Below are 97,313 nucleotides of genomic sequence, written 5' to 3' on the forward strand. Positions count from 1 at the left end.
GAACGCCCTGAGCGTTGGTCAAAAGCAGAAAGAAACTGGCAGCCAATAGGTGATGTGGAATTAAATCCAGAGCAACACAAAGACGCTGCCTAATTATTTTAGGCGACAACTACCTTGAAAAACGCCGTTTTTGGGAAGATAAATATCTTATTTTGTAAATCGCCTTATTAATAGAACTATTAATACAATAACAGTGGATGTCAACAAAGCCAAAACTCCCGCTTCTACGAAGTCATATATGGAGTAGCCATGTTTAGGAGCACCTAGTGATCTGGATAAATATTCAATAAATAGCATGTAGAAAAAAAATGTTATAGCAAGGCAATACAAAAAAAACTTCTTGAGCATTTACTTGACCCCGGCTTTTGTGGCGTGAGTTCGCATTGTTTGATAGGCAATCTGAGCTTTATTAGTGGAAGCAATTCCACCTATGTCTGCATGATTTGAGTTCGGGAAACGAATGATATGTGACTCATGTGCTGTAACATTGGGATTGCGAGGAACAAAATTTATTCCTAGCGCAGGCCCTGCTCGATCACCTGCAACCAAGTGCACGAAATAGTCAACTTGTTGAGGGACTGACTCCCCCCACGCTCCATCTGCAGGGTTAAATAAAGGTAAAACCATTGCAACTGAGTCAAATAATCCAAGAAATTTAATGTTATTCGGTATAGGAGACTCTCCCGCCACGACTGATCGATAGCGTATGACGCGTCGAGTCAAGTAGGCTTCACGTCTTATGATTCGAGCGAACTCTTTCTTCATTAATGCTTGAGCTACCTCAGTTGCAACAGCAGCCCCTCTGGACCATCCTACTATAGATATTTCACTACATTCACGATACCAGAGTTCTTTCAATATCTGCTAGTACAGCAGAGTATAATTGCTGCATATCGGCACCTGTCACACCGAATCGAACTCCTCCATAGTAAAATTTTTTATTTTTAGGGTAATTGCTCTCTTCGTAAAATTTACGGGCATTTGAACGGACTGGAGGGATCTGACTAAATGTAGGTTTTCCTATCTTTTCTTCTATAAAACTTGGATTAACACGAATAATAGGGACATTTCCAACTGGTTTCTTTAACGCATCATTCCCCTTATTAACACTATTGAAATCTCTCGACCATGTCCCATCGATAACAAATAAACACATCCATTCCACTCCTTGGATTGTTCTGAATTATTTTAATTAGTCTAACTATTTTGTCTTTTATTGTACTACAAATTCTACGATACCAGCTACTGCGTATTTATAAGTTGAAATGAAGGGATAAAAGTTGTTAGTTAATCACTATTGGCTATGGTAACAGTTAGCTGATTGTTTTGTCTGCTATGTGGTAGTTGTAAAATGTCTGATGAAAGGCTTGCGTCTGGTTGTTTCTTCACTCAGGCTTTTAGCAGATGACTGTGTGCTGGAGCGAGTTGTGGAGGGCGTTGTGAATTTCGATGCTATAAAAGAGTATTTGTTGTCCAAACCAGAGGCACAAGAGACGTATCCTTTTGATGAGAAAACAGCGGTTTTTAAAGTGCAGAATAAAATGTTTGCTTTGTTGATCTCAAGGCAGGGGCAACCTTTACTGAACCTCAAATGCGATCCGCTTGATGCGAGGGAGTTACGGGATATTTTTGAGGAAGTCATCCCAGCGTATCATATGAACAAACGGCATTGGAATTCTATTGTTTTGGGTGGCAATCTACCAATCGGTGAAGTTAAACGACAGATTGATCACTCCTATGCTTTGGTGGTGAAAGGCATGAAAAAATCGGTGCGTGAGGGCTTAGAGGTTCGTTATGGATCTGATGTGATTTATCAGGCATGATGTCAGATGTAATTCGATCTGAGAGAAACCGCGTCACTAAAGAGGAGCAGTCGTTATGTTGAAAGGAAGTTGTCTTTGTAATGGAATTCAATATGAAATTCAGGGAGATTTGGGTGAAATTGTCCAATGTCATTGCCAAAAATGCCGTAAGGCTAATGGATCGGCATTTGCCACCAATACGCCCATCGCCAGCGAGAGCTTTCGTTTCCTTAAGGGTGAAGAGTTAACCGCTGAGTTTGAATCCACTCCCGGTGTCTTTCGTGTATTCTGTAAGCAGTGTGCGTCACCACTTTATAGCCGCCGCCCTAGTCAACCAGAAGTATTGCGTTTACGTATTGGCACACTTGATACGCCAATCAACACCAAACCGTTTATGCATATCTTTGTGGATTCCAAAGCCGAATGGGATGAGATCAACGACGACAAGCCCCAATATGCTGAGAGACCTGTGAACTGATAATGCTGGTATTTTTGTCTGGAAAATCATGGGCTAGCATCTATACTGTAAAAGCTCCCTCCACGATATATAGGTAGTATTTTAGGCAGTTGTTGGCGTGTCCCCTTCGTTGGTACGCCAGCCTGTTTTCTCTTTAGGCTCACTAACCTTCTCTTAATATTTCCCTATTTCAAGGTTATCCAGAGCGCTATTCTGTTTCATTTTATTACCTAGATGGCGTTATGATAGTTATTTATCCATATCACACTGCGAGGTTGTTATGCCCGTTAGTCTTCCTCACCAGTTGGATCAATTTGGTGGTGTCATCGTAGAGAGTTCTGCCTTATCCAATTCGGCTTTGGATTTTGAGAAAGGTCTACAAGATCTATTGATGGTTGCCCGCGACGCTGAGAAAAATTTAATCTGGCTAACCTTGTCCAGTGAACAGGGGGAATGGGTTCCTGTTGCGCTGAAACTTGGCTTTGAGTTCCACAATTGTCATGCTCAAGAGGTCACTTTAATCTGTCGTTTGTCAGATCAGAGCTTCGCTCCTTTTGCTCCCACACATACCATTGGAACGGGGGCGATTGTGATCAATAAGAAAAACGAATTGTTGGTAATGCGTGATACTTGGTCGAACTATCGAGGGTTTAAATTGCCTGGTGGTTATCTTGAGCAGGGGGAAAGAATTGAGACGGCTGTGACCCGTGAGGTGCTTGAAGAAACGGGTATTGAGACACAATTTGAAGGCGTGTTGGGTATTCGCACTCGTCATCCTGTGCAGTTTGGCAAATCCAATATGTATATTGTTTGCCGCTTAACGCCCTTGAGTGAGCAGATTGTCATTACGGATACTGACGAAGTGGCTGAAGCGCGTTGGATGCCAATGGATGAGTACTTGCATGATGCCAATGTTCATCCATTCAATCGGCAGATGGTGACTGAGTTAAAAGACTGTGCCGGGCTACAACCTTATGAGGCAAAAAATGTTTTTGCCCCTCATACCATGCAAGAAGTGTTTTTCGCTAAAGGCTAAAGCGTTATCTAATATTTGCGTAAGCTATTTTCCAGTCTACAGTTTAAGAATGACATGCTATTTGTTTGAGCTGGTTTAGCTCTTACTAAATGCGGCTAAATTTGTTTCCTTGTAAAAAAGGGAGTTACCAATGGCGGGCTTGTTTAGTCATTTCTTTACTCGAGGCTTTCCTAGGATTGCTCGCCGATCTGTGCAACAGGTCTCACAACCTGTTATGTATTCAGATCGATTAGTGTTACGCCCTTTTTTATTAAGTGATGCGGATGTGGTGGCCTATTTGCTTAATACTTCTTTGGTAGCGGATATGACGGCCACTATTCCTCATCCATATCCTGAAGATTTATCGGCGCGTTGGATAGAAAGTCATTTAGAGGGGTGGCAAGCACGACGTTTTATTTGTTTTGCCGTTGAATTAAAACAAACCAAGCAATTGATTGGTTCGATCTCATTAATGAATATTCATGACGATCAGGCTGAGTTGGGGTACTGGTATGGTGTGGATTTTTGGCGACAGGGTTATGCAACGGAAGCGGCTAAACGTTTGCTTTGCTGCGCTTGTAGTGATTTTGGCCTAAAACGCTTAATGGCCCGCCATCTTGATCGAAATCCTGCCTCGGGTAATGTCTTGAAGAAGGTGGGCTTTGTCCATCAAAGCAGTGAAATGCAGCAGCTTGGCTTAATGACATGTGAAGAACTGATGCATTTATACGTTTATCAGCCGCCATTTTTAGTAACATAAAAATGACCCATAGGTAAAACCCTAACTTTCATCTCCATTATCCTTTACCTAGTTGCTGCATGTGAAGATGAATATTTCCCCCTAAGAAGCGCTTGTCCGTTGATTATTACGCCAGTATAGTCCCACCCTCAGACATTCTCTGTTCGCAGTTTAAAGCAAGGGTTTTATTGTTAAATAATACCTTACAGATGATTTTTTGTTATATCATAACATTTTATTGAGTGGCGAATTAAAAGGTATGTGAGGATGATTGAAAGCGGTCTGTCTGGTTCAAAGGCGATAGCTTCTCGTGTATGTGGTAGGCAACCAGCTTGTTTAGAGTTGAGGGCAGTTTCATGGTCTCCTTCCGCTCATAATAAGGTACTGGAGCCAATTTCAGTGATGATTAATGCTGGTGAATTTGTCGCGATTGTTGGTCCCAATGGCTCAGGTAAAACCAGTTTGTTGCGATGCTTGTACCGAGTGAATAAGCCAACGAGTGGCGAGGTTTTTCTGGACGGAGAAAATCTTTGGCAGCTGAATCCATTACAGTGTGCCAAGCGTATAGCAACTGTTCTACAAGATTCTCCCGCAAATTTTGGCTTAACTGTGTTTGAAATGGTTGAAGTGGGTCTCACCCCCAATGCCAACAAATGGGGACGGTCAGATGAGGATGCCGATCTTATTGAGTGGGCATTATCTATGTTGGATGTGGGGTATCTAGCGGAACGTGATTTTCGCTCTTTATCTGGTGGTGAACGCCAACGTGTAATGATTGCAAGGGCGCTAGTCCAACAGCCTGATATTTTGATTCTGGATGAACCGACCAATCATTTAGATATTCGCCATCAATTAGATGTGTTGGCTTTGTTGTCAACACTGCCTTGTACGGTGATTGTGTCTTTACACGATCTCGCGTTGGCCTCTGCCTATGCGGATAAGGTGATGGTAATGCACTCTGGCAAATTGGTGGCTTATGCATCACCGAGTGAAGTGTTTACCCCCGCTCGTATCAAACAAGTTTTTGATGTGGATACCGTCATCGATACGCATCCTATTACTCAAAAGCCACGTTTTTCTTTTTACATCAACGATTGAGTTTAGGGGTAGAAAAATGACCTTTTCAACAAAAAGTGTTCGGACTGCAGTATTCATTTCAGGAACTGTGTTAATTACATTGCTAGCAACCTGCGCTCAAGCTTCGGGCTATCCAGTAACGGTACAAAGTTGTAATCGTCAGGTGACGTTTGATCATGCCCCCAAAGCGGCTGTTTCGAATGATGTGAATTTGACGGAGATGATGCTTGCCCTTGGGCTGCAAGATCATATGGTTGGCTTTACTGGTGTATCAGGGTGGAAAACTTTGGATCCAAGTTTGCGTAATGGTATTCGGCAGTTACCCGAGCTATCCCCTAAATACCCCACGAAAGAAGTGCTATTAGGAGCGAATGCGGACTTTTATTTTGCCGGGTGGAACTATGGTATGCGTGTGGGTGGCGGTGTGACGCCAGAGACGTTAGCGCCGTTGGGTATTAAGGTTTATGAGCTAACGGAAAGCTGTATTCATATCATGCACAAGCCTAAGGTATCGATGAATGATATGTATGTGGACCTTCTTAATCTTGGGCGTATTTTTAATGTCGAAGCTCGGGCTCAAAAATTAGTGAATGGTTATAAGAAAGAATTGGCGACGTTTCAGGCGACACTAACGCCCTTGAAAAAAACGCCGAAAGTGTTTGTCTATGACTCTGGTGAGGAGCAACCCTTTACCGCAGGGCGTTATGCCATGCCAACAGCCTTAATCGAGGCAGCTGGCGGTAAAAACATTGTTGATGATGTGCAAAAAAGCTGGACTCAGATTGGCTGGGAGCCTGTGATTGCCAGAAATCCCGATGTGATTGTTATTGTGAATTATGGGGACGTTACCGCTCAGCAGAAAATCCAATTTTTAAAGAGTAATCCGGCTTTTAGCGATATCACAGCGGTGAAAAAAAATCATTTCGTGGTGCTGCAATATGTGGAAGCCACCCCAGGGCCTCGTAATATCGAAGCGATTAAAAAACTGGCAAAAGCCTTTAGAAACGACGCGTCTTAAGCTGGATTCTCTGCTTACCTTAGACATAGTAAATGCTTGAATATTGGGCACTAAGCAGCGCTGTACGACAATAAAGTACGTACTTTTTTGTCGATCATTTTAGTCGAATAGTTTATAAGCGAGAACGACACTTGAGTTCCAGTTGTATGAAAACGAGAAAAAGACAAATGGATAAGGCGGCGTTAGTTGCCACGCCTTTACCCGTTTTATTACTCCTATTATGCCTGCTGCTTTTACTTATGATGGGGGTGGCCGTTGGTGTGGGGTCTGTGCCTATTAGTCAAACGACCGTATGGGGCATTATCATCCATAAAATCTCATTAGCAGTGGGAGAGGTTTCTTGGTTGACACCGCATTGGTCTATGGGACGAGAGAATATTGTTTGGGCGGTACGTTTACCCAGAACCATTTTGGCTGCTATTGTGGGGGCGTCGTTGGCGATGGTGGGGGCCTCATTGCAATCGGTAACACGCAATCCCTTAGCGGATCCTCATCTCCTTGGCGTGTCATCGGGGGCGGCGTTAGGCGCCATCATTGCCTTATTGCATACGGGGATGATTCTCGGATCTGTGACGGTACCAGTGTTTGCTTTTTTGGGCGCTTTATTGGCAATGGGGCTCGTTTTATTAGTGGCGAATTTTTCGGCAGCCGATAGTGCAGGGCGTTTGATACTTGCAGGGGTTGCTGTTGCGTTTGTCTTGACGGCGTTTGGGAATTTGTTCATTTTTATGGGAGACCACCGAGCTTCCCATACGGTGATTTTCTGGATGTTAGGTGGCTTGGGCTTAGCTCAATGGGGGCAACTGTGGTTTCCTTTTTTGACCCTGATCTTTTGTTCGGCTTATTTAATTTACAAAGCACGCTTTTTAAACGCCATGATGCTAGGTGATGAAACCGCCAGTACTTTGGGGGTACCCGTGCAGCGTTTTCGTTTGTTGGTCATTGTAGTGTGCGCCTTATTGACTGGTGCTGCGGTGGCTTTCTCAGGAGTCATTGGCTTTGTTGGCTTGATGGTTCCACACATTGTGCGCTTACTGGTTGGCGGAGATTATCGAAAAGTGCTGCCTTTGTCAGCGTTACTGGGGGCGGTATTTTTGGTGAGCGCTGACATTGTTGCCCGGGTTATCATGCCGCCTGAAGATATGCCTATTGGTATTTTAACGGGGTTAGTGGGCGGTCTCGGTTTTATTTTTTTGATGAGGCATCGCAGAGGCGTGGTGCTGTAATGTCACTGAATAAGAGCACGAGAAAGGAATATTAATGGGTGAGTGACATAAAAAAACGGATCATATGGATCCGTTTTTTTGAGCTTTTCTATTGGGGAAGTGACGTTTATAGATCGGCTTCGATAGCTTTCACAAGGGCTTCGTTGTCTGGTGTGACATCTGGAGAGAAGCGTATCACCTTGCCTTCTTTAGTGATGAGGAATTTTTCAAAGTTCCAGACCACTTCAGGTGCTTTGGTCGCCTCAATGTTATGGCCTGCTAGCATAGTCACCATCGCGTCACGATTCGGTGTTTCAGGGGCCGCCTCGATTAAGCCTTTGTATAGTGGATGCTTATTTTCGCCCGTGACGACAACTTTGCTAAACATTGGGAAAGACACATCGTAATTGAGGCTGCAAAACTGCTGAATTTCTTCGTCTGTACCGGGTTCTTGTCCTGCGAAATCGTTTGCAGGAAAGCCAAGTATTTCAAAGCCTTGGTCTTGGTATTTTTTATAGAGGGCTTCTAGACCTTCGTATTGTGGTGTTAAGCCGCATTTCGATGCAGTGTTAACAATTAATAGTGTTTTTCCACGGTAAGCTGATAAGTCCGTATCTTCACCTTGGATGTTCTTAACCGTTAAATCTAATATGTGACTCATGTTATTCCTCTCGAATCATTGACATTTTTATAAGATGAAAGTCTTCATCACGTTTATCCTATACCAAGCCTACCTGTATTCATGACAAAAGAATGCGTAAATAAAGGCTATTTTATGATTTAGGTCGGATTAATTACGAAAAATGAGCGCGAAACCAAAGAGGAGTAGGCTGATACCGCAGACTTGATTAAGGCGTTTTTTCATTGATTCAAGGCGGTTTTGCAGACGGGTTGAGGTGATAATACAAGCGATTAAGATAAACCAAAGAGCGTGTAATAGAATCATATAAGCACCATAAAGATAAGCCGCTAGATTGGAGCCACCTTCTGGGACCACGACTTGGCTAAAAATGCTCAGGAAAAATAGCATGGTTTTTGGGTTGAGGGCATTACAAAGAAAGCCTTGAAGAAAGTAGTGAGAGGTGATGGACGGTGGTTTAATATCGCCTTGTACTATAGAGGGCTTTGTCTTGGAGAAGAGCACCCCTTTTACGCCAAGATAGATTAAGTAGGTGGCACCAGCGTATTGGATAATGGAATATAGCCATGCATTATGTGAGATTAAGTAATGTATCCCCATCAGTGAATAGGCAATATGAATACTGATGGCGAGGCCGATGCCAATGGCAGTCCAAACACCGGCACGCCGCCCATGAGATAGGCTATTTTTAAAAACTAATACAAAGTCTGCTCCAGGACTAATGACAATGGCTACACCTAACATTCCTAAACTCAACCAAGTGATGTTTTCCTCAAACACGATTTTCTCCCAATGAATTGCTGTGATGCTTGATATGGTATGTCATGCTGTCACTCTTTATAATCGATATTTCCTCCTTCAATCTGTGAGAAAAAGTCACTAATGCGACACTTAAAAGCGTTCCATATTTTTCATGTTGCTGCCTCCTCGTCGAGTTACACTGAGGCGGCCAACAAGCTTTGTATCACGCATGGGGCGGTGAGCAAACAGATTAAGGTGTTAGAAGCCTATTTAGGTCAGGCTTTGTTTTATAAACAGGGGCGTCATGTTTGTTTGACCGAGCAAGGGCGGGTGTTAAAAGGCTTTACCCAGCAAGCGTTTCAAGCGTTGGAACAGGGAGCGGCAACCTTAATGCCCAAAATAGACAATGTGCTGACGGTATCGTGTGAGCCAACTTTGACCATGCGTTGGTTGATGCCTCGTCTTGCTCAGTTTCACGAATTGCATCCAGATATTGAGGTGCGTTTATCCACGGCAGGTGGGCCTGTTGATTTTGTCGCCCAGGGCATTGATCTGGCAATTCGCCGAGAAGATTTTGTGATGTCAGCACCCAATCTCAAGTTGCCTTTACTTGAGGAATGTGTCGGCCCCGTTTTTTCTCCTGCCTATTGGTTGAGTGTACAAGAGACGATGAGTCAAGTTGTTTACTTACACAGTAAAACCCGCCCTGATGCTTGGCAGGATTGGTTGGCCTTCAATGGATCAGACAAGGCGATGTTTGCGAATTTTTCAAGCAGTCCTCATCACACTTATGAGCATTTTTATTTTTGTTTGCAGGCAGCGGCAGATGGGTTGGGGGCGGCGATTGGTTCTTACCCATTGGTTATGGATGATTTAAGAAGAGGCCACCTGGTTGCGCCATTTGGCTTTGTCCCATCAGGGCATTGCTATCTTGCCTTAGCCCCACAACAGCTAACGCAACAAGCGCAGGCTTTCTATGATTGGCTAAAGACTTTAATAGAGGGCGCTAATGAACATTGAATATCGTTTTATCGATGTGGAAACAGACTATGAGACGTGTTACGAGTTTCGTAAAGATGCTTATTTCTGTAGTTTTGCCACTTATCAAGGCTTCGAGACGTTTATAGAAGGCTATAAAGAGCGCTTGCTAGAACGAATCCATCACCCTGACTGGTTTTATTTTCATCTTTGGTATGGCGGTAGAATCATTGGTCAGCTTGAGTTTCGTTGTTTTTCAACCCTTAAAAAAACGGGCTATCTTCACCTGATCTATTTAGCTGCTGAATACCGTGGAATGGGCTTGGCTGGCGAATTAGAGCGTTTTATTGCTGGTCGCTTGATGGAGAAAGGGTGCCAATATTGTTTGTTGTCTGTTAGTCGCTCCAATCAACGGACGTTGATTCATTATGCAAAGTTTGGCTGGCACTACGACTCTCCCAACCCAAAACATGATACGACAGATTTTTATCTCAGAGTCCTATCAGAGTGACGATGACAAAATAAGGACTTTATATGTACAGTAATTGTCAATATTTTGTTTGAAAAAAGCTAATACTCCCTTTGTCTGAAGATAATTTGAGAACGGCCATTGAATGAGAATGTTTTTTGTTTATATTGCTTTCCACTAAATAATACGATGTAAGCTTATTTACTTGTGTTTCGTTCAATATGTTTGTTAACAGGGGTTGTTCATGCGTTATTTGGCATCACGCTTTGCTTTTATTTTAGTAGGCTTTTTTTCGTTGGCTGCTTATGCGGTGACGTATCCGATGACTGTCACCGATATGGCGGGGCGCCATGTGACGATTAAATCAGAACCCAAACGTATTGTGTTACAAGACGGTAGAGATGTGTTGATGCTAGCGGTATTGGATAAAAAAAATCCATTTAAGCTGGTGGTTGCTTGGAACAATATACTAAAGAAAGATGATTCTGGCTTTTGGACTCGCCTTACAACGCAGTGGCCAAGCGCTAACAAAATCTTGGATATGAACTTTGGCGATGGTGGGCAGCTTAATTTAGAGGAAGTTCTAACTCATCGGCCTGATTTGTTAGTCGCAGAACTTCGTTCTAAACCGACTTTAGAACAAGGTGGAGTAATTAAAACTCTGGCTAAGTTAAATATCCCTGTTTTGTTCGTTGATACTGCAGAGAACCCGATCAAGGATGCCCCAGCAAGTGTCAAACTATTGGGTAAAGTGTTGAATAAAGAAAAAAATGGCGACGCATATTTCAACTTTTACCAGAAGCAACTTAAAATCGTAGACGACGGAGTAAAAGCCGCTGTTGCCAAGCAAGGAGGCAAACGCCCTAATGTCTTTATAGAAGCTCATGCAGGTGTTAAAGGGCCAGACGATTGCTGCTTTACACATAATAATTTTGGCTGGGCAGATTTAGTGGAAGCTGCCGGCGGTAACAACTTGGGATCTGATGTATTGACCGCGCCATCCGGTGTGGTAGCCATGGAAAAAGTGCTAGAAATGAAGCCTGATGTGTATGTTATGACAGGTTCCCAATGGAAGGGACGTAGCAAATCTATCGCGCTTCCTTTGGGTTATGATGTTACTCAAAAAGAAGTTCAAAACTCTTTCAAACACCTGCTGGCTCGCCCTGGTTTTAAACAAATGAAAGCCTATCATGATCATCGTATTTATGGTGCCTATCACCAATTTTACAATCATCCCTACAATATTGTCGGGGTTGAAGGGTTAGCGAAAGATTTTTATCCAAAAGAATTTAAAAATCTCCATCCGACGCAGACCTACCAGACGATTTTGGCGCGTTTTACTGATATTAAGAGTGATAAAAACTTAACATTATTTGCTCATGCCAAGGAATGATGCTTCCTTATGAATAGTGTTTCACAAACGCTAGGCCAAGCGCCTAGCGCACACGTTTACAAAAATGATGTGCGTCGTAAACTACTGCTGATTGTTGTTTTCCTTATCTTAACCGTCCTTGCCGTTATAACAGACTTATTATGCGGCTCGGGGACATTGCCGTGGCATGTGGCCCTTGACGGTGTGTTTCATCCCGATCAAGTCTCTCCCATGGTACATGTGGTGATGTGGGATTTACGTATGCCTGTAACCATCACGGCAGTATTATCCGGTATTGGTTTAGCTATTGCGGGTTCGTTAATGCAAACAGTGCTGGATAACCCATTGGCAGAGCCCTTTACTTTAGGCATTTCTTCTGCGGCGGGTTTTGGCGCTGCATTGGTTATTGTCTTCCAGACCTCCTTAGTGAGCTTTCTTCCTGTTGATTATTTATTGACAGCGAATGCTTTTATTTTTTCTCTAGTGACCGTGTTGTTTATTGGAATGTTTGCCGCTCGCAAGGGGCTATCAGTGGAAATGATCGTGATGCTCGGGATTGCTGTGCATTTCATCTTTTCCGCGCTACTGGGGTTGGCACAATACGTCGCGAATGTAGATCAACTTCAGTCCCTAGTCTTTTGGATGATGGGATCATTGCAGAAAAGTACTTGGACACAAGTGGGCATCAATACGGTAATTATTGTGCTGATTGTTCCTATCTTGCTTTTATTATCTTGGCAAATTTCGGCGTTACGTGGTTTTGGCGAACAAGCTCAAGTGTTAGGGATTTCAGTAGCGCGCCTTCGTATGCTGTTATTGACTTTTTCCGCGTTGTTGGCAAGTGCCATTACGGCGACGATTGGTGTTGTTGGCTTTATCGGTCTGGTGGCACCTCATGTGGCTCGTATGCTGGTAGGGGAAGATCAGCGTTTTACGCAATTGATGACAATGATTGTCGGTGCTTTGATTATGACCTTATCTTCCATCGTCAGTAAAATGTTGATACCTGGTGTTATTTTACCAATTGGCATGGTGACCTCATTGCTGGGAGTACCGTTTTTTGTTTGGTTGGTATTCGGTCGGAGTATGGGGAGACGATAATGCTTAATGTTAATGAATTGTCTGTACGGATTGGTCGAGTTGATATTTTAAAGCCGGTGAGCTTTGAATTAGCTGCAGGACAATCCTTAGCCTTATTAGGGCGTAATGGAGCCGGAAAATCGACGTTGGTAAAAGGTCTGGCGGGATTAGTAAAAGCCAAAGGAGACATTCAGTTAGGAGGAGTGGGCCTCAATAGCATGACGCAAAAGGAGCGCAGCCAGGTTATTGGTTACGTGGCTCAGGACTTTTCTAGTAGCAATGTGCGTTTGAGTGTATTTGAGCTGCTGCTATTGGCCCAGAACAGTCAAAATATGCAGTTACGTGCCTCACCTGAAAGTCTTGTTTTAGCGCAAGACATGCTCAACATGCTTGGGCTGGCACATTTAAGCGAGCGTATGCTGAATGAAATGTCTGGCGGCCAAAGACAAATGGTTGCTTTAGCTTTAGCGCTGATTCGTAAACCAAAATTGCTGTTGCTGGATGAGCCTACATCGGCGTTGGACTTAGCTAACCAGTTGCAGCTGTTGCAAACGGTTCGTGATTATACACAAGAGCAGAATATTACGACCTTGATGGTGTTGCATGATTTGAACTTAGCCCATCGTTTTGCCGATCAAACAATGATTCTTGAATCCGGTAATGTTTCAGCATTTGGTGATACTCATGAAGTACTAACGGCTGAGCAAATTGCTAACAGCTACGGCGTACATTGTGAGGTTTTTGTTGGTTCTGATGGGTCAAGGAGCATCCATCCTTTATCTGCCATTTGATGTTTGTTTTATCAATAGGTCAATCTCATAAAAAAGGGTGATTATCTATATATTAGATGTCACCCTTTTTTGTGCTCTGATTATTTCGTTAAGATAAATCAGAAATCGTAAGTGGCGCTTAGATAAACGCGACGGCGTTCACCAACGAATGAACCGATAGTTTTGGTAAAGCCACTGACTGCGTATTTTTTATCAAACAGGTTTTTGATATTTAGCTGGAACTTCCATTTTTCCCAATGGGTCTGCCATGAAGCATCATATACAGTGTAGGGTTTGACTTTTTGTCCCTGGCGATTGATTTGTTGACTGACGTAATCGGCCCCCAATCCAATGGAGGATCGAATATGTGGAAAGTCGTAGCGAGTCCAAACGCCTAACTGGTTGTGTGGCGTGTTGGCAAAGCGCTTTCCATTCGCATATTTGATCCCATTAAACGCTTTTTCGACAATGGTGTCGTTATAGGCGTAGTTGATATTTGCGACCCAGCGAGAGGTGATATCCGCCATAATGTCTAGTTCCACCCCTTGGCTTCTCACTTGGCCAAAAGCAACTTTTTTATCGGTGTCGTTTGGGTCTTCCTGGAGAATGTTCCTACGGATAATATGGTAAGTCGCCAGATTCACATTCAGGCGATTATTCAACCAATAGCTGCGCATTCCCACTTCTATTTGTCGACTTTCTTCTGGATCGAAAGGTCCACCTACACTGGTTTGTTGGTTCTCTGCATCCTGTGGAACAAAGCCTGTTGAAAACGCAGTATAGGGCTTGAGATGATCATTAATTTCGTAGGTGGCGCCAATGCGTGTGGAGTAGCCAGTGTCGTAATAGCCGACCGAAGAATCTTTTAAATGGTTGTGATAATCCTGTTTGATCCGGTCAACACGCACACCCGATGTGAGCTCCAGCTTGTTGGTGATTGCCCATTGATCTTGTACATAGAGACCAAGCTGGTCGGATGTGGTGTCTTCGTTGGTATGCTTGTGCATGATGTAATTGTTGGTATTGTCTTTCCCATAAACGGGGTGGATTAGACTTAAATTAGACACTCCATCGGCAGTACCTGTTGCCCTTGAATAGGTAAAACGGTTTTTTTCGTGGTAAAACTCACTCCCCACTAGCAGGGTATGTTTGCCAAGCTCCGCGATTAAATTACCCGCTAACGTGATGCCTTTGCGTTTACGGACTTGGTCGCGGTATTGGCGTTTGCTGGTGTCGGCAATACCATCACCATTTGTATCAAGTAGTTTGTTTATTTCGTGATATTTTTGAGTCTCAGTGTTTTCAAAGTAGCGAACAGCTACATTACTATCCAGCCATGAATTAATAGTGTGGTCTAACTTAGTTTGAAAGACTTGTGCATTGAGCTCTTGATAGTCGGTTTTCTCATTGTTATTCCAAGAAAGTGGCGCTAGAAAGTTGCCGTCATTATCTGTTGGAATCCCGCGCAAGCGAGCACCGTTTATGTTCTGGTGGATATTGGTATATTGAGTGGTTAGTGTGTCGTTATCGTTAATATCCCATGCATAACCAAGATCGATAATGCGGTTTTGTTCTTTCACATTATTGCGGTATGAGTGTTGTCCATCCGAATAAATTCCCACCCGGTAGCGTTTTGAAGCCTCTTTGTTAAGTGGGCCAGAGGATTCTACACTGCCGCTTAGAAAGTGTTTGTTACCCACGCTAGCTTGGACTGTGTTATGTGGATCATAGGTTGGTTTTTTGGTGACATAATTAATCACACCGCCAGGCTCTCCTGCGCCATACAGGGCGCCAGATGGCCCTTTTAAGACTTGAACCTGATCAATTGTGAATAGCTGAGGGATTGAAAAATCCCCATAGGGATCGCCTTTCAAGCCGTCGTAAAGAATCTCGTCTTGGCTGAAGCCGCGTAGGGTAACAGTGGATACATTGTTTTGTGATAACCCTGATATTGAGCGATATAAATCGGTAATTTGCCGTGCCGCTTGATCTTCTATCATGGTGTGAGTTACCACTTGTACGGACTGTGGCGTTTTATCTATAGGAGTTTGAGTGCGTGTAGCGAAGCTTGTTTCATCGTCTTTATAGTAGGACAAGGCGCGTCCTTTCACATCCATTGTATTTAATTTTATGTTTGTCGTTGTATCGGCAAGGGTATTGGTAGAAATGGCAAGTACACTACAGGCTTGCATTGCGATCACAAAGGGGTTGAGCTTCATAACAAAACCAAGGGTCAAAAAAAGGAAGAAGTATAATAGTGATTATGATAATCGTTTTCAATAATGTGTTGTTTAATATAGCAAAAGTCTTTGTTGACTGATTGCTATCGAATGAAATGGATTGAAGTAAAGAGACAAATCCCGTAGTACATTGCTAGTAGATAATATTTCCGGAGCGATGAGAAAGGATCAAATTAGAATGGTAAAGGCGCAACAATTAGCTTCGAACGAGGGTCGAGCTGTTCGACCCTCTGTTACACCTTTGTTGATAAAGAAGATAACTTAGTCGTTCTTTCCTTAAGCTTGTGCTTGGTTTATCTGGTTAGTAGTTTGAGACTGTTTTAAATAATCAACCAGTGTGTCTTTAAGCTGCAGGCGGCGTTTTTTAAAGGTCTCTTCTTCTTCCGTTGAAACGAGTAGGATTTCCTGCTCCATTTTTTTGATTTCGTTCGTCAGGAAGTGGTATTCATCTGATAGTTTTTTAAAGTGGTCATCCGTCATTTTAAGAGTATGAATGTCGTCTTTAAATTCTGGTAACTCAAGGGCTAAATTATGATTTTCAATCGGCATATTATTTTCCTTTTTCACTATCTCTAATCATTAGACTAGGTTATCTATGAATTTGATGTTTTGATGCTGGTCACGTTTCTTAAATAACGCATTGATAAAGTTATGGCGTATTGGATGCCGCATCACAAGGCAGTGCGCATTTATTACATAGCTTTTAGGTATTTTGGATAGCCTTTTACTTATCGCTGACAGCGAATATGTGGCTAGGTGTTGGCTGAGCGTAGATAAAATATATTCGCCAGCTGTGTTGTAAAAGAGCTTCCCTAAGCATTCGTAATGACTAAATTGGGGGAGGAAATGAACAAGCTAAGCGGCTTGTGACCGCTTAGCTTCCAGCTCACAATGAGCGGACAAACAAAATGGATTAGAAGTTTAAATCGATGCGTGGTGTGCTGCCACGGCTAAGATCGACTTCTGGCGCGCAGATAAAAATACGAGAAGAGCTAATTTTTTGGCTTACTAGGTAATCTTTTAGACTGTTAGCTCTTTTTGTCGCTATCGCATTGGCTGCTTGGCGTGCCGCATTACTAATAGTGACAGGTGGCTTCTCTAAACCTAAATCCTGATAGCTTGCTACACCACATGCCCTTAGTTCACTGTCTTTTTTGTCTTTCATAAGGTCTGTTAATTGTTTTAGAAAGGTATCCTGATCTGCCGAAAGGTCGGTTTGTTTTGCCTTGAATTTTAACGGCTCCACGCGAATTTTTAGTAATTGTTCACCCGCAAATTGTGCTATCGAAATGACATTCGCGTAAGGTACAAAGGTTTGCAGTAAATAATTACTAGAGGCTTTAAATAGAGCTTTCTTGATCGGTAAAACGAGGAAGTCTCCCCATCCGAATTGAGGGTTATCAATGTTACCAGAGAGGGGAATATTGAGATCAATATTACCATCTCCGTTCTTTAATACACCGACTGCAATATTGAGAGGAATAACCCCAGTTTTGATCACTGAACTGCTTTGGTACGCTCCTCCAAGGTCGAATTGCTTTAACACAATATGGCTTGTGCCATTGATAACGCCTTCTTTCGAGGTGAGTTTCAGATCTAGATTCAATTGACCGGAATCAATTTGGTATCCCAAAACATTCGCAATATAGGGGGAGTAAGGTGGTAATTCGGCTTGGCTTACAACCAAGTGAGACGACATGGTGAGTTTGTTGGCGAGAGGGAAAATTGCTACATCGCCAGAAATAGTTGAGTATTTGTCGTTTCTGGCTTTGAAATCTAAGGTTGCTTTTTGTTTTTTATCTTTTGTGTTGAGGTTACGAATAGCAAATTTTTCAATGGTTAGAGTGCGATTTAGAGCGGGATCAATGCTTTTGTCCTGAATGTATAAGCTAGACTTACCTGTCATATTGTAGGCATCTAAGATTACGTAATAAGGCGCTTTAAATGTACTGTCAGTAGAAGCTTTGTTTGAGTCCTGCTTTTTTGTGACGATGTCTTGCTGTTTAGGAGCATTGATTGGCTTAGCTTTCTCTGAGGGGACTTTTTGGTCGTTTGTGTCAACAAACACTAGGTTTTCGATACGCTTTTTGCTGTCCAGTAGTAAGTTACCTTTCACTCCTTTGGTATCGATCTGTTTGATGCGAACACCGTCTTGGTTGGCATGAATTTGATCAATAGCCACATCATCAATGGTGGCAAGGGCTGGAGAGGCAGGCTGACTTGTTTTAGACGTAAGAGGTTCGGAAACGATGAGTTTTTGAATGTTCAACTTATTAAGAGAGACATCAAAATCATTAGCATGTTGATTAAGGTTAACGTGAGAAAGCGAGGTGCGATACCACGATGCAGCCCGTTTTGTGTCCGACAACTTCGCATCAAAGGCTTGGGTGATCAAGTTAATGTCTGTGCCTATTAGATGAGGCTTTTGGTGATTTGCAAGGTCTACGTTCAGGGTGTTAGCTGCAATATGCATTTGTCCTAGTGAGACATCTGCCTTGTTTTTTTGTTGAGCTGTGAGGCCTGATAATGTCAGGTTAATGTCGTTATTATTGACTTTTATATCGCTATTCTGTGTTTGTGAGAACGAACTGGTATTCGTCAGGCTGAGTGTATCGTAGTGGGTTTTGATATCAGCTTGTTCTGCGCTTAGATTGTGACTGTCTAGCTGGCTTTTGACTGAAAGCTGAAGCGAATCTGTGGGGGATTTGCTCAACTGCAACTGACTAAGTGCCAAGGTGCTTTGCTCATTGGTCAAGGCAAGAGAAGAAAGCGACAATGTTAATTTCTGAAGATCGATGTTGGCCTTTGGTGTATTGGCGGTGAGTGCTTGGTCGTGCTGTGCTACGTTGAAAGGCGTGTTAACGGATAGTTTGGCAACAGTGGCGCTTTGCTTATCTTTTAGTTTGGTGGTTAATCCACTTAATTGAATGTTTAGATTGCCTTTTGTACTGATATTGTTTTGTGAATCATAAGAGGCGGATAGGTTTGATAGCGCTAAAGTACTGGCAGCCAGAGAAGCATGACTTTGTTCTGGTAGGGGTAAGTCCAATGCTTTTAGGCTGGCGGTGAGCGAAGAGTCATTAAGTTGGTACGATGTTGTGCCATTATTTTTTTTCAGGCTAGCAGTCAGTGTACCTTGCAGAGATAAATCCCCTTTACCCGTTTGATAAGGGGCCGGAATAAAGTGGGTGAAGGCTTGAAGGGGTAGTAGGGTGTCTTGAATCGTCAGGCTTGCTTGGCCTTTTGTTGGTGTGTAATGAAACTGACTAGCAAGATCGATTTTTGCGGTATTAATGTTTGTGTTTAATTGGACGGAGCCTTGCCAGTCCATGCCTTTTCCAACTAAATCGTTAATTGATAGCTTATTGATTAATACAGTGTCTTGCTGTATTGGGGCACTGGCATCTGTTTGTCGGCTTAAGGTGATATGGCTATTAACGAAAGAGAATTGTGGAACCTCGATGGTCCAAGGTGTGCTGTTTTTTTCTGTTTTGGGTGCATTGCTCGTTTGCTCTTTTGCTGCCTTTGATTGGTATTGATCAAGGTTGATACCAGCAATGATCCAGTCGTTCTTTTGTTGTTTAACCGACAGTGTCAGTCCATCAATTTTGGCATGAGAAACCCGGATAGTGCCAGAAAGTAATGGAGAAAGATTGATTCCCAAATCGAGCTCTTTAAGGGTTAAGGTATCCTGCTTTTCTTTGGTGACAGTTAAGTTTTTTATGGTCACTCTCGGTGGAAAAAAGTGGACGCGAAGGTGTTGTAACGAAGCGCTTTCGCCTTGAGACTGGAAGTATTCTTGTAAATAATGTCTTGCCACAAACGGTGTCATTAACCAAGCAATGAAAATTATCCCAATAACAATCAGGCTGGGAATAATGAATAGATTGCGTAATGGTTTTCTTGTAATGTTGCGGAATGCCATATTCTCTACCTTGAGGAGTTAAATCGATGTGTCATCTGGTTTTTCTGGTCTTACTGGCAGTCGTAATAGATAAGTGCATACCGCAAGTCCAATACAAATAAGAGAAATGGCCGCCCAAAGTCGACCAATAAGAATCATAGAAATCCCCATCCCTATCCACATAAGAATAATGGCTCGGTTACGTGCTTTTCTTGGGATGCCTTTACCGGATTGCCAATCATGAATCATCGGGCCGAAGTGTTTATGGTTCATCAGCCAATGATGGAAGCGCTCGGATGATTTAGAAAAACACCATGCCGCGAGGAGGACTAAAGGGGTCGTGGGGAGCAAAGGTAAAAATATACCAATAATGCCTGTAATCAATGACAGCCAACCCAAAATAAGTAAACCAATTCGTTTCCCCTGCATAGACTGATCCGTGACATTGAGTGGTAATGAATATGTTATTTTAACCTTGCTGGTGAAGATAGCCAGCCCAAAAAGTCCTGCGAAATAAAGAGATGAACGGATAACCTTGCCTAATAACCGCTGACCACTCTCGTTAAGCCGACTTTTTGGGTGATATTACTCTCTGCATGACTATTTTTTGGTATTGCTATTTTCCTGTATTAAAAATGTCTTCCATTGAACTGTTATCTTCTGATGCTTTCAGTGGCCACCCCCCTAAACGCTTTAACCGATTGACCATTTCACAAAATAGCTCAGCGGTTTTTTCTGTGTCGTATTTTGCAGAGTGCGCTTCAGCATTGCTAAAGGGGATAGAGGCGACTTCACAGGCCTTGGCTAGTACTGTCTGCCCTAACATTAAGCCTGCTAAGCTGGCAGTATCAAAGCTGGAAAAAGGATGGAATGGATTACGTTTAATTTGTGCCCGTTCAATGGCTGCATTTAGAAAACCATGGTCGAAGGCGGCGTTGTGGCCAACAAGAATGGCACGTTTACAGCCTGCTGATTTTAATTCCTTACGTACTTTGGAGAAAATTTGCGTTAGCGCATCACTTTCTTCAATATGCGCTCTGTTAGGATCATATGGGTCAATGCCGGTGAAATCCAGCGCTGCTTTTTCTAGATTCGCCCCTTCGAAAGGTTTGACTAAGAATGACAAAGTTTCATGAGTATATAGCTCACCATTTTCATCCATACGAAGGATGCAGGCAGCAATTTCTAATAATGCATCGGTTTTTTGATTAAAGCCTGCGGTTTCAACGTCGATAACAATCGGTAGGAAGCCACGGAATCGATCTTTAATTTCATGGTTTGACAAAAGAAGTTCCTTAATTCTGCCACTTTCTTAATAATGATGGGGTGGATAGATCGGATCATAACACAATTGATAATGCTTGAACGAGATCTCTAAATGGGAATTACCCAACGATTTATAACACGCACTTGTTTTCTGTTCGCAAGCAGTATGTTTGTGGCCTGTTCACAGGCGTCCATACTATATCAGTCTGGCATCACGGATTCGAAATGGCTGTTATCGGGTGATATTTTTTCATGTAGCTTGAGTCATCCCGTGCCACATTATGGCGTTGGACATTTTATAAAAGAAGCGGGCGAGCCTATGAAGTTTGTGCTTAAGCCCAATAATGAAAAATTAGGACCTGGACAAGTTTATATCATTTCTCAGGCACCGGAATGGTCACCTGGCATCAAACCCGAAACGCTCGATATTTTACCTTACCCCGGTTATGGGTTGACCGTTGAAGTCGGGGGCAAAGTGGCAGAACGAATGTTAACCAGCCTGGATCGAGGTCGACAGCCTATGGTCGCTGGTACGGCATGGGAAGATCGTCGTGAGGTGGTGGAAGTGAGTTTGTCTAATATTAATTTTGAACCTGCTTATAATCAGTTTCGTCAATGTTTGTCGTCTCTATTACCGGTTAATTACGATCAAATCGCTCGTACGGCGGCCTTGTTTCCATCTGGAAAAGTACAGTTAACAGATAGTATTAAGCAGCGTTTGAAGTTGGTGGCTTTATATGTGAAGCACGATCCGACAGTTGAATATATTTACATTGATGGCCACTCAGATAATGTTGGTTCACGACGAGATAACCGAGAGTTATCTAAAGAGCGCGCCGAAAAAGTGACTGCGTATTTGTTAAAGCAAGGTGTGCCAGTAGATAAAATCATTTCTCGTTATCACGGTGACCGCTATCCAGCGGTCAGTAATCGTACGGCCGCTGGCCGTGAACGTAACCGTCGTGTGACTATTCGTTTAGAAAAAATTGGCAAGTAATAATTCGTTAAACTGTCTAGTCTTGATAAGAGTCCAACGATTCCATTAATTTCAATGGCGTGTTGGGCTTTTTACTTGCTAAGGAAGTAGCGAAATCTTACACTAGATGACCCCTTTTTTTAATTTTTGCACCGCTATTTGACTGTGGTTGCGTGACATCGTTGAGGAGAACAGAAAGAATGTCTGACGTGAAGAAGGTAGTGCTGGCCTATTCGGGCGGCCTGGACACTTCGGTAATTGTGAAGTGGCTTCAAGAAGAGTATCAGTGTGAAGTAGTGACCTTTACCGCTGACTTAGGTCAAGGTGAGGAGGTAGAGCCTGCTCGCGCGAAAGCTCAAGCGTTGGGTGTTAAGGAAATCTTCATTGAAGATTTGCGTGAGGAATTCGTTCGAGACTTTGTTTTCCCTATGTTCCGTGCGAACACGATTTATGAAGGTGAGTATCTCTTAGGTACCTCTATTGCTCGTCCTCTGATTGCTAAGCGTTTGATTGAGATTGCTAATGAAACCGGAGCCGATGCCATTGCTCACGGTGCGACGGGTAAAGGTAATGACCAAGTGCGTTTCGAACTTGGTGCTTACGCTCTTAAGCCTGGTGTAAAAGTGATTGCACCTTGGCGTGAGTGGAACCTAACGTCTCGCGAAACCTTAATGAACTACTGTGAAGAGCACCAGATCCCAGTCGATTTTTCAACCAAGAAGAAAAAATCGCCTTACTCTATGGATGCTAACTTGTTGCATATCTCTTACGAAGGCGATCAGTTAGAAGATCCGTGGCTAGAGTCGGAAGAAGATATGTGGCGTTGGTCGGTGTCTCCTGAGCAAGCACCGGAAACGCCAACTTATATTGAAATTGAATACGAACATGGTGATCCCGTTGCTATCAATGGTGAAAAAATGTCGCCAGCCACTATTTTGGAAACTTTGAACAAAATCGGTGGTGAAAACGGTATTGGCCGTATCGATATCGTAGAAAACCGTTTTGTTGGTATGAAAGCGCGTGGTTGTTATGAAACCCCGGGAGGCACCATTATGTTGCGTGCCCACCGTGCGATGGAGTCTATCACACTGGATCGTGAAGCCATGCATCTTAAAGACGAGCTAATGCCGCGATACGCAAAAGTGATCTACAATGGTTTCTGGTGGTCTGAAGAGCGCCGCATGCTGCAAGCAATGATCGACACATCTCAGAAATACGTTTCTGGTACCGTGCGTTTGAAATTGTATAAAGGAAATGTGAGTGTTGTTGGTCGTCAATCGCCCAACAGTTTGTTTGATAGTTCCATTGCGACTTTTGAAGACGATGCCGGTGCTTACGACCAAAAAGATGCGGCTGGTTTTATTAAACTTAATGCATTGCGCATGCGAATCGCAGCTCAAAAAGGACGTGGCTTTTTAGACTCTGATAAGTAATCCGCAGTAACGTCTGGATTTTACTCGTCGGCTATGTCCATAAACGCTCTATTCAGGTTGAATAGGGCGTTTTTTATTTTTGTACAGATGGTCAAATATTTTTCAAGCTTGCGTATAATGATTGAACGGTCACTCCTAGACCATTGAACGCTATTCATCCAGAAGGAAAGATTACATGGCAATTTATAATTTTGGTTCGATTAACCTCGACCACCTTTATCAACTTGATCACTTTGTACGACCGGGTGAAACCATGGCATCGGACAGTTATCAATGTTTGCTTGGTGGTAAAGGGGCGAACCAGTCTGTTGCCTTGGCGAAAGCGGGTGCAGACGTCAAACACGTTGGTGCGGTACATAAAAATGATGCGCAAATTTTGGCGCAATTGTCTGACCTTGGTGTGAATACGGACTTGATTGCTAAGTTGGATGTGCCAACAGGGCACGCGATTATTCAACTGAATAAAGAGGCGGAAAATGCCATTATTCTATTTCAAGGCGCGAACCATGCATTGACGGAAGAACAGGTTGATCAAGTCTTAGCTCAGGCTTCATCTGAGGATTGGGTGTTGCTACAAAATGAGACAAACCTAATCCAATATATTATGCGTCAAGCACGAGCAAAAGGGCTGAAAGTTGCCTTTAACCCTGCGCCAATGGACGCTCAATTGGCGAAGGAAGTGTTGCCTTTTGTTGACCTTCTGATTGTTAATGAAGTAGAAGCAATGGACTTAATTGGCGTTAACGATGTGGATGCCGCGATTGATGGTTTGCCGAAAGCTTACCCCGAACTGGCTGTGCTGATGACACTAGGAAAAGCTGGAGTACGCTATTTTAATCAAGATCAAAATCTATTTGTTGAAGCGTTTTCTGTGAAAGCAGTGGATACCACCGCTGCGGGAGATACCTTTATTGGTTTTTGTCTATCAGCGCTAATGGATCAGTTGGATATGAAAGAAGTGCTGACGCGAGCTTGTGCGGCGTCTGCTATCTGTGTCACTAGAATGGGGGCTTCAAGTGCCATTCCAAGCATTTCAGAAGTTAATGAGTTTTTAGCCGAACAAGCTTAATTTGTCATGTCGATGTATTGACTGACTAAATGTATATAAAAAGAGGAAGTCGAATATGGCTCGTAAAATTATTATTGATACAGATCCTGGCATTGATGATGCTATGGCGATCTTTTTTGCATTCCAAGCGAAAGAGTTGGACGTGTTGGGGCTTACCACTACATTCGGTAATGTGCCTGTTGAGCTAGCAACGCAAAATGCCATTACCCTAACGGAAATTGCGAAAGTGGAGGTTCCTGTTGCTCAAGGTGTTGCGCTGCCATCCGTGATTGAACCGCGCCCGCACCCAGATTTTGTCCATGGTAAAGATGGTTTTGGTAACATCAATTGGCCAGCTCCTAAGGGGAAAGCGGTTAAAGAAAGTGCCGCTCAGTTTATTATCGATACGGTTCGTCAGTACCCAGGTGAGGTAACCATTATTGCACTGGGACCATTGGGTAATTTGGCCGCCGCTCTTAAGTTAGACCCAGAGGTTGCGGAGTTGGTGGACGAAGTTATTTTGATGGGGGGAACTGCCATTGAATATGGTAACGTTTCGCCTGTTGCAGAAGCCAATATTATGAATGACCCCCATGCGGCAGATGTTGTGTTTACTGCGCCTTGGCAAGTGACCATGATAGGGTTGGATGTGACTCATCAAGTGTTGCTAGACAATAATGTTCTTGGACGTATAAAGGCCGCCAATCCTGAAGAGGGTGGTTTCTTGTACGACTGCGCGCAACATTATATCAATTTCTATAGTAGCCGTTTTGGAGTGCATGGTTGTTATTTCCACGATGCCTCTACAATCGCTTATGCCATGGATCCAAGTATCTTCGGTGTGGAACTGGGAGCGGTGCGTGTTGCTTGTGAAGGAATTGGCATTGGTCAGACGATTTTTGCTCCACAAGGCATGGATTTTCCTGAACCCCATTGGAATGATGTGCCAATGACGCAAGTTTGTATGGAAGTAGACAGTGAGAAGTTGTTGAAACTGTTTGAAACAACCTTGTCCTAAGTCGTCAAGTCGCGTTATCTGAAAGTTCTAGGCATGATGTTGGTTCTCCATGCCTAGTCCGTCTAGTCTATGGTTGTTTTTATAATCGTCGTAGCAAAGAAGCACTAAAAGAAAAAGTATTAGGGTAAGATGCGAACGCTTCACGTCGCATTGGTATTGTGGTTTAGATGCTGTGCAGATAGTGATTAGACTATGAGTTGTCTTCGATAAAGGTTTTTATATACGTTAGGTCTTTGGACGATATTTTGTGAAAACTCAGCCGTATATAGTGTTTATTGTGCTCATTTAGCACATCGACTAAAGGCTTGCAGAGCGCTTTTATGAGAGCGGTTTTGCCCTCATGTATGGCGTTCAGTTCCAGCTTAACCAGTTTTGAACCTTGTGAACCATAGGGAGCTTCCACCTCTATTTGCTGAGAAGAGATGTGAGTGCAGTGAACAGACATCACCATGCCATTGGTTAAATAGAGTCTTCCAGACCAAAAACATCTTATGTATGGTGCTTTCATCTTATTTCTCTTGTACTTTTACGAAAGTTTACGCTGACAAGTATTATAGGGAAAACGCTTGATACAACCAGTATTCAATTTAGGCATTTTTATGAAATAAAAAAATCCGAATGGTCGTCCCACTCGGATTGTTTGATTTCGTTTTATTATTCAGAGTAAATTGGTTAGTGTTGTTCCTTTAGGGTGTCACCTAACGCATTGATCAAACTGTCCATTTCTGACTTTTCTGTAGTAAATGGTGGTGCTAGCTGGATCGTATCGGCCCCGTAGCGCACATAATAGCCTTTCTCCCACATACGCATAGCAATTTGAAAAGGTCGCTTAGCGGGTTCACCGTCAATATGGGCAATGCTCATACCAGAGGCAAAGCCATAGTTTCGAATATCTGTAACGAGTGGGCTAGCGGCTTTTAATTGATGGACACAGGCCTCCCAAATAGGGCTCATTTCCTTTACCCGATCAATCAAGTTCTGCTGTGTGATTGCTTCGAGAGAAGCCAGGCCAGCAGCACAGGCAATGGGGTGGGCTGAGTAAGTATAGCCATGGGGGACTTCCAACATATAATCAGCGCCACCAGTTTCCATAAAGGTGTCATAAATTTCCTGTTTGAACGCCACGGCCCCCATCGGAATGGCTCCGTTAGTGACTTGCTTGGCTAGAGTAATGATATCGGGTGTTACCCCAAAAGCTTCTGCCCCTGTTTTTGCGCCCATACGGCCAAAACCAGTAATCACTTCGTCAAAAATCAATAGAATATCGTGTTCATCACAAATTTGACGGAGACGTTGGAGATAACCAACAGGGGGGACAATCACACCACCTGAGCCCGACATAGGCTCAACAATCACAGCAGCAATATTGGAGGCATCGTGCATATTAATCAAGTTAAGCAACTCTTCGGCGCGCTCTTTGCCTTTTTCAGGCATGCCTTTTGAGAATTCCGTACCAGGTACTTGCGTATGGGGTAAATGATAAGACTCAAGACCTTGCCCATATAGAGTACGATTGGCAGGAATACCACCCACACTAAAGCCTGAAACCCCTGCGCCATGATAGCCCTTGGCACGACCAATAAATTTGGTTTTTGTGCCTTTGCCTTTTTTACGCCAATAAGCTCGAGCAATTTTTAATGCCGTATCTACAGACTCAGAACCAGAGCCAGTAAAAAAGATACGATTGAGTGGTGCGGGCATAAACTCCGTTATTTTCTCAGCCAATAAGAAGGACTTTTCATGGCCAAATTGAAAGGCAGGGGAGTAATCCAGTGTTTTTATCTGTTTCGCGACGGCTTCGTTAATAGAAGGGACGCTGTGCCCTAGACCACATGTCCATAAACCAGAGAGCCCATCAAAAATTCTTCGGCCATCTATATCTGTGTAGTAATGACCTTCTGCGGATGCAATGAGACGAGGATCTTGTTTGAATTGTCTGTTGCCCGTGTAGGCCATCCAGTGGGCATCTAATTGAGTTTGGGTAAGTTTGGTCTTTGCGATCTGGCTCATAAAGGTGAGTCTCTCTCATCATGGGGATATGTATAAGAGAAGCATGGGCCGTGAATAATGTTTAATAAATTCAATCTTAATTAATTATAGATTAGTAATTATTAAACAAAGGATTGGTCTTCTCGTGCTGCTTTTTTCAGGCTTATCTGTCTTTGTCAGATTTCATTACTTTTTGTTACTACATAACGGATTACAATGAATTGCTGTCTCTATTGTATGGGGATGGCAATGGCTCTCAAAAAATTGAAAAGCTGCATGCGAGGAGCATTGGTCAGTTTTAACAAATTTTTATTGTGGCCTGTTACCAATAAGGAGCAAGAGGGAGGGGGAAACTTATGTTCTATTTGTATATGGTGATAACGCTTTTTCTTTATCCTACTAAGACACGCTGACAAAGGTTTGGTGGCCAGTCTTCTTGCTCGTTGGCTCTTTTCTCTTTTTTGAGTTTTTCAAGTATGCCGCTTTTGGCATAAGGAGAAGAGAAATGACAAACAATATCAATAAATACCCTAACTATTTGGCTGAAAAAGTAAATAAACATGTACAACGTTATGCTCAAGAATGGCGTGGTCAGCATATTATGCATGGCCTTAATCCAACAGCAACATCGCTTAAGTTGATTAGTAATGATTACCTTGCCTTGGCTAGTCATCCTGAGATTATCGCAGCGCAAAGAAGTGTATTGGAGGGAATGGAAAATAATGTTGTTCTAATGTCTTCTGTTTTTATGCATGGTGATAATCCACAGCTGCATTTTGAGCATCGTATGGCGGATTTTATGGATTCCGAAGAAACGGTGCTTTGTCAATCTGGATATAATGCTAATATTGGATTAGTGCAATCTATTGTTGAGGGGGCACATGTGCCTATCTATATTGATATGATGGCACATATGTCTCTGTGGGATGGTACACATTTTAGTAAGGCGTCAGTTTATCCATTTCGTCATAATAGTATTGATCATTTAATATCGCTAATTGATCGCTATGGCTCTGGTTTGGTAATGGTGGATTCCGTCTACAGTACCAATGGTAGTGTCTGCCCCTTAACAGCATTAGTGGAAGCAGCGTATGCCAAAGGCTGTATATTATTAGTCGATGAGTCTCATTCTTTAGGAACTCACGGGCCTCAGGGGCGAGGTATGGTGGTAGAGTATGGCTTGCAGGATAAGGTGATGTTCCGTACTGCCAGTTTGGCGAAAGCCTTTGCAGGTCGTGCTGGTATTATTACTTGTCCAAAAGGCTTTGCTGATTACTTCAAATGCACGGCTAACCCCTCTATTTTTAGTTCTGCTTTATTGCCTTATGAAATTGCTGGTTTGGATAAAACATTAGAGCTAATTATCGCGGCAGATGATCGACGTAAGAGACTTCATAGTAATGCCGCCTATCTGAGGCAGGCCTTGAGCTATTTGGGTTACAACACAAGTGAGTCGCAATCACAAATTATTGCTCTTGAAGCAGGGAGTGAGTGGCAAACAATGATCTTAAAAAATGCGTTAGAGATCAGAGATGTTTTTGGTTCAGTGTTTTGCGCACCAGCCACGGCGAAGAAGCGTTCTTTGGTGCGGTTATCCGTTAACTCAGACTTAACGGATAGTCAGCTGGCAAATATTATTCATGTATGCAAAGAGATTAGAAAGGAGATAGATCTACACAAATGGCGTTCTACCAAAACAAAATCTCTGTCTTTTTCCTGAGTATCAATAGCTTGATATTTTCTCTTATTTTAACGTTCTACAAAGGATTTAACCTATAGGTGAAGCCTTTTCTTCGAGGTTTTTATAAAACCTCGAAGAATATATTAATTGACGATATTAGGTTGTCTTATTTTGTTGTGAAGAAACAGACGGCGCCTTTTGTATTTGAGGTATATCTATTGTTTGGATAAAAGCAGCTAAGTAGGACTCCTCTCCATACCCATAAATCTTGGTGATAGGGTAGATATACTGCTGCCAATTTTCTTCTAGATCAGGATGATAAAAACCATCTAAACTTGGAAATAAGGGGAGGCTAGATGGATTTTCTAGTGCTGTGAGTAAGGCCGCTGGCGCACCTGCATCCGCAGCCACATCCCTATGCGTTTTTATGTCATCTTGGGTGAATAGCAATAATTTATGTCTTTTTCCCATTGCATTTATCATTAAAAAATCTAATGATGCTGGACTGAATTCTGTACATAAGTAGTATTCCACGATATTTTCTTGCTCAATAAGAGCAAAAAAATACTCCTCTATGGCGGGGTCATCAATTAAGGGACTGGTAACTTTTAAGCCTTCTCTGATTACCCGTGTCATATCGCCGAAATAGTCTTGTTGATAACGCTGAATCAGTTCATTAATTTGAGGGAGAATGTCTTGAGCACTTTTTTTAAGATAGTAGTCAATAAGCTTATTATTTAACGCTTCAATAGCTACCTGCTCATCCGCTACGCCAGTAAGGAGGATTTTTTTAACATAGGGATTATCAATGGATTGGCAGACATCCAAGCCATTGTAATCATTGCCAGGCATAGCATAATCGGTGATTAGTACCGAAGGCTCATACAAACGTTTATCTTCATGCGTTTGATGGAAAATGGATGTGACATCTAGCTTATAATGATAACAGGAGTGATCATCTGCCCAAGAGACATCTTTTTCCATTAAGGGATGGTATTGAGTATGGCTGTTAATGTAATTAACTGCATCTTGAGGGTTTGAAAAGGCTTGGTAGACAACATTCGCTTCCAGTGCTAATGGAATACTGTCTAAAAATGCCTGATGATCATCCAAGAACACCACAGTAGTAGGGTAATAATAGGCATTAATCTTTTTTTTGTTATGTTTAAGCATCATCAAAATTCCATTTTTCAGTTACTTGATGGTTTTAATTGGGGGAAGGTTAGTATGAACTTGGTGAACTTCTCAAGCTCAGATTCACACTTAATGGAGGCATTAAAAGTTGCTAATATTTTTTTGCAAAATGATAAGCCTATACCAGTTCCCGTTCCTATAACTTGGTTACCAGAAGAATAAAAATTCTCAAAAATTGAGTTTTTATCCTTTGGGGCCACCCCTCTACCATTGTCTCGAAAATAGATACGGTTTGTATCGTCTGCATTATCTAGGGTTATTTCAATATTGGCCTCTGGATTGCTGTTTGTAAATACCAGAGCATTTTTAATAAGATTAAAAATAACATGCATCATAAGTATATCCGAGCCTAGAAAGCAAAAATCCTTGTTTAGGTCTACTCGTATTATGCTACGTTCCCTGCTGGAATCAAAGGGGTAACGATCGATTGCTTGCCTAATGATGTCTGACATAGAAAAATAGCCGAACTCTTCTGTGTTTATTTTCGGCTTTCTCACGTTCATCAATAGCATATCGATCACGGTATTGGAATGCCTAACTTCGTTGTCTATCTGCTGTATTGAGCGCTCCAGTGCCATAAAAACATCTGGTCTTAGGGGAGGGGTGGTTAGGTTGTTAGCCTGCGCTAATTTATAGACGCGTAATAATTCTGGTAAGTTTTTGCTGAGGCCATAGGTGTGGTTGCGAATGGTCATCAGTGGGGTTCTCAACTCATGGGAAATCTCTGCACCTACGGAGGCCAATACCTTGAGCTTTTCTTGCTTAACTCTATAAGGGAAATAAAAAGCACTTCCAGCAACTATTAAGAAAAGATAGACTGGTAACTGGCTTAGGTAATTACTAAATATAATTTTATCTGTTGTTAGTATGTAGGCTGTCAGTGCCAGCACTGACCCGCTAGAAAGCATTGTGACGAATGACACCCAATTATAAGCAACTAGTATTAATATACTTAGTGCTGCCGTCATTGACATGCCCCATGTAATGTTTCCCTCATTCATTAATAACATGTACATGAAGAAGAAAGGTAGGCTATAAATCATTGTTAATAGCCAATAAAGGGTAGTATATGGACGCAGCCAATCTGGCCAAAATTTAAGTAATGCTAACCCTAAAAATAAAAGACTACCAACCAAGCGTAGTGTTAAGCTCTCATAAGGCTGTGGAAATGCATAAGACCATACCCAGTAATATAGAGGAAAGCCAATTGTACCAATTAGACCTATATAAAAAGAATGTGGCAGGGAGTATTCAACGCTTTCTAAAATTGATTGCCTCAGCCGGCTATAGACAGTAAAGAACCACATCTTCATTGTTTGCACTTGTCGACTCCTCCTTGGAAATAATTAGCCGTGCAGAGCGTATACTACGCTTTTTATTAGCCGACGTCTCACATTCCTGTGCTTTTTGCATAATGAGTGTTTTATGCTGATGTTTTCTCTTTAAACTCACATAAGTCTTCGATGATGCAGGCGCTGCATTTGGGTTTGCGTGCCACGCAGATGTAGCGTCCGTGAAGGATCATCCAGTGGTGGGCATCCAATAAAAATTCTTTTGGGACAAACTTCAGGAGTTTTTGCTCTACTTCAAGCACGTTTTTCCCGGGGGCGACCTTGGTGCGGTTGGCAAAACGGAAGATATGAGTATCCACTGCCATGGCAATTTGTCGGAAGGCGGTATTAAGAACCACATTCGCGGTCTTGCGCCCGACGCCAGGCAAGGCTTCTAGTTCTTCGCGTGTGTCTGGAACTTCGCTATTGTGCTTTTCGACAAGCATTTGGCAGGTTTTGATGGCATTTTCTGCTTTTGCGTTAAATAAACCAATGGTTTTAATATAGCTTTTTAAACCATCCACTCCCAGTGCAAGCATGCTTTCAGGTGTATTAGCGACGGGAAATAGTTTTCTAGTGGCTTTGTTAACGCTTACGTCGGTGGCCTGCGCGGAAAACAATACCGCAATCAGTAACTCGAACGGTGAATTGTATTCTAGTTCTGTCACTGGGTTTGGGTTCTCCGCACGAAGGCGAGCGAAAATCTCGTAACGTTTTTCTTTATTCACAGTCTGTCTCTTAAATTGGCATCAAAGCTGTTTTTTTTATGACTACTGATCTTATCATTAACACTGTTTTTGCCAACGATATTGTCATTGATTTCCTTACTATTTATATAAGGTTAAGACGCTGCTTGACCAGTCACCCGAACGCGCTTAGAGGTAGCAGAACCTTGTGTTGGCTTTTGTTCGGCAAGGCGTTTTTTCTGGCTCTCATCCAGATAGTTTTTCATGGCAATTAAAATGCCTAGACCAATAAAGGCGCCAGGAGGTAACAAGGCAAAGAGCACATTGGGGTAGTCATGAAAGACAACGATTTTCCAGTGAGCGGCGCTGCTACCGAAGAGCAGTTGCATATCGGAGAATAGGGTGCCTTGACCTATTAACTCACGCATCCCGCCAAGGACGATGAGGATTGAGGTAAAGCCGAGACCCATCATCATGCCATCTAGAATGGAGGGGAGCACAGGATTTCGGCTAGCAAATGAGTCGGCACGGCCAAGGATAACGCAGTTGGTTACAATCAAAGGGATAAAGATACCGAGAATCTGATAAAGCTCGTAGGTATAAGCTTGCATGATCATCTGAATACAGGTAGTGAAAGAGGCGATGATCATCACGAAGGCAGGGAGTCGAACTGCATCAGCGACATAGTTACGAATCAATGACACGGCCATATTTGAGCCCATTAATACAGCAGTCGTCGCAAGGCCAAGGCCAAGGGCATTCACCACGGTACTGGTGACCGCCAGCATTGGACACAATCCTAGAAGCTGGACTAAAGCAGGGTTATTTTTCCACAGGCCGTTGTAGATGATCTCAGTGTAATTCGCACTAGCCTTATTGTTTGGTGTGGCGTCACTGGTTAAGATTTGCTCGTCTGCACTCATGCCTTTTCCTAACGCGCTAATAGCGAGTCTTTGTGTTGTTTAAAATAGATCAAGGTGTTTTTAATACCGCGAACCACTGCTCGTGGTGTGATAGTAGCACCAGTAAACTGATCAAAATCACCGCCGTCTTTCTTGACTTTCCAGCCAGCTAACCCTGGATTACCCAAAGAGTGGCCATTAAAGCTCAAGATCCAGTTAGATTTTTTAATATCCACTTTGTCGCCAAGTCCAGGGGTTTCGTTTTGACTAATGACTCGAGCGCCGGTCACTATACCGTTTCTGTCTACTGATACTAATAATCCAAGTGAACCATTATAGCCACCAGGGGCGACGGTTTCGAATATAATGGCGCTGACTTGGCCATTTTTTCGAGCAATATGAATTTTGACTGGGGCCCCACCTAATAGCTTGTCCGCTGGCAGTATAGCTGTGTCCTTGGTGAGATCGTTGTCATAGCGGCTAGCGGGTAAAATGTCATTAAATGCGGCGATCTGCGCTTTTAACATATTATTGGCGATGGTGTCTTTGGTCACCAAGTGAATGGTGGCGATCAATCCAGCGGTGAGAATGGCAAAAATGCCCAAACCAATACTGTTACGACGTATAGAGGCAATTAAGTCCACTTAGTTATCCTCTTTAATGGTTAGGCCCTTTTTGGCTTTCTTATGGCCATAGGTGCGAGGCTGCGTGTAATAGTCGATCAAAGGGGCAGCAAAGTTCATCAGCAATACACCAAAGGCTATGCCATCTGGATAACCACCCCATGTCCGGATCACATAGATTAAAATACCGATTCCAGTCCCATATACCAACTTTCCTCGGTTACTGGTGCAAGACGTCACTGGATCGGTGGCGATGAAGAAGGCACCGAACATGGCGGCACCCGTGGTTAGGTGAAACCAAGGTGTCGCCGCATGATTGGGGTCAATCAAGTAAAAAACACCAGAGATGACGGACAAAGAAGAGAGTACAGCCACTGGTGTATGCCAAGTAATGATACGCAATGCTAATAGTATTAAGCCGCCTAGTAGATAGGCTCCGTTTATGAAGAGCCAGCTATTCAGATTGGCGCCTTTTAAAGAAGCGATACTGTTAAACGCAGCGGTGCTGGAGAGGCTATCTTTGTGTTTGAAGCCATCCAATGGTGTTGCCATAGTGTAAGAATCAATGCTAGGTAAATGGTGGAAGATGGCTTGTAGACTTTGAGAGAGGGACAGCATAGAACCAGATGATACCATATCGGAAGCGCCTACCCATTGAGTCATAGGAACAGGAAACGATACCAGGACAATGGCATAACCTACCATCGCAGGATTAAATGGGTTATTCCCTAAACCGCCATAGAGCTGTTTTGCAAAAATCACCGCAAAGGCCACGGCTGTCACCGTCACCCACCAAGGCACACTAGGGGGTAAGGCAATGCCAAGCAGGACAGCAGTCAGTAGGGCACTATAGTCTTTTAAATAGAATGCAACAGAGCGACGACGCATCGTTAAAACCGCCGCCTCAGAAAGCAGTGCGGTGATGGCGGCGATAGCAAGGTTGATTAGGGTGCCCCAGCCAAACAGCCAAGATTGCACCGCAATACCAGGTATCGTTGCCAAAATAACCATGAGCATCACCCAAGAAGTGCGACGCCCAGCCCGTTGTGTGTGTGGAGAGGTAATCCTCAATAGTGCCATTTAACCATTCTCTTACATAGTATCTTGCGATTGTGTGAGTTGTGCCAACAGTGCATCGGCTTCTTGCTGTCTTTTTTCCGCTGCGGCAATCTCTTGTTGGATGCTCTCCGCTTGATCTGGCTCGGCGGCGAGGCGTTTTTTCAGTTTGTTAATGGCGGCTTTGGCCATAGCAGAGGCAATTTTTTGCTTTTTAATTTGCTCTTTTTGGGCGGCACTCTCATCCGTTGATGCGTTTGATTTTGTCGCCTCTGTTGCCGGGGACTGAGTCTGTGGATTTGATAAAGCCTTTTCTAAACTGTCCGCTCGTTGCTGTGCTTCTTGTAATTGTTGGCGCAGGGTGCCCGACTCTGGGGCTTTTAGTTCTTCGGCTTTTTTGAGAGCTTTTTCGACTTTTTTTACAGCCGCCTTGGCAATAGCTAAGTCGATTTTTGCTTTTTTGAGGTCATCATTGACTGTGGGTTTAGATGACGCTTTTTGTGGTGTGTCTGCCTTCTGGGCAGCTGTTGACGAAGTCAGTCTATCAAGCAGTGATTGTGCTTGCGCGAGGCCTTTTTCGAGTTCTCTAACGTTTGCTTTTAGTTCGTTATCGTCGGGAGATTCCGCTAGCTGCTTTTGCGCCTTTTTCAGTTTTGCACCGATCAACGCGACATCGATCTTCGCTTTTTTCAGCTCCTCATTAACAGGAGCTGGTGCGGCCTTAGTAGACTTTTCCGCAGGTGTCGTTGCCATTTTCTCAAGCTGTTGTTCAAGCAAGCTAAGGGTCTTTTCTTGTTCAGTGACTTGTAACTGTAAATGATTAATTTCTTCTACATGTTCATTTTCTTGAGCTTCAACTAATTGTTTCTGAAGCTTTTTCAGTTTGTTCTTAGCAAGCGCGATATCCACCTTAAGTTTCTTGCTTTCATCTGGGATGGCCGTTTTTGTCTCTGCTGCTGGCGTGGCTTTCTTGGTTTCTGTCGCCTTACCTTCTGTCTTCTGGGTGGAGGTTTTTTGGCGTGCTAGACGTTTCGCTTCTTTTTCTGCCGCTTCGGCTTCTTGACGTGCTTTTCTTGCTTCAAAACGTTGTTTAGCGAGATCCGATTTCACGGCGGCTTCCCGTGCTTCGCGAATGCTGCTTTTGGTATGTCGGTAATACTGTACAAGTGGAATACTACTTGGGCAGACGTAAGAACAAGCACCACATTCGATGCAATCAAACAAATTATAATGTTCGGCCTTTTCAAACTCCTGGCTCTTGCTGAACCATAAAAGCTGCTGAGGTAACAGACTGGCCGGACAGGCTTGTTCACACATGCCGCAGCGAATACAGGCTTGCTCTGGTGCGGGGGCGGGCAGCTCTTTTTTGCTCGCTGCTAAAATACAGTTGCTGGTTTTGACGATGGGGGCATCGATAGAGTTCAGTGTGAAGCCCATCATCGGGCCGCCCATGACTAAGCGACTGATTTTTTTGTGAGTTGCCTGAGCATAATCTAGTAGATGCTTAACTGGTGTGCCAAGCAATACTTCGACATTTTGTGGAGCTTTGAGTGCATCCCCGGTCAAGGTGGTAAAGCGAGTGATTAAGGGTTGACCGAGATAAATAGAGTCATGTACCGCTACACAGGTACCGACGTTTTGGCATAAAATACCAATATCAGCTGGGTGTTGGCCACTGGGGACTTCCTTACCTGTGAGCAGCTGGATCAATTGCTTTTCGCCACCGGATGGGTATTTGGTCGGCACAACGGCAACCTGAATAGTATTATTGTGTTGCGCTAGAGCATTGTTAAGTGCGGCAATCGCTTGTGGTTTATTGTCTTCGATGCCGATGATGACTTGGTCTGCTTCAACGAGATGTTGTAGTACTTCGATACCAAGCACTAACTGTTCGGCTTTTTCACGAATTAGCATGTCGTCAGCGGTGATGTAGGGCTCACACTCTGCTGCATTGATAATAAAGTGGGTTAGCGGGTGCTTGTGTGCCCCCTGTAGTTTCACTTGTGTTGGAAACCCCGCGCCTCCCATACCAACAATGCCCATTTCAGCAAGGTAGGACAAGACATCTGTCTTGCTTATCCTGCGCCAGTCGTCAAGAGGTTTGCGTTCCGTCCAGCAATCGTTCCCATCAGGCTCAATAACAATACAAAGGTCGCTTAATCCCGAAGGGTGAGCGATGACGCGCTCTTCAATGGCGGTAATGGTACCTGAGGTGGGAGCATGTAAAAAGCTGCTCAAAAAACCGTTGTTAATGGCAACAGCTTGGCCTTTTAGTACCTGCTCACCTTGGTTGACTAACGGACGAGAGCTTTGGCCAATGTGCTGACTCAGGGGGAGTATCAACTCCTTCGGCAAGCTTGGGTGGCCAAGAGGTAATGTCAGTGATTGAGCTTTGTTTTCTGGCGGATGAATACCACCATGAAAAGAGAAAATATTGGTCGTTTGCATTAGTGTGCCACCTCCGCTTTGCGATCCGTGGCAATGATGTTCATTGAGGTTGCTGCGACACCTTGGGGTTTGTCCCAAGACCAGGTTTTTGAGGTCACGCCGACTTCTACCATATCAATACAATCTACTGGGCAAGGATCAACACATAAGTCGCACCCTGTACATTCGTCAGAAATGACGGTGTGCATTTGTTTTGCAGCGCCAAGAATGGCATCCACTGGACAGGCTTGAATACACTTAGTGCAGCCAATACATTCGTCTTCACGAATAACCGCCACGCGCTTGGCGGTTTCTGTGCCGTGGTCGCCATCGAGGGGAATCGCTTCTACGTCGAGTAAATCGGCGAGGGCTTGAATCGTCGCCTGTCCACCGGGCGGGCAGTGGTTTATTGCTTCTCCGTTGGCGATGGCTTCCGCGTAGGGGCGGCAACCAGGATGGCCGCATTGACCACATTGTGTTTGTGGTAAGATGGCATCAATTTGATCGACAATAGGGTCGCCTTCTACATGAAAGCGAACACTGGCATAGCCAAGAATAGCGCCGAATATTAAGGAAAGGGCTAATAGAATTCCCACAGCGAGCAAAACAGTCAACATAATGGCTCCTATATTTGCACCAGACCAGTGAAGCCCATAAAGGCTAGGGCCATCAGTCCTGCTGTGATCATACCGATGGCTGAGCCTTTAAAGACGCTGGGGACATCGGCGACATTAATCCGCTCACGCATGGCTGAAAACAGAATAAGGACGAAAGAAAAGCCAACCGCTGCCCCAAAACCATATAAGATGGATTCGACAAAGTTGTTTTGCTTGCTGGTGTTTTGTAGAGCGACACCTAATACCGCGCAGTTTGTTGTAATCAGCGGTAAGAAGATCCCTAATACGCGATACAGTAGCGGACTGGTTTTATGTACGACCATTTCGGTAAACTGCACAACAACAGCAATCACTAAAATAAAGGCAATGGTTTTAAGGTACTCTAGCCCAAACGGCTGAAGTATGTATTCGAACGTGAGATAGCTGCAAAGACTGGAAAGAGTCAAGACAAACGTAGTGGCCATCGCCATACCAATGGATGTTTCCAGTTTGCCAGAAACCCCCATAAATGGGCAAAGTCCCAAAAATTGAACCAATACAAAGTTGTTAACTAGTATGGTACTGACCAGTATCAACAGATAATCAGTCATCTCATGTCCAAATAAATATGCTGTGAGTATGTTAAATATCGAGGAGTACGCATACGCTGCGTAAGAGCGTAACTATACCAAGCTGCTTATAACTAACAAGTTAAAATTCACCGAAAAATAGATTAATTTAGAATATATTTAATAAGTAAAGCTTATATAATGTTATTTTATTGTTAATCTTTTTTATGTTTTCAATGTCACAAAATACGCCGATTAAATGAGGTATTTAATCGGCGTAGTTTTGTCTCTACTATTTATACTAAAGAGAGGGTTACATCACTCGTTGGCCGGGTTTTGCGCCAGCATGTGGCTCCAGTAGATAAATTTCATCTTTACCTGGCCCAGCCGCAAGTACCATTCCTTCTGATAGGCCAAACTTCATTTGACGTGGTGCAAGGTTGGCTACCATGACGGTTAATTTGCCTTCTAGGTCTTCTGGCTTATATGCAGACTTAATTCCAGAGAAGACAGTGCGTGTTTCACCGCCGAGGTCGAGTGTCAGCTTTAGCAATTTGTTGGCTTTTTCCACATGTTCTGCTTTGGCAATCAGAGCGATACGCAGATCGACTTTTGCAAAATCATCAAAAGAAATTTCTGCTGCAATCGGGTCTTTGCTGAGTTCCGTTTCTGTCGTCGCTTGTGACGTTTCGACCGCTTCTGCAGCAGCGACGGCGGCTTCTTTTCCTTCCTCTATCATGGCATCGATTTGCTTTTGATCAATGCGAGCCATTAGTGGTTTAAAGGCGTTCACGGTTTTGCCAAACAATAATTCACTGCGATTGTCCCAAGTGAGTACTTTGCCAAGAAAGGCCTCTGCATCGGCAACCATTTGCGGCATCACTGGTTTCAAATAGGTAGCTAAAATACTAAAGAGATTCAGGGCTACGGTACAAACTTCTTGTACTTTAGGGAGGGTTGTTTCATCTTTTGCCAAAACCCACGGTGCTTGATCTGCAATGTATTCATTGGCCTGATCGGCTAGATGCATAATCTCACGAATCGCTTTGCCATATTCGCGGTTTTCGAAATGTTGTGCGATGACATCGCCTGCGTCAATGAAGGATTGAATCATAGCGTTTTCGCTAACATCGCTTGCTAGCTGACCATCAAACTTTTTATTAATGAAGCTGGCGGTACGGCTGGCGATATTAACCACTTTACCCACTACGTCGGAATTCACTCGCTGTACAAAGTCTGACAAGCTTAAATCAATGTCATCGACACTGGCATTTAACTTGGCAGCAAAGTAGTAGCGTAAGTATTGCGGGTCCAAGTGGTTCAAATAGGTGCGCGCCATAATAAAGGTGCCACGCGATTTTGACATTTTTGTACCATCTACAGTGACGTAGCCATGTGCGTTAACCCCTGTTGGTGTGCGATAGCCTGCACAGTCCAGCATGGCGGGCCAAAACAATGCATGGAAGTTGATGATGTCTTTACCTATAAAATGGTAAAGCTCCGCATCGGAATCTTTAGCCCAGTAATCGTCAAAGGTTAACCCTTCAGTGCGATCACACAAGTTTTTGAAACTGGCCATATAGCCGATAGGGGCATCTAGCCAGACGTAAAAGTACTTGCCTGGAGCGTCGGGGATTTCAAAACCAAAATAAGGTGCGTCACGGCTGATGTCCCATTCTTTTAGACCCGCGTCTAGCCATTCAGAGAGCTTGTTTGCTACTTGGTCTTGTAAGGTGCCACTGCGTGTCCATTTTGCTAAAAAGTCTTGAAATTCTGGTAGCTTAAAGAAGTAATGTTCCGATTCTTTTTCTACAGGCGTGGCGCCTGAGTAGACCGAGCGAGGGTTAATCATCTCCATCGGTGTATAAGTGGCAGAACAGACTTCACAGTTATCGCCATATTGGTCCTCAGCCTTACATTTGGGGCAGGTGCCTTTAATGAATCGATCCGCTAAGAACATCTCTTTTTCTGGATCATAGGCTTGTGTGATTGAACGGACTGCTATTTTATTGTTATCGCGCAAGCGCTTATAAATATGATTAGAGAAGTCGCGGTTTTCGTCTGAGTGCGTTGAATAATAGTTATCGTAACCGATTAAAAAGTCTTTAAAGTCAGCCATGTGTTCCTGACGAACTCGATCGATCAGTTGCTCTGAGGTGATGCCTTGTTGATCGGCTTTTATCATAATGGCTGTGCCATGTGCATCGTCAGCGCACACAGCGGTACAAAGGTGGCCGCGAAGTTTCTGAAAACGCACCCAAATATCGGTTTGGATGTGTTCCAGCATATGCCCTAAATGGATGGGGCCATTTGCATAAGGGAGGGCGCTGGTAACTAAAATTTTGCGTTGCGTTTGTGCCATTATTGATCAGCCTGCTGGATTAAAAAGGGTCGAGTATTTTATCAATAGTAGAGGGCGCTGAATAGGAAGTGAGGTGCCTTTCCAGATAGACAAGCTGCATCGGTTTTTCTGAAAAAGCGAGCGTCGTACTATTGGTAATCATAAGTCGGCTAATTATAAGTGCCCATCCTTCGTGTGCAAGGGGTAGGCTTGCTTTTCTGCAAATTGCCCCCAAATTGGCTTCTATTCTGGTTATTAATTCACATGACAAGGGCCATTTCGCACAAATGTGTTGAAAAATGGTCTATTGGAGATCCCCTTTGACAACTCAAACACATACTGATGATCATCAACCTAAGCAGCGACTGTTAGACAGCCAAATACAGTCTCATTTAGAAAGCCTGATTGATGAAAATAATGGTCATGCTTATGGCGGCGTTTGGACAATCAAAACGGACGCAGAGCGTATCATGCTAACCTTGCATCTAGGGTATCCTGCTGAGCAAGAGAAAGCCTCACTTGAAGCTCGTATCAAGCGTGAATTAAATGATAGCCGTGATGTGCTGTTAGAAATTGATTGCCAAGTAGAGCGCCATGCAACCCAAGGTAATATCACAGGGCTGCAGGGTGTGAAGAACATTATTGCGGTTGCCTCAGGCAAAGGTGGGGTTGGTAAATCCACAACCACGGTGAATTTGGCACTGGCGATGGCTCGAGAGGGGGCTCGCGTTGGGATTCTTGATGCCGATATCTATGGGCCCAGCCAAGGAATGATGATGGGTTTTGCAGATGGTACTCGTCCTCAGGTGCGAGATGAAAAGATGTTCGTTCCGCCTGTTGCCTATGGGGTTCAAGTGATGTCTATGGCATTTTTGACGACCAAGGATACGCCTGTTGCCTGGCGCGGACCAATGGTGACAGGGGCACTGATGCAAATACTGACACAAACGGATTGGAGTGATCTTGATTACTTGTTTGTGGATATGCCCCCAGGTACTGGTGATATCCAGTTAACCTTGTCACAAAAAATTCCGGTGGCAGGTTCTGTTATTGTGACAACTCCACAAGACATCGCTTTATTAGATGCACGTCGCGGTATTGAGATGTTTAATAAAGTGAATATTCCTGTATTGGGGCTAGTAGAAAATATGTCAGTGCATATTTGCTCGAATTGTGGTCATCATGAAGCCATCTTTGGTGAGGAAGGTGGTGTCTCCTTGGCGAAAGAATATAATGTGGGCGTTTTGGGTAAATTACCCTTGAGTCTTGCCATTCGAGAACAGAGTGATGCTGGTTCCCCCGTAGTGGTTAGTGCGCCTGAGGGTGATATTGCTGCTATTTATCAGTCGATTGCTCGCAAACTTGGTGCTACTCTAGCGTCCCCACAGAATGAACAGTTTGCCATGCCAACCATTGGCATGAGCGATGATTGAGGAAAAGTAATGCGTTTGTGTGATCGAGATATAATTACCGCTCTAGACGAAGGTTCTATAGTGATTGATCCGCGCCCTGATAATAGTGTGATCAGTGGTGTGTCTGTTGACTTACGATTAGGTAACTCGTTTCGAGTATTTCAAGGTCACCCTGCGCCATATCTGGATTTGAGTAGCTCAAAGGCAGATCTTAACAAAGTGATTGAGTCTGTGATGAGTGATGAAATTCTCGTTGACGATGGTCGCCCGTTTTTTATTCACCCTGGGGAATTAGTCTTGGGGGTGACGAAAGAATCGGTCACCTTGCCTGACAATTTAGTTGGTTGGCTGGATGGTCGTTCTTCTTTGGCTCGTCTTGGTTTAATGGTGCATGTGACCGCGCATCGTATTGATCCGGGTTGGAGCGGCGGCATTGTCTTGGAATTTCTTAATGGCGGTAAGTTGCCGATTGCTTTGAGCCCAGGTATGACCATTGGTGCTATTAATTTTGAAACCATGTCGGGGGCGGCAGATCGACCCTATAACAAACGAGATAATGCAAAATATAAAGACCAAAACTCTGCCATTGGCAGTCGAATTTCAGGCGATAAAAACTGATTATTAGTTGACTCGTTTTTGTCACTTTTCCACTAAGAGGCTCCGGCCTCTTTTTTCTTTTGTCTAGACAGCGATCCTTGTTTAAGCAATGTTGTCTATATTGTCGGTAATTAGCGCTTTTCAGAAGGGGGGGGGCTGAAAAGGCTATATAAACACGTAATACTTACTAGTTTGGCTTAACTATATCCTTTTAGTTAAGCGAATAGCCTAAATTAAAACGTGTAGTTTAATCCGCCTAAATACGTGTTCGAGCCGCTTGTGTTGTGTGTGATTTGAGCAATAGTCTTAACATTGCTGAATACATGGTAAGTCACGCCTAACTTAAAGGCTTTAGCATAGGCAATGTCATCATTTTGAGTTGGTTTTCCACCATTAGGATTTGGTGTTGTTGCTACATCACTATCTTGTGTTCCGTATGCATAACCTGTAGTGAAGGTGTATTTATCCATATTATAAGATGCTGCCACTTCATAACCATTACGAGAAGCTTTGTTCTGACCATCATCTTCTTTGTTATGTGTATAAACACCAGCAAAGTATAGATTGCCAACCGTATAGTCTGCCGCTAAACCATAATTTGATTTAGTTGCTTTATTGGTAAAGGTTTGGAACGCGTAACCAGCACGTAGATTCAGTGCATCCGTTAGAGCGTAAGAGGCTGCGGCACTATAAGCGTTGTTTTGTGTTTTGAAGTTCGCTGACGTTAAGCCTGCACTAAAAACATCCAAAATATCGCCATTTTTTGAGTCACCACCTTCCGTTGTTTTAAACTGGTAAGAAGCTTGAACAGTTAAGCGGCCGAAAGTGTTGGAGTATAGAGCTTGGTTAGGGGCAAAGTTGTAGCCATAAGTGCCCGCTGAAGCCTCAAGGCCGCCATATTGAAAAATATCAGTCGCGCTGGTGACTAAGGTGTAGAACGGTGTATCGTTTTGACCAAAAGTGAATTTACCAATGCCCTCAAACCCAAGTCCTACAAATTGATAGCGAGCTGAAATGTTATTGCCACCAGATGATGTAAGAACGTTGTTTCGTTTGTTCTTGTCTGTTGGTTTATCAGGATCCGCTACTGACGTTGTTTTTGTATTATTTGATGCTGAGCTATCAGTTGATGATGCCATGTTCCAGCCAGTGCGAAAGAATGCGCTATTGCCATTTTCGTCTTTAATCTCACCCTTAACGCCAAATCGTGAGCTTAGTCCTGCGGAGCTACCTTTTACAGAATCATTTTTGGCTGTAAACTTTGCACGACCAAAAATATCCAAGCTGGAATTATCCGTTTTTATGATACTAGCTGCGTTTGCTGCTGTTGCTGCTAGCAGTAAGGGAGTAGCTAGGGTGAATATCGCTTTTTTCATGAAATGCATTCCTTCATTGTTTATTGTATCAAGTGTGCTTTCTATTGAGTTGATAAGTGCACATACTAGGTAAAGTTAAACTTATTTTTAGTGTTGCTATTTTTCTAGTGTCTCTTCTCCTGTTTTTTGCCTGCACTCTTGTTTCTTTGCTTTAGTTGAGTAGGGTTTTTCGACTGCTTTGTGTCCTTAGGTATTTTTATATGTTGCTTGCATATAAAGTGGACCAATATTCACCCTGATAAAGACCAATCTCGTCCTAAAACCGGACAAAACCCTTCTTTTTTTGTGTCATATTGGTGCAAAAAATACCTTCATGACGTCGAAAAGTGATCAAAAAAACAGATAGAACAATCGCTAGGCTGATTTTATATCCTGTATTGATGGTTACTTTTTCGCTCTCTAACAAAGCACAAAAGTACTCAATACATTAAATTACATAACATCATCATTGTTTACCCTACGTGAATTTTTATAGCACAATATGTGCCAAAATGTAAAAAAAGGATATATATAATAATTCAATGTCTCAAATAAGAATTTTTTTGATTATTATTTGCTCGATTTTGTGTTTTTCTATTTCAGGTAAATTTTTTACAAATCCACCATGATCGTCATATGAGCACCAAGTTGAGGCATGGGTGTTACTTTCTGTTACATGATAGGGCGTGCTAATGGTGAAGATCTGGACGATTTTTGAACGTTTGGTTATGTTTTTTTCTTCATGGTGGAGTTGGTTAGGATCCAGAACGGTTTGAAAAAAGAGTGAGGGCCAGAAAAGCTTTTCCATATACCGTTATGGGCTTAACATGATCATTCTGTCTTAGGTTTGATTTATTCTGTTGTTCGCATGTTAGGTAAGTAGAAAATGTATATTTTGATAGAGGCGATTTGATTAAATGAAAGCGAGTGAGTTGATTGGTCTTTCTGACGTTTTGGAGTTGATGCTCGATGCGGTATGTGTTGTTGACCGTTTTGGGCACTTTGTTTTTGTCAGCGCAGCGTTTGAAAATATGTTTGGCTACTCGCCTAGTGAAGTAATTGGCCAGTCAATGGAGCGTATGGTGTTTCCTGAAGATAAGCTAAAAACTGCGAAGGTGGTGGAAACGCTGTTAAATGGAGAGGTACAACCTCGTTTTGAAAATCGCTGGTTACATAAAGATGGGCGTATTGTTCATGTTTTATGGTCGGCTCGTTGGTCTGAAGAGCACCAAGTGCGAATTGCGGTGGCTCATGATATTACTGAGCGTAAGATAATAGAGTCTCGTTTGGTCTATATGGCGGCACATGATCAATTAACAGGGTTGCCTAATCGCTCTTTTTTTCTTGAACGCTTAGAAGGGGGGCTTTTGCGAGTCAATCAAAATGAGAGTGATCCTTCTCCCGTGGTGTTGTTTGTAGACATTGATGGTTTTAAACAGGTTAATGATAATTATGGTCATGGCGTAGGAGATAAGTTATTACAACTAATTGCCCAAAGGCTGCAGCATTGAGTTGGTGAATCAGTGTGTGTGGCGCGACAGGGAGGAGACGAGTTCCTTGTCTTATTAGGTGATGATGCAAAAGGTGCTGAGCAGGCTAAGGCTATTGCGCAAAATGCCGTGTTAGAGATTGGTAAACCTTTTAACATTGAGGGGGCATCACTTCATGTTTCTGCTAGCATTGGTCTATCTAATAGTAAAAATCATGCAACGACCGTATTGGAGCTTATTCGACAGGCTGATCTTGCCATGTACCAAGCGAAAAGATTAGGGGGAAATCAAGTGGCGGTTTTCGAAACTGTGCATTAGAAAGGCTGTCGATTTATCAGTGTAGTCCATTTTGTTTTTTAGCAATTACGCAAAAATACGATAAATAGTCGTTTGCTTTATTGGTAGATACGAAACAGTCTTTCTTGCTAGTGCTTTCTGCTTTAATATCGTGAAAAGAATCGGTCAAGGCTGGTCGAAGAGGCTTTTTGATGGATTTAGTGGCGGTTGATGATCGCAATCATTTATTTGTATAGGAAATAGTAATGGCGGCTTTTGGTAGCATTTTTATGCCTCGTATGGCATTAGCGACATTTGATAATAACCAATGGGGGGAATCTAAGATTGTCCCATCAGATAGTATCCCAATGCACCCAGGTGCGCATGTATTGCACTACTCTAGTACTTGCTTTGAAGGCTTAAAAGCATTTCGTCACGCTGATGGTAGTGTTCACGTGTTCCGTATGGATCAAAATATCAAACGTTTTTCACAAAGTAGCCGTTTATTAGCCTTGCCAGATGTAAATGAAGAGCAAGTTGCTCAAATGATCAAAGATATTGTGGCTGAATTTGCCAGTGATGTGCCTGCGCCACCGGGTTCTATGTATATTCGTCCAACACATATAGGGACAGAAGCTATTATAGGCAAGGCTGCAGCGCCTAGTTTGACCTCTATGATGTATGTTTTGTTGTCTCCAGTTGGGGATTATTTTTCAGGTGGTGCGCACGCCTTACGCATTCTTCTAGATGAAAATGGACAGCGTTGCGCCCCTCATATGGGAATGATTAAAAGTGGTGGTAACTATGCCAGTGCGCTTGGGCCGATTATGAAGGCCAAAGAAGATGTTCAGGCAGATCAAATATTGTTCTGTCCTAATGGGGATGTGCAAGAAACGGGAGCGGCGAACTTCTTATTGATTGATGGTGATGAAATTATTACCAAAGCATTGGATTCGAGCTTTTTACATGGCGTGACACGCTCTTCCATTTTGACGATTGCAAAAGATCTTGGTATGACTGTTAGTGAGCGTGACTTAACTGTTAGCGAATTGCTAGAGCGTGCTGCCAAGCCTGGTGTTGAGGCGGTTCTGTCGGGAACAGCAGCAGTACTGACCTCTGTGGGGACTTTTATCCATAATGATAAAGAGTTCAAGGTAGGATCCGGTGAGCCTGGGCCAATCGCAGAAAAATTGCGCAAAACGCTAAATGATATACAGTGGGGAAATGCGCAAGATACGCACAATTGGCTAACCAAGATTGTTTAAAATGTCTTTCTTAATGAGCTAGGGCTTTCCCTAATCTATTGAAAAGCCAGAGTTTATACTCTGGCTTTTTACTTTCTGGAGAGAGGGAAGTTTTGCTAAAGTGACGTACTATTAAGGTGTATTTGATTATTGCTTAAGCTTATTTTGCTATAACTTTGACTGGTTGAACTGAAGGCTTGAAAGTCACCATTAAAACCATTCTCTATGGCTTTTTCGAAGGCTAAATTCAGTGTTTTTTTATAGGTGATAAGCTCAATGACTTTATTTTTAAACTGTGTGTTTTGAAAACCAAGTCCATCCAGATGAAGACGCTGTAAGGTTTCCTGATAAGCTTGATCAAAGATATTTCCAACATTAGGGGAATGACACATGGATTGTTTGTATACTCGGTATTCGTGTAGGGCTTCTTGATGACAGGTGGCATAACCGGCTGTTTCTAATGCTCTTAGATTAAATAGAGTGTCACCTCCTCTGGCAATGGGCTCCCAGCTGTGTTGTGCCAAACTATGATGAAATAAAAACAGCAAAGGGGTGTTTGTAGTAAAAAAGTCGTTAATCGAAAGTTGGGTGGTGGGTTGCTTGAGACCCATGGTAATGGTTTTTTGAGAGTCATCATTAACAACACAGACATTATCAAGGGCGAGACCAGATGCCTGAGCAAGAGGGATAAGTTGTGCCAAGCGAGTAGGGTAGTAGAGGTCATCCACATCCAGTGGGGCAATCCATTCGCCTCTAGCGAGTTTCTTGCCAACATTGCGGGCAATATTAGGGCCACTTCGAGCTTGTTCTGTTTGGGTAAAGCGCAGTCTTATATCTTGTATACCTTGCTGCTTCAACCACCATTTATAATCGAAGCCATCATCTGCGATGAGGATGCATTCCCAGTTTGGGTAGGTTTGTTTAAAGAGAGAGTCGAGTGCTCTTATAAGAGTCATCTGTCCTTGATGAACGGGCATAATGATAGAAACCAAATTAGCAATTGCCATACTATAACTTCCTTAACATCCTGTTAATGCTATGCTGCCTCTTATGGGCTTGAGACCAATGGTTCTTTTTATAACATGGCCGATGCTGGTATGGTATTGTTTTAACGTTCTCTCGTAAGGCTTTTGTTATTTTCAAAGAGGATCTTTGAAATGGTTGGGATGTTGCTCATTGGTGACTGATGACGGGAAAATATTGGTCTATTGATGAGATAAAGGGGGTAAACTGGTTGGTTTCTTTTTCGTTGATGTTTTCTAAAAAAACATTATCTAATTATGGCATTTCAGAGTAGAGTAGAAGAAGGTTATATTTTCTACTCCCTCTAAGGCGCTCATATCGCATCCTCTCTTGTCATTTTCTTTGGTAGATACTGATCAAGTTGTGCTTTCGTACGTCTATTTTCGATACAACACAAAGGTATATTATGGTTACTAGTAACAAAGATTTTTTCTTAAAACGAATCTGTATTTTTGCGGGGCAAATTATTGATCCTAACTCCGATACTCAAGTGATTGCGATACTGAAAAGTAAGTTCAATATCCGCCTTCCTCAGAGGCGCTCTGTGACGGAATCTTTATCCTCCACTGTAAGTGATCATGAGATTATCAGCTTGATTTTAAAATATCGCGCGATGGCATGAGTCGCAGATCTGTTTATCGTTTCGTTGTTTATACTCGCTAAACCTTTACGCAAACAAAGATCGCATTTCCTGATTGCTTCTGCCACGGTATGATTTTTCCATAATCGTGCTCAAAGATATGCACTTCAAAATATGGTGATAGCATGTCTTGTAGTTCATCAAAGTCTAACGCCACCATTGGGTGCTTGTCCTCCCAGGTCTGTTGAGAGTCGTTTGAGACTTTGTTAATGCTTAAGTTTAATGTTTGCTTTTCACCGTTGCCAACATAGTGCCAAGCTGACCGGAAGGTGAAGCAACTGTCTTCATGGTTGATACTGTGTTGAATAAATAAGTCATTATTGATCTGACGCCTATCCACCACATTAAAAAAGAATACACCGCCTTTTTCTAATGCGCCGTGAGCGCTTTCGATGCACCCTGCCAGTTCTTTAAGAACGCCACTGTAATGAATGGAATACAAAAAGCAGGTAATTAAATCAAAGCGGTTTTCGTAATGAAATGCGCACATATTGCCTTGTGAAAATTGTGCCTGAGGGCAGCGCTCTTGGGCGATATCAAGCATGGGCTGATTGATATCTAAGCCAGAGCAGTCGTAGTTTGTAGCACAAAAATACTGAATATGTGGCCCTGTTCCACAGGCCAAATCTAAGTGGCGCTTTCCACCATTACCGAAAATTTGATGCATGCGATGGGCACTATCACTTTGTGTTTTATAGTCAATGTCGGCGCACATGAGATCATAGTAACAAGAAAGGTCTGTGTATAAGGCGTTGTGGGGCATGAATACTCTTCTTTAAAAATAACGCACATCAGGAGGAGGCCGATTGGCCGCTCCATAAAGGAAAAACGAGTATCAGATTGTCTGATACTCGTTTGGGGGCTTTCGATTTAATAAGCTTGATGTGTTTTGTCTTAGGCAAATACGACAAACTTACAGATAAATAATATGGCGAGTACGTAAGTGGCGATATTCACTTGCTTATATTGACCAGATAGGACTTTGATGATGGCATAGCTAACAAAAGATAAAGCTATGCCATCGGCAATTGAGTGGGTCAATGGCATGGAGAAAGCGGCAATAAGTACAGGGGCGGCATCGGTAATATCGTCCCAGTTAACTTTTGCTAAGCTGCTTGTCATTAGTACAGCGACATACAGCAGGGCGCCAGCTGTAGCGTAGCTTGGAATAGAGTCCGCCAAGGGAGAAAAGAATAAGCTGATTAAGAACAAGACGGCGACAACAACGGCCGTTAAGCCTGTTCGTCCGCCAGCAGCCACACCTGACGCACTTTCAATATAGCTGGTTGTCGAAGAGGTGCCAAGTGCAGCACCGATGGCTGTGGCGCTAGAGTCAGCTAAAAGGGCTTTTTTCAAACGAGGTAGTTTGCCCTCTTTATCGAGTAATCCACCGCGTTGACCTACGCCAAGAAGCGTGCCTGAGGTATCGAATAGGTCCACGAATAAGAACGCAAAAACCACACTGATCATGCTGAGTTGAAAGGCGCCTTCAACATCCATCGCCATAAAAGTGGGGGCAATAGACGGTGGAGCAGATACGATCCCTGCAAAATGGTTTTGACCAAAGATCATTGAAAGAACGGCAATAAATAGAATGCCGATCATAACGGCCCCTGTCACATTCAAATAGGACAAAGCGCAAATAACAAAGAAGCCAAGTAATCCGTAGAGAGCTGATGGGGATGATAGATCACCAAGGCCAACGGCTGTAGCCGGGTTCTTAACAATAATGCCTGCATTTTGCAGTGCAATCATGGCCAAAAATAGTCCGATACCCGCTGCAATGCCTAATTTTAAAGAGTTGGGGATAGCGTTGATGATCCATTCTCGAATCTTAAAAATACTGATGAGAATAAAGATGATGCCGGATAGAAATACCGCGCCTAGTGCTTGTTCCCAAGTGTAATGCATGCCTAGAACTACACTGTAGGTAAAAAAAGCGTTGAGGCCCATTCCTGGTGCGAGCGCAATGGGGTAGTTGGCGTATAGCCCCATGATCAAACAACCTACTGCTGAGGCAAGGCAAGTGGCAACAAAGACAGCTCCTTGGTCCATGCCCGCTTGTGCAAGAATGGATGGGTTAACGAAAATGATGTAAGCCATGGTTAAGAAGGTGGTGACCCCACCAATAACTTCTTTGCGCACCGTGGTGTTATGCGCCTTGAGCTGAAAATAACGTTCAAACATAGAGAGACCTTATTGCTAATGGGTTGGCGCGATGTTAAGCCTAAATGTTAGGTAATGGTTGTTATTATTCATCATCAACACGCCAAAATAAGAGAGTAAAACTGATTTTTTGGTCAGTTTTATGCCAAGGGGCGGCTAGTATAAAAAAAGACAGAGGCTTTGGGGAGGAAAATCGTAAAAAAAAACGCATATGAGTTGACCACTACAGTCTAAATCAGAGAAGAGTTAGTGCGTCCGTTAGGGTGGGCAGGGAGATGTGATTTGATATAATTGCCATTTTAGGAGGAGGGTTTTGCATGCAGTGGGGATATACAGAGTTGCAATGCTCCTCCGGATGACAGTTTTAATTGATTTGAACAGTAAGAGGGCTGCTGGATGCTTGAGTATTATGAACAACGACAACCTGAATATGAGAAAATCTACTCTATTATTGAGAGGCAGGATGATTTGGCGTGGTTGCAGCGTAGACTTGAAGCATCGGTTCTTGGTAGACGAGTATTAGAGGCAGCCTGTGGTACTGGGTATTGGACACGGCGAATAGCGAATGCGGCACTTTATGTACTGGCGACAGATGCATCTGAAAAACTGGCTAAAAGTGCTTTAGAAAGCTGTGAAGGCGGACATGTTGACTACCGAGTGATGGATGCATTTCAGATACCCGATAGCAGTGAGTTTGATGTTTTTTTAGCAGGCTTTTTCTTCTCTCATATAAAAATGCAGCAGCGTCGAACCTTTATGAAAGGTATTGACCGAGCTATGAAGCCTGGTTCCAAGGTGATTTTGTTTGATAATCGCTACATCGAGGGCAGTAGCACGCCCATATCATCTCGAAGCGAGTATGGGGATACTTTTCAGACGAGAACACTTGACGATGGAAGTGCCTATGAAGTACTGAAAAACTTCCCTGACCAAGAAGAATTAGAGGTGTTGATGGAGGAGTTTTGTCATGATGTCAGCGTTGAAGAGAGTGACTATTTCTGGTTAGCCATGGGAACCTTGAAATAAACGTTATGTTGATAGGATGAGAGTGGATTTTTGACTACTATCCTGTGGGAGGTGTAGGGTTAAGTGTTGCCGTATTATGCATAGGGAAAAGGAATGTACTAAGAAAAACAGCTCAGTTTGTTTATCCTGAGCTGTTTTTTTGTGTTTATAGTGCGTATTGGCATTTGGTAAATGTTTTAAATATGACAATCCAAGGCGCCAACATGAGCAACATTTGGGCCATTAAACTGCATAACTGCGACGTGGTCTGGATGCGCTTGGTAGGTTCGTAAATCTTCAAGTGAGCTAAACTGCATATTTAAGACAACATCCCAGCTTCGCTCTTCGTGAAGCTCATCAATGCTGACCTCAATGTGTTTTATTTCTTTAATGGTGCGTTTGAGCATGAGCATTTTGTCTTTAAAGGCATGGATATGTTCATCTGATGTGCCTTCTTGATATTTGATAAAAACATAATGTTGCAGCATGTGCGAGTCCTTAGTTTTAAATATTAAGCCACTTGTTTGCTCGTCTTAATAGTTGGTGGAGCGCTATTGAGGGCATCGACAGCGTAGCCAGCTGCTGCTTTATAGTTAGCCATTAGCTCCTGGCGATCTGCTTCAGGGAAAACGTCTTCGATATCTTCAAATATCCCACCGCAGCGCTTATCCAGCTCGTTTAGAATAACAAATGGGCCAGCGCCTCGATTGCGCAAAACGACGTTAGAAATAGGCTCACAAAGTTGCTTATTAAATGCGCTAAGGGCTGAGTTATTGATGCCATATTCTAATAGAGCGGCACCAAGAATACGGGCGTCTACTATGGCTTGGCTAGCACCATTCGAGCCTGTTGGATACATAATATGAGCCGCATCACCCATTAGCGCGACGTTATTATCAACCCAAGTAGGGATAGGATCCCTATCAATCATTGGGTATTCAAAGACTTCCGTTGCACCGCGAAGTAGGCCCTGAATGTCGACCCAGTCATAGTCCCAATTTTCAAAGTGATGGATGAAATCTTCTAAATCGACTTGTTTATTCCAATCGCCACTCGTCCAGCCTTGTGAATTGTCCATGGTTACTTCAGCAATCCAGTTAATGGTTGCTAGTCCTGTAACGGGGTCGGCTGGTGTGATCGGATAAAACACAATGCGGTGATGATGTGTCCCCAAGCCTATAAAAGATGCGCCAGTGCGAATCGGCTTAGCTTGGGTGGTGCCGCGCCACATAACCGCGCCACCCCAGTGAATAGGTGGTTGGGAGAGGTGCATTTGCGCACGAACGGCAGAGTGTAAACCATCGGCCGCAACCAGTAGGGCGCCTTGGACTTCCAGCGGTTCACCTTCTTTATTGGTAATATGAACGGTCACTCCCTGATCCGTATTTTGGTAGCCCGTCACTTTATGGCCTGTTTGAATGGCCTCTTCGCCAAGTCGCTCTAAAACCGTATGGTATAAGAGCATTTGCAGTTTGCCGCGATGGACAGAGTATTGAGGCCAATGATAGCCCGCATCTGTGCCACGAGGTTCGCAATAGACTTCCTTGCCATTGAGTCCTACCAAAGCCCATTCTTTTGTTTGTAGACCAATTTTATCGAGTTGCGTCGCGTCTAATCCCAAATCATACAGCTCACGCACTGCGTTGGGTTGAATATTGATGCCAACACCCAGTGGTTTTAGCTCGCTGACACTCTCATAGATCACACAGTGAATACCTATTTGTTCTAGTGTTAAGGCCAGTGTTAAACCGCCTATACCGCCACCAGCAATAATTACTGGAAGACTATTCTGATTAGGGTTATCCGACATCATAAGTTTTCGTTATCCATAATTGATGGTCAAAACACTCATTATCACTGACTGAATAAGTACTGACAACTGAATTGAGCCATTTACATCGTTTTGTATTTTGACATGAATTCGTGTCAGAGGGTAAGTGAGGCTTCGCCAGTGTGAAATAAAAGGGTAACAAAAACTGTCTCTTATTTATCATCTTGGCGTCAAAGTGTTAAGTCGGTAGGCTATTAGCTGTCTATAAAGCTGTTAGGAGTCCTCGAATGAATGATTTACTAACCACCGATATCTCATGTCCTTATTGTGGAGAGATGATTGAGGTGATGGTTGAAGTGCTAGAAGAGAGCCAAGAATATATTGAAGACTGCCAAGTCTGTTGCCGACCAATTATTTTTAATGTTGAGGTGGCATTTGATGGCTCACCCTCCATTCATGTTCGTTCTGAGAACGACACTTATTGAATGAATTTTTCTGTTATTTATTGGTTTTTATTCACGTTAGTCGTTAAGATGCGCGCTTTCAAATCTGTTCTAGAATGAGTGTCTACATGTCTGATATCGACGCATTAAAGAAAGACGTAAACATGAAAACATGGCAACTGTTGTTACTGACTCTTGTGACAGTTGGGATCTACAATTTAGTTTGGATATTTACTACAACCAATAAAATCCAACGTCATACTGGAATCAAGGTGGTAGGTCAGCCATTTTTACTGGTTATGTCGGTTTGTTTTGCATGGGCTGGCGTTTTTTCAGAAAGTTCCTATTTTTTGGTGGCATTATTGAGTTTGGCTATTTCACTTAGCCTGTTGACTCTTTATGAAGTGTGGGCATTTAAAGTAAGAAAGGCGTTGCAGGAGGTGGCTCTGGTAGAGCATCAGCAGGTGTATAAGATGAATGTGATTTACACCTTTTTGTTCACTCTGTATTACATTAACTATTGTATTAATGATTTACCTAAACAGCTTGAAAAGCAAAAAGCTGACATAAATGCTTCTCTTTGATTTAGTGTATTGACTTAGAGTTTTTCAACTTGGTAGCCACTGTCTTTAAGTTTGGCTAATAGACTATCTGGTCCTGCCAAATGTAAGGTGCCTACCATTATAAACTCGACTGGTTTGTCGGTGAGCATTTTTTGGATTTGAGGCATCCAAGTCTCATTACGTCTAACAAGAAGTTCTTGATAAACTTCCGGATACTCTTGTCTGAACTCGGTTAACTCTTGTGCCTCCATGGCTTCAAGGTCTCCTTCACGCCAGCTTTTTCTAATCTGACTCATGCTTTTTTTCATGTCTTTTATGTCATCTAAGGCGTATTGAACCACGCTGTTACTATCTTCTTTATTCAAATTCGATAACATTTGGATTTGTGCATCAGGTGTTTCTAGCCATGTCTGTGGCTTATGGTCTTGTAGCGCCTTATTGGCATAAAATTGATCTACCCCTTCGCTGACGAATCCCATGTGCTTGAGTTCAAGGGTGGTTAATGTCATGGCGATGGAACTGGGCTTTAGGTGCTGAATGGCCTCAATGGGCACATGACGTGTGGCTAAGTAATCTTTTAATGCATCGTAAGTGCTTGGTTTGAGGAGATCGCCAATGGTTGTACCATCAGTAAAAGAGAGCTGTTCTTGCATTTGCTGGCGAAATTCGGGTTTGCTGATAGTATTCATATCGGTTTCAAAGACCACTTTATCTGCAGCTTGATAGGCTTGCTCATAAGCGTGAGGTAATGGGTAGTCATCTGGGGTGAGCATATGTACGGTACCGCCAATATACAAGATATGGTCGCCCGAGGACACCTTCCACACAGAGGCTGCTTGGGTTTGAAAGGTGGCAGCAGTGAGTAACGTAAGACCGCATTTTTTGATAAAGCTCATAAACAACATCCGAATCCAAAGGCAGTAGGGAAGGTGCGAATACAAGAGGACTTGTTCGTACCTTCCTAGAATAGCGCCGTTTTCATGAGGACTGCAATGCGGGTCGAAGAGCAGCATCGATTATCAGCGTAATATGCTGAAAGAGTGCTAGTATTCTGCTCTTTTTATACTTTACCCTGTCAAGGGAATTCTATTTTTAGGCTAGTAAGACTGTCTTGAAAACCGTTCTTTTATCAATCTGAATGAGAGAGTTGAATGAGTAAAAGTCATTACCGTTATCAAGGTATTAAAGTAACGCTAATCACTGGTTTTTTGGGCTCTGGAAAAACCACTATGATTCGGCATCTCCTATCTCATGTACCGGATGGCGAACATTGGGCAGTGCTGATTAATGAGTTTGGTGATGTCGGCATTGATGGCGCTTTAATTGAAGGCAAAGGGATTAAGGTCAAGCAGGTGCCAGGGGGCTGTTTATGCTGTACCACATCTGCTGCGTTTGGAGCAGGGCTAAATGAGCTGATTAAAATAGCCACCCCTGACCGAATTATTATTGAACCCACAGGGATAGGTCATCCAGACCAAATAGTGAAGCAGCTGAACGCATCCCATTACGATGGCGTGATAGAAGTTGGAGCGAGTATATGCTTGGTGGATGCGCGAAATTTATCGGATCCTCGTTATTTAGGGCACCCAGCTTTTTTTGATCAAATCAATATGGCCGATGTGTTGATTGCCAGCAAACAAGATACCTATGATGAGTTTGAAGAAATGCGCTTTATTAAGTTTGCTAAGCAATTTGAACCCGCAAAAGCCGTCATTGGGTTTTCTAGTAATGGTATTATGGATCTGGATTGGTTAAATGTTGAGCCTATTCGACAACCTTGTAAACTTGATCACCACGATCACCACGATCACCACGATCACCACGATCACCACGATCACCACGATCACCACGATCACCACGATCACCACGATCACCACGATCATGCAGAGTCCTTTACTAGTCAGCCTAAAAAGGGGGTGACAGTATTCCATAAGCGTGATCGAGAGCTAAGCAGTTTAGGATGGGTAATGGATGACCGTTATGCTTTTTCCCGTGATGCCCTGACTGACATGATGTTGAGTTTGCAATCTCAACCTGGTTTTTGGCGGGCCAAAGGTGTTATCAATACGGTGGATGGACACTCTGTTCAAGTTAATGTCAGTGCCTCTGAGCAATCTATTGTGACCGCTGAAGTACTAAAAGAAAGCCGTTTTGAATGCTTGTTTGATACAGGCCAAAATGTAAAAAATTTCATGGCTATCATCAACAATGCTTTGTTTTAAAAAAGCTTTTACTCTGTTCGCTATATGAAAAAACCATTTCTCCTATTCTTGTGATGAATTTTGTCATTGATTTTGGTTCGTTTTGTCATTGAGAGACAGCAACTTATAGACGACTCTTTATGCTATGTTAATCGCTCTATGTGAGTTTGATGTGACTAAAAACAATAAGAGGTCATAGGTTATGCCAGAATATAAAGCGCCCTTACGAGATATTAAATTTGTTACCGATGAGGTTTTGGGATTTCAGGGCCATTATGCCAAATTGCCAGGGGCAGAAGAGGCAACACCTGATATGGTGTCGGCGATCCTTGAAGAAGGCGCTAAATTTGCTGAGCGCGTTCTCTCTCCTTTAAATCGTGTTGGCGACCAACAAGGTTGTCAATTCAAAGACGGTATCGTGACGACACCAGACGGTTTTAAAGAAGCTTATCAACAGTATGTTGAAGGTGGTTGGCCCTCTCTGTCTCATCCAGAAAGCATGGGAGGTCAAGGTCTGCCAGATTCACTGGGGATGCTGGTAACAGAGATGATTGCTACCTCGAACTGGGCGTGGGGAATGTATCCTGGCTTAAGCCATGGAGCCATGAACACGATTGAGCAGCATGGTACCGATGAGCAAAAACAAACCTACCTAACCAAACTTGTCTCAGGTCAGTGGACAGGCACCATGTGTCTGACTGAACCTCACTGTGGTACCGATTTAGGCATGTTGAAAACCAAAGCAGAGCCGCAGGACGACGGCAGTTATGCTATCTCAGGCACCAAAATTTTCATCTCGGCGGGTGAGCACGATATGGCAGAAAATATTGTCCATATCGTTTTAGCGCGACTTCCTGATGCTCCAGCAGGTACCAAAGGTATTTCACTCTTTATCGTACCTAAATATACCGTCAATGATGCGGGTGATAAGGGGGAGCGTAATCAAGTCTCCTGTGGCTCTATTGAGCATAAAATGGGCATCCATGGTAATGCTACCTGTGTCATGAACTTTGATGGTGCTAAGGGCTTTTTGATCGGCCCGCCAAATCGTGGTCTCAACTGTATGTTTACCTTTATGAACGCTGCCCGTTTGGGGACCGCTGTACAAGGTTTGGCCCATGCTGAGTGGGCATTGCAAAATTCTGTGGCTTATGCAAAAGATCGTCTGCAAATGCGCGCCTTATCTGGTGCCAAGGCGCCGGATAAGGCTGCGGATCCGATTATCTTTCATCCTGATGTTCGTCGTATGCTGTTAACACAAAAAGCTTTCGCAGAAGGTGGACGAGCGCTTATTCACTATTGTTCTATGCTGGTGGATACGACGAAGCACGGCAATGAAGAAGATAAAGCCGAGGCGGATGAGTTGATGTCGTTGCTGACGCCGATTGCGAAGGCATTTTTAACAGAAACCGGCTTTGAAGCAGCGAACCACGGTTTGCAGGTCTATGGAGGCCATGGGTACATCGCTGAATGGGGAATGGAACAAAACGTGCGTGACTGTCGTATTGCGATGCTTTACGAAGGCACAACGGGGATTCAGGCGTTGGATTTATTAGGACGAAAAGTCTTAATGACTCAAGGGGCAACGTTGCGTCGTTTCACCAAAATTATTCATAAATTTTGTAAGGAGCACAAAGGCGACAAACGCTTTAAATCCTACATCTCTGCGCTGGATAAATTGAACAGCGAGTGGGGGGATGTAACCATGAAAATCGGTATGAAGGCCATGAAAAATAAAGAGGAAGTTGGTGCGGCCTCTGTTGATTACTTAATGTTCTCTGGCTATGTTGCTTTGGCTTATTTCTGGGCTCGGATGGCTGTTGTTGCACAAACGAAACTTGATGAAGGAACAGATGAGGTTGGTTTCTACACAGCGAAGTTGCAAACGGCGACTTTCTATTATGAACGTTTACTTCCACGGACAAAAATGCATGCAGAAGCGATGTTATCGGGGGTTGATAACCTATTAGCCATGGAAGAAGATAACTTTCTTTTTCTCAATGCTTAGTGGAAGTGACTGTGCCTTGTAAAAGTTGTTTATAAAGTGAGTTGGCGCAATAGAATAATGATATTTTTGGACTAGACTGGAGGGTAGGAAATGAGTGAAGTAAAGGCAGTGTTTGATGCAATGCTTGGACGTTTTGATGCAGATGAGGCTGATGATATGAGCGCGGTCTTCCAATTTGATATGGATGAAGGTGAGCACTATCACCTCTCCATAGAAGACGGTAAATGTGCTCTTGCTGAAGGTGAGCATGATGATCCAACGGTTACTCTTGAAATGGACTTACAGACGTTAAAAGATGTGATGAGTGGCGAGTTGGATGGGATGGCGGCCTTTATGCAAGGTAAGATACGCGCAGATGGAGATGTTATGCTGGCAACTAAGCTGACGCAGATTTTTCCTCACTGATCTTAGTTTTGTTGGTCATACAGACATTTGCGCCAAATAGTTATTATTTGGCGCAAATTCCAAGTTGTGCACATTCTCCTGACAACAACAATAATTGGAGTTAAGAATGCAGACGGATAATTCGACCTCTACACAGAATGAAAGTGGCCAGTCTTCAGTGGATCCTATTCTCGGGGAGAGTGGAACCATGAAAAATGTATCTGGTAGCGGTATGCCAGATAGTAATGTTAGCGGTATCAAGCCGTCTGGCAGTTACATTCCTGATTCACTGAATCCACATCATTACCAATCGTTATTGGATGTGTTTACTGCATCTTGTCAGCGGTTTGCTAATTTATCCGCTTTTAGCAGTGTTGGTCACACGATTACCTATCGTGAATTGGAAGAAAAAGCGAATCAATTTGCCGCTTACCTTCAGCAATTACCTGGTATCAAAAAAGGAGATCGAATTGCGATTCAGCTCCCGAATGTTATTCAATACCCAGTGGTCTTTTTTGGCGCGCTAAAAGCGGGGTTGATTGTCGTTAATACGAATCCATTGTATACACCCCATGAACTGGAGCATCAATTTAATGATGCGGGGGCAAAGGTCCTCGTTGTATTTGCGAATATGGCGCACAACGTTGAGAAAATTCTTCATAAAACCGCTATTAAACATATTGTTATTACTCAGATAGCTGATTTTCACAGCGCACCTAAGCGTTTGTTGATTAACGGTGTGGTGAAGTACATCAAAAAAATGGTGCCAAACTACCATTTACCTCAAGCGATTTCTTTAAATGATGCACTTGCTAAAGGGCGGCATCACTCAGTAACTCCCGTGACCATCACACCGGAGGATATTGCTGTCTTGCAATATACAGGAGGCACCACTGGCATTGCCAAGGGAGCAATGCTTACTCATGCCAATCTGATTTCAAATATGTATCAACTAAACTTTCGTTTAGAAGATGTTCTACATGACGGTAAAGAAGTTTTTATTGCGCCCCTTCCCCTTTACCATATTTATGCCTTTTTAATTCATGGGCTCAGTCTACTGTCATGCGGTGGCCATTCTATTTTGATCCCAAACCCAAGGGATTTGCCTGCCTTTATTAAAGAGTTGAAAAAGTGGAAGTTTACCGGTTTTGTTGGCCTGAATACGTTATTTGTTGGTCTTTGTAATCGTCCTGAATTCTCTGAGGTGGATTTTAGTGAACTTAAATTAACCTGCTCTGGTGGTATGCCGTTAACGAGTGCTGCTGCTGCCCAGTGGCTTGATGTCACTGGCTGTAAAATTGTTGAAGGCTACGGATTAACGGAAACGTCACCTGTTGTGTCTTTTAACCCCTATGGTAAAGAGAGAATTGGTACCATAGGTTTACCTGTTAGTGAAACGCAAGTCAGTATCCTTGATGACAGCGGTAATCCAGTGGCGCAAGGAGAGGCTGGGATGTTATGCGTGCGAGGTCCGCAGGTGATGAAAGGCTATTGGCAGCGTGAAGAGGCCACACGAGAGGCAATGACTGAGAATGGCTTTTTTATTACTGGCGATATTGCCATGGTGCATCCAGATGGCTATTTACAAATCGTTGATCGAGCCAAGGATATGATTATTGTGTCGGGATTTAATGTGTATCCGACCGAAGTAGAGGAGTGTTTATCTGCACATCCAGATATTTTGGAAGCGGCTGTTATTGGTGTGGCTGATGAAAAAGCAGGCGAGACAATTAAGGCCTTTATTGTATTAAAAGATCCTAATGTTTCCATTGACTTAAAAGCGGTGCGGACTTACTGCAAAGAGAATCTAACGCCTTACAAGGTGCCGAAATATGTCGAAGTGCGCAAAGAACTTCCTAAGAGCAATGTTGGTAAAGTGCTACGTCGTTCTTTGCGTGATGAAAAGGCCTAAGAAACGCTAAATTTGCAGTCCGAGCAGTTGGAAATTAGAGGGAGGTCCTAGCTTTATGTCATCAAATAATCAAAAAACACAGATAAAACAAGATGATGTCAATAACACTAATATTGACAGAAGGATTGGAACTAAAGCAAACCGTGAGTTAATGCACCGACGGTTCGTTGAGTCAAATGGTTATCGTCGTGATGATGGTTTATGGGATATAGAAGCCCATATGAAAGACCTTAAGACTTATGATGTTTATCGGGAATTTGATGGAAGTAAAGTGCCAGAAGGGAGTCCTTTTCATGATATAGGGCTCACCATGACGTTAGATGATTCGTTTAAGGTGGTTGATATTCATGTCTATATGGAGGCGTTCCCCTTTCCAAACTGTAGCGGCGCGATACCCAGCTTTGAAGTAATTAAAGGTACGCAAATTGGTCCTGGGTGGAGTCGTTGGCTAAAGCAAGAGTTTAAAGGCAAAGTTGGTTGTACTCATGTACTTGAATTACTACCAGTGGCTGCGACAACGGCGTATCAAATGATGTGGGGCCCATTAAGTGATAAATATCCAGAACAGGTTTCTAAAACGTTACAGGGACTTGTGAATTCCTGCCATGGTTGGTCTGATGATGGCCCAATGGTGCGTAAATTAGTGACAGAGGATGTGATTCGCCTACCTGAAGAGGAGGTGTAAATGGGTAAGATGATTACTGATATGGTTGTTGAAACCTATTTGTCGGGTGTGCAGGTTTTACAAATGAATCGCCCTGATAAAAAAAATGCCATTACCTTAGAGATGTATGACAATTTGGCTCTTGCTTTACAGCGAGCTGAGAAGGATGATTCGATTAAAGTCACCTTAATCCATGGGGCCAATGGTGAGTTTTCCGCTGGAAATGATATTAATGAGTTTTTAAAAATAGCCCAAACCCCAGAGAAAATGTCCTCTGCTCTTACATTTTTACAAACATTAAGTAGCTATAAAAAACCATTGGTCGCGGGAGTTGAAGGGAGGGCCATTGGTGTGGGAGCGACCATGTTGCTTCATTGCGATATGGTGTTAAGTGCTCAAGAGGCGACCTTTCAGTTTCCTTTTGTGCCTTTGGGACTTGTGCCTGAGGCGGCTTCTAGCTATTTATTACCCAAGTTGGTGGGTTATCAAAAAGCATTTGAAGTGCTTATTTTGGGAGAGGCTTTTAGCGGAGTCGATGCGCAGAATATAGGGTTGGTGAATCACCTGTGTGAACCTGGAGAGGCGTATGAGCTGGCGTTGCGGTATGCTCAAAAACTGACAAATTTACCAACAGAAGCGGTGATGTTAAGTAAGGATTTATTGAAATATCGGTGTCAAGATGATGTGCAAATGGCGCTGATGCGTGAGGGGCGTATTTTTAAGGAACGGTTGAAGTCAAAAGAGGCTCGTGATGCATTTGCCATTTTCCTATCGCGAACTCATTCTATGTCTTAAAACTAGACTCTGCTTCATTCCCATCTTTTCATTGTTTAGTCAACAAAGGTTTATCTACACCGACTATAATAAACTCTCCAAATCATATACTTTCTTACTTTGTTTGATTGAGTGATTTTTTTTGTTAGTTAACTGGGGCTTTTTTGTCATTGATGGAAAAAGTTTGTAACTTACTATTAGTAGTACAAATTCTACTTATTTAGGCGCACTATTGACAAGCAGGTGTCACGGTTTGGCTGAGTCCGGCATGGTTGTTACTGGACTCTATAGGCTGCAAACTGTTGAATTGAACCTTAATAAAGTAAAAAGAATATTAAAGAGGGCTTATGAAAGTACTAGTATCCGTAAAACGGGTGATCGATTACAACGTGAAAGTACGTGTAAAAGCAGATCATTCTGCAGTTGATCTTACCAACGTTAAAATGTCGATGAATCCTTTTTGTGAAATCGCCGTAGAAGAGGCGATTCGTTTAAAAGAAAAAGGCGTCGCTGATGAAGTGGTTGTGATATCTGTGGGATCAAAATCTTGCCAAGAAACTTTGCGTACGGCTCTAGCATTGGGCGCTGATCGTGCAATTCAAGTAGAGACAGAGGATGGGTTGGACTCTTTGTCTGTTGCTAAACTGTTAGCGGGTGTTGCTAAGGATGAAGCTGCTGATCTTATTATTATGGGTAAACAATCCATTGATTCTGATAACAACCAAACAGGTCAGATGGTTGCCGCTCTTTTAGATTACCCTCAGGCCACCTTCGCTTCAGAAGTGGCAGTAGAAAATGGTGAAGCTCAGGTTACTCGTGAAATAGATGGCGGCTTGCAAACGTTATCGATTACCTTGCCTGCAGTGGTCACAACCGATTTGCGACTAAATGAGCCGCGTTTCGCCTCTTTACCTAATATTATGAAAGCTAAGAAAAAGCCTTTGGATGTGAAAACCCCAGCGGATTTTGGTGTGGAAGTGGGCTCGAATGTTAGTATCGTTTCTGTCACGCCGCCAGCAGAGCGCTCTGCGGGAATTAAAGTCGGGTCGGTAAGTGAATTAGTTGATAAATTGAAAAATGAAGCGAAGGTGGTGTAATGAGTATTTTAGTTTTAGCAGAACACGATAATCAATCACTAAAGCCAGCCACGCTTAATACGATTACAGCTGCTTCGCAGATTGGTGGAGACGTTCATCTACTTGTGGCGGGCTTTGAATGCCAGACAGTTATCACGCAGGCTACAAAAGTAGCTGGTGTTAGTAAAGTGTTGTCTGCGGATAATGCCGTTTACGAACACCAATTGGCAGAAAATATTGCTAAGTTGGTAGTAGAGCTAGCACAAGGTTACAGTCATATTTTAGCACCCGCGACTACTACGGGGAAAAACACCTTGCCTCGTGTTGCCGCCTTGCTTGATGTCGCCCAATTGTCTGATGTTATCAAAGTGGAATCGGCTGATACGTTTGTGCGTCCAATATATGCAGGCAATGCCATTGCGACCGTTAAATCCAGTGATTCAGTAAAAGTCATTACGGTACGTGCGACGGGGTTTGATGCGGCGGCCGAAGAGGGTGGTGATGCTCAAACAGAAGTTTTGTCACAGGTGATTGCCTCAGAGAAAAGCCGTTTTGTGAGTGAGCAGTTGGCCGAGTCTGACCGTCCTGAATTAACCGCTGCGAGTGTGGTTATTTCTGGTGGTCGTGGCATGGGAAGTGGCGATAACTTTAAGTTGCTTGATGGCATTGCTGATAAGTTGGGTGCGGCGATTGGTGCATCACGAGCTGCGGTCGACGCAGGTTTCGTACCGAACGATCTACAAGTAGGTCAAACGGGTAAAACCGTTGCACCAGAATTATACATTGCCGTAGGAATTTCTGGTGCGATCCAGCACTTGGCAGGTATGAAAGATTCTAAAGTGATTGTCGCGATCAACAAAGACGAAGATGCGCCAATTTTTCAAGTAGCAGACTATGGCTTAGTGGCGGATTTATTTGATGCGGTGCCTGAGTTAGAAAAAAGTCTATAGCATCGTACTGATTAATATAACGTCATAATTATCAGCATCCGACTGCATACGGTGGGTATGATGTCCGCCGTGTGCAAAATAAAAATAATGGGAGAGCAGCATGATGTTCCAAGGAAAAGCAATAAAGGTCTCGATGGATGATACGAATATCGCGACCGTTACACTCGATCTTGAAGGTGAATCCGTCAATAAATTTAATGGATTGGCCCTCAAAGAATTGTCTGAAGTCGTTGCCATGCTAAAGACCACCGATGATTTACAAGGGGTGGTTTTTGCCAGTGCAAAAAATGTCTTTGTTGTTGGAGCAGATATCACAGAGTTTATGTCTTGGTTTAAATTAGAAGACGAAGATCTGACCGATAAACTTCGTGAAGCTCACCATATTTTTAAGGAAATTTCGAATCTTTGTTGCCCAACGGTGGCTGCTATCAATGGTATTGCGTTGGGTGGTGGTTTTGAGCTGTGTCTCGCCTGTGATTATCGTGTCATGGCAGATTCCGCTAAAATAGGGTTGCCAGAAACTCAACTAGGCATTTATCCCGGTTGGGGGGGAACAGTACGTTTACCTCGCTTGATTGGAGCTGATAATGCTTGTGAATGGATCTGCGGCGGCGCCCAAAAGCGCAGTGAAGAAGCATTAAAAGATGGGGCAGTTGACGCTGTTGTTCCAGTTGAGAAAGTACAAGAGTCTGCTCGACATCTTATTCAGCAAGTACAAGATGGCAAGCTTAGCTATCGCTCTCGACGAGATGTATTGCGAGCACCGATGCAGTTCTCGCCAATCGAAAAAATGATGGTGTTTGAATCCGTTCGAGGAGTAGTCGGGGCGAAAGCAGGTAAACATTATCCTGCGCCAATGGCGGCCATTAAAACCATGGAAAAAGGCATTAGCCAAGACATGGATAAAGCGGCTGAAACAGAAATCAAAGGTTTTGTTAAACTCGCTAAAGGGACAGTAGCAAAATCCTTGGTAACCCTGTTCTTGAGTGATCAAGTCATCAAGAAAACGGCGGGTAAATACGCAAAAGATGCGACTCCTGTCAAACAAGCCGCTGTATTAGGCGCTGGCATCATGGGTGGCGGTGTGGCTTATCAGTCCGCTTCCAAAGGTACGCCAATTATTATGAAAGACATTCGACCAGAAGCCCTTGAGCTTGGATTGAGTGAGGCGAATAAGCTGTTTAATGGACAGATTGAAAGAGGTCGTTTAACGGCTGACAAAGCATTGAAAGCCATGAATGGCATCACCCCAGCACTGAGTTACGGTGAATTTGGGCATGTTGATTTGGTCGTGGAAGCTGTGGTTGAAAACGTTAAAGTCAAAAAAGCCGTGTTGGCTGAAACCGAGCAATATATAACAGATACCACTATTTTAGCTTCCAATACGTCGACTATCTCGATTACTGAATTGGCGAAAGACTTAAAACGCCCAGAAAACTTTTGTGGTATGCACTTTTTCAACCCCGTACATCGCATGCCATTAGTCGAAGTCATTCGTGGTGCGAAAACCAGTGATGCAGCGGTTGCCAAAACGGTTTCCTATGCTCAGGCGATGGGGAAAACACCTATTGTTGTGAATGACTGCCCAGGATTTTTAGTTAACCGAGTCCTGTTCCCCTATTTCGCTGGTTTCTCCTTAATGATGAAAGAAGGAGCAGATTTCCAGCAAGTCGATAAGACGATGGAAAAATTTGGTTGGCCAATGGGCCCCGCGTATCTTCTTGATGTGGTGGGCATAGACACTGCGTATCATGCTGATCGGGTGATGGCAGAAGGCTACCCAGATCGTATGAAGCATGAAGGAGTCAATGCGGTTGATCGTCTTTATGAATTAGAGCGCTTTGGCCAGAAAAATAGCAAAGGCTTTTATATGTATGAGCCGGATCGTAAAGGCAAACCGAAAAAACTCTTTGATCCAGAAATCAATGATATTTTGGCCTCTACAGTGGATACTAAAACAGAATTATCCGATGACGATATCATCGCTCGTATGATGATTCCGTTGTGTATCGAAACCGCACGTTGTTTAGAAGAAAACATTGTATCAAGTGCTGCGGAAGCGGACATGGGGTTAATTTACGGGATTGGTTTCCCTCCTTATCTGGGTGGTGCTCTGCATTATCTAGACCAAATGGGGCTGCAAGCGTTTTGTCAGCTAGCAGATAACTACAGCCACTTAGGTAAGTTGTACGAGCCCACCGCAAGAATGCGTGAAATGGCGACCAACAACGAAACTTATTACGGCGAATAATGCCCTACGGTTGAACGATTTAAGGAGAATTTTATGAAACTCAATCCAAGCGATGTTGTCATTATTGACGCGGTTCGATCCCCTATGGGTAAGACGAAAAACGGTGTTTTTCGTCATGTTCGTGCCGAGAATCTATCTGCGGCTTTGGTAAAGTCTTTATTCAAACGTAACCCGAAGGTGGATCCAAAAGACGTTGAAGATCTGATTTGGGGGTGTGTTAACCAGACTTTAGAGCAGGGCTTTAATGTTGCTCGTGCTATTTCATTATTGGCAGGTTTACCTATTACAACGGCGGCTCAAACGGTGAATCGTTTGTGTGGCTCGTCAATGTCTGCCATTCATACTGCATCACAGGCTATTATGACAGGTCAAGGTGATGTTTTCGTTGTAGGTGGCGTTGAGCATATGGGTCATGTCGGCATGATGCATGGTGTTGATGTTAACCCTGCATTATCTAAGCATATGGCGAAAGCGTCCATGATGATGGGGGTAACCGCCGAAATGCTGGGTAAAATGCATGGTGTGAGCCGTGAGTCACAAGATGCATTTGCTGTGCGCTCCCATCGATTGGCCTATGAAGCGACCCAGCAAGGTCGTTTTAAAAACGAAATTGTGCCTATTGAAGGTCATGATGCTGATGGCAATAAAATACTGGTTGAAGTGGATGAAGTCATTCGTCCTGAGACCTCGATGGAGTCACTGGCGTCTCTGCCGCCAGTTTTTATGCCGAAAGTTGGCACAGTGACGGCAGGAACATCATCGGCCTTGTCGGATGGTGCATCAGCTATGCTAATGATGTCAGCGAAGAAGGCTCAAGAGCTTGGACTTGTACCGATAGCCCGTGTACGCAGTATGGGTGTAGCGGGATGTGATCCGGCCATCATGGGATATGGGCCTGTTCCAGCAACGAAAAAAGCACTAAAACGAGCAGGATTAACCATAGACGACATTGAGATTGTAGAGCTGAACGAGGCATTTGCAGCTCAGTCTATTCCGGTTCTAAAAGACTTGAAGTTGCTTGATATAGTCGATGAGAAAGTGAACCTTAATGGTGGTGCCATTGCGCTTGGGCATCCATTGGGCTGTTCTGGAACGCGTATTTCGACCACTTTGCTCAATGTCATGAAAGAAAAAGATGCGACCATTGGCCTGGCGACCATGTGTATTGGAATGGGGCAGGGGATCGCGACGGTCTTTGAAAGAATTTCGTAATCTTATTATTTTTTTAAACACCTCGCTTCGGCGAGGTTTTTTTTGCTTTCATTACGGCAGGTTAGACTGTTGTGCGGAAGTCTTGAGTATGGGAGTGAAGAGTGATTAGCCGTTGTTCTCTTACGCTTTTTTACATTGAACTGACAGTCGTTCTACTATCCTTAGATTCTATTTGTCACTTATGGAAGGTAGACTATTAGCTTGTTAGACGAAATTTATTAGATGTAATTTTTTTGAAAGGCTATAACTATCATATACGATGTAAAGTAAGCAGAGCAGCTTAATAGCAAGTCGAGCAATGCAGTCGAGCAATAAATAAGCGAAACAAAAAATAACAGGAGAGTAATCAATGTCTAGTCAGAGTAAATGCCCTTTTAATCATACTGCAGTCGGTAGCAATGGCCCAACGGGCCGTGGTACGTCTAACAAAGAGTGGTGGCCTAACCAACTTAACCTCCGTATCCTTCACCAACATTCTAATAAGTCTAACCCCATGGGGGAAGATTTTAATTACGCTGAAGCGTTTAAAACTCTAGATCTTGAGGCAGTTCGTAAAGATTTAATGGATCTAATGACTGATTCTCAAGAGTGGTGGCCAGCCGACTATGGTCATTACGGTCCTTTCTTTATTCGTATGGCGTGGCACAGTGCAGGGACTTACCGTACAGCTGATGGTCGTGGTGGTTCTGCAACTGGTTCTCAACGCTTTGCGCCATTAAACAGCTGGCCAGATAACGTCAACTTAGATAAAGCGCGTCGTTTACTTTGGCCGATTAAACAAAAATATGGCAACAAAATCTCTTGGGCTGACCTGATGATTTTGACCGGTAACTGTGCATTAGAATCTATGGGCTTTAAAACCTTTGGTTTTGGTGGTGGTCGTGCCGATATTTGGGAGCCAGAAGAAGACATCTACTGGGGTACAGAAACCACTTGGTTAGACGATAATCGTTATTCTGGAGAACGGGATCTTGAGAATCCACTTGCAGCGGTGCAAATGGGGCTGATCTATGTTAACCCTGAGGGTCCAAATGGTAAGCCAGATCCGTTAGCTTCTGCTGTTGATATTCGTGATACCTTTGCTCGTATGGCAATGAATGACGAAGAAACCGTTGCTTTGATTGCTGGTGGTCATACATTTGGTAAAACACACGGTGCGGGTGATGCGGCTCAGGTTGGTCCAGAACCTGAAGCGGCTGGTATTACTCAACAAGGTCTAGGCTGGAGCAACAGCATGGGCTCTGGCAAAGGGGTGGATACCATTTCTAGTGGTCTAGAAGGTGCTTGGACACCAGACCCAATCAAATGGGATAACGGCTATTTCGATACATTACTAGGCTACGATTGGGAGTTGACTAAGAGCCCAGCGGGCGCTTACCAATGGACACCAAAAGATGGTGCTCTAGCGAATGCTGTTCCTGATGCACATGATCCCGCTCGTCGCCACGCTCCAATGATGGCAACGTCTGATATCGCCTTGAAAGAAGATCCTGCTTACAAAGTGATTTCTGAGCGTTTCCATAAAGACCCTGAGTACTTTGCGGATGTGTTCGCACGTGCTTGGTTTAAATTGACTCACCGTGATATGGGACCAACTACTCGTTACCTTGGTCACCTAGTACCAAAAGAAGAGTTGATTTGGCAAGATCCGATTCCTGCGGTTACTCACGAGTCGGTTGGCGATAAAGAGATCGCAGATCTTAAGGCTAAGATTGCAGATTCAGGCTTGAGTGTTGCTCAGTTAGTGTCCACTGCATGGGCATCTGCCTCTACTTATCGTGGTTCTGATATGCGTGGTGGTGCCAATGGTGCTCGTATTCGCCTAGCCCCTCAAAAAGATTGGACGGTTAACCAACCAGCTCAATTAGCGACAGTCTTGAGCAAGCTTGAAGCGATTCAACAAGCCTTTAATAGTGCGAATACAAGCAAACAAATCTCGTTGGCTGATTTGATTGTACTTGCAGGTAATGTTGGCGTTGAGCAAGCGGCGAAAAAAGCTGGTAAAACGGTATCTGTGCCATTTACACCAGGCCGTGCTGATGCTACTCAGGAGCAGACTGATGTTGAGTCGTTCGATGTGCTTGAGCCAATTGCTGATGGATTCCGTAATTACCAAAAAGGGCGCTTTACAGTAACAACAGAAGAATTATTGGTCGATCGTGCTCAGCTGCTAACATTGACCGCACCAGAAATGACAGTGTTGGTAGGTGGTTTGCGAGTGTTGAATGCAAACACAGACCAATCTAAACATGGTGTTTTCACTGATCGTGTTGAAACGCTGACCAATGACTTCTTCGTTAATTTGTTGGATATGAGCACAACGTGGAAATCGCTTTCCGATGATGAAATGGAATTTGAAGGACGTGATCGTCAGTCAGGTTCGGTTAAGTGGACTGCAACTCGTGCAGACTTGATCTTTGGTTCTAATTCGCAGTTGCGGGCATTGGCAGAGGTATATGCGTCTTCTGATGCAGAAGATCGTTTCGTCAATGACTTTATTGCCGCATGGACAAAAGTTATGGAATTGGATCGTTTTGATCTAGCCTAATTGCGTTCGTTTAAATAGGTTTTTACTCCTTATATGATAATGGGGTGATAGCTAACCAACCAAAGCCCACTAAATTTCTATTTAGTGGGCTTTTTATTGCTGTGTTGATTGGGTTACAGTATATATAACAATCCTTTTTATTTACACATTTTTGTCGGCCTGTTCATCTTGTGTAATAACTGGGCTTGTATAGTCCAGCCACTCAATATCCTAGGACAGCAAAATAAAGCGTAGTCCCAGGTAGGGAAGGTACGAATAAGTAGCCTAAGTGTTAGTGATGTTACCTGTATTAGAGAGGGTGATGTGATCGCCTCTTGCTTTCTAATGATGAGCTTAATACCGCAACAAGCTAGCGAATAAGAACCTCGAGAAGATGTTTATTACAATATGAATAATCTACAAACTGAAACCTCAAAAACGCCTTTTGTTTATCCCAATATGAAACTGGCCTTCATTTTATTGATTACCTGTTTCACTGCTTGGGGGGTTGCTGCGAACATGACAGACCCTCTGGTAAAGGTATTTAGCCAAATTTTTACCATGAGTAACCTTGAATCGGCACTTGTTCAATTTGCTTATTATGGTGCGTATTTTTGTCTGGCATTGCCTGCTGCCTTTATTAACGTGCATTTTTCTTATAAAACGGGTGTATTAACAGGCCTTGGGCTTGCAACACTGGGAGCGTTATCCTTTTACCCTGCTAGTGTGTCAATGACATATGGTGCTTTTCTGGCAGCCTTGTTTATTTTAGCGGCTGGCTTGTCTATCCTGGAAACGTCTGCAAACCCATTTGTAATGGCGATGGGACCGAAGCTGACGGCCACTCGACGTCTAAACCTCGCCCAAGCGTTTAACCCAGTGGGGACCAATATTGGTGTTTTGTTAGCATCGACTTTGATTCTTCCAAACTTAAACCCCGCCACCGCTGAGCAGCGTGCCGCAATGGCACCTCAGGCATTAGCTGCCATTCAGCATTCTGAGTTGGATGCAGTGATGACGCCTTACGTTGGCATGGCATTCTTCCTGATCATTATCTGGATAATGATTGCACTGGTTAAGCTGCCTAAGTCTGAAAAGGTGGCTGAAAAAGTGGATCTTACAGATAAAGAGCACTACGGTTTTATTGCTACCTTAGGGCGTTTGATTAAGCTTCCAAACTATCGTTGGGGGGTGATTGCTCAGTTCTTTAATGTAGCAGGTCAGACTTGTACTTGGACTTTTACGATTCAGTACGTTCAATCAGCAATGGGAGGGAGTGCTACCCATGCTAGCGATTACCTCCAATACAGTTTACTTGTGTTTCTTGTTTCTCGCTTTGTCATGACATGGTTGATCGGTATTTTCCGTCCGACGCTATTATTGGGCGTCATGGCACTATTAGGTACCGCTTTGTGTGTGTATGCAGCGATAAATCCTAGTATGTCAGGTGTATGGGCAATTGTTATGATTTCTGCCAGTTTGTCTTTGATGTTTCCAACGATTTACGGTGTGGCATTAAATGGCCTAGGTAAAGATGCTAAATTTGGCTCAGCGGGTCTTGTCATGGCGATCCTTGGTGGAGCGATTATGCCAGTGGTACAAGGTGGGGTAATCGATTCTTATGGTGCTGCCATGTCTTATATTGTGCCGGGTATCTGTTTCCTTGTTGTTTCTTTCTATGGTTTCTCTTCAATGAAACGCGTAAAAGACTGATTGATAATATTTCTTTCACATCATTTGTGATTAGATTAAAGCCCAGACTCATTCCAGTGAGTTTGGGCTTTTTTGATCTATTGTTCTTTATAGTGTTATTAACATGTCATGATTGGTTGTGTTTTATGTAAAGCTATGTTTTTTCCTTTTTGGCGGCCAGTATCTCTTTATAGAATGAGCGCTTATATTTTTCTGCCTTTGGCATTCTTTTTGACAGTAAGAGTCGTGTATGAAATTTTCAGGTCTTAAGACCATTGCTTTTCTTGAGGCATTAAAAGGAGCGGCTGCCTTATTGCTCGCAATTAGTATCCATATATTAGAAGGCGTTAATTTACATGCTGAGGTGCTAAAGCTATTGGGCATTGTGCATTGGAATGCTGGTGGTCATTATGCTCAGATGTTATTGCACGCGGTTGATGGTCTAAACCATTCTAGTTTTACGCTTGTAACGGTAGTTGCTGTGTTTTACGCCTTGGTGCGTTTTGTTGAAGCCTATGGACTGTGGCATGAAATGCGGTGGACTGAATGGTTTGCTTTTTTAAGTGGTGCGGTGTATTTGCCCTTTGAGTTTTACGAAATCATAAAAGATCCGAATCTAGTGACCGGGGCAGTATTGAGCATTAACTTGATTGTTGTTGCTTATATGTACACGATTTTGAAAAAGCATCCAGATGGTAAAAACCATAGGTTAAGAGAGCAGTGAGACGGGAATAGTATTTTCCGTTTCTTGATAGCTCACACTATTTTAATGAGTTGAGACAGGTAGAGTCGTTAGGGACTCAGCCTGTCAATTGCTTGAAAACAACGTTCACAGTCGCTTAAATAGCTAGCACCAAAAAGATTGTAGTGATTTAAATAGTGATAAAGGTTGTAAATATCACGTTTTATTGCGTAGTGCTCAGAACGAGGGATTATTGCATGATATGAGTGATAAAATGCCTCGCTAAAGCCGCCAAACAATTCGGTCATGGCAATGTCGACTTCGTTATCTCCTTGGTAAATTGCGGGGTCTATTAGCCACACATCTTGCTCGTCAAACAGAACATTACCAGACCATAAATCACCATGGAGCATCGTTGGCTGATGGCAATTCTGATTTAAAAAGTGAATCAAAGGCTCTTTTTGCTTCTCTAATTGGCTTTGAAACTGCTCCGCTACGTTAGCATTTTTGATCATTTGAATTTGAGCTTCGAGACGATAAGAGACGTAAAAAGTGCCCCAATTGTCTGACCAGCTATTATATTGTGGGTTAAGCCCAATGTAGTTGTCATGGTCGAGGCCATAGCGTTTGAGGGGATGAGAGTGAAGCATGGCAAGGCCTCGGCCTAATTGAGCCATTTGTTGCTCACTTGCATTCGTTTGCTTAATCGCTTGCATGCTGATGGTGTCTTTATCAGCAAAGTAGACCTGCGGAATACGAAGCAGAGTATTGCCTGTGTTATCGAGCAAAGCCCGCAATCGTTCAAGTCCCACTTTTTCTTTGATTAACTGGTCTCGATAAAGACTTTGGTTTTTCTTATCATGGACTGTCATTGTTATTTTTGTCCTCTATTGTTGTTCGCTTTTACCGCTTGAGAGTTAAATTGCCACGGCTTCTTCAAACTAGCAAGTGAATTTATGGGGAAAATAAGAGCGATAGTTTTTATCAATATTTAATTTTATTAGTCTGAGTTTGCTTGATGTAAAGCACTTATATCTTTCCTGAATTTGCGTTATCTTCAGGTCATTGGAAACAAACGTTTCGGAATTTTGATTATTAAAAATAAATATCTTTTTCATGTGGGTGCGCTGAATCAACAAATGGTTGGAACGCATTGTGCTTTGTGGAGATATCGATCATAAGAGGATAGAAAGCATGAAAGCATTAATTATTGGGGCTGGCATCGGTGGCATGTCGGCCGCAGCAGCCTTGAAGCAGCAAGGTGTTGATTGTGATGTCTTTGAAGCGGTAAAAGAGATTAAGCCTGTTGGGGCGGCCATTTCAGTCTGGTCTAACGGGGTGAAGTGTATGAATCATTTGGGGATGGGGCATATTATGGATGATCTTGGTGGGCCTATGCGAGCAATGGCATACCAAGATGGCAAGTCTGGCGTGACCATGACTCAGTTTAGTCTCATACCCTTGATTGAGGCTGTGGGAGAGCGACCTTGCCCTGTTGCTCGCGCAGGATTGCAAGCGCAGATGATTGATCACTGGGGAAGAGACAAGGTCCAGTTTGCGAAACGACTAGAGCGTGTTGAACAAACCAATGCTGGTGTGGTGGCTCATTTTACCGATGGTAGTATTGCCCAAGGGGATTTTATGATTGCTGCCGATGGTGCGCATTCCGTCGCACGCTCCCATGTCCTTGGCTATCAAGCTCAACGACGTTATGCGGGGTATGTTAATTGGAATGGTTTGGTGACGGCAGATAAAGAAATTGCGCCATTAGAGCAATGGACGACCTTCGTTGGTGATGGAAAGCGTGTGTCTGTGATGCCTATTGCTGGTGGGCAGTTTTACTTTTTCTTTGATGTGCCATTACCTCTTGGTTTGCCAGAAGACCGTGCAACGGTGAAAGAGAATCTAAAGACCTACTTTGAAGGCTGGGCAGATCCTGTCCAACTCTTGATTGAACGGATTGATCCTAAAACGACAAATCGTATCGAAATCCACGATATTGAACCTTTTAATAGTTTCGTAAAAGGCCGTGTTGCTTTGTTGGGTGACTCAGCCCATTCCACTACACCAGACATTGGGCAGGGTGGTTGTTCTGCAATGGAAGATGCCGTCGTCCTAGGGCAGTGTTTTGCCAAAACAAAAGAAGTAAAAGAAGCGCTATTACAATACCAAAGCTTGCGACATGAAAGAGCCAAAGACTTGGTATTAAAGGCTCGTAAGCGTTGTGATGTGACCCACGGAAAAGATATGTTGGTAACGCAAGCTTGGTATGATGAATTAAAACAAGAAACAGGTGAAAACATTATAGCTGGTCTTAAGGATACTATTTTAGGTGGCCCTCTAGGTTAAATTTTCACTTTGGAAATGACTGAATAACTGAATAAAAAGAAGAAGGGCGCTCTTGTAAGCGCCCTTGATATATTTAGGAAGGCAATAATTATTCGTATAGCTGTTCGCCGTGTAGGGATGTATCAAGGCCTTCGGTTTCTTCTTCTTCGCTGACACGAATGCCCATAACCATATCAATCACTTTAATGATGATAAAGGTCATAATTGCATCGTAAACAATGGTAAAGCCGACCCCTTTTGCTTGAATAATGAATTGGCTAAGGATACTGCCGTGCGCATTATCATTAAGGCCAGCACCGCCGAATATAGCCGCTGAGAACACACCTGTTAACAGTGCACCAATAATGCCACCTACCGCATGAACACCAAAAGCGTCCAATGAGTCATCATAACCAAGCATTTTTTTCAGGTAGACAGAAGCCCAGAAAGTGCCAAGACCAGCTGCGATACCGATTGCGAACGCACCGATTGGTCCAACAAAGCCAGATGCAGGGGTAATGGCAACGAGACCAGCAACCGCTCCTGAACTCATACCAAGAAGAGTAGGTTTGCCGCGAGCTGCCCATTCAACAAACATCCAAGCCATTGCAGCAACCCCTGTTGCAATTTGTGTCACGGCCATCGCCATGCCCGCTGTACCATCTGCCGCTAACTCAGAACCCGCGTTGAAACCAAACCAGCCTACCCAAAGAAGAGATGCCCCAACCATGGTATAGACAAGGTTAACGGGAGGCATTGCTGTTTTTCCATAGCCTTTACGTTTGCCAAGTATTAGCGCGGCCACTAAGCCTGCAACCCCTGCATTAATGTGCACAACGGTGCCGCCAGCAAAATCTTGCACACCGTCGCCACCGAGCCAACCGCCACCCCAAACCATATGGGCAATAGGTGAGTAAACTAACAAAGACCACAGTCCCATAAACCATAGCATGGCAGAAAACTTCATACGTTCTACAACGGCACCAATAATCAATGCTGGTGTAATGATTGCGAAGGTCATCTGGAAGGTCATGAATACTGATTCAGGAATGGAACCGCTCAATGTTTTATAGCCGATGCCATTTAGAAATAGCGCACTTAGGTTACCTATGAATGCACCGTTGCCTTTAAAAGCAAGTGAGTAACCTGCGATTGACCAGATAATAGTAATCAAGCAGGTGATCGCGAAAGTCGCGGCGGCAACAGATAACAAGTTTTTACGGCGCACCATGCCGCCGTAGAAGAGAGCCACACCTGGAATGGTCATCAATAGCACCAGCGCTGTTGATACCATCATCCATGATGTATTACCACTATCAAGGCTAGGAGTATCTGCCATTGCAGGGGAAGAAATCGCCAATAGGCTGAATAGAGGAAAAGCTCCGCCTATGGTTGATAGTAATCTTTTAATATTCATCAATATTGCCTCTGTTTTAGCTATATTTATGGTGGGGAAGATTATTCATTAGAGGGCATCGGAGTCGGTCTCTCCGGTACGGATCCGAACCGCTTGCTCAAGTGTCAGTACAAAGATTTTGCCGTCGCCAATTTTGCCTGTATTAGCTGATTGGCAGATAACATCCATAGCCTTGTCGACTAATGTGTCATCTAGAGCGATCTCAATTTTCACTTTTGGTAGAAAGTCGACGACATATTCAGCACCACGATACAATTCTGTGTGACCTTTTTGTCGTCCAAACCCTTTGACTTCCGTTACGGTAATACCACGAACACCTATTTCGGAGAGTCCCTCACGAACCTCATCAAGTTTAAATGGCTTGATGATCGCAATAAGCAATTTCATATATGCCTCCTGAAACGTTTGATTTTCTGAACACGATAAAGAAATGTGTATTTATGTGACTGATAATTCCTATAGCAGGCACCGTGCCATATAGGGCTTTTACATAAAAATTAAGGCAATCTCTGACGTTCTCTCGTTATCTTAGAAATGACGTGTTTCAAAATAGAGCCATATCATCTGTTATTGCACAAAGATAAAGCATGACCTAGGTTATTTTGCTTTTTTTTGGTGCGTTGATGGGTGAGAAGTTGTCATGGTTTTTCCTGTTTAAGTAAAAAAATAAGGAAATATGAATTGTTGTTCAATTTTATGCTAGATCACTTTTCCTAGTTGACTGGTTGTAGCCGCAAATCTGAGAGCTTAAAGAAGGTGGATTTTATTCCCTTTACTTTACGTCTTCCTTTTTGCTTTTTACGAGTCCTTGGTTGCGTCTATGAGAATTGGAAAATAGAGTATATAGACCGATAAAATATGTGGGTTATAGCTTTGGAACGAAATGCTTCTTTGGATATTCTAAAATTATTGATGGCTTTTATGGTGGTTGCATTGCATGCTGGCTTTTTATCTCAAGTGAATGCATTGATGAGCTATTTAACCGTTCAGGGGCTGTTTAGAATTGTGGTGCCCGTCTTTTTGGTGATTAATGGCTTTTTCTTTTTTTCAGTTGTTTCTGCTGATAAGCATGCATCTTGGTTTAAAAGAATAGCTATTCTCTATGTCATCTGGATGACCTTATACTCTGTGTTTTGGTGGCAGTGGACAGATGATTCATGGGAGAGCTTTCTAAATTTATCTGAAACCTTGATTTTTGGATATTATCATCTTTGGTATCTATCCGGTATGTTGATGGGGGCTGGATTACTGTACTGTTTTAGAGATGCCTCTAGTGCTTTTTTGTTAACCTGCATCATAGTGACATTTTTGCTTGGTGTATTTATTCAATATGCAGGTAATTATCAGTGGTTCCATAGTGTTAATGTCAATGAAATATTGACGTTCACCCCTCTTCATAGGGGGCCGTTACTGCTCTCTTTTCCGTTTCTAGCTATTGGTTTTCTGATCCATAAACACGCATTTCATCAATCTATTTCTTGGCGTGCCGCTATTGTTTTAAGTGTATTAGGAATGTTGGCTTTACTGTCAGAGTCCTATACTGATTTTGTATTAACCCACGGACAAAAGGGGTTTGATAACTTTCTTTCTTTGATTGTTGTTTGCCCAGCACTCTTTCTTCTCTGTATGAAAATGACGACACCATTTGACAGTAAGAAAATTGCTTTATATTCCTCTGCTGTCTTTTTCGTTCACTTATTCTTTCTAAATATCCTGCGCAATGAGACGAGTCTAGTCGGTATAAAATTGATGCTTCCTGCGATACCTCTTACGCTTGTGGCTGCTTTTTTTCTGATTAAGTTAAATGCTAGGTGGAAGTATCTTTTGTAAGAGTTGTTTGACTATGCAGAAAAGTTGAGTAAGTAAGCTTACCCAACTTTCATTGTGATGAAGGATTATTTGTCGAATTTGAGGCGCTTAGTAGAAGAGAGTGCTTCACTCTCGGAGTTTACAAATTTGCCATTTTTATGTTCTATAAAGAACACCTCGAGATGTTGTTTTTTGGCGATTTTAGCCCCTTCGACAGGACCAAGGCATAGCATTGTGGTTGCCCAAGCATCACTGATTCTAGGATCTGTGCCGAAAACAGAAGCAGAAACCAAATCATGAGTGACTGGGCGGCCTGTGCTTGGGTTTAGGATATGAGAGTACTCCACACCTTTGTCGTCAAAGTAGTGGTTGTACGTTCCAGATGTATCTAGGGTGACGCCTTTTTCATCTTCGATGGTAACGATCTTATATACTTTCTGTGAACCATCTTTTTCTTTGATAGGGCGCTGAATAGCGATGCGCCATTTTTTTCCATCTGGTTTATGGCCTTTGATTTTCATGTCACCACCAAACTCAACAAGATAGTTATTGATTCCTTTAGATTCAAGTATCTTGCTCAGTTTACCTATGGTGTAGCCTTCTCCCATGGAGGAGAAATCCAATTGGACTAATGGGTTAGTTTTACGAATAAGTTTGTCTTTTTCGTCAACTTGGATTTTATCCAGTCCCATATCCGCTTTTGTTGCTGCTATTTCTGCGTCGGTTGGTACATGAAGTGTGTCTTTTTTAAAGCCCCATAAATCAAATAGGGGGCCTATGGTTGGGTCGTAACAACCTTCTGACTTTTTGTTAATGTCTTTAGCGATGTTGATCAAATCAATAAAATTCTGGGAGGCTGGTTGCCATTTTGTCGATTTACTGGAATTGAATTTGGAAATGTAGGAATCTGGTCGATAGGTCGATAATTCTTCATCTATCTGTGCCAAGGTGGTATTGAAAGAAGATTCCACTTCATCAGTCGGTACCGTCTTCTTCGACCAAAAAGTGATATGGTAAGTGGTACCTTGGGCATAGCCCTCAATGTGTTGTTCTTGTGGTGGTTTACTGCAGCCAGCTAGTAAACTGGCTGCGAAAATAATGGCGGTTAACCCAATAATAGAGGGGCACTTTGAACGATGTAGAGTTGAAGTTTGCATGAAGTTCTGTCCACAGAAAATTGGAAGAAGCAGTTTACCAGTCAGCACAATGTAACTCTAGGGATATTAGGGAGATTATATAAGGTACGAATCAGCCCTTGCTGTTGTTTCGCGCTAAATATTAGGAGCCAAAATGGATTGCTGCGTTGATTCCTGTGATAAGCATCTGTACACCAATAACGGCAAGAATTAGCCCCATTAAGCGAGTGACAATACTCAATCCGTTCTGACTGACGGAAGAAAGTATTTTTGAACTGAAAATAAAACAAAAAAATGTAATAAAACACAGAACGAGAAAGACTAATACGGTAATAGCTATTTCTTGCCATCCTCCAGCGGCAGAATAATTCATGGCAGTTGCGATGGTGCCTGGGCCAGCTAGAAGCGGTACTGCTAAAGGCGAAACCGCCTCGTCTGAGTCGTCGTTATCTTTTGGGCTGTGGAGTTTTGAACTTTCCCCGTGAAGCATTTGATAGCCCACTAAGAAGACTAAGCATCCCCCGGTTATTCTCAAGGCTGGTAAGGTTATACCGAACAAATGGAAAAGCGTTTTTCCTAAAACGGAAAAGACTAAAATGATTAAGAACGTCAACAGTAATGCTTTTTTGGCGACTTTAAGTTGCTCTGACTTGCTTTTATGGCCTGTTAGGCCTGCAAAAACTACCGTATTAGCAATTGGGTTCATAATGGCAAAAAAAGCCATAAACACAGTTAAGGCATGTTCTAACAAAGGGGTCATTTGGGCTCGCTTTTAGATTACTGGTCTGGGGGGCAATGTGCTGTGCCATCTAGGATAGCACTATTTTCCCGTAATCTAGCGATAAGGTCTACCCTGACTGGAGGTTGATTGCTGCCGTTATGACAAGAGGCACTGTTTGGATGGTGCTCTATTCAGTTTTTTATTTTTTTGGTGTATTTAATTCTTTATGGTGTGGCATTAGTGCTACTCTTGCTTTTCTGGCGACGTTTTTATTCACGTCATTAAGGTCTGTTTTGATAATCTGGAAAGCCAAACATGAATGTAGAGAAAGCAAAAAAACGTATAGCCAAACGAGTCAAAATGGGTTTTAAAGGTTACCCACAACTTACCTTAATGTACTTTGGAGAATCGTTAGATCTTGCTAATGAGGTTATCGCTGTGTTTGTCTTGGAAGATGGTGCTTCCCCTCAAGAGCAGCGTTTTTCTAGTAAGGGAAATGTGCGGGAAGATGAATTCATTCAGTCTGCGTTAGTAAAAATTATTGAACGTACAGAGGCAAAAAGTGTCCTAGAAGTTCAGGGGACATCTATTCTTCCACATTAAAAAGCAAAGATTCAGGCGATGCTGAAGGATGGCCTGAATCGATACTAAGTATTTTGCTTTTGCCTAGATTTAGGAGCGCCCTAACATGCGAAGAAGGAGTCCATCTTTTAATACATATTGATGGAATAGAGCGGCCAATGCATGAAGGAGAATTAAGCCCATCATGATGTTCATGGTGATTTGATGAATATCCCCCAAAACATGAATTTTTAGGTACCAAGAGGCAGCACCAAAAGCGGGTACTAAGAACATCAACCAGTATAGAGCGATGTGCACCCAGTGGGAGATCTTGTCTAAGGTCTCATTTCCTGCTGTTTTTTGTTCTGGTGTTTTGCTGAACAACCTCACGAAAACGCGTATAACCATTAATCCGAGTATGGTTAAGCCCACGTAAATATGAAAATTTCCCACCCAGTTGAGTGTGCTAGAAGCGTTTTCGATATGTTGGCGTAGCATATGCCCCATACCATCGCTAATAAAGTAGTTCGCAATGATCAAGACAGCAATGGACCAATGTAGAAAAATTTGCGCCATGTTGTAGGAGGGTGGATTTGTTAATGGTGTCTTAGATGGCATATGGTTTTCCTCTTAATCTAATAATGTCTGAATATTAGCAATCAAAGTGTGAAAAAAAGATTGGGAAGTAAGACTCCCTAAGACCATTCGTTCCTCTGCCAAGTAGCGCGTGCTTATTGTATTTCCTATATACTGTTAACGTATGTTTACTAAGAATATAGATCGGTTTTTATCTATATGCGATTTTTGATCGCAGTGATCATTTTTAGTATTTTTAACCACAGGACTTTAAGATATTTTTATGCTGAACACGTCAACAACTCGTTTGAATAAGTACATTAGCGAAAGTGGTATCTGCTCCAGACGTGATGCAGACCGCTTTATTGAGCAGGGGAATGTGTTTATCAATGGCAAGCGGGCGAAAGTAGGAGATCAAGTTGCTCCGGGTGATACTGTAAGAGTAAATGGGCAGTTGATTGAGCCAAAAGATGCGGAAGATTTTGTTCTTATTGCATTAAACAAGCCGGTTGGTATCGTCAGTACGACGGAAAGTGCAGAGCGCGATAATATTGTCAGTTTTGTTGGTCATGGTGTGCGAATTTTTCCTATCGGTCGTTTGGATAAAGAGTCGCAAGGTCTAATTTTTTTGACCAATAATGGGGACTTGGTTAACAAGGTGCTTCGCGCTGGAAATAATCACGAAAAAGAGTATTTAGTAACGGTCAATAAACCGATCACTGAGTCTTTTGTTAGCGGTATGGCGAATGGTGTCCCAATATTGGGGACGATGACGAAAAAGTGTCAAGTATCCAAGGAAGCAAATAACGTTTTTCGTATTACCTTGGTTCAAGGGCTGAATCGCCAGATTCGTCGCATGGCAGAGCACTTTGGGTACGAGGTGATCAAGCTTGAACGTGTTCGCATTATGCATATTGATCTAAAAGGCTTACCCGTTGGTGAATGGCGGGACTTTACGCCAAAAGAAATAGATCGTTTGTTTAAGGCCATTGAAGGTTCTTCATCAGAATCCAATGTGACTTCTAAGAAAAACCACAAAGCTAAACTCTCCTCGGGAGAGCGTCCATCGGTTAAGAAAAAGCCGAACGCCGCATCGGGTAAAAACACGCCGGGAAATCGTCATAAGCCCGCAGGAAAGGGGTCGTCTAAAGGGGCAGGACGAACACCTATTGATCAACCTAACAAACCAGGAAAGGGGGCACCGAATAGCGGGAAGCCAGCAAAAGGAGGTAGATCCCCTGTCGCTGGAAAGTCTCGGCCAGCAAAGCGCTCACCGAGACCGACGAAAGCCAACAAAGGGAGTAGATAGATGGTGGTCGAACATGATGAAAAGACACTTTTGATTCGTTTGGCTCGCCTAAATGAGGCAATTAGTCTGGCTGATTGTGCGCACCTTTCCTATAAGAAATATGTTGAGCAACTTGGTCAGCGGCCAGCCCCTATGTTGGAAGATTATATTCAGATTATCCAACAGCACCAAGTTTGGGTGGCAGAATACCATCATAGGGTGGTGGGTTTTGCGGTGCTTAAGCAAACAGAAGAGGGATATCTATTAGATAATCTGGCCATTCATCCTGATTATCAAGGGCTAGGGGTTGGTGGGGCGTTACTTCGTCATGCAGAAGAACAAGCGCGCCAGCTAGGTTATTCCTCTATTTATCTTTATACCCATGAAAGGATGCTGGAAAATCAGGCCCTTTATAGTAGAAAAGGCTATCGTGAGTATGAGCGTCGCCAAGAAGCAGGTTATTCTCGTGTGTTTATGCGTAAAACACTTTAACGAAACAGGTCGGGCGTGGGCTCGACTTGTTTCGTATTGATGTTGTTCTCGGACTCTAAGCTGCTTTATCGGGCAGGTACTTGCCCATGGCTTCCATTAGAGAGCGGCTTTTCAAAATAGCTAAGCACTCTTCTTCTTTGATGTTTTTAACCAAGTCATCTAAGCTGTCATTCATTTTTATTTGCCACTCTGCACAAATACGGGGACGACTTAAAGTAGCTAAGTCTTCTTCGGGCATTTGTGCCAAGTGCCAGCGATAAAAATGCTCATCTTGAGTCATTCTATGTAAAGCGGATAAACCATCTTGCGTGTCGATACGGTCAAGTTGCTGCTGCGCATCATGTAATCGTTTCACAATTGGTGTTGGCCTTTTTTCCTGTGAGGACTTTAAAAAGCCCAAAGCAGACAGTAGGTTACCACGTTTTGCGCCACCACTGAGCCAAGAAAGAGGAATAGAAAAGGTGAGGCCAAAGCTGATGGGTAACGACCAATAGAACAGCTGAGGGCTAAGGTATAATGTAGAGGCGGCTAACCCTGCACCTAAAATGGTGTGCGATAAATGAGCTCGACATACCGTCTTTAGCGGTGTCGCGCCATCGTCGCGTGACTGAGCAGACCAGCCACTGTCTCGACCTTTTAATACATCAAATACCACAAGAAATTGCGAAAACATCAAAATCGGTGCATACATTGCCGATAAAACGATTTCTAGTAAGCTATTGATTGTCAGAAAAATAGGTCCACCAAATTCTCGACAACGGCGTAGATTTATCATGGCACTTAACCAGCCAAACACTTTAGGGGCGAGTATTAATGCCATTGATATTTCAAACAGCAAGCGAGCTTTTTCAAAGTCGAATACAGGCCAAGTTGGAAACAGTGATGGATTAGCAAAATATTCAGGGCGCACAAAGTGAGCTTGTAAAGCAAGGGCAAAACCCACAGCAATCAGTAAAAACCAGAATACGGCACTTAAATACGCGAAGATACCTGAGATAATATGAAGGCGCGTGGCAAAGTGAAACCCTTTGGCGAATAAGAAAGCTTTATGTTGTAAGTTACCCTGACACCAGCGACGGTCACGAACCATCACATCAATCAGCGATGGCGGCGCTTCCTCATGGCTGGCTTGCAGGTCATTATCAAAGCGAACTCCCCAACCTGCACGGCGCAGCATTGCTGCCTCCATAAAGTCATGGCTCATTACGTGGCCACCAAAAGGAGGTTTACCGGATAAAATTGGTAAACCACAAGCAGAGGCAAATGCTTTAGTGCGAATGATGGCATTGTGGCCCCAAAAGTTGGAAGCACTTCCATGCCATGCAGATAAGCCTGCGGCATATATAGGACCGAAACACTGGTTGGCGAACTGTTGTAATCGGCTGTAAAGAGTATTGGCTTCAATAATAGTCGGGAGTGTTTGGATTAAGCCCATGTTTGGTTCTGCTGCCATACGTCGGGACAAAGTGATCAAACAGTCTGCGCTCATCAAGCTGTCGGCATCAAGCACAATCATACTTTCATAGGCGCCTCCAAAACGGGTTACCCAATCGGCAATATTGCCCGCTTTTCTTTCGGCATTGTTGTAGCGGCGGCGATAATATACCGGACACTTGTCAGTATCATTGTTTAGAATAGGGTAAAAGGTTTGCTTTTCTTTCACTGCCGAATGGGCTTTGTTACTGTCACTGAGAATGAAAAAGGCAAATTTCCCTGGGGCTTTTTCGACTAAATCATTATACATTGCTTCCATGCTGGCGCGAATACGAATGGGATCTTCATTATAAACGGGTAGCAATATCGCGGTGACTGTCTCTGGATCCGCCTCTTTGATCTTACGTCGAAAAGGGTTTATCTGACTAAAAAAACCTAACGCAGCTTGCGAAAAGGCAAAGGAAATCCATGTAAAGTTGATACAAAATAAAACAAGGAAAGCCCACTGCATTCCGGCAATAGAGTTAGTGTTTAGAACGGCGAACATTTCGGTTGCACCGTACCATGATAAATAGACCGTGACACAAAACACAAAAAGGCGTGCCAGAAAGATGCTTATAAGAGGCTGGTTAAACAGCTTTTTTGCAGGTTGGCGTTCTTCTTGAACCTTGTGTCTTGGCATTTCTAGCGGTGACTCTTCAGGTAAAGAAGTGCCTAGGTCAGCCTTGTAAACATTATTCGTCATCATTGTTGTTTCAACCATCGGTAAAGCCATGTTGAGGCGATTTCTTTGTGATTTTCTGATAATGCGACTCGTAGCTCTGCTACATCGGCATTGTCTGTGTCGAACGTCACATAGACGCGAATACCATTAATGTGGGGGTTTTTTACAAGATGCGTTTCTAGAATCTTCCCTGCACTGGTAGACGCATTAATGTGTATTTTCTTTATATCATCAACATTTATATCACTGTAGTCGATAACGACTTCGGGTTTTCCTTTATATTTGCCAAACAGTTTAGTGCCCTTTGCACTTCTTACAATGTGTGGCTTATTGGCTAATACAGGAGTGTCATTAGGCCAAGTTAATTGGTATGAAAAGCTATAAGGTTTGTCTTTTTTAAGGCCACCTTTTGGTTGCCAATAGGTGACAATATTATCGTTCCCTTCTGAATTAGATGGTATTTCAACAAGCTCAACATGGCCAGCTCCCCAATCATTAAGTGGTTTTACCCAAGCGGAAGGACGTGTTTGATAGTTGGCTTCTAAATCCTGATAGTCACTGTAGTTACGATGACGCTGTATCAATCCAAAGCCTTTAGGTGACTTATCATAGAAAGAGCTGATTTGTAAGGTTTTGGGGTTATTTAAAGGACGCCATAATATTTCACCATGGCCTGTTTGTATTTGTAGTCCTTCGGAGTCATGAACCCGACGTCTATAATCGGGTTCGTCTGAAGGATCCATTGTGCCAAACATAAACATAGACGTTAATGGTGCAAGACCAACATGTGGTACGTCTTGTCGAGGGAAAAGTGTTGCTTTCACGTCGATGCGCGTAGGAGATCCTGGATAAATGCCAAACCGATAGGCGCCTGTTACACTTTTGCTGTCTAGCAACGCGTGTACCACAATGGCTTTTTGAGTGACGGAAGGGCGCTCTATCCAGAAATGTTTGAACATGGGAAACTCTTCCCCTGTCGGTTGAGCTACATCGATTGCAAGGCCTCGAGCCGATAATCCATAGGTCTGACCTTTAGAAATGGCACGGAAGTAAGTGGCTCCCTGAAACACAATAAACTCATCACTATGGTCCTTCGTATTGATGGGATAGTGTAAGCGTAACCCAGCGTACTTTCCGACCTTATCGATTAATTTAGCCAACTTTTTATTGGGAGTGGAAAAAGAAGAGGGTGAGACCTCTAAAGGGAAGGCTCTACCGTTTTCAACAACATCGATATCGACAAGATCCTTATAAATGTAGCCAGGTGCAAAAAGCTGGATAGAGAAAGGTGTCGGTGTATTCCCCCATACCGCTTGGTTTTGTTGGAAGTTTATTTTCCGATACGTTGAATAATTCATATCGGTGAGCTCTTTTGGTGCTTTAAGAGGTGGCACCATAGGGGATTTTGCCAGTTTTTTGGCAATATCTATAACGGTTTGATCAGTGAATTGATATCCGGATTTGGGATCCTGTAGTGCTTTTTTGACGGACTCTTCGACAACCTTTTGCTCTTTGTTTTTTGCTGGGGCTTTTGGTTGGTTTTCCGCTTTATTGTTTTGTGGCGCTGCTTGTTGTGATGGAGCAGACTCTTTTTGAACTGGATTGGTGCTGTCAGCACTAGCGACAGGGCAAAAAAACATAGGGCCCAGCAGGCATAAGAGATATAAGTATCTAAACGTTGTCAAATTTTTCATAGTAATATAAAACTTTCGTTAGAGGATGATGGTTACGTCGTATATTTAAGCACAGCAAGATGCGAGCCGTATTTTATCTCAGTAATATCTCTTATAACTTACCTTCATGTAAGTAGCTTCATGAGAGTAAAAGATTAGGACCAAGGGGAACAGACTCGAATCTTTTTATTTGATTTTATGGCTTTTTGGGTGTTGTAAGCAATTATCTATATATAATAATGATTTGCAGCTCATAAAGTTAGTTTTTGATGTATATTTTTTGAAAAGAATTTGCTTGCGACTCGATGTTCTTTTCTTTAGACAAATAAAGTGCTCGTTTATATAAAACAATATTGACTAAGGCTCCGGGAATGTATTTTTTTGTTACATTCGGGATCTTAGTCGTCATATGATTTTTTTAACTTTTGGTTGAATAGAAGCGATGTTTATAGCTGGTACCCTTTTTATATGAAACCCTCATTTTTAAGTGATCATGCGACGGTTTGTAAAGAGTGTGATTGGGTGACGCCTATCCCTGAGTTACAAGAAGGGCAGCAATTATGCTGTGCTCGATGTCGAAGCCCTTTGTTTTATCATCCCAGACAAAGGTTGAGTAATCTCTTGGCTTTTGGGGGATCTGGGATATTGATGTTGGTGCTCTCTTTAAGTTTCCCCTTTCTGAGCTTTTCCGTGGCTGGTGTTGGTAGAACGGTCAGTCTTTGGCAGGAGATATCGACCTTGTTGCTGAATTCTTTCACATTTTTAGGGGTGTTGGTTCTAATTGCTTTATTAATATTGCCAGCGCTGTATCTTCTTAGTGTCATATTGTTGGTTTGGTATTTAAAAAGAAGTCGTCATCAAACCTTGCAGACTTATTTTATTCGAATATTGGTTGGTGTGCAGCCTTGGCTAATGGTGGATGTGTTTTTGGTCGGAGTCATTGTTGCTTTGATTAAAATGCAAGGTAGTGCATCGATTGATCTTGGACTGTCGTTTTGGGCGTTTTGTGGTTTTGTTATCTGTTTAGTTAAGACGATTTCGATGGTGGATATTCGGTGGTTTTGGCATCAGGTCGCGACGCCTTCTCTGAGCATTGCTTTAAGTTCGCAAACTGCACGCTCTCAAGGCGTAAAAGGCTGTCAAACCTGCGGAGCTATTCTTCTCATTGACGAGGCTCACTGCAGTCGTTGTGGTCATAAGGCAAATAGTAGGAAGCCGCAAAGTATTAAAGTCACGATCGCTTTGTTGATCGCCTCTTTGGTTATGTATGTACCTGCTAATGTCTTTCCCATCATGGAGACCACCTATTTTGGCTCTACTACACCCTCGACGATTATTGGTGGTGTACTGTTATTGTGGTCAGAGGGGTCTTACCCTGTTGCGGCCATTATTTTGATTGCGAGCGTGTTTATTCCGATCGCGAAAATGTTAGCGCTGAGTTGGTTGTGTTGGCAATCTTATCGCCCAAGTTCCTATGGCATTATGAAAAAGCTCACCTTGTATCGTTTGACTGAGTTCGTCGGTCGCTGGTCCATGATCGATATTTTTGTTGTGGCTATTTTAACTGGGCTGGTTCAGTTGGGGGGGCTGCTAAATATTTACCCTGGAAAAGCCGCTTTATGCTTTGCCAGTGTAGTGATACTGACTATGTTAGCAGCGCAATCATTTGACCCTAGATTGCTTTGGGACAAAGAGGGGCATACCCATGATGAGTGATGATAAAAAATATCATGCTAGATTAACTGAGGAATTTTGGTTTGAGTACTGACAATAACAACCTCCAAGAGGTACGTAAAATCCGCTTTAATACTATTTGGTTTGTTCCTCTAATCGCCTTGCTTGTTGCCGGATGGATGGTGTATCAAAATTGGTCCAATCAAGGTCCAGAAGTGACTTTGATTGCGCAAAACGCAGATGGTATAGAGGCTGGGAAAACCAAGGTCAAAGCCCGTAATGTGGACGTGGGAATGGTGACAGCAGTGCGTTTGAGTGATGATTTTAATCAAGCCATTATTACTGTCCAAATGAATAAAAATGCCAGTAAAATGCTGCATGCGGATGCACAGTTTTGGGTTGTTAAGCCGCGTATTGGTAAAGCCGGAGTTAGTGGTTTAGGGACATTGCTTTCAGGGGCTTATATTGAAATGGAGCCCAGTCTAAAGGGGGAACTGAAGACACGTTTTACTATTCTTCCCAACCCACCTGTTTCGACCAATAAAAGCCAAGGTATCCATCTGAAATTATTTAGTACCGGCAGTTCGAAAATGGATGTTGGTACAGCAGTACACTTTCGTGGTTATGATGTCGGCTACATTGAAAAAGTGGGATTCGACATCAAGAAAAATGCCATTACCTATCAAGTATTTATCCGTGCGCCTTATGACTCTTTGGTCAATAGTGCTGTACATTTCTGGATTACGCCAGGGTTCTCGTTGCAAAGTTCTGCGCGGGGGTTTGAAGTAAGGTTGGATTCTCTTGAAACCTTGTTTTCTGGGGGAATCAGCTTTGGCATGCTAAAAGACCAACACATAGGACATCCGGTAAAAAATTTATCGCAATTCGAACTTTATGCTTCCAAGCAATCTGCGCAAAACCACGTATATAACGAGTTTATTAATTATTTGTTTTTGTTTAAAGAAAATGTTAGTGGCCTAGAAGTTGGCGCCCCTGTTGAGTATCGCGGATTGCGCATCGGTACCGTGATGCAAGTGCCTTATAATGGATTAGATATACGTGCTCTTACATCAATGACGGACCCTGTGATTCCAGTACTTGCTCGAATAGAGCCACAGCGATTGGATCATCAACTCAATGGTATGACTCGGCAAGAATTTAAAAACATGATTCAGAAAAGTATTCATGATGGTCTTAGAGCCTCATTAAAAACCAGCAATTTACTGACTGGGGCGAAAATCATTGATTTGAACGTTGTAGCGAGTCCTCAACGAATTAAGACTAAAACATTGAAAGGGATTGATGTGTTTCCAACAACGCCAAATAGTTTGGCGAATATTGAAACAAAAGTCTCGATTATTCTAGATAAGCTATCCAAAGCGCCTATTGACGAAAGTTTTTCGCATGTAAATCATACAATGATCGAGGCGAGTAATACGTTGCAGAGTATTAAAAAGTTAACAAATGACCTCAATGCTCTGCTGCAGAAAAAAGATACCCAAGCTCTGCCACAGCAAGTGTTAGAAGCAGTTCAAGAGCTCAAGAAAACGCTTGTTACCTATCAAGGTGACGGTCAAATAGGCGGGCCTGTTCGAGATAGTATTGAATCATTACAGCGGTCTCTTAATGAGCTGCAACCCTTATTAAGAGAATTAAGAAATGATCCAAATGTTCTGATTTTTGATAAGAAAACACAGAAAGACATTCAGCCCAGAGCGGGAACACAACAATAGGAAACTCAACATATGCTCAGTCGATATTATCTCTGTATAGCGGTGACTTTATCCTGTTTGTTAACAGGTTGTGCGACGACTGTTGTGCCAAGTAATGAATATCTCTTGATGGACCAGGAGGCCAAAAATACGACATCGATATCGTCGGACTTACTCAATAAAAAGCAGCAAGTTGCGCAGATTCAACTGTTGCCTATTAGAGTGGCTGATTATCTTGCGGGCAATGAAATGGTGTTGGTGTCTAAACAGGGGGAGGTATTTCGGTCTCAGCAAAACTTGTGGGCAGAACCATTAGCACCTCAACTGAGCCGAATCACCTTGCAAGCTTTAATTAAGCGTATGCCCAATGTCGAGTGGTTTGGATCGCAGGCTTTGGTCTCTTCATCGGAGCACTTAAGTATAGATGTTGATACATTCTATGGAGATCTTAATGGGATGGTTCATGTTGCGGGTCGTTGGAAGTTGATTTCGTCCTCGGGACAGGTGCTGGTTTCGAAAGAATTTGTTGCCCAAGGACGTTTGCCAAAAAGTGGATATCCAGCCCTTGTGCAAACCCTTGGTAAGGTGTGGTTTCACAAAGTAATTGACCCCATGGTGAAGACCCTTAGTTCGGTTGATAAAGGGGCCGTTGTTGAGAAAAATAATACGGAGAAATAAGTAAGTCTTTGTTCTTGGTTATTCTCTAAGAATATGTGTGGAGCATTGTGGAAATGATTAGTGAGTGTGTTTCGTTTCTGTTGATTCAAGATGAGCAGGTGCTGTTAGAAAAAAGAGCGGATGATAAAGCCTCTGACCCAAGCTTAATTGCTATTCCTGGTGGTCATATAGAACCAGGGGAAAGTCAGCTTGATACACTGATTCGGGAATTAAAAGAAGAATTGGATGTGATACCAGACTCCCATCACTATTTATGCAGTCTGTATCATCCTACGAACGAGCTGCAATTGATTCATTATTATGTGATACCCAGTTGGACAGGCCAAATCAAGTCACTAGAAGCGGAGACGGTGTTTTGGCATGAGATGCAGAGTGCGCCGATCGATGTGGCAGCTGATGTCGTAGCTGTATCGGAATATTTTCGAGTATATTCTTCACTTTGATATGGCAATAATAAAAAGTACCGCGAATGAGTACCTAGATAATGCAAAAGGTGGAGGTGTAATATTGCACACACTTCGCTGGCGCTGAGTGGTGGGGGCACCCTAAAAGATATAGAGACTATTAGCCAAGTGGCGGCCAAGCCGTTTGCACGGGATGAGCAGAGTAAACGTTTAGAGAGGGATGCGTTGATAGCACAGCTTGTTAATAAACACCACTATTGTTTTTCTCTATATGGATAATGTGTTCTAGGCAAAGAGTACGCCAGACACAGCCTTATGTATCAGATAAGGCTGTGTTCGTCTTAGTGATTGATTAGACAGTCAGTTCGTTGGCTAAGACCTGGATATGTTCTGGTCCTATTCCGCAGCAGCCACCAATTAGGGTTGCTCCGTCTTGTATCCATTGTTGCGCCCATTGTAGGTAAGCGGGTGGTGTTAGGTCTTGACGTAAGGCATTTAAGCTTTCATTTGCAGTGGCATTTTTTGGCTGAGGAGGAAAAGCGTTTGCATAAGCGCCAATCTGAATAGCTTTATTTTGCAGTATGGCTTTGGTTAATTTTATGGCTTCACCAATGATTTCAGGCTGACTGCAATTGAATAATATGGCGTTAACGCCGATGACTTCCATGGCCTTTACGGCTTCTACAACGCGTTCGCCCGAGCGCAGAAGCGGCTCTTCCGTTGGTTTGGAATCTTCTAACGTGAACGCTACCCAAAATGGTTTATGTTCCGTGTCGACTTTATCGACGATGGCTTTAATTTTGGTGGGTTCATCTATCATGCTTTGTGTTTCACATAGCCAAATATCCACGTAGTCGTTTTGTGCTTTAATTAATGGTGTAGCGAGTTCTTCGACCCGTTCAGCTTGATATAAATCTGCACGGTAAGAACCGAACATAGGAGCGATAGAAGCCGCTACTTTGGTAGGTGTGCCACTTTCATCCGCCGCTTCACGTGCTTTTTTTCCTGCGAGTTCTGCTAGTTCATAAGCCCGTGCTTTGAATACCTCTTCGCCAATGTGGAATGGTACTAAAGCGTAGCTGTTAGTGGTGATGACGCGGGCACCACTGGTTATATAGCCCTTGTGAATAACCTTAACAATATCAGGGGCTTCCATCATGGCTAAAGCAGACCATTCAGGCTGTTTAAAGGGGGCGCCGTGGCGCTCAAGTTCACGGCCCATGCCGCCGTCAAGAATGGTGATATCTGTCATTTTTCTTACCTGATCTGCAAAGTAGGGAGAATTCTAACGACATTTTTTAACTATTCAATCGATTACAGCAAGAAAAATAAGGTGGTTGAAAGAATATGATGAATTTATATTGAAGCGTCGTAATTAGAGAATAAAATGTCTGTCTTGCTCAATTATATGAACGCTATTGTGGTCACACTAGCCAACTTTAGAGTCTTTTATTGCAGAGATCATTATGAAGCCAGTGGGTGTATTTGATATTTTAAAAATTGGCGTTGGGCCATCCAGTTCGCATACTTTAGGGCCTTGGCAAATATGCAGAGCATTTGCTCAAGGACTGGAAGATAAGGGGCTGTTGGATAACGTTCATAGTGTTCGAGTCTTTTTATATGGTTCTTTGGCATTGACAGGACAAGGTCACTGTACTGATATTGCCATTATGATGGGGCTGTCGGGAGCGGATCCTGTAACGGTTCCCCTAGAGGATGTAGACAATATCCCTAGATTAATAACTTCGACGGGGCGACTGTTATTGTCCGCCAAGCGAGACGTTCATTTTCCTCCGGCGTCAGCCATTGTTTATCATATGAGCGAACGATTGCCGATGCATGCTAACGGTATGACGTTGATTGCCTACGATGAACAGGAGCAAGAAGTGACACAAAAGACAGCTTATTCCATTGGCGGAGGAGCCATTCTGTGGGAGGAAGGTGAAGACGTTATCAACGAGCCAAGTTTAGGTTTTCCTGAAACGGGTAAGGATTTGTTGGCTTTGTGCGATCATGATGGGGCGTCTGTGAGCATCTCCCAGGCCATGTTAAAGCTAGAAGAGCAATTACGTCCGAAAGCTGAAACAAAAGAAGGATTACGGGCTATTTGGCGGGTGATGGAAAGTGCTGTTTTTCGAGGTTGTCACACGATAGGGGTGTTACCTGGTGGGCTAGAGGTAGGGCGCCGAGCGGCTCAATTGGCTACTAAGCTGATGCCCAACTCCTATGAATTAGATGAGAAGGCATGGTTTGAGGCTATCGGGGCTTGCCATAAAGATTTCTCACATACGTTAAAGTGGGTGGGATGCTTTGCATTGGCGGTGAATGAAGAGAATGCGGCTTTAGGACGTATTGTGACTTCACCAACTAATGGTTCGGCTGGCGTGATTCCTGCAGTGATGATGTATTACCTGTATTTTACCGATCAAAAAGTGACTCAGGACGATCTTATTCACTTCTTATTGGTCGCGGGGGCCATTGGCAGTATTTTCAAAAGTGGCGCGACCATTTCTGCTGCGATGGGAGGGTGTCAGGCCGAAATTGGCGTGTCGTCTGCGATGGCCGCAGCGGCTTTAACCGAAGGGTTAGGTGGCTCCCCTGCACAAGCCTTGATGGCGGCTGAAATCGCCATGGAACATCACTTGGGGATGACATGTGATCCGGTTGGTGGCCTAGTGCAAATCCCTTGTATTGAGCGCAATAGCATGGGGGCGATCAAGGCCATTACGGCGGCACATATTGCTTTAAATACGGAAGCGGCCAATGCCAAAGTCTCGCTAGACGATGTGGTGCGTACTATGTGGCAAACGGCGCAAGACATGAATAGCCGTTACAAAGAAACCTCCCAAGGTGGTCTTGCGGTGAATATTTCTGTGCGTTTGCCCGAGTGTTAATCGTTGGCTGTACCTGTTTAGGAATGTTTTGGGCGCTATAGCAGTGGCTGATAGCGCTTGAGCATTGCTTCTTGGCTTTCTGGTTCTTCGCTCAGTTGCAACTGATCTTTGATCATTTGACCCATGGTTGGCAGCTTGGAGCGCTCTATCTTAGTAGATTCTGACCAGAGCTTGGAGCGCATCAGGGATTTAGCACAGTGTAAAAATACTTCTTCAATGGTGATGTCGATACACGCTTTAGGAGGGTTTTTCTCTTTTGCAAAATGAGCAAGGTGTTCTGGGCAAGTGCTGATGCTTGCTGTGCCATTGATTCGTAGCGTCTCATCGACCCCCGGAATTAAAAACAGGCAGCCAATCTTGCCTGTTTCTATAATGTTGACTAAAGAGTCCAATCGGTTATTGCCTTTTGCTTCGGGGATGAGAAGACGATTGGTATCCAGAATTTTAACGAAACCTGCGGCGCCTCCTCTAGGAGAGCAATCTAGCTTGCCAGACTGATTGAATGTTGAGATGGTCATAAAAGGAGACAGTTCAATAAATCGCATGCTATGGGGTTCTAGCTGAGAAAGTTGTTTTTGTGCAGCACGACCCTTAGCATGACCAAAGATTTCTCTTAACTCGACTTCAGATTGAATAGGCATTGTATTATTTCCTTGACTGGTTGTTATCTCTTATCCAGTAACAAACTCTCTTTGAATAGACGTGTTTGGTTACGCCCTCTTTCTTTGGCATCATACAAGGCTTCGTCTGCCTGCCAAATGATTTCATCAAGATTTAAGGCTTGCTTATCGATTGGGTAACCTGTCATGCCAATGCTGACATGTAAGGTGTCGCGACCTATTGCGATTTGATTGATCCTGTCATGAAGTCGTTGGCAAAAGGTGTTGGCCTTGTCTATGGGCGTGTTATAAAGGACAATTAAAAATTCCTCCCCACCCCAGCGAGCCACAATGTCACAGGAACGAACTGTGTTTACCAAGACTTTCGACATCTCAATGAGTATTTTATCCCCTTTTTGATGACCAAATGTGTCATTGACTCTTTTGAAATAATCGATATCTAACAGAATAAAAGACAACATTAAGTCGGCACGTTTTGTCTGCTGGATCATTTCATTTGCTCGTTTTGTCGCCTCTCTTCTATTGAGTAATCCTGTCAGTTCATCAGTGGCAGAGGTGATGGTTAGAGCTTTGGTTTTGTCTTCGAGCTTATCCCTCGTATTGATAAGCTCTTGATAGAGTTGGTCTCGATTAATGGCGCTGAATAACGCCCAATGGATTTTACCTTGCTGGGATAGGGTCGCGTTGATGGTGACAGGAACAGGCTCTTTCTTCGCCGAGAGCAGCATGACTTGTAGCTCGGATACTTTGCCATCTTGTAACAGCATTGGGTAAAAATAATGTTCTAAAAAGAGAATACTGGCTTTGGTAAAAAGAGCCGTAATGGGTTGGCCTATTAAGCTTTCTTTGGCAAAGCCAAACTCGTTCTCAATGTATGCATTGAGTTGCAGAATTTTCTGTTCCTGAAAATCACTGACCATAAGGCCACATGGAAATATATGGGGGTCCATCTCCATCTGCTTACTGGTCTCCTTATTGAGTTTGATCAATAAAATCTTGAATGCAGTTGAGTACTTGTAATGGGTACGTCATATGCAAACAATGTCCTTTGCCATTAATAATATCCAGCTTAGCATTAGGTAGCTGTTTTTGCGTATATTTACCTACTTCAACGGGCACTAAAGTATCCTGTTTACTTTGTATGACTAAGCAGGGCTGGTGGACTTTCGGCAGTAAGTGGCGGTAGTCAGAAAAGAAGGTTGCTATGGCGAACGGTTTAGAATAGGTTGGGTCTGTTGAGCAAAAGCTAGTGAGTAATTCTTGTACCAGTGCATCGTCCGTTTCTTGTTCTGTATCTGTTTCTGAAGGGGTGCTGTTCATGACCAAAGGGGCGAGATAGTTGCCCCATCCTATGTAATTTTTGTCCATTAAGTTGACGAGTTCTTCTAAATCACTTTTTTCAAAGCCACCAGAATAACCATCATTCAAATTTAAAAAGCAGGGAGAAGGGCACACCATAACCAGTTTGTCGATCAAATCAGGCCTTTTCTGGGCCGTAATTAAGCCGATGGTTGCACCGACCGAATGTCCGACAAAGAGTACGTTGGAAAAATCCAATGAATCACAAATTTCGATCACATCCAGCGCGTAACCTTCTAGCTGGCTATAGCGGTTTTTTTGATAGGCCCGAACGTCTGAATTGCCGCTGCCGACATAATCAAACAAAACGACTTTGTACTGTTTTTCTAGGTAGGGTGTTAAAAAGCGCCACATGTTTTGGCTACAACCAAAACCATGGGCTAACAGGATGACATCCTCGCCTTCGCCCAGGATGTTGATATGATTACGGCGTTTGATATCTAAAGCATTAAACTGAGTGTTGCTGATGGATGTTTCCATGTTGTCTCTCCCTGTTATTGAGTCAAGAGGGGATAAGGTTGAGGGAAGGAGGCCACTCTTTCCTTGGTGTTTTGAATAGTATGGGATACGAAGGTTTTATATTGCCAAGTCGTTCAGTACGTGACCCATTAAGCCGCGATACAAAAGATGGCCAGTTGGCAATTTTTTGGAATGCGCCTCAATGGTGGAGTATAGTATATTTGAGTTTTCGAATGCCTGATAGGGATGATTTTAAGTTTAAATTATCCCCCTGTGTCAGGATAGTTGTCGCCTCATTTGATATTATAAATAGACAGGGGGCGGTAAGTTAAAACCAGTGGATTACCAAAGACATTCAAGAGCCTTTAAAGAAGCCATCTTACAGAAACTCAG

87 protein-coding genes and 1 pseudogene are annotated in these 97,313 nt (G+C 43.2%); 48 read left to right on the forward strand and 40 right to left on the reverse strand.

Features of this window, described 5'->3' with window-relative positions; translation table 11 throughout:
* Positions 1-348: 348 nt before the first annotated feature.
* Entirely contained in the window at positions 349-765 is a 417-nt protein-coding gene (locus tag MSP8886_RS18725) for a T6SS phospholipase effector Tle1-like catalytic domain-containing protein (RefSeq protein WP_067019508.1), read from the reverse strand.
* A 70-nt stretch (positions 766-835) separates the two neighbouring features.
* Positions 836-1,156, reverse strand: coding sequence for a hypothetical protein (locus MSP8886_RS18730; RefSeq protein WP_067019510.1), 321 nt, complete (start codon positions 1,154-1,156; stop codon positions 836-838).
* A gap of 202 nt (positions 1,157-1,358) precedes the next feature.
* On the opposite strand from MSP8886_RS18730, the gene MSP8886_RS18735 reads away from it, so the two are divergent.
* From MSP8886_RS18735 to MSP8886_RS18765, 7 genes are all read left to right on the forward strand, one after another.
* Positions 1,359-1,823 (forward strand): MmcQ/YjbR family DNA-binding protein, encoded by a 465-nt coding sequence (locus MSP8886_RS18735; protein ID WP_083201036.1) that lies wholly within the window; start codon positions 1,359-1,361, stop codon positions 1,821-1,823.
* A 55-nt stretch (positions 1,824-1,878) separates the two neighbouring features.
* Entirely contained in the window at positions 1,879-2,280 is a 402-nt protein-coding gene (locus MSP8886_RS18740) for a GFA family protein (RefSeq protein ID WP_067019513.1), read from the forward strand.
* Positions 2,281-2,539: 259 nt separating this feature from the next.
* The gene (locus MSP8886_RS18745; protein WP_067019515.1) at positions 2,540-3,295 is read left to right on the forward strand and encodes an NUDIX hydrolase; all 756 of its coding nucleotides are present in this window, start codon (positions 2,540-2,542) and stop codon (positions 3,293-3,295) included.
* A 130-nt stretch (positions 3,296-3,425) separates the two neighbouring features.
* The gene (locus MSP8886_RS18750; RefSeq protein ID WP_083201037.1) at positions 3,426-4,034 is read left to right on the forward strand and encodes a GNAT family N-acetyltransferase; all 609 of its coding nucleotides are present in this window, start codon (positions 3,426-3,428) and stop codon (positions 4,032-4,034) included.
* 246 nt (positions 4,035-4,280) lie between these two features.
* Positions 4,281-5,111, forward strand: coding sequence for an ABC transporter ATP-binding protein (locus tag MSP8886_RS18755; protein WP_083201038.1), 831 nt, complete (start codon positions 4,281-4,283; stop codon positions 5,109-5,111).
* 16 nt (positions 5,112-5,127) lie between these two features.
* The gene (locus MSP8886_RS18760) at positions 5,128-6,108 is read left to right on the forward strand and encodes an ABC transporter substrate-binding protein (protein ID WP_067019517.1); all 981 of its coding nucleotides are present in this window, start codon (positions 5,128-5,130) and stop codon (positions 6,106-6,108) included.
* A gap of 146 nt (positions 6,109-6,254) precedes the next feature.
* Positions 6,255-7,334 carry a FecCD family ABC transporter permease gene (locus MSP8886_RS18765; RefSeq protein ID WP_067019520.1) on the forward strand — a complete coding sequence of 360 codons (1,080 nt, stop codon included), beginning with the start codon at positions 6,255-6,257 and terminating at the stop codon, positions 7,332-7,334.
* Between the two features lie 106 nt (positions 7,335-7,440).
* Here the strand turns inward: MSP8886_RS18765 and MSP8886_RS18770 are convergent, their stop codons facing one another.
* Together MSP8886_RS18770 and MSP8886_RS18775 are read right to left on the reverse strand one after the other, a co-directional pair.
* Positions 7,441-7,974 (reverse strand): glutathione peroxidase, encoded by a 534-nt coding sequence (locus MSP8886_RS18770; RefSeq protein WP_067019523.1) that lies wholly within the window; start codon positions 7,972-7,974, stop codon positions 7,441-7,443.
* A gap of 129 nt (positions 7,975-8,103) precedes the next feature.
* Positions 8,104-8,733: a LysE family translocator gene (locus tag MSP8886_RS18775; protein ID WP_245659147.1), complete on the reverse strand. Its 630-nt coding sequence runs from the start codon at positions 8,731-8,733 to the stop codon at positions 8,104-8,106.
* A gap of 102 nt (positions 8,734-8,835) precedes the next feature.
* Here MSP8886_RS18775 and MSP8886_RS18780 point away from each other — a divergent pair, with 102 nt between their 5' ends.
* The 5 genes from MSP8886_RS18780 to MSP8886_RS18800 all read left to right on the forward strand — a co-directional run bounded on the left by MSP8886_RS18780 (position 8,836) and on the right by MSP8886_RS18800 (position 13,384).
* Entirely contained in the window at positions 8,836-9,714 is an 879-nt protein-coding gene (locus tag MSP8886_RS18780) for a LysR substrate-binding domain-containing protein (RefSeq protein ID WP_067019526.1), read from the forward strand.
* Positions 9,704-10,183 (forward strand): GNAT family N-acetyltransferase, encoded by a 480-nt coding sequence (locus MSP8886_RS18785; protein ID WP_067019529.1) that lies wholly within the window; start codon positions 9,704-9,706, stop codon positions 10,181-10,183. The genes MSP8886_RS18780 and MSP8886_RS18785 overlap by 11 nt, the downstream gene beginning before the upstream one ends.
* Before the next feature lie 202 nt (positions 10,184-10,385).
* Complete coding sequence (locus tag MSP8886_RS18790; RefSeq protein ID WP_067019531.1) at positions 10,386-11,534, forward strand: ABC transporter substrate-binding protein; 1,149 nt, start codon at positions 10,386-10,388, stop codon at positions 11,532-11,534.
* 9 nt (positions 11,535-11,543) lie between these two features.
* The gene (locus MSP8886_RS18795; protein ID WP_067019534.1) at positions 11,544-12,614 is read left to right on the forward strand and encodes a FecCD family ABC transporter permease; all 1,071 of its coding nucleotides are present in this window, start codon (positions 11,544-11,546) and stop codon (positions 12,612-12,614) included.
* A complete protein-coding gene (locus MSP8886_RS18800; protein WP_067019537.1) occupies positions 12,614-13,384 on the forward strand; it encodes an ABC transporter ATP-binding protein in 771 nt (256 codons plus the stop codon). The genes MSP8886_RS18795 and MSP8886_RS18800 overlap by 1 nt, the downstream gene beginning before the upstream one ends.
* 98 nt (positions 13,385-13,482) lie before the next feature.
* Here the strand turns inward: MSP8886_RS18800 and MSP8886_RS18805 are convergent, their stop codons facing one another.
* The 5 genes from MSP8886_RS18805 to rnt form a co-directional block, all read right to left on the reverse strand.
* Positions 13,483-15,582 (reverse strand): TonB-dependent siderophore receptor, encoded by a 2,100-nt coding sequence (locus MSP8886_RS18805; protein ID WP_067019541.1) that lies wholly within the window; start codon positions 15,580-15,582, stop codon positions 13,483-13,485.
* A 297-nt stretch (positions 15,583-15,879) separates the two neighbouring features.
* Positions 15,880-16,152, reverse strand: coding sequence for an HP1242/YdcH family protein (locus MSP8886_RS18810; protein ID WP_067019544.1), 273 nt, complete (start codon positions 16,150-16,152; stop codon positions 15,880-15,882).
* 364 nt (positions 16,153-16,516) lie between these two features.
* A complete protein-coding gene (locus MSP8886_RS18815; protein WP_067019547.1) occupies positions 16,517-19,528 on the reverse strand; it encodes a DUF748 domain-containing protein in 3,012 nt (1,003 codons plus the stop codon).
* Between the two features lie 18 nt (positions 19,529-19,546).
* Positions 19,547-19,936, reverse strand: coding sequence for a YbaN family protein (locus MSP8886_RS18820; protein ID WP_067019548.1), 390 nt, complete (start codon positions 19,934-19,936; stop codon positions 19,547-19,549).
* Between the two features lie 187 nt (positions 19,937-20,123).
* Positions 20,124-20,792, reverse strand: coding sequence for a ribonuclease T (rnt, locus tag MSP8886_RS18825; protein WP_067019551.1), 669 nt, complete (start codon positions 20,790-20,792; stop codon positions 20,124-20,126).
* 93 nt (positions 20,793-20,885) lie between these two features.
* Between rnt and MSP8886_RS18830 the strand changes: the two genes are divergently transcribed.
* From MSP8886_RS18830 to MSP8886_RS18845, 4 genes are all read left to right on the forward strand, one after another.
* Positions 20,886-21,770 (forward strand): flagellar protein MotY, encoded by an 885-nt coding sequence (locus tag MSP8886_RS18830; RefSeq protein ID WP_067019555.1) that lies wholly within the window; start codon positions 20,886-20,888, stop codon positions 21,768-21,770.
* 179 nt (positions 21,771-21,949) lie between these two features.
* Positions 21,950-23,182, forward strand: a complete 1,233-nt coding sequence (locus MSP8886_RS18835; protein WP_067019558.1) for an argininosuccinate synthase — start codon at positions 21,950-21,952, stop codon at positions 23,180-23,182.
* 175 nt (positions 23,183-23,357) lie between these two features.
* Positions 23,358-24,251, forward strand: a complete 894-nt coding sequence (locus MSP8886_RS18840) for a ribokinase (RefSeq protein WP_067019561.1) — start codon at positions 23,358-23,360, stop codon at positions 24,249-24,251.
* Positions 24,252-24,306: 55 nt separating this feature from the next.
* Positions 24,307-25,248 carry a nucleoside hydrolase gene (locus MSP8886_RS18845; protein ID WP_067019565.1) on the forward strand — a complete coding sequence of 314 codons (942 nt, stop codon included), beginning with the start codon at positions 24,307-24,309 and terminating at the stop codon, positions 25,246-25,248.
* Positions 25,249-25,438: 190 nt separating this feature from the next.
* Here the strand turns inward: MSP8886_RS18845 and MSP8886_RS18850 are convergent, their stop codons facing one another.
* Together MSP8886_RS18850 and aptA are read right to left on the reverse strand one after the other, a co-directional pair.
* On the reverse strand, positions 25,439-25,756 hold the full coding sequence (locus MSP8886_RS18850; protein WP_067019569.1) for a hypothetical protein: 318 nt from the start codon (positions 25,754-25,756) through the stop codon (positions 25,439-25,441).
* A gap of 164 nt (positions 25,757-25,920) precedes the next feature.
* Positions 25,921-27,258 (reverse strand): omega-aminotransferase AptA, encoded by a 1,338-nt coding sequence (gene aptA, locus MSP8886_RS18855; RefSeq protein WP_067019572.1) that lies wholly within the window; start codon positions 27,256-27,258, stop codon positions 25,921-25,923.
* Positions 27,259-27,742: 484 nt separating this feature from the next.
* On the opposite strand from aptA, the gene cqsA reads away from it, so the two are divergent.
* Entirely contained in the window at positions 27,743-28,957 is a 1,215-nt protein-coding gene (cqsA, locus tag MSP8886_RS18860) for an alpha-hydroxyketone-type quorum-sensing autoinducer synthase (protein WP_067019575.1), read from the forward strand.
* A 117-nt stretch (positions 28,958-29,074) separates the two neighbouring features.
* Here cqsA and MSP8886_RS18865 read toward each other — a convergent pair whose 3' ends face one another.
* From MSP8886_RS18865 to metG, 10 genes are all read right to left on the reverse strand, one after another.
* Positions 29,075-30,094, reverse strand: a complete 1,020-nt coding sequence (locus MSP8886_RS18865; RefSeq protein ID WP_067019578.1) for a response regulator transcription factor — start codon at positions 30,092-30,094, stop codon at positions 29,075-29,077.
* Between the two features lie 14 nt (positions 30,095-30,108).
* Positions 30,109-31,425, reverse strand: coding sequence for a sensor histidine kinase (locus MSP8886_RS18870; protein WP_067019581.1), 1,317 nt, complete (start codon positions 31,423-31,425; stop codon positions 30,109-30,111).
* Positions 31,426-31,535: 110 nt separating this feature from the next.
* Positions 31,536-32,171, reverse strand: a complete 636-nt coding sequence (gene nth / locus MSP8886_RS18875) for an endonuclease III (RefSeq protein WP_067019584.1) — start codon at positions 32,169-32,171, stop codon at positions 31,536-31,538.
* A 113-nt stretch (positions 32,172-32,284) separates the two neighbouring features.
* Entirely contained in the window at positions 32,285-33,052 is a 768-nt protein-coding gene (locus MSP8886_RS18880; RefSeq protein WP_067019588.1) for an electron transport complex subunit E, read from the reverse strand.
* 8 nt (positions 33,053-33,060) lie between these two features.
* Positions 33,061-33,675: an electron transport complex subunit RsxG gene (rsxG, locus tag MSP8886_RS18885; RefSeq protein ID WP_067019592.1), complete on the reverse strand. Its 615-nt coding sequence runs from the start codon at positions 33,673-33,675 to the stop codon at positions 33,061-33,063.
* Positions 33,676-34,734 (reverse strand): electron transport complex subunit RsxD, encoded by a 1,059-nt coding sequence (gene rsxD, locus MSP8886_RS18890; RefSeq protein WP_067019596.1) that lies wholly within the window; start codon positions 34,732-34,734, stop codon positions 33,676-33,678.
* A gap of 12 nt (positions 34,735-34,746) precedes the next feature.
* Positions 34,747-37,158 carry an electron transport complex subunit RsxC gene (gene rsxC / locus MSP8886_RS18895; protein WP_083201040.1) on the reverse strand — a complete coding sequence of 804 codons (2,412 nt, stop codon included), beginning with the start codon at positions 37,156-37,158 and terminating at the stop codon, positions 34,747-34,749.
* Positions 37,158-37,754 (reverse strand): electron transport complex subunit RsxB, encoded by a 597-nt coding sequence (gene rsxB / locus MSP8886_RS18900; protein ID WP_067019600.1) that lies wholly within the window; start codon positions 37,752-37,754, stop codon positions 37,158-37,160. Before rsxB ends, rsxC begins: the two co-directional genes overlap by 1 nt.
* 8 nt (positions 37,755-37,762) lie before the next feature.
* On the reverse strand, positions 37,763-38,344 hold the full coding sequence (gene rsxA, locus MSP8886_RS18905; protein ID WP_067019603.1) for an electron transport complex subunit RsxA: 582 nt from the start codon (positions 38,342-38,344) through the stop codon (positions 37,763-37,765).
* A 271-nt stretch (positions 38,345-38,615) separates the two neighbouring features.
* A complete protein-coding gene (metG, locus tag MSP8886_RS18910; RefSeq protein ID WP_067019605.1) occupies positions 38,616-40,664 on the reverse strand; it encodes a methionine--tRNA ligase in 2,049 nt (682 codons plus the stop codon).
* A 299-nt stretch (positions 40,665-40,963) separates the two neighbouring features.
* On the opposite strand from metG, the gene apbC reads away from it, so the two are divergent.
* On the forward strand, positions 40,964-42,076 hold the full coding sequence (apbC, locus tag MSP8886_RS18915; RefSeq protein ID WP_245659148.1) for an iron-sulfur cluster carrier protein ApbC: 1,113 nt from the start codon (positions 40,964-40,966) through the stop codon (positions 42,074-42,076).
* Between the two features lie 9 nt (positions 42,077-42,085).
* Positions 42,086-42,673 carry a dCTP deaminase gene (gene dcd / locus MSP8886_RS18920; RefSeq protein ID WP_067019608.1) on the forward strand — a complete coding sequence of 196 codons (588 nt, stop codon included), beginning with the start codon at positions 42,086-42,088 and terminating at the stop codon, positions 42,671-42,673.
* Between the two features lie 212 nt (positions 42,674-42,885).
* Here the strand turns inward: dcd and MSP8886_RS18925 are convergent, their stop codons facing one another.
* Positions 42,886-44,028: a porin gene (locus tag MSP8886_RS18925; protein WP_067019611.1), complete on the reverse strand. Its 1,143-nt coding sequence runs from the start codon at positions 44,026-44,028 to the stop codon at positions 42,886-42,888.
* A gap of 896 nt (positions 44,029-44,924) precedes the next feature.
* On the opposite strand from MSP8886_RS18925, the pseudogene MSP8886_RS22615 reads away from it, so the two are divergent.
* A pseudogene (locus tag MSP8886_RS22615) lies at positions 44,925-45,815 on the forward strand (PAS domain S-box protein).
* Positions 45,816-46,039: 224 nt separating this feature from the next.
* A complete protein-coding gene (locus MSP8886_RS18940; protein ID WP_067019616.1) occupies positions 46,040-47,038 on the forward strand; it encodes a branched-chain amino acid aminotransferase in 999 nt (332 codons plus the stop codon).
* 95 nt (positions 47,039-47,133) lie between these two features.
* On the opposite strand, the gene MSP8886_RS18945 is transcribed toward MSP8886_RS18940, so the two are convergent.
* Complete coding sequence (locus tag MSP8886_RS18945) at positions 47,134-48,024, reverse strand: glycosyltransferase family 2 protein (protein WP_067019619.1); 891 nt, start codon at positions 48,022-48,024, stop codon at positions 47,134-47,136.
* Positions 48,025-48,446: 422 nt separating this feature from the next.
* Between MSP8886_RS18945 and MSP8886_RS18950 the strand changes: the two genes are divergently transcribed.
* Positions 48,447-48,662 carry a hypothetical protein gene (locus MSP8886_RS18950; RefSeq protein ID WP_067019622.1) on the forward strand — a complete coding sequence of 72 codons (216 nt, stop codon included), beginning with the start codon at positions 48,447-48,449 and terminating at the stop codon, positions 48,660-48,662.
* Between the two features lie 37 nt (positions 48,663-48,699).
* On the opposite strand, the gene MSP8886_RS18955 is transcribed toward MSP8886_RS18950, so the two are convergent.
* The gene (locus tag MSP8886_RS18955) at positions 48,700-49,443 is read right to left on the reverse strand and encodes a class I SAM-dependent DNA methyltransferase (RefSeq protein ID WP_067019625.1); all 744 of its coding nucleotides are present in this window, start codon (positions 49,441-49,443) and stop codon (positions 48,700-48,702) included.
* A gap of 131 nt (positions 49,444-49,574) precedes the next feature.
* The gene (locus MSP8886_RS18960; RefSeq protein WP_067019628.1) at positions 49,575-50,867 is read right to left on the reverse strand and encodes an NCS2 family permease; all 1,293 of its coding nucleotides are present in this window, start codon (positions 50,865-50,867) and stop codon (positions 49,575-49,577) included.
* A gap of 375 nt (positions 50,868-51,242) precedes the next feature.
* Here MSP8886_RS18960 and MSP8886_RS18965 point away from each other — a divergent pair, with 375 nt between their 5' ends.
* Entirely contained in the window at positions 51,243-51,872 is a 630-nt protein-coding gene (locus MSP8886_RS18965) for a class I SAM-dependent methyltransferase (RefSeq protein ID WP_067019631.1), read from the forward strand.
* A gap of 176 nt (positions 51,873-52,048) precedes the next feature.
* Here MSP8886_RS18965 and MSP8886_RS18970 read toward each other — a convergent pair whose 3' ends face one another.
* Positions 52,049-52,339: a Dabb family protein gene (locus MSP8886_RS18970; RefSeq protein ID WP_067019635.1), complete on the reverse strand. Its 291-nt coding sequence runs from the start codon at positions 52,337-52,339 to the stop codon at positions 52,049-52,051.
* Positions 52,340-52,362: 23 nt separating this feature from the next.
* Positions 52,363-53,664, reverse strand: a complete 1,302-nt coding sequence (locus MSP8886_RS18975) for a flavin-dependent oxidoreductase (RefSeq protein WP_245659149.1) — start codon at positions 53,662-53,664, stop codon at positions 52,363-52,365.
* Between the two features lie 245 nt (positions 53,665-53,909).
* On the opposite strand from MSP8886_RS18975, the gene MSP8886_RS18980 reads away from it, so the two are divergent.
* Together MSP8886_RS18980 and MSP8886_RS18985 are read left to right on the forward strand one after the other, a co-directional pair.
* Complete coding sequence (locus MSP8886_RS18980) at positions 53,910-54,107, forward strand: CPXCG motif-containing cysteine-rich protein (RefSeq protein ID WP_067019638.1); 198 nt, start codon at positions 53,910-53,912, stop codon at positions 54,105-54,107.
* 122 nt (positions 54,108-54,229) lie between these two features.
* A complete protein-coding gene (locus MSP8886_RS18985; RefSeq protein WP_175365323.1) occupies positions 54,230-54,649 on the forward strand; it encodes a DUF4234 domain-containing protein in 420 nt (139 codons plus the stop codon).
* A 14-nt stretch (positions 54,650-54,663) separates the two neighbouring features.
* Here the strand turns inward: MSP8886_RS18985 and MSP8886_RS18990 are convergent, their stop codons facing one another.
* A complete protein-coding gene (locus tag MSP8886_RS18990; protein ID WP_067019751.1) occupies positions 54,664-55,524 on the reverse strand; it encodes a TraB/GumN family protein in 861 nt (286 codons plus the stop codon).
* Positions 55,525-55,779: 255 nt separating this feature from the next.
* On the opposite strand from MSP8886_RS18990, the gene MSP8886_RS18995 reads away from it, so the two are divergent.
* The 13 genes from MSP8886_RS18995 to MSP8886_RS19055 all read left to right on the forward strand — a co-directional run bounded on the left by MSP8886_RS18995 (position 55,780) and on the right by MSP8886_RS19055 (position 73,003).
* Positions 55,780-56,850, forward strand: coding sequence for a CobW family GTP-binding protein (locus MSP8886_RS18995; protein ID WP_067019643.1), 1,071 nt, complete (start codon positions 55,780-55,782; stop codon positions 56,848-56,850).
* Positions 56,851-57,031: 181 nt separating this feature from the next.
* Positions 57,032-58,837 (forward strand): acyl-CoA dehydrogenase C-terminal domain-containing protein, encoded by a 1,806-nt coding sequence (locus MSP8886_RS19000; RefSeq protein ID WP_067019646.1) that lies wholly within the window; start codon positions 57,032-57,034, stop codon positions 58,835-58,837.
* A gap of 90 nt (positions 58,838-58,927) precedes the next feature.
* A complete protein-coding gene (locus tag MSP8886_RS19005; protein WP_067019649.1) occupies positions 58,928-59,242 on the forward strand; it encodes an SCP2 sterol-binding domain-containing protein in 315 nt (104 codons plus the stop codon).
* A gap of 211 nt (positions 59,243-59,453) precedes the next feature.
* Complete coding sequence (locus MSP8886_RS19010) at positions 59,454-61,133, forward strand: AMP-binding protein (protein WP_067019754.1); 1,680 nt, start codon at positions 59,454-59,456, stop codon at positions 61,131-61,133.
* A 55-nt stretch (positions 61,134-61,188) separates the two neighbouring features.
* Complete coding sequence (locus tag MSP8886_RS19015; protein ID WP_083201044.1) at positions 61,189-61,818, forward strand: DUF2889 domain-containing protein; 630 nt, start codon at positions 61,189-61,191, stop codon at positions 61,816-61,818.
* The gene (locus MSP8886_RS19020) at positions 61,819-62,592 is read left to right on the forward strand and encodes an enoyl-CoA hydratase-related protein (RefSeq protein ID WP_067019651.1); all 774 of its coding nucleotides are present in this window, start codon (positions 61,819-61,821) and stop codon (positions 62,590-62,592) included.
* 326 nt (positions 62,593-62,918) lie between these two features.
* Entirely contained in the window at positions 62,919-63,668 is a 750-nt protein-coding gene (locus tag MSP8886_RS19025; protein WP_067019654.1) for an electron transfer flavoprotein subunit beta/FixA family protein, read from the forward strand.
* The gene (locus MSP8886_RS19030) at positions 63,668-64,597 is read left to right on the forward strand and encodes an electron transfer flavoprotein subunit alpha/FixB family protein (protein ID WP_067019655.1); all 930 of its coding nucleotides are present in this window, start codon (positions 63,668-63,670) and stop codon (positions 64,595-64,597) included. Before MSP8886_RS19025 ends, MSP8886_RS19030 begins: the two co-directional genes overlap by 1 nt.
* Positions 64,598-64,697: 100 nt before the next feature.
* Positions 64,698-66,848 carry a fatty acid oxidation complex subunit alpha FadB gene (gene fadB, locus MSP8886_RS19035; RefSeq protein WP_067019657.1) on the forward strand — a complete coding sequence of 717 codons (2,151 nt, stop codon included), beginning with the start codon at positions 64,698-64,700 and terminating at the stop codon, positions 66,846-66,848.
* A gap of 33 nt (positions 66,849-66,881) precedes the next feature.
* Positions 66,882-68,060, forward strand: a complete 1,179-nt coding sequence (gene fadA, locus MSP8886_RS19040; RefSeq protein WP_067019660.1) for an acetyl-CoA C-acyltransferase FadA — start codon at positions 66,882-66,884, stop codon at positions 68,058-68,060.
* 349 nt (positions 68,061-68,409) lie between these two features.
* Positions 68,410-70,608, forward strand: coding sequence for a catalase/peroxidase HPI (gene katG, locus MSP8886_RS19045; protein WP_067019665.1), 2,199 nt, complete (start codon positions 68,410-68,412; stop codon positions 70,606-70,608).
* A 387-nt stretch (positions 70,609-70,995) separates the two neighbouring features.
* Complete coding sequence (gene fucP / locus MSP8886_RS19050) at positions 70,996-72,300, forward strand: L-fucose:H+ symporter permease (RefSeq protein WP_067019668.1); 1,305 nt, start codon at positions 70,996-70,998, stop codon at positions 72,298-72,300.
* A 229-nt stretch (positions 72,301-72,529) separates the two neighbouring features.
* Positions 72,530-73,003, forward strand: coding sequence for a DUF2127 domain-containing protein (locus MSP8886_RS19055; RefSeq protein WP_067019671.1), 474 nt, complete (start codon positions 72,530-72,532; stop codon positions 73,001-73,003).
* A 68-nt stretch (positions 73,004-73,071) separates the two neighbouring features.
* Here MSP8886_RS19055 and MSP8886_RS19060 read toward each other — a convergent pair whose 3' ends face one another.
* A complete protein-coding gene (locus MSP8886_RS19060) occupies positions 73,072-73,833 on the reverse strand; it encodes a fructosamine kinase family protein (RefSeq protein WP_067019674.1) in 762 nt (253 codons plus the stop codon).
* A gap of 322 nt (positions 73,834-74,155) precedes the next feature.
* Here MSP8886_RS19060 and hpxO point away from each other — a divergent pair, with 322 nt between their 5' ends.
* Positions 74,156-75,310: an FAD-dependent urate hydroxylase HpxO gene (hpxO, locus tag MSP8886_RS19065; RefSeq protein WP_067019677.1), complete on the forward strand. Its 1,155-nt coding sequence runs from the start codon at positions 74,156-74,158 to the stop codon at positions 75,308-75,310.
* An 88-nt stretch (positions 75,311-75,398) separates the two neighbouring features.
* Here the strand turns inward: hpxO and MSP8886_RS19070 are convergent, their stop codons facing one another.
* Together MSP8886_RS19070 and MSP8886_RS19075 are read right to left on the reverse strand one after the other, a co-directional pair.
* Positions 75,399-76,706, reverse strand: coding sequence for an ammonium transporter (locus MSP8886_RS19070; RefSeq protein WP_067019679.1), 1,308 nt, complete (start codon positions 76,704-76,706; stop codon positions 75,399-75,401).
* A 48-nt stretch (positions 76,707-76,754) separates the two neighbouring features.
* Positions 76,755-77,093 (reverse strand): P-II family nitrogen regulator, encoded by a 339-nt coding sequence (locus MSP8886_RS19075; protein WP_067019682.1) that lies wholly within the window; start codon positions 77,091-77,093, stop codon positions 76,755-76,757.
* A 471-nt stretch (positions 77,094-77,564) separates the two neighbouring features.
* On the opposite strand from MSP8886_RS19075, the gene MSP8886_RS19080 reads away from it, so the two are divergent.
* Complete coding sequence (locus tag MSP8886_RS19080; RefSeq protein WP_067019686.1) at positions 77,565-78,536, forward strand: acyltransferase family protein; 972 nt, start codon at positions 77,565-77,567, stop codon at positions 78,534-78,536.
* Between the two features lie 65 nt (positions 78,537-78,601).
* Here the strand turns inward: MSP8886_RS19080 and MSP8886_RS19085 are convergent, their stop codons facing one another.
* Both MSP8886_RS19085 and MSP8886_RS19090 read right to left on the reverse strand, forming a co-directional pair.
* Positions 78,602-79,672 (reverse strand): FAD:protein FMN transferase, encoded by a 1,071-nt coding sequence (locus MSP8886_RS19085; protein ID WP_067019689.1) that lies wholly within the window; start codon positions 79,670-79,672, stop codon positions 78,602-78,604.
* 121 nt (positions 79,673-79,793) lie between these two features.
* Positions 79,794-80,411: a MarC family protein gene (locus MSP8886_RS19090; RefSeq protein WP_067019692.1), complete on the reverse strand. Its 618-nt coding sequence runs from the start codon at positions 80,409-80,411 to the stop codon at positions 79,794-79,796.
* A gap of 276 nt (positions 80,412-80,687) precedes the next feature.
* Between MSP8886_RS19090 and MSP8886_RS19095 the strand changes: the two genes are divergently transcribed.
* Positions 80,688-80,975 (forward strand): hypothetical protein, encoded by a 288-nt coding sequence (locus tag MSP8886_RS19095; RefSeq protein WP_067019695.1) that lies wholly within the window; start codon positions 80,688-80,690, stop codon positions 80,973-80,975.
* Positions 80,976-81,044: 69 nt separating this feature from the next.
* Here MSP8886_RS19095 and MSP8886_RS19100 read toward each other — a convergent pair whose 3' ends face one another.
* Positions 81,045-81,551 carry a cytochrome b gene (locus MSP8886_RS19100; RefSeq protein WP_067019698.1) on the reverse strand — a complete coding sequence of 169 codons (507 nt, stop codon included), beginning with the start codon at positions 81,549-81,551 and terminating at the stop codon, positions 81,045-81,047.
* A gap of 241 nt (positions 81,552-81,792) precedes the next feature.
* Between MSP8886_RS19100 and rluF the strand changes: the two genes are divergently transcribed.
* Together rluF and MSP8886_RS19110 are read left to right on the forward strand one after the other, a co-directional pair.
* A complete protein-coding gene (gene rluF / locus MSP8886_RS19105; RefSeq protein ID WP_067019701.1) occupies positions 81,793-82,818 on the forward strand; it encodes a 23S rRNA pseudouridine(2604) synthase RluF in 1,026 nt (341 codons plus the stop codon).
* The gene (locus MSP8886_RS19110) at positions 82,819-83,289 is read left to right on the forward strand and encodes a GNAT family N-acetyltransferase (RefSeq protein WP_067019704.1); all 471 of its coding nucleotides are present in this window, start codon (positions 82,819-82,821) and stop codon (positions 83,287-83,289) included. It abuts the gene before it with no gap.
* Between the two features lie 55 nt (positions 83,290-83,344).
* Here the strand turns inward: MSP8886_RS19110 and mdoH are convergent, their stop codons facing one another.
* Positions 83,345-85,486, reverse strand: a complete 2,142-nt coding sequence (gene mdoH, locus MSP8886_RS19115; protein ID WP_245659150.1) for a glucans biosynthesis glucosyltransferase MdoH — start codon at positions 85,484-85,486, stop codon at positions 83,345-83,347.
* Positions 85,468-87,087, reverse strand: a complete 1,620-nt coding sequence (locus MSP8886_RS19120) for a glucan biosynthesis protein G (RefSeq protein ID WP_083201045.1) — start codon at positions 87,085-87,087, stop codon at positions 85,468-85,470. The genes mdoH and MSP8886_RS19120 overlap by 19 nt, the downstream gene beginning before the upstream one ends.
* Before the next feature lie 501 nt (positions 87,088-87,588).
* On the opposite strand from MSP8886_RS19120, the gene MSP8886_RS19125 reads away from it, so the two are divergent.
* Genes MSP8886_RS19125 through MSP8886_RS19140 form a run of 4 tightly spaced genes read left to right on the forward strand, consistent with a single transcriptional unit; the run spans position 87,589 to position 91,627 of the window.
* Positions 87,589-88,836 carry a PqiA/YebS family transporter subunit gene (locus MSP8886_RS19125; protein ID WP_067019707.1) on the forward strand — a complete coding sequence of 416 codons (1,248 nt, stop codon included), beginning with the start codon at positions 87,589-87,591 and terminating at the stop codon, positions 88,834-88,836.
* 41 nt (positions 88,837-88,877) lie between these two features.
* The gene (pqiB, locus tag MSP8886_RS19130; protein WP_067019710.1) at positions 88,878-90,527 is read left to right on the forward strand and encodes an intermembrane transport protein PqiB; all 1,650 of its coding nucleotides are present in this window, start codon (positions 88,878-88,880) and stop codon (positions 90,525-90,527) included.
* A 12-nt stretch (positions 90,528-90,539) separates the two neighbouring features.
* Positions 90,540-91,184, forward strand: a complete 645-nt coding sequence (locus MSP8886_RS19135; RefSeq protein WP_067019713.1) for a PqiC family protein — start codon at positions 90,540-90,542, stop codon at positions 91,182-91,184.
* Positions 91,185-91,237: 53 nt separating this feature from the next.
* Positions 91,238-91,627, forward strand: coding sequence for an NUDIX hydrolase (locus MSP8886_RS19140; protein ID WP_067019717.1), 390 nt, complete (start codon positions 91,238-91,240; stop codon positions 91,625-91,627).
* Positions 91,628-91,940: 313 nt separating this feature from the next.
* On the opposite strand, the gene MSP8886_RS19145 is transcribed toward MSP8886_RS19140, so the two are convergent.
* Positions 91,941-92,840, reverse strand: coding sequence for a homocysteine S-methyltransferase family protein (locus MSP8886_RS19145; protein ID WP_083201046.1), 900 nt, complete (start codon positions 92,838-92,840; stop codon positions 91,941-91,943).
* Between the two features lie 214 nt (positions 92,841-93,054).
* Here MSP8886_RS19145 and MSP8886_RS19150 point away from each other — a divergent pair, with 214 nt between their 5' ends.
* The gene (locus MSP8886_RS19150; protein WP_067019720.1) at positions 93,055-94,482 is read left to right on the forward strand and encodes an L-serine ammonia-lyase; all 1,428 of its coding nucleotides are present in this window, start codon (positions 93,055-93,057) and stop codon (positions 94,480-94,482) included.
* 35 nt (positions 94,483-94,517) lie between these two features.
* On the opposite strand, the gene MSP8886_RS19155 is transcribed toward MSP8886_RS19150, so the two are convergent.
* The 3 genes from MSP8886_RS19155 to MSP8886_RS19165 are packed head-to-tail and all read right to left on the reverse strand — an operon-like array spanning position 94,518 to position 96,941.
* A complete protein-coding gene (locus tag MSP8886_RS19155) occupies positions 94,518-95,123 on the reverse strand; it encodes a pyridoxamine 5'-phosphate oxidase family protein (RefSeq protein WP_067019723.1) in 606 nt (201 codons plus the stop codon).
* A 23-nt stretch (positions 95,124-95,146) separates the two neighbouring features.
* Entirely contained in the window at positions 95,147-96,022 is an 876-nt protein-coding gene (locus MSP8886_RS19160; protein ID WP_175365324.1) for a GGDEF domain-containing protein, read from the reverse strand.
* A 52-nt stretch (positions 96,023-96,074) separates the two neighbouring features.
* A complete protein-coding gene (locus MSP8886_RS19165) occupies positions 96,075-96,941 on the reverse strand; it encodes an alpha/beta fold hydrolase (protein ID WP_067019729.1) in 867 nt (288 codons plus the stop codon).
* Positions 96,942-97,313 lie beyond the last annotated feature (372 nt).

It is taken from the genome of Marinomonas spartinae (assembly GCF_900089775.1).
Taxonomy (GTDB): Bacteria; Pseudomonadota; Gammaproteobacteria; order Pseudomonadales; family Marinomonadaceae; genus Marinomonas; species Marinomonas spartinae.

Bases quoted from the DNA above. Each gene is read 5' to 3' on its own strand.
- MSP8886_RS19000 (WP_067019646.1), top strand. From the start codon at position 57,032: ATGCCAGAATATAAAGCGCCCTTACGAGATATTAAATTTGTTACCGAT.
- MSP8886_RS19120 (WP_083201045.1), bottom strand. From the start codon at position 87,087: ATGTTTTTTTGCCCTGTCGCTAGTGCTGACAGCACCAATCCAGTTCAA.
- MSP8886_RS18745 (WP_067019515.1), top strand. From the start codon at position 2,540: ATGCCCGTTAGTCTTCCTCACCAGTTGGATCAATTTGGTGGTGTCATC.
- aptA (WP_067019572.1), bottom strand. From the start codon at position 27,258: ATGAGCCAGATCGCAAAGACCAAACTTACCCAAACTCAATTAGATGCC.
- rsxC (WP_083201040.1), bottom strand. From the start codon at position 37,158: ATGCAAACGACCAATATTTTCTCTTTTCATGGTGGTATTCATCCGCCA.
- MSP8886_RS18880 (WP_067019588.1), bottom strand. From the start codon at position 33,052: ATGAGTGCAGACGAGCAAATCTTAACCAGTGACGCCACACCAAACAAT.
- MSP8886_RS19125 (WP_067019707.1), top strand. From the start codon at position 87,589: ATGAAACCCTCATTTTTAAGTGATCATGCGACGGTTTGTAAAGAGTGT.
- MSP8886_RS18940 (WP_067019616.1), top strand. From the start codon at position 46,040: ATGGCGGCTTTTGGTAGCATTTTTATGCCTCGTATGGCATTAGCGACA.
- MSP8886_RS19015 (WP_083201044.1), top strand. From the start codon at position 61,189: ATGTCATCAAATAATCAAAAAACACAGATAAAACAAGATGATGTCAAT.
- MSP8886_RS18760 (WP_067019517.1), top strand. From the start codon at position 5,128: ATGACCTTTTCAACAAAAAGTGTTCGGACTGCAGTATTCATTTCAGGA.
- mdoH (WP_245659150.1), bottom strand. From the start codon at position 85,486: ATGGTTGAAACAACAATGATGACGAATAATGTTTACAAGGCTGACCTA.
- MSP8886_RS18750 (WP_083201037.1), top strand. From the start codon at position 3,426: ATGGCGGGCTTGTTTAGTCATTTCTTTACTCGAGGCTTTCCTAGGATT.
- MSP8886_RS19165 (WP_067019729.1), bottom strand. From the start codon at position 96,941: ATGGAAACATCCATCAGCAACACTCAGTTTAATGCTTTAGATATCAAA.
- MSP8886_RS18815 (WP_067019547.1), bottom strand. From the start codon at position 19,528: ATGGCATTCCGCAACATTACAAGAAAACCATTACGCAATCTATTCATT.
- MSP8886_RS18865 (WP_067019578.1), bottom strand. From the start codon at position 30,094: ATGATGCTTAAACATAACAAAAAAAAGATTAATGCCTATTATTACCCT.
- fadA (WP_067019660.1), top strand. From the start codon at position 66,882: ATGAAACTCAATCCAAGCGATGTTGTCATTATTGACGCGGTTCGATCC.
- MSP8886_RS18740 (WP_067019513.1), top strand. From the start codon at position 1,879: ATGTTGAAAGGAAGTTGTCTTTGTAATGGAATTCAATATGAAATTCAG.
- MSP8886_RS18970 (WP_067019635.1), bottom strand. From the start codon at position 52,339: ATGCTGCAACATTATGTTTTTATCAAATATCAAGAAGGCACATCAGAT.
- MSP8886_RS18810 (WP_067019544.1), bottom strand. From the start codon at position 16,152: ATGCCGATTGAAAATCATAATTTAGCCCTTGAGTTACCAGAATTTAAA.
- MSP8886_RS18770 (WP_067019523.1), bottom strand. From the start codon at position 7,974: ATGAGTCACATATTAGATTTAACGGTTAAGAACATCCAAGGTGAAGAT.
- MSP8886_RS18975 (WP_245659149.1), bottom strand. From the start codon at position 53,664: ATGATGTCGGATAACCCTAATCAGAATAGTCTTCCAGTAATTATTGCT.
- MSP8886_RS19160 (WP_175365324.1), bottom strand. From the start codon at position 96,022: ATGGTCAGTGATTTTCAGGAACAGAAAATTCTGCAACTCAATGCATAC.
- fadB (WP_067019657.1), top strand. From the start codon at position 64,698: ATGATGTTCCAAGGAAAAGCAATAAAGGTCTCGATGGATGATACGAAT.
- MSP8886_RS18985 (WP_175365323.1), top strand. From the start codon at position 54,230: ATGAAAACATGGCAACTGTTGTTACTGACTCTTGTGACAGTTGGGATC.
- MSP8886_RS19140 (WP_067019717.1), top strand. From the start codon at position 91,238: ATGATTAGTGAGTGTGTTTCGTTTCTGTTGATTCAAGATGAGCAGGTG.
- MSP8886_RS18840 (WP_067019561.1), top strand. From the start codon at position 23,358: ATGGCAATTTATAATTTTGGTTCGATTAACCTCGACCACCTTTATCAA.
- dcd (WP_067019608.1), top strand. From the start codon at position 42,086: ATGCGTTTGTGTGATCGAGATATAATTACCGCTCTAGACGAAGGTTCT.
- MSP8886_RS18980 (WP_067019638.1), top strand. From the start codon at position 53,910: ATGAATGATTTACTAACCACCGATATCTCATGTCCTTATTGTGGAGAG.
- MSP8886_RS18945 (WP_067019619.1), bottom strand. From the start codon at position 48,024: ATGGCAATTGCTAATTTGGTTTCTATCATTATGCCCGTTCATCAAGGA.
- MSP8886_RS19055 (WP_067019671.1), top strand. From the start codon at position 72,530: ATGAAATTTTCAGGTCTTAAGACCATTGCTTTTCTTGAGGCATTAAAA.
- rsxB (WP_067019600.1), bottom strand. From the start codon at position 37,754: ATGTTGACTGTTTTGCTCGCTGTGGGAATTCTATTAGCCCTTTCCTTA.
- MSP8886_RS18995 (WP_067019643.1), top strand. From the start codon at position 55,780: ATGAGTAAAAGTCATTACCGTTATCAAGGTATTAAAGTAACGCTAATC.
- hpxO (WP_067019677.1), top strand. From the start codon at position 74,156: ATGAAAGCATTAATTATTGGGGCTGGCATCGGTGGCATGTCGGCCGCA.
- MSP8886_RS18765 (WP_067019520.1), top strand. From the start codon at position 6,255: ATGAAAACGAGAAAAAGACAAATGGATAAGGCGGCGTTAGTTGCCACG.
- MSP8886_RS18990 (WP_067019751.1), bottom strand. From the start codon at position 55,524: ATGAGCTTTATCAAAAAATGCGGTCTTACGTTACTCACTGCTGCCACC.
- MSP8886_RS18755 (WP_083201038.1), top strand. From the start codon at position 4,281: ATGATTGAAAGCGGTCTGTCTGGTTCAAAGGCGATAGCTTCTCGTGTA.
- MSP8886_RS19060 (WP_067019674.1), bottom strand. From the start codon at position 73,833: ATGACAGTCCATGATAAGAAAAACCAAAGTCTTTATCGAGACCAGTTA.
- MSP8886_RS19025 (WP_067019654.1), top strand. From the start codon at position 62,919: ATGAAAGTACTAGTATCCGTAAAACGGGTGATCGATTACAACGTGAAA.
- MSP8886_RS19145 (WP_083201046.1), bottom strand. From the start codon at position 92,840: ATGACAGATATCACCATTCTTGACGGCGGCATGGGCCGTGAACTTGAG.
- MSP8886_RS19100 (WP_067019698.1), bottom strand. From the start codon at position 81,551: ATGCCATCTAAGACACCATTAACAAATCCACCCTCCTACAACATGGCG.
- fucP (WP_067019668.1), top strand. From the start codon at position 70,996: ATGAATAATCTACAAACTGAAACCTCAAAAACGCCTTTTGTTTATCCC.
- rsxA (WP_067019603.1), bottom strand. From the start codon at position 38,344: ATGACTGATTATCTGTTGATACTGGTCAGTACCATACTAGTTAACAAC.
- MSP8886_RS19075 (WP_067019682.1), bottom strand. From the start codon at position 77,093: ATGAAATTGCTTATTGCGATCATCAAGCCATTTAAACTTGATGAGGTT.
- MSP8886_RS18820 (WP_067019548.1), bottom strand. From the start codon at position 19,936: ATGCAGGGGAAACGAATTGGTTTACTTATTTTGGGTTGGCTGTCATTG.
- MSP8886_RS19010 (WP_067019754.1), top strand. From the start codon at position 59,454: ATGCCAGATAGTAATGTTAGCGGTATCAAGCCGTCTGGCAGTTACATT.
- MSP8886_RS19135 (WP_067019713.1), top strand. From the start codon at position 90,540: ATGCTCAGTCGATATTATCTCTGTATAGCGGTGACTTTATCCTGTTTG.
- MSP8886_RS18735 (WP_083201036.1), top strand. From the start codon at position 1,359: ATGAAAGGCTTGCGTCTGGTTGTTTCTTCACTCAGGCTTTTAGCAGAT.
- MSP8886_RS18805 (WP_067019541.1), bottom strand. From the start codon at position 15,582: ATGAAGCTCAACCCCTTTGTGATCGCAATGCAAGCCTGTAGTGTACTT.
- MSP8886_RS18725 (WP_067019508.1), bottom strand. From the start codon at position 765: ATGAAGAAAGAGTTCGCTCGAATCATAAGACGTGAAGCCTACTTGACT.
- MSP8886_RS19090 (WP_067019692.1), bottom strand. From the start codon at position 80,411: ATGACCCCTTTGTTAGAACATGCCTTAACTGTGTTTATGGCTTTTTTT.
- MSP8886_RS18950 (WP_067019622.1), top strand. From the start codon at position 48,447: ATGGTTACTAGTAACAAAGATTTTTTCTTAAAACGAATCTGTATTTTT.
- rsxD (WP_067019596.1), bottom strand. From the start codon at position 34,734: ATGGCACTATTGAGGATTACCTCTCCACACACACAACGGGCTGGGCGT.
- MSP8886_RS19085 (WP_067019689.1), bottom strand. From the start codon at position 79,672: ATGCAAACTTCAACTCTACATCGTTCAAAGTGCCCCTCTATTATTGGG.
- MSP8886_RS18790 (WP_067019531.1), top strand. From the start codon at position 10,386: ATGCGTTATTTGGCATCACGCTTTGCTTTTATTTTAGTAGGCTTTTTT.
- MSP8886_RS18835 (WP_067019558.1), top strand. From the start codon at position 21,950: ATGTCTGACGTGAAGAAGGTAGTGCTGGCCTATTCGGGCGGCCTGGAC.
- cqsA (WP_067019575.1), top strand. From the start codon at position 27,743: ATGACAAACAATATCAATAAATACCCTAACTATTTGGCTGAAAAAGTA.
- MSP8886_RS19110 (WP_067019704.1), top strand. From the start codon at position 82,819: ATGGTGGTCGAACATGATGAAAAGACACTTTTGATTCGTTTGGCTCGC.
- MSP8886_RS19005 (WP_067019649.1), top strand. From the start codon at position 58,928: ATGAGTGAAGTAAAGGCAGTGTTTGATGCAATGCTTGGACGTTTTGAT.
- MSP8886_RS19155 (WP_067019723.1), bottom strand. From the start codon at position 95,123: ATGCCTATTCAATCTGAAGTCGAGTTAAGAGAAATCTTTGGTCATGCT.
- MSP8886_RS19070 (WP_067019679.1), bottom strand. From the start codon at position 76,706: ATGAATATTAAAAGATTACTATCAACCATAGGCGGAGCTTTTCCTCTA.
- MSP8886_RS18845 (WP_067019565.1), top strand. From the start codon at position 24,307: ATGGCTCGTAAAATTATTATTGATACAGATCCTGGCATTGATGATGCT.
- MSP8886_RS18785 (WP_067019529.1), top strand. From the start codon at position 9,704: ATGAACATTGAATATCGTTTTATCGATGTGGAAACAGACTATGAGACG.
- MSP8886_RS18955 (WP_067019625.1), bottom strand. From the start codon at position 49,443: ATGCCCCACAACGCCTTATACACAGACCTTTCTTGTTACTATGATCTC.
- katG (WP_067019665.1), top strand. From the start codon at position 68,410: ATGTCTAGTCAGAGTAAATGCCCTTTTAATCATACTGCAGTCGGTAGC.
- MSP8886_RS18830 (WP_067019555.1), top strand. From the start codon at position 20,886: ATGGGAATTACCCAACGATTTATAACACGCACTTGTTTTCTGTTCGCA.
- MSP8886_RS18960 (WP_067019628.1), bottom strand. From the start codon at position 50,867: ATGTTTGAACGTTATTTTCAGCTCAAGGCGCATAACACCACGGTGCGC.
- rluF (WP_067019701.1), top strand. From the start codon at position 81,793: ATGCTGAACACGTCAACAACTCGTTTGAATAAGTACATTAGCGAAAGT.
- MSP8886_RS18870 (WP_067019581.1), bottom strand. From the start codon at position 31,425: ATGAAGATGTGGTTCTTTACTGTCTATAGCCGGCTGAGGCAATCAATT.
- MSP8886_RS18965 (WP_067019631.1), top strand. From the start codon at position 51,243: ATGCTTGAGTATTATGAACAACGACAACCTGAATATGAGAAAATCTAC.
- MSP8886_RS19030 (WP_067019655.1), top strand. From the start codon at position 63,668: ATGAGTATTTTAGTTTTAGCAGAACACGATAATCAATCACTAAAGCCA.
- MSP8886_RS19080 (WP_067019686.1), top strand. From the start codon at position 77,565: ATGTGGGTTATAGCTTTGGAACGAAATGCTTCTTTGGATATTCTAAAA.
- MSP8886_RS18730 (WP_067019510.1), bottom strand. From the start codon at position 1,156: ATGTGTTTATTTGTTATCGATGGGACATGGTCGAGAGATTTCAATAGT.
- MSP8886_RS19150 (WP_067019720.1), top strand. From the start codon at position 93,055: ATGAAGCCAGTGGGTGTATTTGATATTTTAAAAATTGGCGTTGGGCCA.
- MSP8886_RS18800 (WP_067019537.1), top strand. From the start codon at position 12,614: ATGCTTAATGTTAATGAATTGTCTGTACGGATTGGTCGAGTTGATATT.
- MSP8886_RS18780 (WP_067019526.1), top strand. From the start codon at position 8,836: ATGCGACACTTAAAAGCGTTCCATATTTTTCATGTTGCTGCCTCCTCG.
- MSP8886_RS18795 (WP_067019534.1), top strand. From the start codon at position 11,544: ATGAATAGTGTTTCACAAACGCTAGGCCAAGCGCCTAGCGCACACGTT.
- metG (WP_067019605.1), bottom strand. From the start codon at position 40,664: ATGGCACAAACGCAACGCAAAATTTTAGTTACCAGCGCCCTCCCTTAT.
- MSP8886_RS19095 (WP_067019695.1), top strand. From the start codon at position 80,688: ATGAATGTAGAGAAAGCAAAAAAACGTATAGCCAAACGAGTCAAAATG.
- MSP8886_RS19020 (WP_067019651.1), top strand. From the start codon at position 61,819: ATGGGTAAGATGATTACTGATATGGTTGTTGAAACCTATTTGTCGGGT.
- MSP8886_RS18925 (WP_067019611.1), bottom strand. From the start codon at position 44,028: ATGAAAAAAGCGATATTCACCCTAGCTACTCCCTTACTGCTAGCAGCA.
- MSP8886_RS18850 (WP_067019569.1), bottom strand. From the start codon at position 25,756: ATGAAAGCACCATACATAAGATGTTTTTGGTCTGGAAGACTCTATTTA.